This is a genomic window from Pontibacillus sp. ABV4_188, assembly GCF_056311905.1.
Window position 1 is genome coordinate 2,190,886 of the sequence record NZ_CM149975.1, and the last position, 115,343, is coordinate 2,306,228.

Genomic DNA, 115,343 nt, shown 5'->3' on the forward strand with positions numbered 1-115,343 from the left:
GAAAAACTAATAATCGAATGAAAGGATATTTAATTTTCCATTTTACCTTAGTTTGTTTCGTTCTATGTACTTCACTTCTAGATGGAAGGTTAGAAATAACATGGGTTGTTTGCTCCTTATCCGCTTCTTGCAACACACTATTTGTGTCACCTTTCATTCTTCGTCGCAAATTCTTAGCTTGGTCATTATAGCTATGGGATTCTTCGATTGTAAATCACCTCAGTATACGATATCGAATCATAATTCCTAACACGAGATCAATAATGAAATGGGCAAATATCGTGACCCACAAATTTTCTGTAATTTCGTACATCCACCCAATATAAAAACTAATCGCTATAACCGAAACGAACAATACAGGTTTTTTCAAATAGCGAATGTGAACGAGCGCAAATGAAATACTAGCGGTTAAATATCCATATTCTGTTTGTATGACCCCACGAAATAAAAATTCTTCCGCCAATGCTACAAAGAATGTCAAACCAATTATCTCTAGAATAGGTAGGCTTCTGAAAACTTTTTCATTAATCCCCCCGTCGTCATAAAAACGTTTTGGCATAACCGACATGAGCAATACGTCTAAACCTAGTATAAGAAGAGCCGCTGATCCACCATAATATATAATTTCTTTTATATCCAAAGCGAATAAACCGTACCAATCATTAATGGAGTCAAATAAAAACCAACTACATACTAGAGAAAGGGCTAGTATGATGATTTGAGTGATGTAGAGTTGGGTTACGACTTGACGATCTGTCATTTTTTTTATAAGGTCAGCTTGATTCATTCAGACCCCCCTTGTAAAAAAATCCTTTGGAGTTCTTCTTCCCAATTTAACATCTCGGTTCGGTTATCGATGTTATTGGTTGTTTCCCATAAATCAAATGCAAAGTCACAGTGATCGCAACAAAAACCAGTGGGTTCTTTTAATGAGGTTTGAAATGAACGATATAAGCTAGACCTTAAACAGGTTTCTGAATGTACCCATTGCAAGAGTTCCGCTAATTTATTTTGTTTGATCATGGTTCTCTCATGAATAAACCTAAGGATTGAATTATAAGCATCTTCCCAGCCGCCTTGATCCTTCAGAATATTCTTCCCTTTCATAAGCCCATGCTTTTCAAATTGATAAGATAAAAAGCGCCATTGAACCTCACTAAGTTGTAAGCTTTCTTCAATATCCTCTGTTCGATCCGGGATACGCATACCTTTAGAGGATAATGATTGCAAATAACGCATAGCGTTAGAAACCATCTCTTCAGAAGGTAGTTCTGTCTCTATAAAACGCTTAGGTATTTCCCCATCTCCCGGACTATAGAGTGTTAAGCTAACACTTTGATATCCATCTCGTCCTGCCCGGCCTATTTCTTGCAAAAAAGATTCAACCTGCGAGGGAATATGAGCATGCACAACCAGTCGTATATTCCCTTTGTTCACACCCATCCCAAAAGCGCTAGTACAACAAATCACATCTAATTGGTTATTCATAAATTGTTGTTGAATCAGTAAACGGTCCATTTGATCCATTCCACCATGATAATAAGCAATCCTTACACCTTGTACACGCTGACTTAATTCATATGCTGCTTTTTCAGTCCACTGTCGACTTGAAAAGTAAATCATGGTTGGTACTGAATGTGTTTTTAATATATCCGCCAACCGTTGGATCTTCTCATCCATACCAGTAACATGCTCTACTGAAAAGGCAATATTCTCTCTATCCATGGGATAAATGTGTTTACGCATTTCTGGCCGATCAATTTGTTTCAAAATATCATTTTGGACATGCACGGGAGCAGTAGCACTTAAAGCCAACACGGTTGGTTCTTTTAACTCATTCAATGTTTCATCCAACTTTAAGTAATCCGTTCGAAACTCATGCCCCCATTGTGAAATACAATGTGCTTCATCTACAACTAGTAACGAAACCGAAACCTTCTCTTTCAAGACCTGTAGGAACTGCTCATTTTGAAGCATTTCTGGTGAACAATAAATTAATTTATATTGATCAAGATGAGTATATACTTGTTGCTTTTGTTGTGGATTCAAAAAGCTGTTTACGGCCACTACGCGCTTCATACCCTGTTGTTTTAACTGCTTCACCTGGTCAACCATTAATGAAATTAAGGGACTTACCACAATAACTGTTCCCTCTAGAACAAGAGCAGGCAATTGATAACACATTGATTTACCAGTACCAGTAGGTAAGATGCCTAAAACATCATTCCCCTTAAGTACATCCTCGATAATCTCTCTTTGTCCTTCTCGAAATTGTTCGTATCCAAAGTTATGATACAGTACCTTTTCAAGTGTTTCGTGATTCATGATTTGACACTCCTTGTGACGCTGCTAACACGAGCCGAATTTCAAAATAAGAGTAATTTCCATTGAGCTTATCTCGGATTGTTTTCAAGCGATTGGTGTTTAATACATTTGCTGTATGGGAAATGTTCTGTGCCGCTTCTTTCGTAACATAGTTATCAATTCGAAAATGCGGATTCACTAGAGCAATTTCTACAATATGGTCTTGGATGGTACTCATTTTTAATTTACGGATCCTTGCTATGTTCTCAAGGGAATGGCCTTTCTCAATCCATTCAAACGTTTTTTGTGCAGAATGAGTTAGAGGATAGGTCACTTGAAGGTCTTCACACATTTGGAATAAGTAAGGATAGGTGCTTGGGTGCTTCACGACATTCTGTAACAAATAATGAATAACAGCTTGAAGGGTAATAGTGACATCATGGATAGAAAGATTATAGCGCATAGCCAGCTGGTCTTTACTCATTCCATAGCGATGGTAAGCAGACAAACGATAGGTTGTAAATTCAGCAATCCATTCAGGCATACCTTTTAAAAGACTATATACTTCAAAATATAAGCTCTGTAAGTATTCATGCAGGTTAGATTGTTCATATCGATACTTCACTTTCACCCAGTTCAAAATCTCTTTTCTGTCGTCAACTGGAATAAATTGATGCTGACCTGTAGCGATATTAGAGGCCGTCTGTACGAATACTACTAACCGACCCCAAAATTGCTGATCCATATGCTGATAAGCTGTACCATTCAGCCAAGCTAAGGGCGTTTGTCCAATGGGTTCTTTGTTAAGGAACTCCAATCCACCATTTGTTAATCGAATTTCACGATCTTTAGTAGTAATATACTGAAGCGCCTTTAAATTTCTTAACTCGTGCATTAATTCATCTCGAGTAATCGTACGATATATCCCAAAAAAAGTTGATAGTTGATATGCGTAAACATCTTGGAAGGTCTGTGAAGATTTCTTACCTGTTAGCATATGTAAAATTGCCGAAGCACTTCTTTCACCTTGTAATTGTTGAATGCTGTGAAGTAATAAAGTGTTAAACATGGAATCCCCTTTCTCTACCCTTCAAGAAGCTATTTGAAGGGCCACGTCAAGCTTAGTTTGCATGATGAATTCGCCGATTTTTAGTTGAAATGTTAAAAGAAGAGCTTTACAATATGTATTAGGCGAAAATGTTTCCAAATTAGGATACTTATATATGTTATAGAAGATCCATACCAGGGTCTTAAATATTTTAGGAGGGTATGTGACATGGCTAAATATACAATTGTCGACAAAGAAACATGCATAGCATGTGGTGCTTGCGGGGCTGCAGCTCCAGATATTTATGATTATGATGATGAAGGCATTGCATTTGTCATCTTAGACGATAATAAAGGTACTGCGGAGATTCCTGAGGATCTTCATGAAGATATGGAAGATGCTTTCGAAGGTTGTCCTACAGATTCCATTAAAGTAGAAGACGAACCGTTTGACGGCGATGCATTGAAATTCGAATAAACTATCTCCCTAAAAAGATCCCTTCATAAATGGAGGGATCTTTTTATATCGGATTTTCCCCTAGCTCAGCCAACTTCTGACGCGCTTCTTTAAGGTCAAAGCTGCTAAAGTACCTATAATAATCCCCATCGATTATCCTGTAATGTTGACTTAAAACATTTTGTTGTAACACGTATCCGTTATGCTCATCTACTGACGTCCACCAAACCTTACCACCAAGCGTGCGCTGTTTAGGGCGGTTTACAGATTCGTGAGCAATCGTCTCTAAAACTTCTAGAGGATCTTCTCCCAATGTATTCTGTATGACTTCGCTATCTCGAAATAAAGCAACCATAGCCACTAACGTTGTCCAACTAGCTAGAATTCTACCCTTTTCTATTTGGACAAGAGTCTTTTTAGATACACCGAGAATCAAAGACATACGCTCCTGTGTATAGCCCCTTTCGACACGGACAAGCTTAACTTTTGGGGAAAGTTGCTCAACTAAAGAATGTTGGTCCATTATCATCAGTCCTAACATACGTCGATACCTTTATTTTAACATGTTCTATGCTTTCCTTCCTAGCTAAATGTTGATATAATATAAAACTGCAAGAACATACATACTATTGTCGAATAAGGAGGCATTCATATGGCTGAAAATAAAGTTATTGATGTGTTTATTGAAATTCCAACAGGAAGTCAGAACAAATATGAATTTGATAAGGAAAAAGGTGTATTTAAACTAGACCGCGTCCTTTTCTCTTCTCAATTCTATCCTGCAGAATACGGGTATATTGATGACACGTTAGCACTAGACGGTGATCCACTTGATGCACTAGTGCTTGTTACAAACCCTACTTTCCCAGGTTGCGTAATTGAATCTCGTGTTATTGGTTTCTTGAACATGATTGATGACGGAGAAGAAGATCAGAAGTTGATCGCAGTTCCTACAGAGGATCCACGCTTCAAGGATGTTCATACACTAGATGATATACCTCAGCATAAATTAAAAGAAATCTCCCACTTCTTCCAAACGTATAAAGATCTACAAGGTAAGAAAACAGAGATCGGAGAATACGAAGGTGTAGAAGCAGCTAACAAACTAATCGATGAGTGCTTAGCACGTTTTGAAGAAAAATAAATAATGAAAAAAAGCTCGCCTATTGGCGAGCTTTTTTATTCTATGGTGAACTCTGCTGTAAAGGCATAGGATTAACACTATAGGGAACAGAAATGGGTTTTGTTACATCATAATCCCCCACCTCCGGATCAGGAAGGTTGTTGAACTTAATTTGAGTAAAGCCAAATTGCTTAGCTGTCATGAGAATAGATTCAATCATTGTGATCAGCTGTTGGTCCCCTTCAATAGTGTTAGTGACATTAAAATTAACTTTAAGAAGTTCACCATCATGTTTTACGTCTTTAATATCCACCGCTTTTGGAATAGTTCCTTCAACTGTGAAGGCTGGCTCATCAACTTTAAGTTCATTTAAAGCTTCTTCTACCGTTAAGCCCTGAGTGATAGGGATGGAAATAAATAGTTTCGGACCATTTGGTGGAGTGTATAACTTGTAGAGAAATTTACCAGAAATATCAATTTCTTTTAACACCGCATTGTTACCAAGATTAACTCCTGGTTCACCATCTGTTGCAAGTTTAATAGTAGTCACATCAAGTGGGTTAAACATTTCTTTAAGAGACATTATAAAAATATTCTCTTGTGTAGAGGATTCTGGAAAATCATAATCGACAGGGAAATTTACCACAACGATCCCTTCCTCTTCGTTTATATCAAATGAAACAGATGAAAACTGATACTTTCTCACACTCCAAACTTCTTCTTCAAATGCATGAAGAGAATTGTACAATTGGTCAATGCTATTGACTTGTTGTGCTACAGAGAATGTAATTGGAACAACGTATTGACCTTGCAGATCTCCAAACGCCGCAATCGCATGGTGTTCTGCCTCATTTTCTTTCACAACTCTCGATATTAGAGAAGATTCCTTAGACATAGTATCATGGAAATTCGCTTCCGCCTTTTCAGATGAAGAACTTTCTTCTTGTGCATCTTCCTGTCCATTAGTGACTGATGGACGATCCATCTCATTATTATTTTGATCATTAGATTCTGCTTGGTCTTTGCTTAGTTCTGCTGTTTCATCAGAAGATGATGTATCATAAGCTTGCTGTTGGGTCATAGTGGGTAAAGCAGCGATGAAAAATAGAATGATCGCTGCTACTGAGGCAAGCCCTATGCCCCATCTAGTAGCCATTTTCTTTCGCTTAAATCCTCTTTGCAACTCTTTATTTCGCTTGTCAGAGATTTTACGATACAGCTCCTCAGAGTTTTGGCGGTCTTCTACATCAGGCATACTTTTCAGGAGATCTTTTATGGAGTCACTATTGTGATTTTTATTTCGTTTCACTTCTGATCCCCTCCTCGTCTTCCTCATTCATATAAGTTTGAAGTGCTTTCATACCTCTATGTTGTGTCGTTTTCACTTTACTTACAGTCATCCCTAAAATTTCAGCAGTCTCCTGTATAGACATAGACTGAATATACCTCAATATAATTATTGTCTTTTGATCTCTCGTACACCTTTCTAAACAATGGTACATCTTTTGAATTTCTTCATTCTGCAACGCAATTTCTTCAGGGATGGGCTGATCATCTTGTATTAAATGACCATGCTCCCCCCAGTCAAAGAAATCCATGATCCGATTCCTTTTTCGCTTTTGTTTACGAAAGAAATCGATTGTAACATGACGGGCTATCGAAAACATCCATGTTTTTTCACTACTATCCCCTTTAAATCGATCATAAGAATTCATGACTTTAATATATACTTCTTGAACGAGATCTTCAGCTTGCTCCCGATTCTTTACCATGTAGAATATAAATTGAAAAACATCTTTATGATATTTCTCATAAAGATCTTGAAATACGGAATCCATTCGTCAACCTCCCGTTCATAACATTAGTCGAAAAAATATGTAAAACGTTTCACTCGTTTCATACTATAAATTATTTCCAAGCGTTTGAATAGACCATTTCCTACCAAAATCAAATAATATCTAGTGTATGTTAAATAGTATAGCTACTATCACAACCCTTCTATATAAGGGACTTATGTGGAAGGATTAGAGTTGGATATTTCAGCAGGAAAGGTCCGCCTGCGTTTATGAGTGCTTGGGCTTGCTCGGGGACTACTCGCTTTCCTGCGGGGAGCTGGGAAGCCTCCTCATTCGCTTCGCTCTCTGCGGGGTCTTCCCTAGGCTCCTTTTCCCGCGGGAGTCTCGCAGTCCCCGAGCAAGCCCTGGCTGAAAAAATGAATGGCCCCGCATTTCACAACAGAAGGTCTGGAGTCGCTCTAAATGGCATGTTTTCGTTTATCCTTATATGGCAAAGGCGGGCCTGGAAACTGCGAGACTCCCGTGAGGAGGCTCACCAGCTCCCCACAGGAAAGCGAGTGGTTTCCAGGCACACCTTACGCTCAACTAAAGCTAACGGAAACATTCTCTCAGCTTCAAGTCTTCATGATTACTAACTTTATCTTGAAAAAGTCTAATACAATCAACTACAAAAAACACCCCAATCAGTTCATTGACTGATTGGGGTGTTTAAAAGAATGTATATTTTTACTTTCATATTGTTTAAACAAACGAGACAATACTGGATAGAGTACAACCATGAATACAACATTACCAACAGCATGATACGTGTCAAACGGGAGGCTGCTTAGCCAATAGGCAAAGAAATGATTGCCTACTTGACCGTATGTAACTGCCATCATAAATCCAAAGAAGTAACCACTTACACCAGCAAATATAGCATATACATACATCGGCACGACATGCCTATACTTTCCTAACCAGCCTGCTAGGAGGCCAATTAATGACCAGCTTACTATTTGAGGTAAGGTCCATATCCCCATGCCTAACAACATATTTGATAATATCGTAGTCACCACAGCTAGCACCACAGAATAGAAGGGACCTAACCAAATACCACAAATAATTATAATCGCTGTGACAGGCTGAACGTTTGGGTAAAAACTAAATAAGAATCTTCCAACGGTGGCAAGTGCAGCAAGCAATGAGATTAATGTTAGTTTATATAAGTTCATCGCTGTTACTCCCAGCTGTGAAAGTCAAATGAAACAGCATCTCCAGATTCTAACGTATATTCCTTTGCTCCGACCATAGCTTCTTCTCCATTAACGGAATAAAACCATGCTTTCTGCTCTCCATCTTTAGGAGCTACACCTTCAATTGAAGTAATGAAGCCTCCATTACTTCCCGTCTCTATATCAAAATTTTCTTTCATTACTTCCATTACAGTTGCTCCGTCTTCAATCTCAATTTCTTTTTCAGCTATAGCTTCTTCCCCGTTATCTGTTGTAATTTCCACTGTTACAAGCTGTTCTTGCTGTTCCTGTGTAGATGGACTACTTTCCCCACTATTTGCATCCTCTGTTGACTGACCACAGGCAGCAAGTCCTCCTAATACAAATATAGTCGCCATTATCATTTTCATTATTTGTTTCATTTCATCCAACCTCTCCATAAAATATGTAGTTGTTTCGTTGCATTACGAAGAGACGAAACGAAGACAGACCTTTTGTTACGAAAAAAGACCCTTCCTTTTAATGGAAGAGTCTTTGAGCATGACGGATCTCGTTAAAAAACAATGACAAGATAGGTCTCTCAAACGCTCAATCCTCGAAGCTTTGAAACGGTTAACCATGGCAGGTCTACTGACTTGTGTATCGATCTACTCGAGAGCCTTCCCTTATAATTATATAAAGTGGCATTTCCCTTTCGTCCACACGTACAGTTGCGAGGACAGTTCTGGATTCCAACCAGATTCCCTTTTCAGTTCTCATATGAGAGCACCATAGTTAAATTATGAAATTATATTATGTTTGTATCGTAGCATAGTTACTTTAGAAAAGGAAGTACTTATCTCTAGATGGTTTCATAGGAAACAAGATTGTTCGTCATGATTCGCAATCATTTGGAAGCTTGAACAAGAAGGTTGTTCCTTCTCCTTGCTTACTATGCACAGAAATGGAACCTTTATGAGCTTCTACTATATTTTTAGCAATAGCGAGCCCTAACCCGGTTCCTGACTTACCTCCTCCACTTCTCTTGCGTGACTTGTCTGCCTTATAGAAACGCTCGAACACAAATGGTAAATCTTCATCTGCTATCCCAATACCCTGATCGTGTATGGAGAATTGAACAGCATCTTCTTCCGTTACTCTGACAAAAACTTGTTTATCTTGTTCTGTGTGTCGAATAGCATTATCAAGCAAGTTGGTCAGTACCTGCTCGATACGGTCGTAGTCTAAATACACTTGCTGCAGGTTATTATCTACTTCTACATGTATCGAGATATTCTTTTCATTTGCTAATCCTGAGAATTTCTTCACGATTCGTTCAATATAATCATGAATGTTAACAAACTCCCTATTTAGTTGAATGTGTCCCGCTTCCATTCGTGCAAGATCTAGTAATTCATTGACAAGTCTTCCAATCCTGAGAGACTCATCATAAATGATCTTGGCTAATTCATTCTTATCTTCTTTGGATTCAGCAATATCATCTACAATGGCTTCACTATAGCCTTGTAACATAGAAATAGGCGTTCTGAGCTCATGAGAGACATTAGCAATAAAGTCTTTACGAAGTTTATCCAACCTTCGTTCTTCTGTCATGTCCCGAATTACCGCAACAGCCCCTCTCACATATGTTTTATCGTATAGAGGAGTCATGATTACTACGAAACTACGCCCTTGAACCACTAGCTCTGTCATGATTTCTTTCTCTTTTGTAATAACTTCTTGAAGCATATCTTGTAGTTCACCTGGTAAAAGATCGTGATTGGGCAATCCATTTTCATGTTCATAAAACCAAGCATCTATAAACTGATCAGCAGGAGGGTTAGTGACTAACATATGCCCTTTTCGATTTAGAGTAATAACACCATCAGCCATAGACCGAAGAATTCCTGATAACTGCTCTTTCTCTTGATTTAATGCATTTATATGAAACTTCAACTGTCTCCCCATACGATTAAATGCCATGGCCAGTTCACCAATTTCATCATGCGTCAAGATAGGAACTTTTGTATTGAATTCCCCACGCGCTAACTCGAAAGCGCCCTCCCTCATTTTTATAAGAGGAGATGTAATTCGTGTCGATAAGAAAAACGCAAAGATCGTTGTTAAAATAATCGCTATCCCAGCACCCAAGAAAATAATCTTAGTCGTTTGGGAAGTTGTTTGTTCAACAAAAGCAAGGGATTGATAGACGAAAATACCAGAACCTTGCTCAGCAAGAGGGATTCCTACAATCATGACATGTGTTTCAGTATCAGGTATAATATCTTCTTTCATAACCGTTTCCTTTGAATCAAACACGGTCGATAATGACTCATCCTGGTACAACCACTCCATCGGTACAATGGGTACATCCTCTTTATAGGTGGGAGAAATCCATTGATCTTCTTCATCAAACGCTACTACAATTCTGCTTGAAGGATCAATAATCTTCTCAGCAATTGAAAGGGCTAATGACCGCTCTTCGTATTCATCAAGAATATCTTCTACTTTTTCAGCAGTTTGCATTAATTCCTTTTCAGCTTGATAAATATGGTAACTTTCAAAGAATTCAAGTAATAATACCGTTAATATAAATAATACAAATGATACTAAAAGTAGTATGGTAAACCATAACTTACCTACTACACTTCGCCAGAACATTAGTCACCAACTACCTCAAATTTATACCCTACGCCCCATACTGTTACGATCATCTTGGCAGCGTCTTTAGATACTTTACTTAGTTTCTCACGGAGACGTTTCACATGTGTATCGACTGTACGCAAATCTCCAAAAAATTCGTATTGCCAAACTTCCTTCAAAAGTTGCTCACGGTCAAAGACTTTATCAGGAGCTTGTGCAAGGAAAAGTAGAAGTTCATACTCTTTAGGTGTTAAGCTAACATCCTTCCCATCAGCTTTTACTCTATGCGCATCATTATCAATTGTTAAATGATCAAACACCAATACATCTCTAGCTCCCGTTTCTGTTTGCAAGAATTTGGTGGATGAGGAACGCCTCAGTAAAGCCTTAACCCGAAGCACCACTTCTCTTGGACTAAAAGGTTTAACGATATAATCATCAGTCCCCGCTTCAAAGCCTTGGACACGATTTGACTCTTCCCCTTTGGCTGTCAACATAATAATTGGAGTTGCCTTTTTCTCTCTTATGTCCTGACACACTTCAATACCATCTTTTCCTGGCATCATTAAATCCAAAAGTATGAGATCAAAATCGTCACCAATAGCAAGCTCTAGAGCCTCTTCCCCGTCTTCAGCCTCCACAACTTCGTAATTTTCTCTCTCTAAATACATGCGGATTAACCGACGGATTCGTTCTTCATCATCTACTACGAGAATCTTTCCACCCTGATCCATATTTCTATCTCCCTTCTATTTGCAACAAAGGCTACAAATCTTAAGATTAGCAGCCTTTGTAGTGTATTACGCATATGAATGTAGTCCTGCTAACACGAGGTTAACAGCTATTAAGTTAAACATGATTATGGCAAATCCAATAACGGCTAGCCACGCCGATTTCTCCCCGTGCCATCCAGCACCTAAGCGTAAGTGTAAGAATACTGCATAGAACAACCAAGTAATGAGAGCCCAAACTTCTTTTGGATCCCATCCCCAAAAACGGTTCCATGCTATTTGTGCCCAAATCATTGCAAATATCAGTCCTCCCAGTGTAAAAACTGGGAATCCAATTGCCACTGCACGGTAAGAAACTTCATCTACTAATGATGGCTTCACCCGAGTCAATTTGGGTTGAATCGCTGCAGCAACCCGCTTCCTTAATATAAGACGCGTCAACACGTATAAGACAAGCCCTACTAGAAGGGACCAAATCATTGTATTTAACTTTCTTGCTGCCTTCTCGCCTTGCATCCAAGAAGGAGCGTCTATTAATGGTCCGGTTGCGCCATCTGTTTGCATCGTGCCATCTGTTGGTCCAACAATAGGAAGCAATGTATAATCAACTGTATTAGCTTCCACTGCCTCTCCTTCTGCAGGAACTTCAAAGGTAACTTCGTAACCACCTAAGCGGAATCCGGTTGTGATCACAATAAATCCAATGACCGCAAAAAGAGTATAAATAATAAACTCTAGCCACGCGTTCTTTTTCGTTTTTTCAGATTGATCTAACGTTTTAATTAAGTATAAGAGACCCGCACCAAAACTGACTGCTAGTATTGCTTGACCAAGAGAAACAGTAGAAACATGAATATACAGCCAATGTGTATTTAACGCTGGAATTAATGGCGAGATCTCACTAGGAAACATACTCGCATAGGCAATGATTAATAAAGCAATTGGTAATACGAAAAGCCCTAGTACATTTAATCGGTATATGAAGTATATAACGATGAAAGCGAGAACAAGCATCATACCAAAGAAGGTCGTATATTCAAATAAATTACTTAGAGGGGCATGTTGGCTAGCAATCCAACGGGTTATAAAATAGCCTATTTGTGCTACAAATCCAACGATGGTAATGGTAATACCGATCTTACCAGCCTTAGATTCTTTCTGTTGAGCATCTTTCTCCCGTATCGTACCTCCGAAAAAGAAAGTAGCGATTAAATAAAGAAAGAAGGATGCATAGAGTAAATTACTACTAATTGTGCTTAATTCCAACTTTATTCCTCCTTACCCTTCAAAATATTTCATGGGTTTACTCTTTTAACTCCTGTTGGTCTTCTGGTGGCTCCACACTAGTTCCATCTAATGCTTTCTCTAAGTCATTCTTAAGACCAAACCAGTTCTTGTTTGTGTGACCCGCAACCCAAAATCCTTGTTCTTTAGGTTGAATCCATATACGCCTATGGTTCCAATACATTCCTTGTATAACCCCAATCATAAAAATGGCGCCACCAATACCTAAAAATGGCAGTGTATAGTCTTTGCGAATGGTCAATCCTGTCACATCTCGCATTTCTAAATCAGTAATACCGATTTTATATTGGTTCTCTCCACTAGGATCTAAATTAGAGCCAATCGCCAAAAAGTTCACTTCAGGCTCTTCTTGCCCTGGTGGATAGACATGGAACACGAACGCAGGATCTTTCGGGTATTTGGAGAAAGAGCTTGGAACCCCATCTTTCATTTCAAATTCAGGGTAGTAATCATAAAGCTCAATTCGATATCCATTATCTAATGTATACTCAGATTTCGGATCAACTAAGTCAACTGTAAACTCACCGATCGACTGTTCTTCTGCATCGCTTCTTTCATGAAGCTTAAATGTCATTGTCTTGAATTCATTTAACTGATAGGTTGTTTGATAAATAGCGAAACCATCAATTTTCAAAGGTTCATTTACACGAATCTCTCCTTCTTTTACTTGCTTCAGTTCAGGATCTACGCCTGGAAGAGATTCATCTGTTCGTTGATAAAGAACCGCATTCGTTTGATAATTTTTTGGTACAGAACCACCTTGTTTTTCAATTGATTCTTTATAACGTTCATCATTTTCATCATACATCTCGACAATGAAATCTTCGTTCTTGATGTAATATTCCCCTTCGGTTCCTTCTATCATTTTTGTTTCGCCTTCACGTACCCATACGTTGGCATCTACATACATAGACGGAACAAATCGCATTAAAGCACCTAATAGGAAAATGATTAACCCTATGTGATTCACATAAGGGCCCCAACGTGAAAAGCGTCCTTTCTCCGCGAGAACATGTCCATTTTCTTGAGTTACTTTATACCGACGTTCTTTTAATTGTTCAATAACTCTATGGTAATCTTGTTCGGAAGCATATTCAGCTTGGCCAAATAAACGCTGTCTCTTCATAAAAGTCTCATGACGTTTTGGCTTTTGTTTTTTTAATGACCGATATAAAGGAACGACGCGATCAATACTTGCTATAACCAAAGAGACTCCAATTGAAGCAATTAAGATCATATACCACCAAGAACCATATAAATCATGAAAGCCAAGTTGATAATATATTTGTCCAGCCATTCCGTAGTTTTCTTCATAATATTGTTCAGCCGGTAATGGAGATTGATTATTCATTTCCTGCGGAAAAATCGTTCCTAATGAAGAAGCAATTAATGTAATTGCAATTAACCAGACCCCGACCTTCACAGAAGAAAAGAAATTCCAAATTTTATCAACCATTGTTTTATTATAGGTTTTTGAACGTCTTGCACTTCCATCGTACCGCATGTTCAATAGTTTGTTTTCATTGTTCCCATCAATATGCTGATTCTCTTCAACTGGTTTCCCACAAGCTTCACAAAGAACGGTCCCCTCCGGGTTAACATGACCGCACTCACATTTAATTTTGTTCATGTAAAAACCTCTCTATCCCTTGGCTCGTTTAAGACTCAGGTGTGATGTCTTTTAAATACCCTTCCAGACGATCAAGCGTTAATGGTCCAATAATTTTCTTTTCGATTGTACCGTCTGGGTTAATAAAATAACTAGCCGGTAAGTAACCTACCCCATATTCCCCCATGACTTGGCCTTTTTGATCATGAACAATTGGGAATGATATGCCATATTCTTTAAGAAAACGTGTAACGACAAGTTCACTCTGGTCGAGGTTAACTGCCAGAATTTCTACGTCTTTATCCTTGTATTTCTTATATAACTCTTCCATATAAGGCATTTCATCTTTGCAAGGTTCACAGTATGTAGCCCAAAAGTTCACCATTACACCCTTACCCTCAAAATCTGATAAGGCTAGAGTATCTTTCTCATGATTAACCGTTTTCAATTTAAAATTAGGGGCCGTGTCCCCTTCTTTTAAAGCAGCCTTCTCGCCATCTGTAAAGGAGGAATAGAGCGCAAACCCAACGGCAATTGCTAAAATAGCTAATACTACACTTCTAAAAATAAATCTTTTTTTCTTCTTATTCGCCATGTTTGTCACTCCTCCCGCACATTATACCATTTTCCATAGTGGTAAACTTTGAAAATTTAGTTACAATTTTATTCAGATGCCTTTTTTAGTAATTTTACTTCATGTGGAGTCATTTCACGACATTCCCCTGGTTGTAGGCCTTCAGTCGATAAGAAACCATAGCGCTCGCGCTTCAACTTATCCACAGGATAACCTAACGCATCAAACATTCGGCGTATTTGTCGGTTCTTCCCTTCATGTAGTACCATTTGAATAATAGATGTATTCTTCTTGCGATCACTAGACAACATTTTAGTGTGAATAGCTTTCAAATGTTCACCATCTGATTTGATTCCTTTTTTCATGCTTTGCAATTCTTCTTTAGTAGGTATACCTTTTATCTTTGCTACATATACTTTATCGATTTGGTGTTTCGGGTGCATGAGTGACTGAGCAAACGATCCATCGTTTGTTAAAATAATTAAACCTGACGTATCATAATCAAGGCGTCCTACTGGATAAACACGTTCATTAACTTCAGGTAAAAAGTCAGTCACAACTTTTCGGTCTTTATCATCACTAACACTTGAGATAACCCCTCTTGGTTTATACAACAAGTAATAGACAGGAACTTCTTTTTCAAGAGGTACCCCATCTACTTCAACAGTGTCATTTGGGCCAACTTTAGTTCCAAGCTCATTTACAACCTTCCCATTCACCTTCACTCTTCCATCAACAATATAAACTTCCGCTTTTCTTCTGGAGGTTACTCCACTTTTCGCGATTACCTTTTGCAATCTTTCCTGATGATTTGCCATTTCCAAACTCCTTTTCAATCTATATTATGTAGACCGTTTATGCATAACAAATGCGCTAACATGAAGATGTTAACGCATTTTCATCTTAACGCTTTTGTTAACCAAATACAATCGACACAACGATGATAGAGGCAATTATACCAATAAAATCAGCAATTAGTCCAACTTTCAATGCATCCCCCATCCTCTTAATACCAACAGCACCAAAATACACAGTAATAATGTAAAGAGTCGTGTCCGTACTGCCTTGCATAGTAGACGCAAGTCTTCCTAAAAAGGAATCAGGACCGTGAGTACCTATAATCTCTGTTGTCATACCAAGAGCAGCAGTCCCTGAGATGGGGCGAACTAGAGCTAAAGGTACAATATCAGAAGGGACACCCACAAGCTGTAATAAAGGGGAAAATATTCCGACAACCGCTCCCATGGCACCAGATGCTCTAAATATAGCAATCGCCACCATCATCCCTAACAAAAAGGGAATTAAACTCACAGCCATTTTAATTCCTTCTTTGCCTCCTTCAACAAACGTCTCATATGTTGGAACTTGTTTAATTGTTCCTACAATTAATACAAGTAAAATGATTAAAGGGATCATCCATGTACTTACCGTTGTTAACCATTGCATTACTTAATCCTCCTCTCGCGCAGCGAGTAGAAAAAGCGATCTACTAAAATAGCTCCAAATGTGGAAATCAAAGTAGCTACAATAGTAGTAGCTACAATTTCAGTAGGAGCAATGGATTCATATTTCATACGAATTGCAATAACGGTAGTCGGGATCAACGTAACACTAGAAGTGTTAATAGCTAAAAAAGTAATCATTGAGCGGCTTGCCTGATCACTATCGGGTTGTAACTTCTTCATTTCTTCCATTGCTTTAATTCCCATTGGTGTAGCAGCATTACCAAGTCCAAATAAATTCGCTGAAATATTCGATAAGATATAGCCCATAGCGGGATGATCATCAGGTATATCTGGGAAAAGTCGCTTAATCAATGGGCGAAAAAAGCGGGCTAAAAGCTCTAATAACCCCGCTTTTTCGGCTATTTTCATTAGTCCTAACCAAAAGACCAATACACTCATTAGACTAATACTAAGCATCACAGCATCATCAGCTGTTTGAAATAGCTCCTCATTTACATTCGCCATTGTCCCATTAAACATAGCAAAGATAATTCCTCCAGCTGCCATGAAAACCCATATTAGATTAACCATCTATTTAACCCCGATAAGCTCTTTAAATAAAGAGAAAACAGTCTGAGCAAAGCTCTTTGTTTGATTAGCGGGTTTTGGATTTGCCATGACAGGAGCTGTTGCCACCACCTCTTTGTTCACTTCAAATAGTGCTTGGCCTAATACAGAATTGACAGATTCATATTCTGAAGGTTTTTGAATTTGTGTTTTAGTCATTACTTGCTTATACTCCTGATCTGTTAATGGAACTTTAACCTCATCCCATAAGTAACCAGTCGTTGAATCAAGAGACTGTTCTCCATTTTCCCTTAAGTCCCTCATTTTGAAAGACTTAAATCCCCAATTAAACGCATGGATATGATCATTCCAATCATCAGGTCCATTTAATGTAACCATGATAAGATTCATTCCATCTTTTTCAGCTGTAGAAACAAGTGTACGCCCCGCCGTTTTTGTGTAACCCGTTTTCCCTCCTGTACTATAGTCATATAAACGGGTGAGCAGTTTATTTTTATTGCCCCATGCATATGTTCTCGTCTCAGACTTATACGTTGTCGTACCCGCTATCTTCTTGTAGACGTCATTTTCCATAGCGTACTTTGTAAGAAGAGCCATATCATAAGCGGTAGAATAATGACCATCCGCATCCAGTCCATGAGGGTTCTCAAAGTGCGATTGATTCATGCCAATCCACTCTGCCTTTTGATTCATAAGGTGGACAAACCCTTCCATACTCCCTCCAACGTGCTCAGCGATTGCCATGGCTGCATCATTACCGGAGCGAAGCATTAAACCATAGACGAGATCTTCTAGTTTCATCTCCTCCCCTTCTTCTAGATAAATAGATGATCCTTCCGTGTATACAGCACGTTTAGAAGTTTCAACTGTTTCATCCATCATTCCAGATTCAATTGCAATGATCGCTGTCATAATCTTTGTGATACTAGCGATATTTCTCTTTTCATGAGCTTGCTTTTCATATAACACTCGTCCTGTTTCTTGCTCCATCAACACCGCATTACGCGCTGAGACTGAAGGTTTAGCATCCACCTTTAAAGGAGCTAACACTAAACTTAAACATACACATATTAAAACGATCCACTTCAGCTTCAAGGGGAGTCCTCCCATTCAATAAACTTTGTACTAACATATGCGAAGCTGACAAGCATATGAATCATTTTGGAAAGCCTAGTTATGAATAAAAACGTTAAAAAGCCGTGAGCGCAAGGTCTCACGGCTTTCTTTTACTAATATAGGCTCCACTTTAAATCTTTTACAGATATAAGCCTTTCCTCAACATCTTTCCAGTTCACAATATTCCACCAATTCTCCACGTAATCTCCGCGCTTATTTTGGTATTGCAAATAGTAAGCATGTTCCCATACATCTAATGCTAGGAGGGGAACTACATCCCATAGCGAGACATTTTGGTGCTTTTCTACTGTTTGAATGGCTAACCTGCCGGACCGCATTTCCCAAACTAATAAAGCCCATCCCACACCCTCTACAGATTTAGCTGCATCTGTAAACTGTTTCTTAAATGCTTTAAAACCACCAAAATCTTTATTAATTTGCTTTAATAGCTTCTCTTCAGGCTTTCCTCCTCCCTCCGGAGACATATTAAACCAAAATATGGTGTGTAAGAAATGGCCAGAACCATGAAAAGCTTGTTCTCTCAACCAGTGCTTGATAAGGGAGTCTTCTCCGTTCTTTCGAAGTTTCTCTAACTCGAGTTCAGCTTTATTTAAACCATTAACATAGCTTTGATGATGAACATCATGATGTAAGCGCATGATTTCTTTTGAAATATAGGGCTCAAGAGCATTATACGAGTATGGAAGCGGAGGTAGCTTATGTTTGCCAATCGGTACACGTCCCGTATCCCTATTAGCTTCAACATGATCTTCTAAATGATAGATGATCCTCTCCCCTTCACGTACAACATCTTCCATATCAGTAGCAGTAATTTCTTCTTTACGGAGGGTGTTTTCTATCATTTTCTTCCACTGACTAAAATCTTTCAACCATCCCTCAAGCTTACTTTTTTCTATAGGTGCTTGTTTTAAGGTTCCCTCTACTTCATCCGCCCAGTTCAATAATGATCGTAAGTATTGTCTTCTTTCTTGTTGCATACGATATCACCTCGACGTATCGTATGCCCCTCGCCTAAAAAAAGTGAAAAGCTCCTCTTTATTAAGAGGAGCTTCTTTGATCTTCCTTCATAACCATCTTAGTATGATAATCAGTTTCATAATAGGCCAATTCTTCTCTCATTTGCTGGAACGCTTTCTCAAGTTGTACGATTAATACACGAAATGACTGCGGAGGCTCATGATGATATTTAATTGCATCTTTACCAGTATAAGCTGCCCTGCTATCTTCGTACCATATATCCCCTTTTGGAGAAAAGAATTCCATGATGCATTGATGATAAATACCATAAAGCGTTCTTTCCGCTGCAGGCTTACGGAATGTTTCTGAATTTAAAATAATTTGCACAGCATCATAGGCCTCATCACAAAAAACCTCTAAGCGACGTAATGCCTTCAATAATAGCTTATAGTATTCCTGATCCTTGCTCCCCTCTTCAAGAAGCATGGCCCCAATGGATTGTTGATTTAAATAGTCATTCGTATCAGCAACAGACTTCTTTAAGATCCCTTTTACCTCTTCCATCTGCGCACGAACCATTTGATTACTCATTTAAAGACCCCCTTAATTTAGGTCAATCATAAAAGAATTAGAATACACACAAAGCATGGCTCACAGAACTCATCTATGAAATCTATTACTATGTTACATACCTATTCGACACATCCCTCACAATGTCCTTTTTCAATGATCGGTAGAAGATTGAAATATTGTTTTGAGGAGACGGAAACGCGCCATATCTTGCACTCTAGGCAGTTAGAGCACTTATAATACTACAGCGGTCCGTTCAGCCATTTAAAATTAGGGCTTGCTGTGGGACGACGAGACTCCCCCGGGGTGAGGAGCCTATCCAGTTCCGTAGTGGAGGACCTAGCCCCCACTAGATAACGGACCTAACCCTGTCTTTAATAAAAAACCTTCCTGTAATCAGGAAGGTTCTGATGAATCGTCAAATGTTTCTTGGAAAGACTCGAAGAATAAATCGGCTTCATCTTCCATATCCAACTGCTCAGCACCTTCTGGTAAAGGTGGAAGTTCGTCAATAGAAGTTAAGCCAAAGTAGGTTAAAAAGTCCGTCGTTGTACCATACAGAATAGCTCGACCACTTCCTTCTTTTCTTCCCCGCTCCTCAATTAGAGAGCGATTAATCAAGGTTTGAATTGGTCGCTCACTTTTAACCCCCCGTATTTCTTCAACTTCGGTACGTGTAATAGGTTGTTGATAAGCAATAATAGCAAGTGCTTCTAAAGCTGCTTGGGATAAGCGGGAAGAGTGCGGAGCATCTTTCAATCTCTGAAAGTAAGCAGAGTGCTCTGGCTTCGTTGTTAAATGAAAGAAAGCTTTTGATTGCATAAGAGAAATCCCTCTAGATGACTGATCGTAATCTTCTTTAAGTTGTTGTAAAATCTCTTCAATTGTTTTAGGATCTACTTCTATAATTTCAGCAAGTTGTTTCTTCGTCATACCTTCGTCTCCTGCCGCAAATAGCAATCCCTCAACAATTGCTTGTAATTCGTTCGTTTCCATAAATCACTATTCCTCCATTTTGTATAACACGAGTTCATCGAAGTGGTTTGATTGTTCACAGTATACTTCTCTATTTTTCATAAGTTCTAAGATTGCTATAAAGGTTACAACAATATGGGTCCTTGTTGGAAAAGGAAACATTTCAAAGAAACGCACACCGTTCTTAGAATTGGTGATGACGCTTCGCACTTCATTCATACGATCTTGTATAGGGATTTCTTGGCGCTGTATCCGAGTTTCTAGAGGCTGTTCCCATTTCTTACGTTGGAAAAGCTTTTGCATCGCCCCGACCATGTCATAAATAGACACATTGCCCTGTGTAGTAACTGATTGCTGCTGTTCTTCCTCTCCCTCTAAACTCATTGGAGGTCGGGTATATATTTGAGTCGCTTCTTCTCGTTCTTTCAACTCATCAGCAGCCTCTTTGTATTTACGATATTCTATTAATCTGCGCATTAATTCTTCACGTGGGTCTTCTTCATCGTATTCCTCATCTTCCACTTCAAGTTCCTGATTTGGAAGGAGCATTTGGCTTTTAATAGCTAACAGCGTAGCTGCCATCACAAGATACTCGCTCGCTATATCCAGTTCTAGTTTCTGCATCGTGTGGATGTAGGCCGTGTATTGCTCTGTAATGGTAGCTACGGGAATATCATATATATCAATTTCATAGCGGTTAATCAAATGAAGCAAAAGATCCAGCGGACCTTCAAAAGCATCAATTTTTACCGTATAACTTGTATTCATACTTTAACCCTCTCTAAAACGCACAAAAAGTAATCCACTTACATGGATTCTAAAAAAATATCCAGTACCGGTATAAACGCCCATACACAATGGAGTGATTCCTCATAATGTATACCGTAAGATAAATGTTATCAAAAAAACATTTATCCGTTAACAGAAAATAAGGAGGAATTCAATATGAGTTATGGTTATGGTGGCGGATTTGCGTTAATCGTTGTGTTGTTTATTCTATTGATCATCGTTGGTGCTAGCTGGTTATACTAATCAGTAGCGTCTATAGAGGGAGCTAAAAGATAGCTCTCTCTTTTTACTTATTCACCTTATTCGCATCGATGTTTCATCATATGATACACTTATCTTATTCGATAAGATTTGAAAGGAGGCTGCCCTTTGTTTGACCAAGCCTACATTGATTATCTAGCACATTTCCATGGCACAAGAGATTACTTTGAATGTCATGAACTTCTTGAAGAACGCTGGAAAGAAGATACACCACTTGACAAGAACGCGGTTTGGGTAGGCCTCATCCAACTAGCTGTTTCCTTGTATCACCATAGGCGTAATAATTTCACCGGAGCTAAAAGGACCATTGAAAAAGCAGAAACCATCTTATCTAGCCATTACTACTTCCTCGGTCAATATGGTTTAGAAGCTAAGGCTTTGTTATCTAAAATTGATTTAATTCGCGAACGAATTGACCAGCAAAAACCTTACAAAAGTATAGAACTACCCATTCTGTCTTTAGAACTAAAAGATGCCGCCTTATTAAGATGCAAAGAATGGGGAGTTTCATATAATACCCCGAGTAACCTAGATGACGTGTCGATTGTGCACCGTCACTCTATGAGAGACCGTTCAGATGTTATACAAGAACGAAAAGATGCATTAGCAGCACGGCAAAAAAATCGTTAACTAACGAAAAAAGCCAGCTCCACCTTACAGAGGAGCTGGCTTTTCTCATTTTATAACTAAAGTTTATGATCCACAATGGTCTACAAATGCCTCGGTATACTCATTAGAACATACATCATATCTTTCACCCAGTTGTCGCTTCACAGCATCTACCATTTGCTTTCCAATGCCTGAATTTCTATGAGATGGATTAACCGTTACGTGCTGAATAACAGCTTTCGATTGATCATCAAACTGAATACCAATTGCACCCAGGATATCTTCCTCTTTCCAAAGATACAGTTGCCAGTTATCATTACTCTCATATTCCCTAATTGTTTGCAACAACTTCTTTACGTCTTTTTCTTCTGGCATGAAAGAAAGTAGACCCATAGCAATTTTTTCAAAACTTTTCTTATATCGAATTAACATATTAACCCCTCATTATGAAAATAACTTTCCAATGATTGACAACAAGATGATTATAGAAAATTTATTTTTACTTCCTATTCGAAGTGTTTATATACAAAACTATTTCACGTTAACATTTTTGGTTTTTCAAGTCCGACAAACTTCTTTACTTTATCACAAAAAGAATCCAGTATATGACGCCCCACAACATACTCACTCCGAGTAAAATAGAGAAAAGGGTCCAATTCTTTTTCTTCATCTTTTACTCCTCCCTTATTATAACGACATTCGTTAAATATGCAAGCCTTTCTCCCCTCTAACATACTTAGTGCCACTTATCTTTTATTAGAAAAGCAGCGTCTTTCATAACCAAATACCCATCTGACCGTTTACCTTTTATCCTGAATGGAATAAGGTTTATGATAAATAACCAACAATTAAAAACCATCATGAATGAAACAATGGAGTAAGGAGCATACAGGTAGATTCCCCACGAAATCACCGCTCCTGCTAAGCTAAATAATGGTCCTCCTAATGATATAGCGATTCGATCCCCTGGATTGAAACCTTCCTGCTTATCATAAGAAACCATAGCTCCCAAAAAATACCACAAACCAATATGTATATGATAAGACAGGTTCACTTGAATTTTTAGAGAAGGCCCACTTCCTAAAAAAACCTCAACACGCTCCGCACCAGCTATCCTGGCCAACAAGGAATGGCCTAACTCATGCAAGAGCAAACAAAAAGGTGCAACTATAAAAACAAACCATGCGAATACTACCATTTAAAGGCTCCTTCTCTCCAAATCTACACATATTCTCCCCCTCTTCACCGAATATTGCAAGTCTACAGTTAAAAACCCCCACCCTGAATTATCAACTTTGCTCTTCTAAAGGGAAGTAATGTTGAAGACTCGGAGTTGAGTGAGCTTTTCCGTTTGCTTTAAGTGAGTGTAAGGTGGGCCGTTCATCTCTTTAAAGCAGGGCTTGCTCGGGGACTGCGAGACTCCCGCGGGGAAAGGAGCCTAGGGAAGACCCCGCAAGGAGCGTAGCGAATGAGGAGGCTTCCCAGCTCCCCGCAGGAAAGCGAGTAGTCCCCGAGCAAGCCCAAGCACCATACACGCAGGCGGCCCCTTCCAGTTGAGATACCTCAACTCGGGGTTTGTATATAAGAGATCTTATAATAAAAAAGACTGTTCCATTTACATGGAACAGTCTTTAGAGAAAATATTAGTCTTCCCAAACTTTAACTTCTTGCATCACATCACCTGGTTGGATGCGTAGTACAGTATCCATACCATCTGTTACTTGACCAAATACTGTGTGCACACCATTTAAGTGTGGCTGCTCTTCGTGTACGATGAAGAACTGGCTTCCACCAGTATCTTTACCTGCGTGGGCCATGGATAGAGAGCCCGCTTGGTGAGTATGTGGATTACCTTCTGTTTCACATTTAATAGTGTAACCTGGTCCGCCTGTTCCATTTCCTTTAGGACAACCACCTTGAGCTACGAAGCCTGGAATTACACGGTGAAATGTTAAGCCATTATAAAACCCTTCGTTTGCTAACTTTGCAAAGTTCTCAACTGTACCTGGTGCTTCATTTGGGTAAAGATCAAAATGGATCACTTCACCATTTTCGAATGTAATTGAACCTTTATTCATGTATAGTTCCTCCTGTACATTATGTGCTGTATTTAGATGCCGTCTGGAGGAGTGTAAGGTAAATCTAATCGAGTCATTTCCTGATAAGATTCCCGTTTGATAACCAATTGGTGATAACCATTTTCTACAAAGACAACAGCTGATTTCGGAAATCGGTTATAATGATTGCTCATAGAATACCCATAAGCCCCCGTACTAAAGGTGGCTAAAAGATCCCCACTCTCCACTTCAGGGACATCTATATCCCATATTAACATATCTCCGGATTCACAGCACTTCCCAGCGATAGAAACCGTTTTGGTCTTCTCTTGTTTTAGCTTGTTAGCAACAACAGCTTCATATTTGGCTGAATATAAAGCAGGACGTAAATTATCAGTCATACCACCATCTACTGCCACATATGTACGTACCTTTGGGATTTCTTTAATGGATCCAATTGTATATATAGTAACCCCTGCATCTCCAACAATAGCACGCCCAGGTTCAATCCAAATCTCAGGCAAATCAAATCCATAATACTTCACTTGCCCTTTCACTTCTTTCACTAATTGATGCACGTAGCGAGAAAGTGGCAGAGGCTCATCAGATTCGGTATACTTAATCCCAAATCCGCCTCCAAGATTCAACACTTCAGGGTAAAATCCGTATGTTTCTTTCCAAGAACCTAAAGCTTCGTAAAGTTTACGAATGGCCATGATAAAGCCATCTGTCTCAAAAATCTGTGACCCAATATGACAATGTAATCCTTTTAAATTCATATGGTGCTGATCTTGAAGTAGATACTTAACTGCTTCTTCCGCTTGCCCATTCCATAAATCAAAACCAAACTTTGAATCTTCCTGCCCTGTTAAAATATAATCGTGTGTATGCGCCTCAATACCCGGGGTCACACGTAATAATACATCCATAGGTGCATCTCTTTCAGCCAATAGGCCTTGTAACAATTCCATTTCCCAAATGTTATCTAAGACAACACAGCCTATTTCGTGCTCAATCGCCATTTCTAATTCAGGAATGCTTTTGTTGTTTCCATGTAAATGTATTCGTTCAGGAGGAAAATCGGCTTCAAGTGCTGTGTGTAACTCACCTTGTGAAACTACATCTAAGCTAAGACCTTCATCTTTAGCTACCTGAAGCATTGCTATAGAAGAGAATGCTTTTGAAGCATATGCAACTTGCGCTTGAACTCCTAACTCTTTAAACGTTTCTACAAAGTTACGAGCATTCTCCTTAACTTTATTTACGTCATATACAAACAATGGTGTACCATAGGTTGAAGCAAGTTCAACTACGTCTACGCCACCTATTTTTAAATGTCCCTTGTCGTTCATATTGTAAACCATTCTTCTTCACTCCCATTCTACCCAAAACAATTAAAAAGAAGACAGAAAAGACTGCCTTCTTTCATTCATTAGAAGATTAAAATAAATTTACCACACCAATACGTGTTATTCAATAATCAAATGTTATTGGCGTTGGTTGTTTTGGGGTTTCACAATACTAGGCCTATTCTTAGCTAAAGGTACTGCTACCCGGAATATAATTTGCGTTAAAGCACCGAAGTTAAATGGAAGAAAAGGCCATAGATACGGTGTGTTCAACGAATTCGTCCGTGTCAGCAGAAGAATATATAACGTAAACCCTATTACAAACCCTTTTATTCCAAAGGCCGCGGTAATTAACAATAATATAATCCGACTAATTTTATTGGCAACGCTTAGTTCATAACTAGGTGTGGCAAACGACCCTATTGCACTCATAGACACATATAAGATGACTTCGGGTATAAATAACCCTACATCAATTGCTATTTGCCCTATTAATACAGCAGCAATTAGACCCATTGCGGTTGAGAGAGGGGTTGGTGTATGAATGGCTGCAATCCTCAAGAACTCAATCCCTATATCCGCGATTAATAACTGCGCAAATACCGGAATATTACTCTCATCGTGAGGACCAATAAATTTTAAAGACTGAGGTAATAAAGTGGGGTCATTAACCATTAAGAGCCAGAAGGGCAATAAGAATACAGACATAAAAATACCTAAGTATCGAACCCATCTCACAAAAGAACCTACCATGGGCGCTTGGCGGTACTCTTCTGCGTGTTGCACATGGTGGAAAAACGTAGTCGGAGTAATAATCATACTTGGAGAAGTATCTACCATAATTAATACATGACCTTCAAACAAATGAGCTGAAGCTACATCAGGCCTCTCCGTATACCTAACAAGAGGAAAAGGGTTTTTCCCTTGACTGACGAGATATTCTTCGACAGTTTTATCCGCCATAGATAATCCATCTATATCAATATTCTTTATTTCTTCTTTAATTAGATTAATTAAATCCGGATCCGCTACATCTTGTAAGTAAGATAGACAAATATCCGTCTTAGAACGTTCACCCACTTGAAATATTTCATGGCGGAGTCTTTCGTCTCTTACCCTCCTTCTTGTTAAAGAAGTATTTTCAATAATGTTTTCTGTATATCCATCACGAGACCCTCGTACAACTTTCTCAGTATCTGGTTCACTAGGTGACCTCCCGGGGTACATACGCACATCTACAATGAACGCTTCACTATACCCATCAACAAACACAATAATTAAACCTGAGAGGAGCTGAGTCGTAGCTTCACCTAAATCTTTTACCTTTGATACTTGTTGGTGCACTAAACGGTTCTCTACTATGGAAAATAATTTAGACTTATTATGCCGTTCAACATCATTAATCTCGATTAATTTCTTCATTAATTCAATAATATATTGAGTATCACACATACCTGTTAAATAATAAATATCAATATCTCTTTCGAACACTTTAATTTTCCGAAACCCCAAATCGAATGAGATTCCTACTCCAACACGATCTTTAAGAAACTGTTCATTTTCTTTTATTTTGGAAGAGATCGGTTGACTACTCCCCTTCTTCATTTTCATCAGCCCTTTCCAAAATCAGTTCAATTGCTTTTCTTGTTATTGGCACTCCCTTTTTCAAATCATCTTGACCATACATCTTCCCGATATCTCCAATAGCAACAACAGTCGGGATGTCCAGCTCATCAAGGGAATAAACCGTATCACCACTAATCCGTCCGATTTCCATTTCTCTCTCGCCTTCTTTATCAACACCCTGTGCTACAATCTCACCCTTACGATCGATCGCAAAAGTGAATCGAGACCACTCCCTATAGCGAGTATGGGAAGCTACTGCGATTGCTCCTATTATAGTAATAGATGATTCTTTCGCAAGATCGAGTAACACACGTTCTCCTGGGCCTACACCTTGAATCCCTGCATCATCTAACAAAACATATACAGGCTCTTCTTTCGCTCTATTTACCGCTTTTATAATCTCTTCAGAAGAAGCAGTAGTTGGGTTGGCTGAATATTGGGCCAGAGACGTGCCTCCAATCTCTCCCGCAAGGTAATCAATGGCTTTCCTGGCATACTCGTCTCCATCTGTGATGACAATAACTTTTTTTAAAAGCATATACATCTATCCTTTCGGTTTGAATATGAGAGCCACTAAAAATCCAAATAATATGGCAGAAGCGATACCAACAGATGTTAAGTGAAAGATCCCTATTCCGATGCCCAGAAGGCCGTTCTTGTCCGCTTGTTCCATAGCGCCATGTAATAAAGAATGTCCAAAACTTGTGATCGGAACGGTAGCGCCAGCTCCAGCAAACTCAATTAACTTGTCATAAATATTAAACCCGTCAAGCACAGCACCTGAAACAACGAAGGAGGCCATTACATGAGCAGGGGTCAACTTAAAAACATCCAGCAAAATTTGTCCTATCACGCAAATCGCACCACCGACTACAAATGCCCAAACGTAATCCATTATTGACCCTCCTCTCTCATTAAAACGACGCCATGTGCAATCGTTGGAATTGATTCCTTCTGTTGAACCATTGTAGGGCTCATCAAAGCACCTGTAGCTACAACTAATATACGTTCGTACTTCCCTTTTTCTAGAGCTTGAACTAAATGGCCATAAGTTACCACAGCAGAACAAGCGCAGCCACTGCCACCCGCAAAAACTTCTTGATCACTGTTATATATCATTAATCCGCAATCATTGTGCATTTGGTCTACATTGTATCCATCCTCCTTCAACATATCTTTTACAATCGGACTTCCTACTCCTGAAAGGTCGCCCGTTGCAATAAGGTCGTAATCAGATGGTAATCGGCCCATATCTTCTAAGTGTGCCTTTATTGTGTCATATGCAGCGGGTGCCATAGCAGATCCCATATCAAAGGGATCCTTTGCTCCATAATCCATTACTTTACCAATCGTTGCTGCTTCAACTCTTATACTTGATCTTTTCTTACTTATTAATGCAGCTCCTGCTCCTGTTACTGTCGAAGTAGCCGTCTTTGGTTTTTGTCCTCCATATTCAGTCGGGTAACGAAACTGCCTTTCAGCTGTAGCATTATGACTACTTACAGCAGCTACTACATGATTAGCAAACCCTCCGTCCACAAGTGCACTACCTACCGCTAACGTTTCCATTGAAGTTGAACAAGCTCCAAACATACAAAGAAAAGGAATCGAAAGGGATCTAGCTAAATAATTTGACGTCACATTTTGATTTAATAAATCTCCAGCCAAAAATAGATCTACTTGATCTTTAGTGATGTCTCCCTTTTCTATACAAGATTGCACTGCAGTTTCCATTAACTTGCGCTCAGCTAATTCCCAATTGCTCTCATCACAATGAAGGTTTTCAAAGCTCGTATCAAACGTTCCAGCTAAAGGCCCTTTTGCTTCCCTGGGCCCAACAGCTGTGCCTGTAGCATTAATATATATAGGGTTCTCATAAACCCACGATTGCTTCCCTTGTTTACGCATCTTGAACACCTCCTAAATAATGAGCTTAATAAGGTATCGGATAATACCTACTACATAAGCTGCCACAACCCCAAAAACGATGACCGAACCAGCTAATTTAAACATATTCGTTGCAATCCCAAGCACGATTCCTTCACTTTTGTGTTCAAGAGCTGCACTTGTGATTGAATTAGCAAATCCAGTAACAGGAACTGCTGATCCCGCACCTGCAAACTGTCCAATTTTATCATAAACGCCAAAACCCGTTAGCAATGAAGCGATTAGGATCAACGTTGTTACCGTGTAATTTCCAGCTTCCTTCTCGCTAATATCCATAACGTTCATGTAGAGTTCCGTCAGCACTTGGCCGAATGCACAAATAAGTCCACCCACTAAGAAAGCCTTCATACAATTCCCAAACAGCGGCGGTTTAGGTTGGTATTCTTTAATCGTTTTGTTATATTGCTCCTGATTAAACTTTTCACTCATCATAGTCACCTCATTATTTAACGAAAATCGTCCATTGAAACAATGATCCTGTTATTTTGCCTAACACGATCGCCATTAAAAACCATAGTAGGCTTCGCTCTAATCCGATACGCCTTGCTAATATTGGAAAAACATTCAAAACTTCTGTAAGCGCAGCTGCTAACATCCCTATAAACACTCCGTGGAACAACCCCCAAACAGAACTTAGTAGATCCGGAAAGCTAAAAGGGACATCATTAAATGTTAAAAACGTTCCCATTAACACCCCAAGTACAACGCTTGCTTCATAACATTTGGTATATCTGGAACTTTTACTTAACTGAATGAGTCGAGGAATAATACCAAGTACCGTCAAGAAAGCAACAAACCCCGCTCCTACCGCAAGCCCTCCTGCTAATCCTATAAATAGTTCAATCAGTTGAGTCATGATTCTTGTAGTCCTGATTGATTTGGTTTTCGTGATAAGATACATACTGATCGAGATCCTGCTGATATTTGTGCATCTCAATTTCAAGTGGGCTTGGCTCTTCATTAATCCGCTTCTTAAACAAGTGGTTAAAGAACAGAATCATTCCTACACCTAACCCGACAGAGTATGGAATTTGAAGCCATAGCGGGTGTTTTAATTGATCACCCGTCAGCAAAAAATGCAGATGTTGGTGCACTTCCTCCATGCTAACGTCAAAATGAAAATTCATAATTGCCATGCCAGCACCAATGAACAATAACAACCAAATTAAAATGACATATAAAAAAGCAGGTTTCTTTCGTTTAGATGGGATCATGACAATGGTTTGATTTGGCCCCATAGGTTGAAATTCGGCATCTTTGAACGTTTGACTTAGTTCATAAATGACTCGAAACACATCAATAATGACTATATTCTTATCTTGTTTCGAAACAGTGTGGATCACCACGCGGTTTAGCTGTTCAGTTAACTTCTTACTAGCAGAAATGAGCGCTATATCAGATAAGTAAATAACCTGATGTGGATATCCGTTTATTTTTTGCCTCAACCTGATATAAACAACCTCGCTCATCTTCCACCCTCCTTAACAAGAATTATTTATAATTAGTATGAGTTTCTCTCACTAGAATCATGCGTTTACATGTTATGTAAAATGAGAGCAAGTAAAAAGGTGTTTCCTCATGATGAGGAAACACCTTTTTACTCGTTCATTTGATTTTTTATAAAAGCTAAAATTTTCTTCTCAAGCCTTGAGACTTGTACTTGGGATATACCAAGCCTTTCAGCCACATCTGATTGTGTCTGATCTTTGAAATATCGTAAGTAAATGATTAAGCGTTCTCGTTCGTCTAAGGATCGAATCGCCTCTTCTAAAGCCATCTTATCAAACCATTTTGTATCCTGGTCTGCAATTTGATCAAGCAGGGTAATCGGATCACCGTCGTTTTCATATACTGTTTCGTGGATGGAATGCGGAGCTTTTGAAGCCTCCTGAGCTAACACAACATCTTCTGCCGAAATATCTAATTCTTTGGCTAGTTCCTGAACAGTAGGAGCGCGCCCATAGACTTTGGTCAGTTCATCTTTTTTCTTCCTTATTTTATTCCCTGTTTCTTTTAAGCTTCGACTAACTTTTACACTGCCATCATCACGTATAAAACGCTGGATTTCACCGATAATCATCGGAACTGCATAAGTGGAAAACTTAACATCATAGGAGAGATCAAATTTATCTACCGACTTTAACAAACCAATACAACCGATCTGAAACAAATCATCTGGATCATAACCCCGATTTAAAAATCGCTGTACAACCGACCATACTAAACGCATATTCTTCTCAACAAGGATATTCCTCGACTCCTGATCACCTTGTTGACTTAATGCAATATACGCTTTAACTTCTTGATCCGATAATTGTTCATGTTTTTTATTTTGTTTTAATTCCACATCCATACGCATGACCCCTTAATTACATAAGGTTTTGCTTTTTTTTAGGTGCTTAACCAACCGAACTGTCGTGCCTTTGTCAGGAATTGATGTGATATCCACTTCGTCCATAAAGTTCTCCATAATTGTAAACCCCATCCCAGAACGTTCTAACTCCGGTTTTGATGTATATAGAGGTTGTTTGGCTTCATCTACATTTTCAATTCCCATCCCTTCATCCCAAATCGAGATAGAAACCGTTCCTTCTTCTATTTCACAATCAATATGAACCAACCCTTCCCGATAGCCATCATAACCGTGAATAATAGCATTCGTAACCGCTTCAGAAACTACTGTTTTAATTTCTGTAAGCTCATCCATTGTTGGATCTAGTTGTGTAATAAAAGCCGCAACCGTTACACGTGCGAATGATTCATTCTCACTTAAGGCAGAGAATTGGATATGCATTTCATTCTTCATTAGGAAGCCACCCCCAACGTTTCAAGTGCAAACGCTTCGTTTTCTTCTAAACGAATAATTTTAAACAACCCCGACATTTCAAACAATCTCTGAACAGCAGGAGAGATAGAACAAACCACCATCTCGCCACCTTGTTGCTTAACCTCTTTATATCTTCCTAAAATGACACCTAATCCTGAGCTATCCATAAAGCTTAGCGCTTCTAGGTTTAGAATCACGTGCTTTAGATTCTGCTTTGATAAGATGTCCTGCCAGTCGTTGCGTAAATTTTCTGCTTCATGATGATCGAGCTCACCAGATAAGCGAACCAATAAGACGTGCTGTTTAGTTTCAAAGTGAACTGAAAGACTCACTGGTATTTCCTCCTTGTTAATGGGTTAATGAGTCTTTCTTCTTTTTTATGCCTATTTCCTGCTCCATGACAAAACTAGTCTTGGTTCGAGTAAAGGTCTTATATTTAGCGTTGTTTCACCATTTCACTCATAGAGCGCTTAAATAACGTCCAAACTCCTGCTTTTTCAACCGTTTCATTTACAACTACGTTCGTTTTAGATAAGGGTTTACCATTACTTGTAATCGTAAGTGTCCCTACTGTTTCACCTTTTTGAATCGGTAACGCTAAATCCTTGTTATACACCAATTTTTCATCTACGTTCTCGATTTTTTGACCTTTTTTCTTTAATACAGACACAGATTCACTTGTTACTACATCAACTTTCGCTTTAGCCGCTCGTATATTTTTAAGTGTATCGACTGGTTGATGACGTTCATATAATGACTCTGTTTCATAATGATTAAATGCATAGTCAAGCATAGCTGATATATCAGCATTTCTATCTTTCGGAGTTTCTGCTCCCATAACTACTGCAATGACTCTCATATCGTCTTTCTTCGCCGTTGCTGTTAGACAATACATTGCTTCTCGTGTGAAGCCCGTTTTCAAGCCATCTACACCAGTATAAAATTTAACAAGTTTGTTCGTATTCACAAGCCAGAACTCGTTATCTGTACCTTTTCTTAAGTAATCTTCATAAATACTTGTGTATTTAGTAATTTGTTCGTGCTTTAACAATTCTTTAGACATCACAGCCATATCATGGGCGGTACTGTAATGATCACTAGCTGGTAAGCCAGTAGTATTTTGAAATTTTGTATCTGTAAGACCTAGTTCTTTGACCTTTTGGTTCATTTGCTTCACAAATGCCGCTTCGCTACCAGCAATCCTCTCTGCTAACGCAACAGAAGCATCGTTCCCAGAGGCCACAGCGACACCTTTCAGGAGTTCTTCTACTGTCATTTCTTCACCAGGCTCAAGGAAAATTTGCGATCCTCCCATAGATGCAGCATATTCACTTGCACGTACTTTTTCGCTTAACTTTAGCTTCCCTTCATCTAAAGCTTCCATTATAAGAATCATCGTCATAATTTTTGTCATGCTAGCAGGAGGAAGTGACTCTCCTGAGTTTTTCTCATAAAGAATCTCACCTGTATCACGCTCTAACAGAATGGCTGACTTTGCACTTTCTACCAATTCCGGACCTGACTCCTCTTTCGCATTAGAGACAGGTGCAAACATTGTCATTATCATTGTCATCAAAATGAACCAGACACCTATTTTTTTCATAGAGGTCCCTCCAATCTTTATGTTAGCTATTTTTTCCAAGAGAACAGAATATATAACAACAAAACCAAAAAATCTTTACTTCACCCTTTTAAAGAACTAAATGGTGCCTGGCACCATTTAGTCCTTTAAAGCGATCTAGCATATAAAAAAAGCTCAATGCTAAGGCACTTGATATAAGTGCACTCAACATTGAGCTAGTTTAAGAATGAGTCTTATTTATTTTCTGTTACCATATCATGAATAAGAGTTGGAGCTTCTACTTTATTCGTTGTGATTGTGATATTCTCGTAAAGCTTTTGTTTTACGTCTTCTACATCCTGTTGGTTTGAATGTATAGTAAGAAGTGATTCTCCCTCTTCTACATAATCGCCCACTTTTTTATTTAAGTAAAGACCTACTGCTAAGTCAATTTCGGATTCTTTCGTTGCACGACCAGCACCAAGCATCATTGCCGCTGTACCAAGTTCATCTGCTACGATTTCTTCTACAAACCCTGCTTCTTTAGCCTCAAGCTCAACCTTATAAGAAGCTTCTTTCATAACACTTGGATCTTCAACGACACGCTCATCTCCACCTTGAGATTGTAAGAACGTTGCAAACTTCTCAAGGGCTTTTCCGTTGTTCATGTTCTCTTGAAGTTTCTCACGTGCTTCATCTAAGGTAGCAGCCTTACCTGCTAATACAACCATTTGACTACCTAGAGTCAGGCAAAGTTCTGTAAGGTCTTCTGGACCGTTTCCTTTAAGTGTGTCGATCGCTTCATTTACTTCTAGCGCATTCCCGATTGCACGCCCAAGAGGCTGGCTCATATCAGAAATAACAGCCATCGTATTACGACCTACACGATTTCCGATTGCTACCATAGCTTCTGCTAAAGCCTTCGAATCCTCTAAGCTCTTCATGAATGCTCCAGCACCTGTTTTAACATCTAATACAATCGCGTCTGCACCAGCAGCAATTTTCTTACTCATGATCGAACTTGCAATTAAAGGAATGGAGTTAACGGTAGCCGTTACGTCACGCAGACCATAAAGCTTCTTATCAGCAGGTGTTAAGTTACCTGTTTGACCAATTACAGAAACTTTGTTTTTGTTAACAAGCTCAATAAATTCACTTTTATCAATCTCTACGTGGAACCCTGGTACCGCTTCAAGTTTATCGATTGTACCACCTGTATGACCCAAGCCACGTCCACTCATCTTTGCAACAGGAACATCAAGTGATGCCACAAGAGGTCCTAAAATTAGGGTTGTTGTATCTCCTACACCACCAGTAGAGTGCTTATCAACTTTAACTCCTTCAATAGCAGATAGGTCAATTGTATCCCCACTCTTCACCATTTCCATCGTCAGGTTAGCACGTTCTTCATCGTTCATATCTTGGAAAAAGATTGCCATGCAAAGGGCGCTTGCCTGGTAGTCAGGGATTTCACCTTTCGTGTATCCTTCAATGAAATAAGTGATTTCTTCTGTTGTTAGCGCTTGTCCATCACGTTTTTTAGCAATAATATCGTACATTCTCATGTTTATATTCCCCCAGTATCGTCTTCACATTTAGAGTGATTTTGTAAGTTCTTTAACAAAGTTTAAAAAGTCCTGACGCACTTGTTGTGTTGTTTCAATTACCTCATCGTGTGTTAAAGGTTGATCCAATATACCAGCTGCCATGTTAGAAATACAAGAAATACCAAGTACATCCATTCCAGCATGATTTGCTACAATTACTTCTGGCACAGTTGACATACCAACAGCATCTCCACCCATTGTACGTAGCATGCGCACTTCTGCGCCTGTTTCGTAAGAAGGTCCAGTGTTTCCTACATATACACCTTCTTGCACTTTAAGACCAAGTCGATCTGCACAAGCTTTCGCATGATTTGTAAGCTCTACATCATAAGCTTTTGACATATCTGGAAAACGAGCACCAAGTTCATCATCGTTCTTACCAATAAGTGGATTGTCCCCCATATTATTAATATGATCTGTAATAATCATAAGATCTCCTGGTTTAAAGCTTTCATTAATTCCACCTGCGGCGTTTGTAACAAATAACGATTCAACGCCAAGTTGTTTCATGACGCGAACCGGGAACGTCACTTGCTTCATATTATAACCTTCGTAATAGTGGAAGCGTCCTTGCATCGCAATCACTTGCTTGCCTTCAAGCTGTCCAATCACCAATTGACCTTTATGTCCAGCTACTGTCGATTGAGGAAAATGAGGGATATCACCATAAGGAATGGTTACAGCATCCTCAATTTCGTCTGCTAATACGCCAAGGCCAGATCCAAGGATCATCCCAACAGTCGGCTGTTGGGATAACTTTTGTTCAATAAATTGTGCTGCTTCTTTAGTTTGTACTGCGTTCATGTGTAGGTCCTCCCCTTACTTTAGATCGTTTAAGAAACTCTTACCGTGTTCAGGCATTTTAATGTTAAAGTTCTCTGCAACTGTAGCACCAATATCAGAGAATGTTTCACGTAGAGGTAACTCTTTACCTTCCTCAAACTGCTTGTTATAAACAAGTAGTGGGACTAACTCTCGCGTATGATCTGTGCCATGGTGTACTGGGTCATTACCATGATCCGCTGTGATGAGTAATAAATCATCTTCTTTTAGTTTGTCTAGTACTTCTGGTAGGCGTTGGTCAAATGCTTCTAGAGCTTGACCGTACCCTTCCGGATCACGACGGTGTCCATATTTCGCATCAAAATCAACAAGGTTTAAGAAATTTAATCCAGTAAAGTCCTTATCCATGGATTGAACCAATTTGTCCATGCCATCCATGTTATCTTTGGTACGAATCTCTTCTGTAACACCTTCTCCATCGTAGATATCGGAGATTTTACCCAGAGCAATTACGTCATAGTTTTCATCTTTCATCTCATTCATCACAGTACGGCCGAATGGCTTTAGCGCGTAATCATGACGATTAGAGGTTCGTTCGAAATTGCCTTCTTCACCTACAAATGGACGAGCAATAACACGACCAATCATATATTTCTCATCTTTCGTTAATTCACGTACCATTTCACAGATTTCGTAAAGTTCTTTAACAGGTACTACTTCTTCGTGAGCAGCAATCTGAATTACAGAATCTGCGGATGTATAAACAATAAGAGAACCTGTTTCTACATGCTCAGGTCCTAATTCGTCTAGGATGGCTGTACCTGAAGCGGGTTTGTTTCCAATAACTTTACGTCCACTTCGCTCTTCAATCTCATCGATCAATTCCTTTGGAAATTCCTCAAATGTTCTGAACGGGGTATCAATGTAAAGGCCCATAATCTCCCAATGCCCTGTCATTGTATCTTTCCCATTAGAAGCTTCCTGCATCTTCGTGTAATGAGCCAGCGGCTTGTCTGCTGGGTCGATCCCCTGAAGAGGACGGATGTTGCTAAGACCGAGCTTGCCCATATTCGGCATATTAAGTCCCTTCATATGCTCAGCAATATGTCCTAACGTATCAGCGCCCTTATCATTAAATTGTTCTGCATCTGGGGCTTCACCAATCCCTACCGAGTCTAATACGATTAAAAATACACGTTTATATTGTTCCATTAATTCGATCCCTCCTATAAAGTTTACATTCCCTTAATGAACAAAACTATGCAGTTCATGAAGAGTGGTATGATGTCAGACATCAATTTTTTGGAAAAAATTACGCTCTTGGATGATAAGAGCGGTAAATGTCTGTTAATCTCGCTTTTGACACATGCGTATAAATTTGTGTAGTAGAAATATCAGCATGTCCAAGCATCTCCTGTACAGCTCGAAGATCTGCTCCATTCTCTAATAAGTGCGTAGCAAAAGAATGACGCAATGTATGGGGTGTAATTTCTTTCTCAACACCGACATCTTTCGCAACCGCTTTCAATATCTTCCAGAATCCCTGTCTAGATAATGGGCGGCCATGATGATTAACAAACAATTCATCTGTTTGGTTTTGCTTTACGAGTTCAGACCTCGAACTAGATAAATAGATTTCCACCGAATTTTTAGCCATGTTACCAAGCGGAATAATTCTCTCTTTTGAACCTTTCCCTAAGCATCGCACAAACCCCATCGTCAAATGTAGGTCGCTTACTTTTAGAGATACTAGTTCTGTAACTCGTAGACCTGTAGCGTAAAGCATTTCTAACATAGCTTTATTTCGAATCGATAAAGCATCTTGCGCGTCCATAGCCAGCAAAGCATCTACTTCCTTCATAGATAAAATTTTCGGAAGTTTCCTCTCTTTCTTCGGTGTTTCAATATGTAAGCTAGGATCTGACTGAGCTAGCTGTTCACGTACAAGAAATTGATGGAAAGCCCTAATAGAAGAAAGCGTACGAGCAATAGTAGACTGTGAACGGTTAAGATCATTTAAATGGTGCAGATACTGCATAATATGCGTGCGGGTAATCATACGAACGTTTGAAACCTCAGTATTTTTTTGCAAAAAGGTAACATACTGAGTAAGGTCTCTTTCGTAAGACATAAGGGTATTGTGAGACAACCCTCGTTCAATCTTTAAATAATGAAGGAAATCTTTACGCTCATCTTCCATAAACCATTACTCCCCTAACCGGAAAAAGATCGATAACCGATCTACAATTTGTTCTTCTTCCCACTGAAATACTTTAACAGCTTTACCCTCAGGCTCATCATAACGATGAATCTGTTCGTACTCATCATTCATCATACGCAAACCAAAATAAAATAATAAAGTACACGCTGTAAAAATCACAAAGATTTTTATTGTATCTTTTATTAGTTGTACTAAACGCATCCGCACATCTCCTTTAGCGCTTATGTCCTTTAGTACAAGATATGCCAGAATTTCGGTAAAATATACGAGAAATCTAGTGAAAAAAAGAGAAACACATGATAAAAGTAACCGATTTCTTTTCATTTGTAAATAGAAATAAACGGATTGGCATGTTTTATATGAGAGAATAGGCGAATCGACGATGGATTAGAACGGTAATGATCATTTTCCTTGGAATTACAAATAAAAAACCTTTCTTCCAATAGGAAAAAAGGCATTCACACATTATGATTTTACTGTTACAACCTGGCATTTCTTACAGATGCCGTGAAACGTAAGTCTGTGGTCCTTAACTTGGAAACCCCAATCACTTTCAACCTGTTTCTCTACATCGATCAGCAGGTCTTCTTCAATTTCTTCAACAGCACCGCATTCCACACAAACAAGATGGTGGTGAAAATGTTCTGCCCCTTCTTTACGCAAGTCGTAGCGAGAGACTCCATCTCCAAAGTTGATTTTATCGACGATCTTTAATTCAGATAATAATTCTAATGTACGATAAACCGTAGCAAGCCCTATTTCAGGTGCTTTTTCTTTTACGAGGAGGTAAACGTCTTCTGCACTTAAGTGGTCCTCTTCATGTTCGAGCAAAACACGAACCGTTGCTTCACGCTGCGGCGTTAGCTTGTAGCTCTGGGAATGGAGCTGTTTTTTTATTTTCTCTATGCGTTGTTCCATGACTGGTCCCTCCCTCGTATATCCAACTTTCATTATAAGGAGATATAGAGAAAGTGTCAAATTATAAAAATTACAATCTATTAATTAGAATGGTTATCATCTAAAAATTTTAAGATCCATAAATAAATTCTACTACAGCCTTCAACGCTCCAGGCGATACATAGGACTCTATGATCGATGCAATGCTTAACACCCCAAACAAGATAACAAATATTGCTCCGTACCTCATTAAAGGCGGCAATAACGGCTGATGCCCCTTCTTTGCCATGAGCTTTTGAAGTAATGTAAATGAAAAAATCATCGCAATGCTACCTGCCATAATATAGACAGGAATGATAATCAAATTTTGGGGGGCAATCGAAGCCGCTGCCATGAACAACCCTTTCCACCCCATTTGATTAACTAGAAACCCCACTGAAAATCCTACGACAATTCCTTTCATAAACAGCAAAATCCAAATAATCGGCATACCGATCACTGACATACCAAGAATGAAAATGAGTAGCAAGTATTTCATATGGTAAAAGAAACTACTCTTTAAAAGACTTTGAGAATCACTTACCGTCCCACCCATCATTTGTTCAAAGAATTGATCAAGATAAAAAAACAAATCCTGCTTTTGAATGACGTTCATACTATTTACAATGACAGCTCCAAAAACGATGCCTATTAAAAATAACAAGCTAGTAAATACGTATATACTAGCATTTTCACGAACGTGTTGAGAGGCGGCGTGTCCTTTGGCGTACATGAGAATCCTCCATTTCTAGCGATCTGTTCTAGTTATTAGGTATTCTATGAAGGATTCTCTTAATATAGACCAAGTAAGAGAGATACTTTTCTATCTCTTTTTCTTTATTCTTCCGTACGTACCTCCACCACCTGCTTCAACCGCCACATGCCCTGAACGGTTTTGTACAATTGTATACGCTAGTGAGGATGGCACAATCGTTTCTAACTCTTCCTTAGAACAATAATGGAGAATATTCATTTCTGTACCAAAGGCTTTCAATAACTTCTCCAGCGTTTTTGGACCTAATTTCGGTAAATACTCTAGTGGAATTTGAGGAATGTAGGGAGGCCTTTTTCTCGAATGCCCCTCCCCCTTCTTCAACTCACCAATCCGGTCCGCCACACCTTTCACTACAGACGCCTCATCACATTTACAATTCTCAGGGTCTTTTAAGCACGTAAGACAAACAGTAGTGTAATATTTGCCAAGCAGAGGATTCATTCCATAATTAGCAACTATTCTTCTCCCCTGCTGTTCGTGAAGGGAGAGCAGTAATTCTTCAAACGTACATTGTTCCATTTTAATGCTTTGGTACTCTCGAGCGATCTTAGGAAGCGAATGGGCGTCTGAATTTGTCAAAAAAGGATACGGAGAAAGCTCTTCAATCCCTCCTGCCATCGAACTATCTGCACTTAAACCAAGTTCAACACCATCAATCAATCGGGGATCAAGTACTTCCTTAAGAGACTCTATAACCCCTTTCCCATATAAACTTTTAAAAGGAGTAAAAATGTGGGCAGGAATAAATACGCCCCCTTCAGCTTTCACATAATTCTGAAGGTCGCGCGCTGTTCCATACATCCGCTGGGAACTTAACGTTATATTCGTAACTCGTTCGCTAAACCAAACCGTGAAGCGTTGTATAGCTTCCATGGTTGGAAAATAACATAAAACATGGATTGGCCCCTGACAATTCTCATCGTACACCTCCACTTCACAACCTAAAAGAAGAGTTAAAGGACCATAACGAATACCACCTTCTGGGAGCTCCACCGCCTTTCCTTCTTCTATAAGGCGAAGGATTTCTGACTGGACATTAGGTACATGACTGTCTATTACCCCTACCATGTCTAAGCCTTTTTGGTAGGCAGCATGATCCACAATATTTGTAAGAGTCAATTGATCAGATGCAGTAATTTTAACCGGATCTCCGTAAATCGTTCTTCCAATATGAACATGAAGATCTGCAAAATACGTCCGCATTACCACATTAAACCTTCTAGCTTCACATAAAGAAGGGCATAAGCTGTTTTTGCATCCCAAATTCTTTGTTCCTTTTCCATCGCTTCCGCTTCTTGTAATGATGCTTCTATCAACTCTACAAATTCATCGTCATCTCCATCTAATCTGTTCTCTGCTTTCTTCAAATCTTTAGCGAGATATAAATGAACGATTTCATCTGCAAACCCAGGTGATGTAGAGAATGAGGTAACAAATTCAAGGGATTCAGTAGTATATCCCGTCTCTTCTTCTAACTCCCTTTTTGCTGTCTCATCAGGATTTTCCCCTGGCTCTAGTTTTCCAGCCGGTATCTCTACCACTGACCGCTCCAACGCTTTCCGGTATTGCTCAACAAAGACCATTTTCCCTTCTGGGGTAATAGGAATAATCGCCACAGCACCAGGGTGTTTGATGAGTTCTCTTTTTGATGTATTCCCGTCGGGCAATGAAACATCATCCACCTGAAGAGAAATTACCTTCCCTTTATAGATTGATTCAGTATGTACGGTTTTTTCTTCGAATTTTTTCATCAATGTAGCTCCTCTCAAGAGTTGTAAGTGTATTGCTTATTTTAACTTCCCCTATTTTAGGGAAAAGGTGTAACAGTTGAGTCTTCTAAAGAACCATTTTAAAATGAAACTACCTTAGTCAGAAAGGATGATAGATTTTGAATAAACGACAACTAGGTTCTTCTAATTTGATGGTATCAGAAATCGGATTAGGTTGCATGACTTTAGGAACAGATGAAAAGAAAGCAACAGACATTGTCAATCGCGCCCTAGATGCAGGGATTAATTATTTAGATACGGCAGACTTATACAACTTCGGTCGTAATGAAGAAATTGTCGGTAAAGCTATAAAAGGAAGAAGAGATGAAGTTATTTTAGGAACAAAGGGGGGCAACCACTTTGACCGAGACAAAGAAGATTGGTATTGGGACCCTTCAAAATCCTACATTAAAGAAGCAGTGAAAAATAGCTTACAACGTTTAGGTACAGATTATATTGATCTTTATCAGTTGCACGGTGGAACGATTGATGACCCAATTGACGAAACGATAGCCGCATTTGACGAATTGGTCCAGGAAGGGCTCGTCCGTTACTATGGAATCTCTTCTATCCGACCGAACGTGATCCGTGAATATGTTAAGCGTTCAAATATTGTGAGTGTTATGATGCAATACAGCCTATTAGACAGGCGCCCGGAAGAAGAAATCCTGGATTTGCTAAACGAAAATCAAATTAGCGTCTTGGCTAGAGGTCCTTTGGCTAAAGGAATGCTTAGTAATAATGGCCTCGACAAAGTTCAAGAAAAAGCACAAGAAGGCTACTTATCCTACTCTCAAGAAGAAGTGAAACATATGGTCGAACATTTATTAGGTCATTCTTCTGAAGAGCGCTCGTTACAAGCGTTAGCTTTACAATACGTCTTACAGGATCCTACTGTTTCCACTGCTGTGTTTGGAGCAAGTTCCCCTGAACAATTAGAGCGAAACCTTTCTATGTTAGAAGCTCCTCCTTTAACAGAAGATGTATATGCGCAACTTCAACAAATTACACGACCAATCGTTTATCAGAAACACCGCTAACCAAAAAACCATTCTATTGCAAAAAGCTCCTCACATTGTGTGAGGAGCTTCTTTGTCAGTAAGCGTGTACCTTAGTCTTATTATATTCTTGTTTATTTAAAAAGGATATTCCCTGTATTCAGATTGAACACTAATCCATTTAACAGTTGTAAATTTATCTATAGCCCATTCACCACCGAACCGGCCAATTCCAGATTGTTTCTCCCCACCGAAGGCCACGTGACCTTCATCATTAACGGATTGGTCATTAATATGAATCATCCCTGTCTCAATACGCTTGGCCACTTCAATTCCTCGGTATCGATCCGTTGTAAAGATTGAGCCGCTTAAGCCATAAGGTGAATCGTTCGCAATCTGGATTGCTTCTTCTTCGTCTTTCACCTTAATCAGTGCAGCCACTGGGCCAAAAATCTCATTCTTAGCAATTGGCATATCATTCGTCACGTTAGATAACACCACTGGATGCATAAGGTTACCTTCCACCTTACCTCCTAGTAATTTTCGTGCTCCCTGATTCACACTTTCATCAACGTCTTGTTGGATCCGCTCCACAGCTTCCTTATTAATCACAGGACCAACTACTGTATCATCATCAGCAGGGTCTCCTGCTTTTAGACTCTCTACCTTATTCTTAAAGGCTTCTGTAAACTTATCATATATACCCTCATGAATAAGGATACGATTTAGTGACATACATATTTGCCCTTGATGCAAGAATTTACCGAATGCAGCCGCTTGAACAGCCTGGTCAATATCAGCATCCTTTAACACGAGCATTGCATTATTTCCGCCTAACTCTAAAGCTGTGTCTTTTAAATGTTTACCTGCTAACTCCCCAATATGACTACCTACTTCAGTGGACCCTGTAAAGGAAATTAGTTTTGGAGTTGAATGTTCAACGAATGCATCGCCAATTTCAGAACCTCGTCCCACTACTACATTAATAACACCTTCTGGAAACCCTGCTTCATGGAACAAGTCGGCGATTAATGTACCAGATGTGACTGGTGTATCAGAAGCTGGTTTTACCACAACCGTATTCCCCGTTGCAATGGCTGGCGCAATAGAGCGAAGCGCTAAGTGGAACGGGAAGTTCCATGGTCCAATTACACCGATTACCCCTTTTGCAGAACGGTGAACATAGTTGTCTTTACCTGGGACATTCGACGGAAGAATAGTGCCTTCCATACGAGTCGGAAAAGAACTGGCTTCCTTCACAATCGCAAGAGCCGCTTGAAATTCCACTTGTGATTTAATTTTTGTACTTCCGGATTCTTTAACAAGCCATTCGACGATCTCTTCTTTTCGATCATTCATAATCTTAAGCAAACGATCAAAATAAGCTTGTATCTCCCCAGGCTTTAAGGCCGCCCAACCCGATTGCGCTTTCTCCGCATAGTCGTACGCCTCATTTAAATCATCTTCATTAGCCGATTGAATCGTATGAATTAACTTGTTTGAATATGGATTATAATTTTGTACTGTCTTTTCACTAGAACCTTGTTTCCATGTTCCATTTATATATTGTTGAGTAAATGATGCTGTCATTGTATTGCCTCCTCAAAATAGATTGCTCTCTTGGTTTATCCATTTTCCCTCGAATTAAAACCATTTTGAGCCTATTCATCCTTTTGAGAGAATGTTTTCGTTAACTTAAATTGAGCGTAAGGTGGGCCTGGAAACCACTCGCTTTCCTGTGGGGAGCTGGTGAGCCTCCTCACCCGGCAAAGCCGGGCTCCGGGGTCTCACCTAGGCTCTTCTGCCCACGGGAGTCTCGCAGTTTCCAGGCCCACCTTTGCCATATGGGAATGAACGAAAACATGCTATAAAAGGTGACATCAGACCTCCTAATGCAAACAGCGGGGCCGTTCACCTCTTTAAAGCCAGGGTTGGCTCGGGGACTGCGAGACTCCCGCGGGAAAAGGAGCCTAGGGAAGACCCCGCAGAGAGCGAAGCGTTTGAGGAGGCTTCCCAGCTCCCCGCAGGAAAGCGAGTTGTCCCCGAGCCAGCCCAAGCACTCATCAAATGTAACGGCCCTCTTTCAGCTGAGGTCTTATGCAGAAGAGTCAACTCAGCAATTGTAAAGGTAGGGTTCGTTCCTTTGACCCACTTCAAAGGAAACCACTAGCGTTCTTATGTACTAACGACAAACACCGCATGTATGGTATAATTAGGAAAGATCTCGTCTCTCTATATGAAAAGGGTGGTCGGCTAACCCCTATCCGAAAGGGGGTGATGCCTATCGACGCATATCAAGTCATCATGGTGATGTTTTCATTTGGTATGTTCGTCCTTTCGCTTCTTAGCTTTGTTGTGAAAATCGTGACAGAGTTATTAAAGCATAAAAAATAGACCTCCCTTCACACGTTTATGCAGGAGAGGTCTATTCATATGGGCCGATCCTCTTAAGTAGAGAGAACGTAGATCATACGACCACAGTTGCAGCTGTGGTCGTTTTTATTATATGCTTTCTACTCTTATAATACCACATCTTTACAGAATGGAAACACGTATTTACCGGTTACTTTTTAAAACTTTTCCAATCAAGATTGCTATCGTTCAGTAACTCTTCAAAGCTTTTGTTCGCTTCACGTTGTTTCCGTTCCTCAATTCGCTTTTGTTTTTCTTCTTCTTTCCGCTTTTCTTCTTGCTTCTTTAAATCAGCTTTTTTAGATTGAAGCTGCTTAACAAGATCATCTTGAAGCAGATCTTTCAATGTACCTTCTTCTTCTTGTCTCTGCCTTTTCTTACTCAACAAACTCCACTCCTTTTTGAATAACTCTAGATGATAACGAGGCATTTAGCATTTGGTTCGGACTCTTTAAACGGAACAAACGCCCTGTCCATTCTAGCTTCATCTCTGGTTCGAAAAAGGTTTTTTGTTGTTCGTCTATAACAATTTTGTACTGGTCATTCTCTACCACTTCATCATATTGTGTTGTTTCATTTGTGAAATACATAATGCGCACGCCATTTACTCCGCACCCACAACCTTCTATATCATAATAAAGACGTAAGATAGGATGACCTTCTATTTGTAATAATCGTAACTGTTCTAGTGCTTCGTCCATTATTGTTAATTTCATTTTAATACCACCTCTTGTCTCTTTTTATCTTATAAAATCATAACATGTTGAGCAAGAGTTTCGATTGTTCTGTATAAATCGCCTATATCCTTGATTTAAATTTTGTGCGTACTATACAAAATACGAATATTTCTTCCAGGAAGAAGGGTATAGCGTATGAAATGCATAATTATGATATCGAAACAGAAAAGATTTCAGGAGGAGATAAAGATGAAGTTGCAAGTGCAAAAACCAATCTTTGCAGAGTCGGCAAGTCTTTTCGTTACTACCATAAGTGAGTTCGAAGATACGGTACTATTAAAAAAAGACCATTGGGTAGTGGATGCTAAAAGTCTACTTGGGGTGTTAGCTGTATCCTTACAACCAGGTCAATCCGTTGAACTCGATGTCCAAGGAACTAACGAAGAAGCAATTAAACAATCTCTTATTGAAAAAGAATTGTTTAAAGAAGCATAATTAAATAATTGATTAAACAAAAGTGACCCTTATTGGTGTGCCATTCATCAGCACTCCCATTTAGGGCCACTTCTTTTTTACGGGGCAGTTTTTTGACAGAGTCTTTTATTGAATGAGTTACACGTTTCAGTGAACACTCCCCATGAGCCTCTTGGCTACTCCGCAAAATGGCCGCCTACAAGCTTACTGCGATGCTTAGCTGTACCGGCTTTAGTGTAAGAAACTGCTCGTAAAAGAGCGTCGTTTCCATACTTGTTCCGAATCTCATCCATAACATAACCAAGGTCCCTCTTTTTATCACGATCTTGCTCAAATAAGCTAAGCTGCATGGCTTCATCTTCCGTAATGTTTGAAAGACTTATGGAAATTTTGCGAACTGTCTGATGTGAATAAAACTCGTTAAACAACTGCATACACACATCATACATTTCCGTCGTAATATTAGTGGGAGAGTCAATGGATTTTGAACGATGAAATCCCCCACCCCCTTCATCTTTACTATACCCGAGCCCAAGACTAACTGTTCGACCAGCTTTACGGTAAGCACGTGCTCGCTTTGCTACTTCTTCACACATTTCCAAGATTACGTAACGAACTTCTTTCGGATCTGGATAATCTCTCATGAGAATTTGACTTTTCCCAAAGCTGATCTGCCCTTGCATAATCGGTGCACCAAGCTCAGACAGATCTACCCCATTGGCGTGATAATAAAGTTGATTTCCCATTACACCAAATCGCTTCTCAAGTTGCTCTAAAGAAAAAGTAGCAAGCTGCCCGACAGTTGTAATTCCTAATCGATTGAGTCGCTTCTCCATCCGAGATCCAATTCCCCACATTTCACTTAAAGGAGAGACTGGCCACAACTTTTTCTTTACATCTTCATACCCCCAATGAGCTACTCCTGTTTTCTTTGCTTCTAAATCCAGGCATAGCTTTGAAAGAAGCATGTTTGGACCAATACCGATCGCACACTGAAGGTGAAATGTTTCAAACAACTCTTTTTGAATCATTCGAGCTACTTCCTCTGCATCTCCCCATAATCGCTCCGTTCCCGTTACGTCGAGAAAACTTTCGTCCACACTATACGTATGAATAGCTTCCTTTGGCACATAGCGATTAAAAAGTCGTGTGATTTCTGTTGAGATATGCAAATAAAGCCTCATCTGAGCAGAGACTAAGTGGATTCTAGGATCATCTGGAATTTCAAATAACCGGCTCCCTGTTTTAATACCAAAGTCTTTTTTTAGGGCTGGAGAAGCTGCCAGCACTACACTCCCCGGCCGTTTCAAATCTGCCACCACCGCCAGATGTACCTTCATTGGATCTAATCCTTTCATTATAGCAGCACAACTGGCATAGAAACTCTTCATATCCACACACAAAATACTACGCTTTGGAAACGATTGATAATCGATCATCGCATTCATACGAGGTCCTCCTATTACGAAACCGAATGTTTGTTCGCGTTATTTGTTACTCTTATTATGCGAATGTTCGTTCCCTTTTTCAAGTGGTGATGTTTTCCTTTTTTCGACATCCCGCCCGCACTAACATGCCTCAGTCTCGAGCCTTCATCATCCTTTCTTGATCCCCCACAGACACAGTTCATTCCATAAAAAAATCCTCACGTGATGTGAGGATTTACTTCTTCTCGAATTGTTTACGCATGAGTTTCTCTGTAAGGCCGGGCATGAGTTGGTATAGCTTAGAGCCAGCTTCCATCCATGAGGGAAGGTTAATCTCTCGTTTAGAGGTAAATAAGTGCTTAACTACTTTTTGTGCTACGGTGTCAGGGTCTAACATAAATCGTTCTACGGATTTTTGATAGTTTCCTTCAGGGTCTGCTTGGTCGAAGAAGTTTGTACGCACAGGGCCAAGGTTTACTCCTGTTACATAAACTCCTTTAGACTTCACTTCCAACCGTAAAGCGTTCGTAAATCCTAATACTGCATGTTTTGAGGCTGCATAACCTGATGCTTTAGGAGTGGACATCTTTCCGGCTTGAGAAGCGATGTTTATAATGTGACCTCCCCGAGCAATGAAAGAAGGAAGGATTGCTTTCACGCATTGAATCAAACCTAGCACGTTGACTTGAAACATTGATTCGTATTGATCAAGTTCTGTTGCCTCTACAGAATCAAAAATGCCAAAGCCAGCATTGTTAATTAAAGCATCGACATCTCCTAACGTTTCCTTAATTGCATGAAATGCTCTATTAATGTCTGCCCGGTCAGATAAATCACATGAATACGTATACCCTATGACACCTGTATCCTTTTCTATCTGTTCGACAATTTGTTTCAATCGTTCTCCTCGGCGGGCTAGTAGGATAGGAACTCCCCCCTGCTTAGCCACATGCCAAGCTATACGTTCGCCTATCCCACTTGAGGCGCCAGTAATAATAACTTTCTTGCTGTTTAGCGTGTTTGTCACATGTATCACCTATTTTGCTTCATAATAATAGATCCCATCTTCTAAGTGTACACGAACACGACCTTCTTCTTCCAGAATATCAAGTTGCCCTACCGTTTCAGACATGGTTAAACCAAACTGTTTCTTAATATGTTTTGGGAATAATTGTTTGCACACTTGAAACGGGGTAAGAGGACCTCCTTCTAGCATGTGATAGACCTTATCAGAACGGTACTGTTGCTTATTTAAACGCTCCCTAATAAGCTCGTTCGGATAGGAAAAAATTGGACCGTGACCAGGATAAACTTCTCCTATATCCATATGTAGACACCTTTTAAGTGTCTTTTGATACGTGACAAGCGGACGAGGCCGTTCTCCCCCAGGCTTCCGGGGTGGCTCTAACAAAGGGTTAGAGGAGATGTGATATAACAAGTGATCCCCGGACATCATAGACTGATCAGCAGACCGGTAAAAAGATAAGTGACTCTCTGCATGACCTGGTGTTTCAAGACAAACCCAATCTGAATGTCCCGGTATACAATCACCTTCTTGAAGAGACCGGGTTAAAGTCCCTTTGGCTACATACTTAAGTGGATCTCGCAAATGCTTAAAGAACGCTTCATAAGATTGATCTACACCAAACTGTTTATATAGCGTATGGAAAAAGGTTTGGAATCGAGAAAGAAATGCTTCATCTCTTTCAAGCCAATTCCTATTATCTTCATGCCCATAAACCCCTTCCAAATGGTCAAAGCGATCAACTAACCCGATGTGATCAGGGTGATGGTGCGTGAGAACAATTTGATTGATATCTTTCGGACTGTAGCCGAGAGAACCCAATTGTGACTCTAGCGCGTTCCAAGCTTCTTCTGTTTTGACCCCTGCATCAACTAAAGTTAGCAATTCCCCTTTTAATAAATACGTATGAACATCGCCTACTGCGAAAGGCGTTGGAATTGAGAGCTGATAAATTTTATCTGATGTTCGAACCATAAAGAACCCCCACACACTGAATGTTCATTCAGTTTTTCTTCTATTGTACCCCTTTCACCCAAATTTGTCATGAACTTGGAGGAAAAAGGGAATGAACAGCTCTTCTTTTTGAAACAATAAAACAGCTAACAGAAAAAAAGTAAAAAAAATATTTTTCTTTTAACTACTTAATTATCCGCATCCCTCTGTCCATACCAGTACGATAAGGAAAGAAAAAGCATGCACCACTAACTAACGGCCTCCAGCCATCACACTAACGCTTTGATGCAATAAAGAATGTGAGGGGTAACCTTATCATGTTCACATGGAGTGGAAAGAGTCCTTTACATAAAAATGGGAGTACGTATTATTTTGATTTTTATGAACATTCGACAAATTGCGCATTTTACAATAACCCTTTAAATCAGACATAAGTTTATCTATACTTCTTTAGTACTCAAAACGATAAAATAAATTGTTTGAAAAATCACAAGAAAAAGAAAGGGAGATCCAACTATGGAGGATACTCAAAAACGCGGTTGGGTAACTAAGGCCCTCGATGTCATCGAGCGAGTCGGAAATAAACTTCCCCATCCAGCAACACTTTTTGCTATATTAGCAGGGCTAATTATTGTAGTCTCAGGAATCATGGCAGCCATTGGCGTGACGGTAGAAGACCCTATTAAAGGTGAAACTGTTACTGTCTTCAACTTAATGTCTTCAGAGGGAATTCAGTATATATTTGAGAACTTTGTAACGAACTTCACAGGTTTCGCGCCGCTTGGAACGGTACTAGTAACAATGCTTGGTATTGGTGTTGCAGAACGCTCTGGACTTATTAGCGCTATGCTTCGCGGCCTTGTTACATCTGTACCAAGTTCTATGATTACAGCTGCACTAGTATTTGCTGGTATTATGTCAAGCATGGCAGCTGATGCTGGTTACGTTGTTCTTGTTCCTTTAGGTGCTGTGCTATATGCAGGACTAGGACGCCATCCATTAGCAGGACTAGCAGCAGCATTCGCCGGTGTGTCTGCAGGTTTTAGTGCGAACTTATCATTAACAGCTCTAGATCCTTTACTTGCTGATTTAACGATTGAAGCTGTTAAAAACTCTGCTTTCCCTGAGTACGCTGGTCAAATTCAATACACAATGAACTACTTCTTCATGGTAGGTTCTGTCGTTCTACTAACAGTAGTCGGCACATGGGTAACAAACCGATTTGTTGAACCTCGCCTTGGCAATTACCAAGGGGAAGTGGAAGAAGAAATTAATTACTTAACAAAAGCAGAGAAAAAAGGTCTTATTCTTTCGTTCCTATCTCTTCTTGTTACGTTAGGCTTATTATCTTTACTGATTGCATTTGAGTGGTCACCACTTCGAAATAACGAAGATATTCTGATGTCACCATTCTTCTTCAATCTTGTTCCAAGCATCTTCTTGGCATTCTTTATCCCTGGCCTGGTATACGGAATTGTTACGAAGAATATTAAAAACGATAAAGATGTCGCAAATCAGTTAAACGAAACAATGGAAACGATGGGCTCATTCATTGTTCTATCCTTCTTCGCTGCCCAGTTTGTTGGATTCTTTGCAAAAACAAACCTTGGACGCATCTTAGCCATTAAAGGTGCCGAATTTTTAGATAGCACAGGAATTAATGATTTCCGCGTTGTCATCCTATTTATTATTGTTGCTTCTCTCATTAACCTTGTTATGGGAAGTGCATCTGCAAAGTGGGCCATTATGGCACCTGTATTCGTACCTATTATGATGCGTATCGGATACAGCCCAGAATTCACGACTTTAATTTACCGTATTGCGGATTCCACAACGAACGTTATTTCACCACTTATGACGTATTTCGCAATTGTAATTGCCTTTGCTCAAAAGTATGACAAACGCGTCGGTATTGGAACCCTAATTTCTACAATGCTTCCATACTCCATCGCCTTCTTTATTGCTTGGCTAATCATGCTTATCATTTGGGTTGTTGTTGGTATTCCAATCGGACCAGACACTGGTATTTACTTTGACGGAGATATGTGGAAATAAAACACAAAAGTCCAGCTCAATAAATTGAGCTGGACTTTTTATATGGAACAGTAGATGAAAGACCGATCCTGTAAAACACCTATATTATGATTTCAATAAAGTATGAATGGTTTCAGATATAATCTCTGGTAATTGTTCAAAGCTGTACGATAGCTCCAATCGCTCAGACCACTGATGAGGGTCCTTCCCTCTTGGACCTACATTTAGAATAGGCATTCTTAACATCGATAACCGTTCATTTGATAATTCGAACCCATTACCATGTAAAGGCATATTTTCAAGGAGTGTATTTAATTTAGTCTCAGAAGTTGGAGGCCCTATAAAGCTAAGATCTGATAATCCAGGGAAGAATTCCACTTCTTCTAACTTTATTTTGAATTTGTCTTCTGTGTAGTCCTTTACATGCTGAAGAGTGTCTTTGATATACTTATCTTCTTTTGAAGACACAGATGGGTAAAACGGAGGGCTATAAAACAACACAATCATGGGTGCTAGATCCTTACATAGTGAAGCAAGTTCTTGAACTAATAAAGTTGAAAACTCCCGGTCCCCTTTATCTCTTTGACTAATAAGAAGGTTCCTTCTTCTCTCTACTTCTTCTTCCCCAAAACGCTCCACCGCCTCATCATATAATTCTTCATACGTAAAAACTCGAACAGGCCTTTCTGGTATGTGAATCCCTGGTTTCTGTTGTAAGAATGCTCGTGCTTTAGAGTTAAAATGCTCACTTGTTTGACCACTTGCCCGATGGGCGGCTTCTAGCAGCTTATTATGGATGTCCTTGGTTGACTGCTTTAAGTAAAGAACATTGTACATGGCCACAGCCGCTTGAGGAGTCTGAACAGAATATTCATCTTTTAAATCCCGCTGCATTAAAGATATAGGAGGGGGAGTTGTTTCCTCACCTACTGTTTCAATAAAAGCTTCATTTAATTCCAATTCTTGAGCGAGGTAACTCACCATTAAGTTTGCGTTTAATCCTGCGAAGGGCTCTCCAACATGTGTCTCCTTTCCATAACACAAGAAGCCAGGAAGGAGCTTTCCAATAGACCCTGAATACACATATTGACGTGGATCACCAGGATACTGACTAAACATTGGCTCTCCATTGAGACACGCTTTATAATTCAAATTCTCTTGTTTCTGAATTTCTTGAAGTGCTGGTAACGCCTGAAGCATTCCTAATGAGTTAACCTCCTCATCCGGAACGGTTAAAAGGAGTACGTTCCCTTTAAACTCTCCCTCCATTGCACGCTCAAGCATTGACATATGCAGAGCGATCCCGGCTTTCATATCCATGATCCCCCGGCCAAAAAGCCATTCACCATTCTTTATATCTTGTTGAATAGCTTCCGGAAGCTCACCTTGCATTCGCTCATATTCTTCCGTTAAACCGCGCGGATAGAAAGCTAAAGGTTTTTTAGACCCGAAATCATCTACCCCTACTACATCAAAGTGGCTTAGTAAAATGACTGTATCTTGCATATTGTCTTGTTTTACAAGTGCCGTCACTAATTGTCGACCGTCTGGTAAAGGATGGAGCTTTACATGATTTGGGTGTTCTTTGAAATAAGGTTTTTCCATAAAACGCTGGTGGATATGCTCAGCGAGGGCTATTTCTGCTTCACTACCAGTAATACTTGGATACTCAACTAATTGACAGAGTAGATCAACAAGCTGCTGCTTTGATTTCCAATCTGACATGATCCCACTCCTTCCCCACTCGGGCAAAAAATTATTCACTATTCAGATATTTACGCAATCTTATCATAATACATTCTTTAACAGAAACTAAATTGACTTTTACCATTAGATGGAACACAATCAATATGGACTCTAATTCAGGAGGTGCTATTGTGCAAACTTTCATATTTGCTCACAGAGGTGCAAGTAAATTGGCCCCAGAAAATACAATGGCCGCATTTACCTTAGCGCAAAAGATGGGTGCAGATGGTATTGAGACGGATGTGCAATTAACAAAGGATCAGGTACCTGTCTTAATTCACGACGAAACCCTTCACCGAACAACTAACGGTGCTGGATATGTAAAAGATTACACATTCGAAGAATTAAAGAAGCTAGATGCCGGAAAGTGGTTTAGTGAAAAATACGCAGGAGAAAGACTTCTGGGATTACAAGAGTTTCTAGAGTGGGTCTCAACTACATCACTTTCTCTAAATATTGAATTAAAAAACAACATTATTGATTATAAAAATATTGAGGATAAGGTACTTGACCTTATAAAACATTACGGAGTTACAGAAAGAACGATTATTTCGAGCTTTAATCCTAATAGCATTAAACGATTTAAACGATTATCAAAGGAGATTGAATGTGCTTGTTTAACGAGCAGGCGACCGAAAGATCTTAAAACTCTTATTGAACAAACAAGAGCCAACGCGTTACACATTAACTATAACGCTTTAAGTAAAGGGTTGATTAAAGAAGCAAAGCGCCTCCACCTTCCTGTTCGAACGTATACAGTCAATCGCCCATCGAGGCTAATGCGTGCCTACAAACTTATGTTGGATGGCATTTTTACAGATGTTCCCCATTCTGCCATTGAATATAGAGAATTATATTTACATAAACACAAACGATAATAAGTGAGCGCTTAGCTCACTTATTTTTATTTGGTTTAATCTTGTTAATTATTTTTAATTATTCTAAAAAACAAACAGAAAACGCATACAATACATTTATTAGAATGTTGTTACATATTTTACTAATAAATCTGTTCAAGAAAGCACTTTCATTGATATGTCAGTGTTTATGTTTTGCAATATTCCTTAATCAATTATAAAATAACATACAGTGAAGCATCTTAATAAATAATTATTAAATTTTTTATCTATTTGAAGTAAACACTGAACCATAAAGGAGTTTTACAAGTGAGTACAACTACAAATGAAATGATCAAAACATTACTAAACGGAGAATGGAATGTAAGCGAGTCAAACGCTACTGTTGATATTTATTCTCCTTCCAATAAAGAATTAGTCGGAAGCGTACCTTCCTTATCTCAAGAAGAGCTAAATACTTCAATTGAAACAACATCTAAAGCTCAAGCCGCTTGGGCAGAGCGTTCCGTACAAGAACGTGGCGAAATTTTAAACAAGTGGGCAGATCTTCTAGAGGAACGTAAAGAAGAAATTGGCACAGCAATTATGAATGAAGTAGCGAAGAACAAAAAATCTTCTGTATCGGAAGTAGAGCGTACAGTAGATTACATTCGTCATACAGTAGAAGATGCTTATCGCTTAAACGGCGAAGTAAAACGCGGAGACGGATTCAAAGGCGGTTCTCGTTCTAAGGTAGGTTTAGCTGAGAAAGCTCCTCTTGGAACAATCTTGGCAATCGGGCCATTTAACTATCCAGTAAACCTTTCTGCATCAAAGATTGCTCCAGCTCTAGTTCAAGGAAACAGTGTAGTCTTTAAACCGGCTACTCAAGGTGCAATTAGTGGCATTAAAATGGTTGAAGCATTAATCGATGCTGGTCTGCCAAAAGAACTTGTCACAGTCGCAACAGGTCGTGGATCTGTAATTGGTGACTTCTTAGTTCAACACCCTAAAGTAGACATGATTTCCTTCACAGGCGGAACTAGTACAGGTCGTCATATTGCTCAACTATCTTCAATGGTTCCTCTTGTTCTTGAACTTGGCGGTAAAGACCCAGCAATTGTTCTTGAAGATGCAGACCTAGATAAAGCAGCAAAAGAGATTGTAGCGGGTGCTTATAGCTATTCTGGTCAACGTTGTACAGCCATCAAACGCGTCTTAGTTCAAGATGAGATAGCGGATGAACTTGTAGACCGTATAGCTCATAAAGTGAAAAGCCTTTCTGTTGGTATGCCAGAAGATAATAAAGATGTAACTCCATTAATCGATAACAAGAGCGCAGATTATGTGCAAAGTCTGATTGATGACGCGAAAGATCAAGGAGCTACAGTTGTTTCAGGCGACACGCGTGAAGGAAATCTTCTTCACCCTACTCTTCTAGACAATGTAACAACAGACATGCGTGTAGCTTGGGAAGAGCCATTCGGCCCTGTTCTTCCAATCATCCGTGTAACAAGCCAGTCTGAAGCCATTCAGATTGCGAACGAATCTGAATACGGCTTACAAGCAAGTATCTTCACTAAGAATATCGACAATGCCATGAGCATCGCCGACAAATTAGAGGTTGGTACTGTTCAACTGAACGGCAAAACATCTCGCGGTCCAGACCACTTCCCATTCTTAGGTGTGAAAGCATCTGGTCTTGGTGTTCAAGGAATCCGCGAAAGTCTGCTTTCCGTTGTTCGTGATAAAGTTACAGTTATCAATATGTAATAAGCGAATCAACGCTAAAAAATCTCAGAGTGTAGGTACACTCTGAGATTTTTTATATTTTATTTCAGAGAAGTAAAACTCCTCCCCGTATTTAGTCAATGGTTCTATTTAGTTCCTTCTTTATCAAATTCACCACGTGTTCTTTTGGTGTCCAACAATCAAACTTCCACCTTGGCTCTGTTTCATAGCCCAACCGTTCACAGAATCGCCTCGATTTCCCATTTTCTTTAAGGGTCCTAAAGTGAACACATGTTGCGCAACAATGAAAGTCCTTCATCTCTTTTATCCCCCAATCCATAATGAATTAAGAATAACACAAGGCAAACGCCTATTTTCATATTTACTCCTCGAACAAAGACCCACATAGGGTTAAAACGGCATATCATAACAGGAAAAGATAAAGGAGGAGGAAATGTTTATGCATTACAACGAATATTCTTATTCCACAAACCCTCACTATGAGGACCATAATGTATATAGAGCAGATGAACGAATTTTTGTTGGAAGGCGTCCTTTTGGAGGGTTCGGTCGTCCTTTAGGGTTTGGACGTCCATTTTTCGGAGGACCATTTGTTGGCGGTCTTGTAGGGGGGCTTGTGGGCAGCGCGCTGTTAGCACCTCGACCTCCCTATCCTTATTATCCACCTTACTATGGATATGGCTACGGCCCAGGCCCATATCCTTATTATGGAGGATATGGTTACGGGGGATATGGAGGATACTAAAGTATGAACTTCCAACACTAAACAGCAAGATTCGTATAGGGACTAAATCACATCTGATTTAGTTCTTATTTTCATACATATGACTAGCATAATTAACTGATTATATCAAAAAAGAAAAAAATACCTTTATCAAAGTTTTAAACTAGATACAAGTGGAATAGTACCTCCGAACCTAAAAATAGTTTTTCGACATAATAAGGAGGACTCTACATGAATCGCGATGACTTAATGCAAGATGGACCAACTAAACAAGAACAAGAGCGTCAACCAGGATACGAAACCCAAATGAACCCTTCCCCTCTTCAAGCTGACGAAGACTATAAGAGCGGAAATAAACTTAAAGGAAAAGTAACGTTAATCACAGGAGGAGACAGTGGCATCGGTCGTTCTGTAGCCATTGGCTACGCTAAAGAAGGCGCTCATGTTGCAATTTCTTACTTAGATGAACACGAAGATGCAGAAGAAACGAAGAAGAAGGTAGAAGCAGAAGGCGTTCAAGCTTTACTTCTACCAGGTGATGTTGGCGACGATGCAACATGCCGTGATATTGTAGCCAAAACCGTAGAGACATTCGGGAAACTAGACGTGTTAGTGAATAATGCGGCAGAACAACACCCGAAAGACGCAATCGAAGATATTTCAGTAGAACAATTAGAAAGTACCTTTAAGACAAATATTTTCTCTATGTTCCATATGGTGAAAGCAGCACTTCCACACTTAAAACAAGGGAGCGCCATTATCAACACAGCTTCCATCAACCCTTATACAGGTAATGCTGAACTAGTCGATTACACAGCTACAAAAGGTGCAGTGGTCGCTTTCACCCGATCTATGGCCCAACAACTTGTAAACCGCGGCATCCGAGTAAACGGCGTAGCACCAGGACCTATCTGGACTCCTCTTATTCCAGCAACCTTCCAAGAGGAAGAAGTAGATCAATTTGGAACAAACACCCTAATGGGACGACCTGGACAACCAGTTGAACATGTCGGAAGCTATGTGCTTCTTGCTTCTGATGACTCTTCTTATATGACAGGTCAATTCATTCATATTAATGGCGGCTTATATACTTCTAGCTGACCTTCCCAACAAAAAGCAGCCCTTCCCTTCCAGGAAGAGCTGCTTTTTTTGAAACGACAGGGTCTAAGCCTCGTTACTTTAAAATAGACTCTGTACGGATCCCCGCTCAATATAGTTGCCCTTAAGCCCCCTTCTTCCAAATGGCGCGAGTTTCCGTCCCTCACCATTTGGCAAAGGTGGGCCTGGGAATTGCGAGACTCCTGCGGGAGAAAGAGGTAGACGAGACCCCGCAGGGTGGTTTCCCCGAGGAGGCTCGACAGCTCGCCCGCGGAAAGCGAGTGATTCCCAGGCCCACCTTACGCTCATTAAAGCTGACGGAAAACTCTCTCCATCTATCGCAAAACATCTCAATCTCAGTTTTCGAGTCTACCATATAAGGGGGTTATATGGATGAAATGGAAATTAACATTAATCAATAACAGAGACTTAAAATAAAACAACAAAAGACAAGGGAGTTGACTAACACAAATAAAGTAACCCTTTTACAAAAGGGTTACATTAAGAATAAACCAACCTATAATAAACGTTTGAATAATGAACTTAGCAACAGTTCCTCCGAGGAACCCAATAATAGCCCCTTTCGATGACTGAAGAGCTTCTTGCAAATCTTCTTTCTGAATGTATTCCGTAATGAAAACAAAAATAAACGGCACAAGAATTACACCAAATGGAGGGAATACAAATGAGCCTATGATTACACCAATTGCAGCCATGCGCTCTCCCCACTTTGTCCCCCCATAATGCTTAACAGCTTTACTGTTAATGATAATATCTGAGATAAGTAGTACGATGGTTAACACCACCATTGTAATCCAATACCATAAACCTAATTCACTATCATTTACGGCGAATTGAAATACAAGTACACTAATCCATAGAAATAATGGACTTGGTAAAACGGGATAAACTAGCCCAACATAACTGAAAATAAAGCTTAAAATAATAATAAGCCACCAAACAATATCCATTTCCTCGCTCCTGTCTGTAAAAAATCTTATTCGACACCACTATGCCAAACTTCAACTCCCTTGTCTAACGTTTTAGTGAACGAGATCAACTTTCACCCATTTCTTCAAACCGTTAATCATCCATACTTCACTAGCACGTTCTAAATCTTCTTTATAAAGTGTACGCACGTGTAAGATCCCTTCCTCAATTAAATATTCACGATACGTACCAGATAATAGCCCACTCTCTATAGGTGGTGTTACATAATCACCATCTATAAGCAAAACGACATTTCCAATCAAGAATTCGGTTAGCTCTTTTCTTTTATTCCAAAGAAGAACCGAAAAATATGCAGCGTCCTTGTGCTCGTTGTATACATCTCTATGCGTTGTTTTATGATATAGAAAAGGATCCTCCATATTAACCGATGTTTCCGCTACCTTACACCTCACAGCATCTAAAAGCTCCTCTTCTCGAACAACCGCACTCGTGATCTCGCCTTCTTTATTCAGTAAAAGCCTCACTTTATAAAGACCGTTTGCATAACAATCTTTGATATCCTCTAATGTTTCGTATATAGCTGCCTCTGGCCAAGAGTATTGAAAATAGGTCGCACTAGCTTTCATACGTTTCAAATGCTTCTCAATCAGGAAATAATCACCATCCTCTAGGCGGATGGTTTCAAGAAGGTGAAACGAGGGGCGCTTCTCGGTTAAGAGTTTGGCTTTTACCCAAAGTTCGTCATATTCTCCTTTCGATGTAGATTCCCACGTTATTCCTCCACCAGTACCGTATGTAGCGATACTCGAATTGTGGTCAATCCAAACGGTACGTATAGGAACATTGAAGACTGCATTTCGGTCTGGTGTAATCATCCCAATAGCTCCGCAGTATACATCTCGTGGTGATTGTTCTAATAAAGAAATATAATCCATCGTCCGAATCTTAGGAGCTCCTGTTATCGAACCACACGGGAACAATGCACGAAACACCTCAAAAAAAGGGAGTTCTTGGGTTATTTCTCCCTGGACAGTAGAAGTCATCTGGTGGACGGTTGGATACGTTTCTACCTCAAATAATCGAGGTACCTTAACGGTCCCCGGTCTAGCAATACGACCAATGTCATTACGAAGCAAATCAACAATCATCACGTTTTCAGAACGGTCTTTCTCTGACTGAGATAAGTATTGCCTCATTTCTTCATCTTCTAAAGTTGTTCTCCCTCTCTTCACTGTCCCTTTCATAGGTTTTGTTGTGAGAAGGGGCCCATCTTTTCGAAAAAATAATTCCGGAGATGCAGACAGAATGGAGTAGTCGTCAAAATGTAAGTAAGCGCTATAGGACGATCGTTGATTATGAGCTAAAACATTAAATAGGGCGTGATCATTTCCACTGAACTCAGCTTTTAAACGAGCTGTATAATTCACCTGATACGTGTCCCCTTTTTCGATCGCCTCATGTATGGCGCGAATCCCTTCTTGATACTCGGTATAATTAGATTGGAGTTTCCAGTTAGAAACTTCATAACTGTTTGTAGTAGACTCAAGGGATACTTCGCTAGTGTCTCGAAAAACTCCCATCTTCAGTAAAGGCATATGAGGATTTAAAGAAACCTTAAAACGTTCGTCAAAAGCTGGTGCTGCTTCATAGGATACATAGCCAGCCACATACATCCCTTCCTCAATAGCCTCTTCTATCCTTTTAAAAGCAGGCTCAATATCTTGCACTTCCTTTGCTTCTATAACGTATTCGGGATTCGTAAATACATACGGCTCCACTACACCATGCTGATCTGCAAAATTAAATTGAAATTTAATCATGAAGAAGCAACCTCCTTTACCGCAAAAAAGTTCTGTAACATATCATACCCGTGCTTTGTAAGGATCGCTTCGGGATGGAACTGAATTCCTTCGATTGGGTATTTTTTGTGACGAACCCCCATAATAGCACCGTCTTCTGAACGAGAAGTCACTTCAAGTTCACTTGGCACACTACCCTCTTGAGCGACTAATGAGTGGTACCTCGTCACAGCAGTTGGTGATGGAAGACCATTATAAACCCCTTGTTTATCGTGATGAATGCTTGTTACTTTCCCATGCATAGGTCTATTCCCCTTTACAACGACGCCACCAAAAGCCTCCACAATAATTTGGTGACCAAGACAAATACCAAGTATGGGAATCTTGTTATAGAAATGCTTGACTATGGACAAACAAATTCCCGCTTCTATTGGAGAACCAGGACCCGGAGACAGTACAATGGCCTGTGGTGTTAGTTCCTCAATCTCTTCAATAGTGATTTGATCATTTCGGAAGACCTCTACCTCATAACCTCCCATTTGGATATATTGAAATAAGTTATACGTAAATGAATCATAGTTATCGATCATGACGATCATTCTTACCACCGCTTTTATGTAATAGTATTAACCTTCTTATTATAGCTTGATATGGGTCCTCTACACAAAAGGAGAAATTATGTAAAGCCAGTGTTTTAAGGTACTCTTAATAAGACTATTGAGCATCGTTCCCAGAGTCAAAATGTGGTATGGTAAACCCCATAAGATCGGAGGTATAATATGACGATTCTTTTAATCCTAACCATTATGTTTTGGGTCTTCGCTCTATGGGATGGATGGCGGGGCTTACGCTCTATTCAAGATCTGAGGAACATCAAAAGACAAAGGTCAGTACAAATGGTGTCAGTAATAGTAGCTGCCAAAGACGAAGAACGCGCAATTGACAATACGCTTCAATCACTAGTATCACAAACACATGAACAGCTTGAGATCATTGCTGTAAATGACCGTTCAAAAGACAATACGGGGGCCATTATGAAGAAATGGGAGAATGAGTCATCGTTTCGATTAAAAACGATCACCATAGAAACTTTGCCTAAAGGTTGGTTAGGGAAGAATCACGCCCTTTATAAAGGGTACCAAAAAGCGGAAGGTGATGTGTTCGTTTTTACAGACGGAGATATACAATTCTCAGAAAGCGCAATCGAACGAGCGCTGTCGTTATTTGAGAAGGAAAACGTTGATCACCTAACTGTTGCTCCTAATTTAGTCACAAAGAGCAAACGACTTAAAGCTTTCATAGCTTATTTCATGTTTGGGTTTGGCTTTTTTAAAAGACCATGGACGGCTAATAACGACAACTCCACAAAAGGTGGGATGGGGATTGGAGCGTTCAATATGTTAAACCGGTCAACATATGAAGCCATCGGGACTCATGAAATGCTGGCTACAAGACCTGATGATGATCTGTATCTTGGACAGAAGATAAAGTCTAAGGGGTATAAACAGCGTCTTGCTACAGGAATGGAAGATATATCAGTTGAATGGTATCCCTCTTTAAAGGATGCCATTCAAGGGTTAGAAAAAAATACATTTGCTGGATTGAACTATTCGGTTTTATTAAGTCTTGTTGCCGTTATAGGGACCTTTATTTCGCAAGTGTTGCCTTTCATAACATTGATGGTAGCCACAAACACTAATAGAGGATTGAGTCTTATCGCTATAACACTTATGTGTACTCTAATGGCCATAACGACTAAGAAATTGACGCAATTTAAGATTTCTTACGCGCTCACCCTCCCCTACTCTGCTCTATTGTTTATCTATACCATTGCACGAGCCGTAGCACTCACCATAAAAAAAGGCGGAATAGAGTGGCGCGGTACATTCTATCCCTTAAAAGAATTGAAGCATGCTCATAAAGAAGACTCAAAGCCCAAGCATTAAACATGTAAAGAAGTCTCGATTATGAAATAATATATTTGTTCTTACATAAAGATAAAGGAGGCTCACTGTCTTATGGAATCTAGTTTATTCTCCCCTATTACATTTGGAAAAGTAACATTAAAAAACCGGATCGCTATGTCCCCAATGTGTATGTACTCTTCACACACAGAAGACGGAAAAGTAGCTCCATTTCATTTAGCTCATTATGAAAGCCGTGCTGCAGGCCAGGCGGGCCTTATTATGATTGAAGCAACTTCAGTATTACCTGAAGGACGTATTTCTCCACAAGACCTCGGTATATGGAGCGACGAACATATTGAAGGATTACAAGAGATTAATGAAGGAATACATCGTCATGGAGCACGCTCAGCCATTCAATTAGGACATGCTGGACGTAAGGCCGTATTGGATCAAGATATATTTGCACCAAGTCCTATACCTTTCAAAGAAGATATGAAGACACCAACTGAAATGACCGTTCAGGATATAAAACGAACAATAGAGGCCTTCAAGGAAGCTGCTCGACGTTCCAAGGAAGCACACTTTGATATTATTGAGTTACACGGGGCTCACGGTTATTTAATTAGTCAGTTCTTGTCTCCCTTAACAAATAAACGTTCTGACGAATATGGCGGAGACCGTAGTGTACGGTTCCGTTTCTTAGAAGAAGTAATTGAAGAAGTCAAAACAGCATGGGATGGTCCGATCTTTGTACGCATTTCAGCTAATGAACACGATGAGAATGGCAATCAAATGGAGGATTTCCTTTACTATGCAGAGCGTATGAAAGCACTGGGAATCCATTTAATTGATTGTAGTTCTGGCGGAGTTGTACCCGTTCGTCCAGAAGTGTATCCCGGATATCAGCTCCAGTACGCAGAGCAAATTCGTAACCAAGCCTCCATTGCAACTGGTGCAGTTGGTATGATCACTTCCGGCCTTCAGGCTGAAGAAGTGATTCGTAACAAAAGAGCAGATTTAATCTTCGTAGCACGTGCCATGCTACGAAATCCTTATTGGCCTAAAGCTGCCGCCGATGAACTAAGAGTGGAACTGGAAGGTCCAGTTCAGTATAAACGAGGCTGGATGTAACCAAAACGATTCACTTCTATCTCAACAAAAAAGGAGTATGAAACTGAAATGTTTCATACTCCTTTTTATATAATTTTGCCTACGGGAAAATTGGTGATCTATTAGCTTTAAAATGGAGACGTTTTTGCTGAGGAGTATAAAAAATTTCCCTGCATACAAACTTGATTCCACCCTCCCTTTCGTTTAAACTTTTAAACTAACGAACAGAAAGAAGGAATGGAAGCATGTCTACTCAATTTGAACAATTATTTCGCCTGAACACTCTAACGTTTCATGCATTGGGGGATACAGCGAGACAAGATATCATACTATTGTTAGACCAACATAAACGTTTAAGCGTAAACGAAATTGCCGACAAATCTCCCCTTTCAAGGCCTGCCGTATCTCACCATTTGAAGATCCTACGTGATGCAGGTATCGTATCCATTGAGAAAGAAGGGACCAAACGGTATTATTTCCTTACTATCGAAGACCGGATTGACTTATTAAAACAATTAATTGCAGAAGTTGAAGAGCATTGCATAGAGTAGGAGGACCAACATGGAATTTATCTTTTTAGGAACAGGCGCAGGCGTTCCTTCGAAGAACCGAAACGTATCAAGCATCGCTTTACAGTTATTACAAGAAAGAGGTAGCACATGGCTTATTGACTGCGGAGAAGCCACACAGCACCAAATCTTAAACACCTCTATCCGCCCTAGAAGAATTGAGAAGATATTTATTACTCATTTACACGGCGATCATATTTTCGGATTGCCTGGTTTTTTAGGAAGCCGTTCTTTCCAAGGGGGGACTTCACCTTTAGAAATATATGGACCTCGTGGTATAAAGACGTTTATTGAAACAGCTCTCTCTGTTAGTTCAACAAGGTTAACCTACGATATACATATCCATGAAATCGAAGAAGGAAAGATTTACGAAGATGATCAATTCGAAGTCTCTTGTAAAAGGTTAGACCACGGGATTAGGAGCTATGGATATGCTTTTGAAGAAAAGGATAAACCTGGTGAACTCCTCGTGGAACGATTAAAAGAAAAAGGCGTTCAACCTGGCCCTATTTATCAGCAAATTAAAGATCAGCCTCGCGTCATGTTAGAAGATGGAACAATGATTAACCGCGAGGATTACGTTGGTCCGCCTAAAAAGGGAAGAAAAGTTTGTGTGTTCGGGGACACAAGGTATCATGATCGTTTTATACCTTTTGTAAAGAATGCAGATGTTTTAGTTCATGAAGCAACCTTCGCTGAAGATGAAGATGAATTAGCTTATAATTATTATCATTCCACCACAGCTCAAGCAGCTCGCATAGCAAGAGACGCAGGAGTCGCACAACTAATTCTCACTCATATTTCTTCCCGCTATCAGGACAATGACATAGAACAATTATTAAATGAAGCAAGGAACTATTTTTCTAATACAGAAATCGCTACCGATCTGATGCACTTCATGGTACGTGATTAAGGAGGTTTTGAATTGAGAATCAATGAGTTAGTTGAACATCAACGAAGATTTTACTACACAGAATCTACTAAGCCCTACTCATTTCGAAAAGAACAATTAAACAAACTCAAGAACATGATTGAAGAAAATGAGCAATCTATTATCCATGCCCTTTATAAGGACTTGCATAAATCAGAATTTGAAAGTTACACAACTGAAATTGGCTTTTTATATAGTGAGATTACCTCTGCTATAAAAAATCTTAAAGAGTGGATGAAACCTCAAAAGGTGAAGACACCTCTTACACACGCAGGATCTAAAAGTTACTTATACCAAGAACCTTACGGAGTTACGCTTATAATTGCTCCTTGGAATTATCCTTTTCAACTCGCACTTGCCCCAGTTATCGGTGCCTTAGCTGGTGGAAACACGGTTGTTCTAAAACCATCAGAGCTTACACCTGAAACATCATCTCTATTGAAAGAAATGATAGATAAATGGTTTGATCCTGCTGTACTTGCCGTAGTTGAAGGGGATGCTGAAGTTAGCCAGAAGTTACTTGATGAGCGTTTTGATTTAATATTCTTCACAGGCAGTGTCCCAGTTGGAAAAATCGTAATGGAAAAAGCAAGCCAACATCTAACACCTGTCATTTTAGAGTTGGGAGGGAAAAGTCCAACAATCGTGGGTGAGGATGCAAATCTCGACCTAGCTGCAAAACGGATTGCTTGGGGTAAGTTCACCAACGCTGGTCAAACGTGTATTGCTCCTGATTATGTATATGTCCATCGGTCTGTCAAGCCTGAATTGCTAAGTAAATTAAAACAAGCCATCAAAGACCTTTACGGTGAAGATCCTTTATATAATGAGGAGTTCAGTCATATCGTTAATAAACGTCATTTTGATCGTTTATGTGAGTACTTAAACGATGGAGAACTGATTGCTGGCGGAGAGCGTGACGAGGATATCAATTCAATCGAACCAACCATTCTTGATCACATTACGTGGGATGATAGTGTCATGCAGGATGAGATCTTCGGACCTATCTTACCTGTATTAACGTTCGATGATATTGAAGAAGTTGTGGGTGAAGTGAGAAACCGCGAGAAACCCCTTGCTCTCTATTATTTCTCTGAGAATGAACAGAAACAAGAAGATATCTTATCTAAGTTATCGTTCGGGGGTGGGTGTATAAATGACACTCTCTTCCATGTTGCCAACCCTCACCTCCCGTTTGGAGGCGTTGGCCAAAGTGGCGTAGGTAGTTATCACGGTAAAGCGAGCTTTGATGCCTTCACTCATTCAAAAGGGATCGTTAAACAAACAACAAAGTTTGACCTTTCCATTCGCTACCCCGGCCGTAAACACGGTCTAAAACTTATAAAAAGATTACTTAAATAAACACTCCCCCCTCTTATTTTTAAGAGCGGGGAATTTAGTTTTAGGCTCTGTTAATGCTTAGAGTCTTCCATATAACCCCCCTTATATGGAAGACTTGAATTCAAGATGATTCCTTCTTGCGATGAATAGAAAAACGCTCCCGTCAACTTTTATGGAACTTAAGGTGGTCCTGGAAATCACTCGCTTTCCGCGGCCCCACACGACGTGGGGTCGTTCGACGTTGTCACAGGACGTGACGATCTTAGTCGAACTTCTCCTTTTTTGTCGAGCTTCCTCGTTCGCTTCGCTCTCTGCGGGATCTCGTCTAGCTCTTTCTCCCGCAGGAGTCTCGCAATTTCCAGGACCACCTTTGCCTAACAGGGAGAGACGGGAGCGAGCCACATATGGTATGCGGTGCTATAATACAACCATTTGAGGGGCCGTTCATCCAATAAACGTTAGGGCAGGCTTGGGGACTGCGAGACTCCCGCGGGGTAAGGAGCTAATCCAGTTCCGGAGTGGAGGACCTAGCGAGATAAGTCATCTTTTTTACAAAGGCTGATCGCCTTTTCCAAAAAGCTGACTTATCCGTACGGTCCTAGGCACCACTCCTGCACTTTAAATCTAGGGGAGACCCCGGAAAGCGCGTAGCGATTGAGGAGGCTTCCCAGCTCCCCGCAGGAAAGTGAGTTGTCCCCAAGCCTGCCTAGCACTTATAAACATAACGGCCCCATACACCATAAAGTGTCTCAGTTTCGAGTTTTCAACAATACTGCCCTATTCTTGAACAAGCTTGTTTTAAAGAATAACAACAGCAAACTTTAACAGAGCCTGTTTTAAGACCTATGTAATATAACGGTGAGTACATCTTAATCCATTTGAGGTATCAATAATTCCATAAGATCCATATGGAAGTTTACGCTTGTCCATTAGTGATCCCGGGTTAAATAAAAGTGTCTTTTTCACCCATCTTGTTAGTGGTAAGTGTGAATGGCCAAAGATAATGAGATCCACGTCCTCTTCTTCAAATGTTTCAATCACACGTTTTTCAGTAGTCTTCTTCTCCCCATGCCCATGAACAACACCTATTTTATATCCATCGATCTCTAAAAGTAACTTTTCAGGAAGAAGTTCTCGAATTTCATCTTCTTCAACATTCCCTTGAACACCTTTTACCTCTCCATAAGAAGCTAATGCTTCGTAAATCGCTTTACTACTCCAATCTCCTGCATGTATGATCAAGTCTACGTGCCTTAACTCTTGTATGAAAGATTCAGGGAATGCTTTCCCCTTCTTTGGCATATGTGTATCAGATATAACGATTATTCTCATTCTCTCATTCCTTTCTAAAAGTAGTTATATGATGAAAGTATTCTTAGCAGGTAGCATTTGTTCATTCATTAGAGGACTTGATCGCTTACGATTTCCATACCCTCCCATCTAATACGTATAATGGCGAGATCGTCTGACATACTTCCGAGACGTTTTTCATTGCTCCTTACCCACTGCTTATGTACAATAATAGTGACCCAATAATCGAAACAGTTAAGCACGTTTCTTCATAAGAAAGGATTTAGATATCTTGACAACCATATGTTTAGTAAGACATGGTGAAACCGAGTGGAATAAGCAATCTCGTTTACAAGGCCAAGAAGACATCCCCTTAAATGATACAGGACGTCAACAGGCTAAGGAAGCCGGTTTACACCTTCAACATTCCGATTGGGACGTGTTCATTACAAGTCCCCTATCAAGAGCAAAAGAAACAGCTACCATTATATTAAACCATCTTAACCAACCTATTGATCTTGTGGAGATGGAGAACTTCAAAGAGCGGGCTTTCGGCGAAGGATCTGGATTAACATATGATGAAATCCATGCCAGATACCCTAATCGGGATTATCCAGGCCGTGAGGAGTGGGAACCATTCCAGAAACGTATATTTGATGGTCTTAACGAAGTTCAACAGCAATTTCAAGACAAAAAAATTCTATTAGTTGCTCATGGTGCTGTGATTAATGCCATTTTATCCGTCCTATCCCAAGGAGAAATTGGTTCAGGTAAGACGAAGTTAATGAATGCGTGTATCACTAACATTGAACACCTAAATGAACTTTGGCAAATTAAAACCTACAATGAAACTCATCACCTTTCTTAAACACACGAATCGAATAGTTTAACAATGAACACAGGAGTGTATTTTACTTGACCTATATTCTCTTTACGATAGCTGCTTTAGTCACTTTTTTACTAGCTGTAAACTTATCCACTTATGCTGATATCATTGAAAAGAAATCAGCTGCTACAGGTGCTATGATTGGACTTTTGCTTGGTGCCGCAACATCTTTGCCAGAGATCACAACAAGTATCACCGCTGTAACCATAGATAATCCTGACCTAGCTTTAGGGAACCTACTAGGTAGTAATCTTTTTAACGTCCTTATACTAGCGTTATTTGACCTTTATTACCGCAGGTCTCGCCTATTGCATTACTCGACAAATGAACATGCAGCTACAGCGGGACTTGGTCTATTAATGTCGATGGTTATTTTATTATCCTTTATCATTTCACTTCCTTATTCCTTATGGGGAGTTGGACTTGATGCAATCATTATCATTGCATTTTACCTTGTTGGTATTAGAGTTATATCACAGTTCACCTCAAATGAGGTAGAAACTCCTGTTGAAGAAGCGAATGCAAGACACCAACAACGCATTAAAGATACGAGCTTAAACCAAGCTATTCTCTATTTCGCGCTTGCTGCAATAGGAACAATACTTGCAGGAAGTCTTCTTACGGTAACAGGAGATCGCATCGCACAAATTACCGGCCTTGGATCTACATTTGTTGGTTCATTACTAATCGCTGCAAGCACTTCATTACCCGAAGCTGTATCATCTTTTATCGCTATTCGATTGCGAAATTACTCTTTAATGATGAACGGGATTCTTGGAAGCAACTTGTTTAACCTACTCATTTTAGCCGGGACAGATTTCTTTTTCAGAGATGGCCCTCTTCTCCAAGCAGGAAACCAAGCTCATGTATATTCCATAATTGGATCAATGCTCTTAATCGCACTTACTCTTTATGCCATTTTGCGAAAGAAATCAGCCAATTCATTAACGTACGTTATTCCATCTACGTTAATCGTGCTGATTTACTTAGCATCAAGCTATTTAATCTACACCCATTCTACAATATAAAAAACAACCAGCCACCTTGGCTGGTTGTTTTTTATATGCTTTGTTATTGAATATGTGTATCCCTCCCACATAAACCGAAAGACTCGAAGCTGAAAGAGTGCTTCCGTATACTCTAATTGAGTGTAAGGCGGGCCTGGAAACCACTCGCTTTCCAGTGGGTAGCGAGTGGTCCCACAGTAAGCCCAAGCACTTTTCAAGTAACGGACCTAATCATCCTCATTACCACAAGAAAATGACCATATGCTACAATAGGGATAATTATTGAAAGGAGAGATAGAATGGAACAACTCGTATTTATTGAAACAGGTATGGGCGTTGATGTTCATGGTCAGAACGTCACAAAAGCAGCTGTACGTGCTGTAAAAAACGCCATACATACCAATTCAATGCCTGGTATTAAAAATATTTTACCTGAACAGTCTTTAGACAACATGGTCGTTAACATAAAACTAGCAGCACCTTGTGATCACGAAAAGTTAGATCTTGAAGAAGTTCGAAGCGCCATTCCTTATGGTACTGTCACAGTTGAAGTGATGGAAGGTGGCATGCTCACGACTAGTGGCATTCACTTAGAAGAAAAGGAAGACAAAAATGATTTAATGTATATTGTCAACGCTTCTGTAGAAGTAGGCTATTAATATCTAATTTAAACAAGCATCATATAAAACGACAATAGGTGGGGATAATATGTTTAAAAAGGTGGCTTCTGATGCCCTTGGCTTAAGTGATGTAGGTAAAGTTATTCTTCCAGAGGATTATGATAAAGTTGATGCAGACGATTATGTCATGCATGAAGATGGAGAGAAGATCTTCTTCCTCATCAAATCTGCTGCTGATGAATATTGCTTTACGAACAAAGCTTTAATTCACTTAGATGGTACTAGTGCAACAAGTAAAAAACGTATGCTTCACCGCTACGATTATTACAAACATACGATTTCAAATGTTGCCCTTGAAACCGCAGGTACCGTTGATTTAGATGTTGAAATTAAATTTTCAATGGGCAATCAGTCTTTCTCCATTGATGTTCACAAGAAGAACATCGAAGAACTGAAAGACCTATATAAAGCCCTCCTTAAAATAGCTGAAGTTATGAGCGAGAATGATGCTTATTACGAATTCACAAAGCAAAGTCTTGATTATGCTTCTAATACACTGCATCGAGCAGATATTAAAGACAACCGTGTATTTGAGGAATTCAAGTCCATTAATCAGTTAGCGTTTAACTGGTTAGTTGAGAGTAAACAGAAATACACGGTAAAGGATTTTGGAGACGTATTTGAGCGCTATATCCAAAATTAGTTCCCAAGCAGCTATCGATTATTTCGGATAGCTGCTTTTTCTATAAACCTAAAAGCATATTCCCTTCCTCAACGCTCATACACTAAAGGGACAGCCTAGAAGTGAGGTGATGTGAGCATGGGAGATGTGATTCCTTTTCCAAAACCTAAGATTAAACTAACGCAGGAGGAATCAATCGAATTTAGGGAACTGCGCGATCTTTTAGACCGAGCCGAGACATGGAAAGAACTCCGGATATGCCAACGCAAAGTAGAACAATTTAAGAAACGTGTAAAGAAGCGCCACTCCCGAAACCCCTTACCTTGAAGTGGGTTTTCTTTTTTTGTCATATATCAATTCGGAGTTACTACTAAGTATAAATAAAAAGCTCACTTCTAAAAAAGTGAGCTTGCTCTCTTTTATTGATTTGTAAATGAAAGCGTGTGAAAACGATCGATCGCCTCTCTTAATCGCTCTTCTGGTTCTAATAAACCGATTCGCACAAATCCTTCACCATATTCCCCAAAACCTACACCAGGAGCCACTACGATCCCAATTTCATCTATTAGGTAATCAGCAAAGGATTCAGATGTAAAGCCTGCAGGAACCTCGAGCCACATAAAGAAAGATCCTTGTGGTGCCTCTACATTCCAACCTATTTCGAGAAATCCTTCTACTAGTAAATTCCTTCTTGATTCATAGAGATCAACTAACTTCTTAACAGACTCATCACCTTTATCTAATGCCTCAGCGGCAGCTTCCTGAACCGCGCCAAATAAACTTACATAATAATGGTCCTGAACAAGTTCTAAAGCCTTAATAACGCTTTTATTCCCCACGGCAAATGCAACACGCCACCCTGCCATATTAAATGTCTTACTCATTGTATACATCTCTACGCCAACATCTTTGGCACCAGGAACCTGTAAAAAGCTCAGCGGCTTTTCCCCATCAAAACCAATCGCCCCGTAGGCAAAATCGTGGACCACACAAATATCATGCTTATTCGCTACATCAATCGTTTCTTCAAAAAAATCCACTGTGGCCGTAGCAGCTGTAGGATTATTTGGATAGTTCAAAAACATTAATTTGGCTTTATGTAGTGTTTCTTCAGATATCTGATCATATTGGGGGAGAAAATGATTCTCCTTTAGAAGAGGCATCTTCTCCATAGTAGCATTTGCCATCGCAACCCCAGACCAGTAATCGGGATAACCAGGGTCCGGCACAAGAGCGGTGTCTCCTTCATCTAGAAAGCATTGACTCACCTCAACGAGGCCTGTTTTACTGCCGAACATAATCGCTATCTCAGTTTCTGGATCAAGGTCAACATCGTACTCTCTTTTATAAAAGTTTGCTACTGCTTGTTTTAAAAAAGGAAACCCCTTAAATGGAGAATATTTATGATAGGTTTCATTGTCAACTGCTCGCTTTAAGGATTCTGTAACAAACGAAGGTGTCGGCTGATCAGGGTTTCCTTGACCTAAATTAATCATTTCTTTCCCACCTGCTTCGGCTCTCTTTACTTTATCTACTAATTTAGCAAAGAATTGTTCAGGCAATCTTTCTAGCGCCTTTGAGTATGTAAACTGCTTCATGGCTCTCCCCCTCTAAACGGTCTTAATAAAACAGAATAGACCGAATCCCCCAATTTGTAAAGACCGAATTTTCTCACTAGTGAAATCGTTAGCACTTTGTAGTTCGACTTCAAAAGGATCGGTGTTTTCAAGAATAGTAGAAACAGATTACCTAATATACTAAAAAAGCTAACCAAAGGTTAGCTTTTACTGTTTAAAATTAAATTTCGTTGGGTCCGTTCTGTAGGCGAGGTTATGATTAGAGAAACGTGCGAATTCGATTAGTTCACGTTTTCTTTTACGGGTTTTAAATTCACAAATAAATGGTTCAAGCTTCGGCGTTTGATAAGTAAATCGCTTTTTCAACACCAATCCCTCCTACTTAATCAGGTTCACTATAGTGTTAGCAGAAAACTTGAACCTTATTTATGAATTAATGACGATCTGCAAACTCTTTAATTTTTGAAGCCAAGAAATCGTATCCTCCAAGAGAAAAATGAAGACCGTCATGATCGGGGCCATCGACTAAAGACTTAAAGTCCTTCATCTTTAGCATCTCTTTGAATAAATCGAAACATTCAATTTCTGTTTCTTCTGCAATTTCCAAAACAACATTTGCATAAGAGCGTAGCTTCTCGTTACTTCGTTTTTGTTGGGCTTCTTCATCTACTGCTGGAGGAGTTATTAGGAGTACATCAGTGTCCTCTAAAAGCTTTATCATATGTAGTAAGTTGTTCTTAAACTGTTCTAGTGAAACTTTGCGATGAGCCGCACCATCATTTGAACCAAAGAGGATCGTTACCATTGAAGGGGACTGAGCTAAAACGTCTCGTTCAAACCGCTTCACTCCATCTTCAGTCGTGTCACCTGACACGCCTTTGTTAACAATGACCATATCCCTTAACTCTTCTTGAAGCTGTTTCGTTAATGGAGACTGAGTAAACCCATGACCTGCGGTGATACTATCTCCAAAGCATACCATTTTTCTCATTCTCTCTCTCCTTTTTACTATAATGGCCATTATATCAATCCTATTTAAGCTCAACAAAATTTGGAGTGCTCATACTCTAAAGTTTAAAAACAAAAAATAAAAAGGATCCAATCAAGCTATTGGATCCTTTCCATACAATCATTTTAAACGTTTACCCCTATGTTACCTAGCGAATTTGCCCTGTACCTCTCATTTGATACTTAACTGTCGTTAAAGCCGGTAGCCCCATAGGTCCACGTGCATGGAGTTTTTGAGTGGAAATACCAATTTCTGCACCAAATCCTAAAGCTCCACCATCAGTAAACCTCGTAGATGCATTATGATAAAGAGCTGCAGCGTCTACAAGTTTCATGAAGAGTTCAACATTTTGAACATCTTCTGAAATGATTGCTTCTGAATGCTTCGTGCCGTAAATTTCAATATGCTCAATGGCCTCTGTAACATCTGAAACAACCCTCATTGCAATATGCTTACTTAGATACTCTTCAGCCCAATCAATTTCTGAAGCTTCAATTGCACCTGGGACCGCTTCAACAGCCAATTCATCTCCATGCACAGAAATTCCGTTTTCTTGAAACGCTGATAGTAGTGCTTCTTTATTGTCGTTCAGCCACTTCTCATGAACGATTACCGTTTCTGCGGCATTACATACAGCAGGTCGATCGGTCTTTGCATTGATTAGTATTGAGATTGCTTTATCAACTTCTGCACTTTGATCAATGTAGATATGACAGTTCCCTACTCCCGTTTCTAGTACTGGAACCGTTGCATTATTCACCACTGCTTGAATTAATGCCCCACCGCCACGAGGAATTAATACATCAATGTGGTCTTTCATGGTAAACAATGCATTAGTGGCTTTACGATCAGTGCTAGCTATAAATTGAATGGCATCCTTAGGAATCCTAGTGTTCAATAAACCCTCTTTCATGACTTCCACGATTTTCTTATTTGATTCAATCGCTGAAGATCCTCCCTTTAAGACAATAGAATTCCCTGATTTTAAAGCAAGCCCCGTTGCATCTACCGTAACATTTGGACGTGCTTCGTAAATCATTCCAATTACACCGAGAGGTACAGCCACTTTTTGAACTTGAAGTCCATTATCAAGTGTCCAATCTGATTGTACGATACCAGTAGGATCATCAAGAGCTGCCACTTCCCGTAAGCCATTTGCAAATTCAAAGACACGTTCCTTTGTTAGCGATAAGCGGTCCATAAAGGCTTCTTCATAACCGGCTTCACGACCTTTTATAAGATCAAGTTCATTTGCTTTAAGGATCTCTTCCCATTTCGCTTCTAACTGATCCGCAATGGCAAATAACGCTTTATTCTTTTCTTCTGTAGTTAGTATGGATAGTGTCTTGGATGCTTTCTTTGCTTGAACTGCTTGTGCTTCTACATTCGTTTGTTCTTTTGTAACCATGTATCAATTCCTCCTCTATATTAAACACTTACTGGTAGTGTAAAGTCGAGATGACATACAAAATCTTCACGTTCTACTGCTGCTTGTTTGTATTCGGATAATCGGTCAATTGGTTGACCTATAAAAGATTTAAATGTCGTTGAAGAATAGTTCACCACGCCAAGGCCTACCTCTTCTCCAGAAACGTCAATTACACGAACGACTGCTCCCTTGTCGAAATCGCCCTGAACTTTTGTAACATGTTCAGGGTGTAAGCTGTTCTTTTGCTGGACAATTAAATCCTTTGAATCCATACCAATAATCACTTCACCCTCAGGACCAGAATTAAAGGCAATCCATTGTTTCTTTTGGTCTAGATTCGTTGTGTCTGGTTTGGATGTGAAATACGTTCCTTTTGCTTGATGATGAACTGCATCATATACAATGTTTGCAGTGGAAGCCTTCCCTAAGAAAGAAGCGATTCCAGATGCCATCGCGATCTTAAAGGCATCAATTTTAGACTTCATTCCTCCTGTGCCAACAGAACTTCCTGAGCCACCTGCAGAAGCTTCAATTTCATCAGTAATTTCCTGAACATGCTCTACAAGTTTGGCACCTGGATTATCATTTGGATTCTCGTCATAAAGACCTTCTATATCTGAAAGAATAATGAGCTGATCTGCATCTACAAGTCCTGCTACTTTTGCAGATAGCGTGTCATTATCTCCAAACTTCAGAAAATCCATCGTAATCGTGTCGTTCTCATTAACAATTGGGATAATGCCACGATCAAGTAAAACGTTAATGGTACTCCTAGCATTATTGTAACGGTCCTCATCGGAAAAATCGCTTCGTGTAATGAGTATTTGTGACCCTACATACCCGTGTGAAAGGAATAAATCAGAATACGACTCTATAAGAAGTCCTTGACCAATAGAAGCTGCCGCTTGCTTCTCTGCCAGATCTGTTGGGCGTTCAAGGCACCCGAGCTTTCGGTAGCCAGCTGCTACAGCACCAGAAGAGACAAGCAATACTTCGTGTCCTTCATCTTTTAAACGAACGACTTCATCTACGATTTTTTCAAGCTTACGGCGACTAATTTCACCGTGCATGCTCGTTAGAGAACTACTTCCAATTTTAATGACGATCCGTTTCGATTCGGTTTCTGTAATCATACGTTCCTCCTGCTATTCGTGGATTTGTTTCATTTTAATTCGTTGCTACTAGTGATTGTTCTGTTTGTTTGGACATTTCTTTAGAACGTGATGCGGCTCCTTGTATAGCTGCAGAAACTGCCTTTCCACCTCCATGAAGATCAAGTGCCTTAAGCCCTGCGGCTGTTGTTCCATTAGGTGATGTGACATTTTCTCTTAATTCAGTTGGGGTTTCTTCTCTCTCTTGAATCATCTTAGCCGCACCAAGTATAGTTTGCGCACCAATAGATCTAGCAAGCTCTCCATCAAGTCCTGCTTCAATGCCGGCTTGCTCCATATGTTCCATGAGGTTATAGAAATAAGCAGGTCCACTTCCGGCAATCCCAGTGAATATATCCATGTGAGCTTCGTCAATAATGTAAGCTTCTCCAAAGGATTCCATTAATGATTTTGTTAGGTAAATTCGATCTTTAGGGGCATGGGCTCCTGGTGCAATCGCCGTTGCAGATTCCCCGATCATGCTAGAAGTATTTGGCATGACTCGAATCACTTGCTGTTTCTCAGGTAAGTGACTCTCCATGTGAGTAGTTGTTATTCCTGCTAGAACAGAAATGATGGTTTGGTGTGGGTTTAAATGAGGTCGTAAAGATTCCAGTACAGAATCAATGTCTTTTGGTTTCATCGCTAATACAAATACGTCGATCGTTGCAAAGTTCAAATCTTCTCGCTTTTGAGCTCGAATGCCATATTTATATTTCAACTCGTTTAAACGATTCGTATTACTTCGGTTTGATACAATAATTTGACTTGGAGTGACCAGGTCTGACTGAACCATTCCTGATATCATCGCTTCAGCCATAGACCCGGCTCCTAAAAAAGCAATTGTTTGTGTCACTACGTTAACACGCTCCCTTTTTCCGCTTTTGTTACAACGGAGATTATCGTAACATTCCAAAAAATATATGCAAGGGCTTTCGGATAAGTGGGGTGCAAAGAGGCGAAATAGTTAATGTAAACGGTTCCATTCCGTCTTATTCACTTCTTGTGACGTCTCACGAGGTCTTATTTCTTCTCAGAACGATTTATGAAGATTATGGAAAGGCTGTTTTTCACAAATCTATAACATTTCTTAATATTCTAATAATTATAGCTTTAAATCTACCTCTAACATTCCACGGCTACATTTAAGCTCTTCAACTTTTAAATGATTCTATTGTAACTTCATAAACGTTTCCATTTCTTTTGCATCTTCTTGGGGCCGTAGATTCTCAGGATAAAAATATGGTCCTTTTGCTTTTTGAGCTAATGCTTGAATAGCAATGCCTGACACAGATGCATCTCCTAAGATAGATAAAATACCATGATCTAATGTTTGTTTGAACGCTTCAATTTCAGCTATTCAAAAGAATTTTTACGACAATATTTTATTTTTTAGATTAACGTAGCCAATTTAAAGGAATGAATATATATAACGAATAAAGGAGTCGAATTGATGTTCCATATAATAAAACGATATTTATCCATGTCAAAGCGCGAACGAAAGAATGAACTACAGTCTACACTTTGGTTTATGCCCATGTGGTATATTATTGCTGCCATATGCCTCTCTGCTTTAACTTTTATATTAGATTATAAGCTGGATATAGCATCTTATTTCCCTAAGCTTGTAGCCTTCAGCGCAAGTACGACTCAAACACTCTTAGGGTCATTAGTCGGAGGGGTTTTAACGCTTAGTGCCTTCACCATCAACTCTATATTAGTTGCCCTTACTACATTTAGTGGACAGTTTTCCTCTAAAATGCTTTTAAATTACATAAGCGATCGGAACACCCAGCACGTTATGGGGATTTTTAACGGAAGTTTTATTTATGTCTTATTAAATTTCCTATACGTATCTAATGAAGATGTAGAATACCTTCTAGCTATTCCGTTTCTTTCCATTGCGACCGTCTTTCTTGCAGCCATTACATTTGTCTATTTCATCAACCACACCACTACTTGGCTACAAGTTCACAACATTACCGCTCGGATGAAAGCAAATTCGAAGAGCATTATTCAAAGTTCTCTTATGAAAGAAATACAACCTTTTCGTAAAGATCCAAGGGAAACCACCGCACAACTTCCTGCTAAAAACGGTACAGTAGTCAATGCAGAAAGCTCTGGTTACCTTCAGTTAGCAGATTTTCAACGACTCATTCATAAAGCAAAAGAAGACAACATAATTATTCAGCTTCACCCGCGGATAGGGGAGTTCGTTTTATGTAACACGCCACTCTTTAGCTATTGGGGAGATAACAAAAAGTTTGATAAGAATAAATACTTAAAATTAGTTGTCTTAGGTAAAAAGCAGACAGAAATCCAAGACCTTGAATATGGGGTTAATAAACTTGCCGAAGTAGCCATCAGAGCCCTTGGGAATGATGATCCATTAACTGTGACCAACACGCTTCATCAAATTACAGATCTACTTCAGGAAATTGGAAGTATTACTGACTTCTCCCCTTATCTATACGATGAGGAAGGTAATCTTCGTTTGATGCTCTGTCAGGAAGATTTTAAATATTACCTACACAAAGGCTTTGCCAATATACGAGAATACAGCCACCACAATGTTACGATCATCACCGAAATCTTGTCTATGCTTTCTTTAATGGCCAAAGGTATGGATGAGAGGTTCCATGATGATATATGGGAATTTGCTTTCCAAACCGTTAAAGGACTTAACGGCTGTAGTCTATTTGAGAATGATTGTTATTACCTTATCAACAACCTAAAATTAGTCACTAAGAACACACACAACCAAAATCAGTTTGAACCACTAAAAGAAGAGCTTTTAAAAACCATCTATCAATAAAGTCCTAAATAGGCGCACAGAATTCGTTCTGTGCGCCTATTTATACAATCTAATAAAAAAATTGAGGACAAAACCAATATGGCTAAGGTCCTCAATTATTTCATAACATTATTCAGGAAGAGAAAATGTAGACACGCGCTTCATATGGATACAGTTTTAATTCTGTATCACTTGGATCCCTATCACTTTTATAATTACGAAGCACAAGAGAACCATGACTTACGGACATAGGAGATTGAAATTCTACTTCAGATTCTGTAAGGTTTGCAATTACAAAAGCTTTCTTCTGCCCTAATGTTCTTGTATAAGCATAAACCCTTGCGTCATCAGCATTTACCAAATCATACGTTCCATACGTAAACACATCATATTGTTTCTTCAACTGAATCATCGTCTTATAGTAGTGTAAGATTGAATTTTGGTCATGCTGTTGGGATTCTACATTAATCGTGTCGTGGTTGGGATTAACCTTCATCCAAGGAGTAGCATTCGTAAACCCAGCATGTTCGTCTTGACTCCATTGCATTGGTGTACGGCTATTGTCTCTTGAAGTACTCCATAATACATCCATGACTTCATTATGTGTGTACCCTTCTTCAATCATGTTGTGATACGTATTCTTAGCAGCAACGTCATCAAAATCTCCAATTGAAGGAAATTTAAAGTTTGTCATCCCTATTTCTTGCCCTTGATAGATAAACGGCGTGCCCTGCATGAAGAAATACATAGTCGCAAGAGATGTAGCGCTCTCGCGCCAATACTTTCCATCATCCCCCCATGTTGAAACGCTTCTCGCTTTGTCATGGTTCTCAATGAAGAGAGCATTCCACCCATCTCCTTCAAGCCCTTTCTGCCAACGCGTCAGAGCATCTTTCAAGGCTAATACATCTAGCTTTTGATCCGCATTCTGGTCCCAAAGGTCTAAGTGTTCAAACTGAAAGACCATGTCCATCTTTCCTTCATCACCAACCCAAAGGTGCGCTTCATCTGCACTTACACCATTGGCTTCACCGACGGTCATAACGTCATAGTTTCCATAAGTTTTATCTTTAAATTCTTGCAGAAACTCGTGAATGCCTTCCTGATTCATGTGCATATCAAAAGAGGATACATACTTCTCTTGCTTAGGGTTAGGAAGATCCGGAAAACCTGGGCGCTTCTTTATATGACTAATTGCATCAATACGGAAGCCATCGATCCCTTTATCAAGCCACCAGTTCACTGTGTCGTACAAAACTTCTCTAACTTCTTCATTCTCCCAGTTCAGATCAGGCTGTTTCCTAGAGAATAAGTGCATATAATATTGACCAGTTTCTTCATCGTACTCCCATGCTGATCCTCCAAAAATGCTTTCCCAGTTATTTGGCTCTTCTCCGTTTTGAGGGTCTCTCCATATATACCAGTCTCGTTTTGGATTCTCTAGAGAAGACTTCGATTCTAAAAACCAAGGGTGTTCATCACTCGTATGGTTTAAAACAAGATCAATTATAAGCTTCATCCCACGTTTATGTACTTCATGTAAAAGCTCATCGAAATCTTCCATTGTACCAAACTCTTCTAATATATCTTGGTAGTCTGATATATCATAGCCATTATCATCTTTAGGTGATTTGTACATGGGACAAATCCAAATAAAATCGATACCCAACTCTTCCAAGTAATCAAGTCGACTAATCATCCCCTGTAAGTCACCAATACCATCGCCATTCGAATCCTGAAAGCTTCGGGGGTACACTTGATATCCAACAGCTTCTTTCCACCATACTCTTTCCATCATTAATCCCTCATTTCTTTAACCGATTGTATACGTAATCTCCAAGCCATAATGATCAGAAACAACAGAAGTCGTCTTCCCATCAAATACAACTTCAGATTTCTGTACATTCACATGTTGATTACAAAAGATGTGATCGATCTTGATCCCTTCTTTGTTTTGATCCCAACCAGCAATTTTCCCTTCAATTGTCTTTTCACCAACTTGTTCAAGAGCTACATTATGTGTATCCATCCAACCTTTTCTTAGGATATAATCATACCCTTCCTCACGACTGTGATCAGAAGCGTTGAAATCACCCAGAAGGAAAGATAGTCCTTCAGTATTTATATGATTCATAAGTACATCCACTTGAGAGTCATAAGGTTCATCTTCATCTCCCCACCAACCTAAGTGGCAAGAGTAGAGGTTTACAGGCACCTCATTCATTACACACTTCGCAGATACAATCTTTCGTGATTTCCAATAGTCTACTGAGCTAGACTTTGTTACATAAAATGATTCTGATGCTTGTATAGGATGCCTTACAAGAAGGGCAAGCCCTTCTTCATAGACATCATATCCATAATGGGAAACATCCCAGACTAACTCATAATCTGCGCTACCTAGCTCATTCAATTCTTGTTGTATTAAATAACCATAGTTATCATCTCTGATATGGTCATACACACAATGAGCCTCTTTATGCTGACTTACTTCCTGTAACGCGACGGCATCATAGCGACTGTTATGAATTCTTTCTGCAACTTGTTTAATTTTAGTCATTTGATTGTCTTCTTGCCATGCATGTACGTTCAACGTCAGTAGTTTCATCTATTAAGCTCCTAATTTTGTTTGAATCTCAGATTTTAGAACATCTGCTTTAGGGCCATAAATTGCTTGAACACCTCTATCTTTCACAACAAGCCCCATAGCTCCGTTACGCTTCCACTCATCTTCTTTAGCTACTTTCTCTAAATCATTCACTGTTACACGTAAGCGTGTCATACAAGCATCTACTTCGTAAATGTTTTCCTTACCACCTAGTAATGCAATAACTTGACCGGATTGAGAATGATCTTCTCCGTTCTCACTTATAGAAGAATCTGCTGTAGAGTCTCCTTCTCCACCATCATCAATGTAATTCCCTTTACGCCCAGGAGTTGGTAATTTCATTTTTTTAATCATAACATTTGCAATGGAAAAGTTCAGTCCAAAGAATACAAGGCTTGTTACGACAAAGTTAATTAGATCTCGCCCAATCCCTGCATTAATCATAAGAGGTGTACGAGTAATTAATTCAACCATGCCAAATGCATGAATACGTAAATCTACTAAGTCTACAACAGCAAAAGCTAAACCTGTCATGATCGCGTACACAACATATAATAAAGGTGCAGCAAACATAAACATAAATTCAATTGGTTCCGTTACCCCTGTTAGGAAGACCGCAAGTCCAGCTGAAAGGAATACCGATTTATACTTGCTCTTCTTGTCTTCGTCAACGTTTTTGTACATAGCAAGGGCGATACCAATTAAAGCCGCTGTTGATGTCACCACCTGACCTGCCTTAAAACGAGCAGGTGTAACGTTCTCTTCCAATTCATTGTAAGCTTCCATATTCCCTTGAGACATATAGTTGTAAAGATCGGTTGCCCACGCCAACCATAGCGGATCCTGACCAGCTACTGCTTGCCCAATATTCTTTCCAGTTTGAATAATATACGTTCCACCTAGTTCCGTGTAATTAATTGGAACAGTTAACATATGGTGAAGACCAAACGGAAGCATGAGTCGTTCCATCGCCCCATATACAAATGGAGCTAAGATTGGTGCAGAATCACGAGATGTTGCAATCCACTCACCAAAGTTGTTAAGAACGGTTTGAACAGGAGGCCAAATTAGCGCCAATGCTAGTGATACAAATACTGAACCTACCATTACAACAAACGGTACAAAACGTTTTCCGTTAAAGAAACCTAACGCATCTGGTAATTTGTCAAAAGCATAATACTTATTAAAAAGACTAGCTCCTAAGAAGCCTGAAATGATTCCGACAAATACCCCCATATTTAAGGCTGGTGCACCTAAGACATTAATAAAATAATCCCCGACAGGCATTTCTGTACCTAAAAATGATGTTACGGTTTGCTCGCCTTCAATCAACATGCCCGAGTTCACACCAAATATGGCGCCTGTAATTCTGTTAATAAAGATAAAGGCAAGAAGCGCAGCAAAAGCTCCCCCTGCACGTTCTTTAGCCCAAGATCCACCAATAGCTACAGCGAATAAAATATGGAGGTTACCAATAATGGACCAACCGATATCTTCCATAATTCGCGCAAACGCTTGCATAAATGCAAGATCATCTACGACCATATCAAGTGCTTTTCCTAACGAGATCATAATACCAGCTGCTGGCATTACTGCTACTACAACCATTAATGCTTTGCCAAATTTTTGCCAAAAATCAAATGAAAAGATCGGCAATTGCTTAATTTTAGACATGTTCCCACTCCCCTTATCTCAAATATCTGGAATCGTTTTCACAATTATGTAAAAAATGAAAACGTTTTGTGCAAACGTTTTCGCAACTTATGAATCAAATAGTACCGTAAAATCTTCCATTTAGCAATACCAATCGTATATTTTATGAAAATATTTTATCATATTTTTGTAAGTAATAGATGAGACGATCTAAATCGTGAGACTCTACACCTTTTTCAATATCTTCCAATAGCATATGAACCACTTTCTCAAGCAACTGATAAACCGTTAAGATAGCTCTCCATAGGCGTATATCCACATTCATATCAGCAAGACTCACCTCATATCCGCGATCCTTCATTGATTCTTCTATTATAAGGAGGTTTTCTTTCCATTGAATATGTTCCTGCTGTGTTAAATATCCGTTTTCAATTAATAACTTTATTAAACTAGGAGAATCTTTATATATACGCATCAATAGTTTTGACAATATGGGAAGTCGTTCATATATCTCTTTGAAACTAAGAAAACCTTGCGTGAAGACATTCAGCAGCCTTTTAAGTAATCCTAAGTGAAACCCTTCTTCTCTATAGTCCACTACCACCCTAAATATACCTTCAACAACCGTTGCATCAAGACCCGTCACTTCTTCCCAAAGTGCGTCAAACCCCTCCTTTTCATATAACACGCTATACGAAAAAAGAGTATTCCTTAATTCACGAAAAAATGATGGGGGGATGTTTTCTACAACACTGCGTACACGATTCTCACGTACATTTTGGACGATTTTTTCGTGACCAGTCTCTAAAAAGCCCGGAACTTGGTGAAAGGCAAACAACAGATCTCCTGACAGGCTAACTTTGTATATATCGCAATTTTTCAAGTCATATCTTTGACTGGCTACCTGTTTTAGCTGCTCAATTGGGAGTGCGTAAATCTTAGAAAAAGGTAGTAATGGTTGAAGGAACGTTTCTTCAATTGAATGCTGAAATCCCTTGTCAATTGCCGCCATTTGGTAAAAGCTTGGCTTCGCATCATTAAAGGTGTATACAGCTTCAAATGGTTTTTCAATAAGATGAAGTGTTTGAGCTAAGTTACCACCTAAAGAGAAACCCATTCCAATTTTTCTTAATGGAACGTTCGTTTTTAGTTGGATATATTCTGTAAGAAGTTCATCAAATGCTTTTGCCGAACGATATTGCGATATTCCTTGTCCTACAAAAATCCCTAGCAAGTTATAAACCCAGTCTTTTGGCCTCCAGTCTGATACCTCTACATGCTCACTACCGCGAAAGATGGTGTACATCTCGTTTACTCCATTATGTGGATTGTAGAAGTGAATCACCGTTCCATCAAACCCCGTATCTTGTTCAGATGTAGTAAAAGAAGAGGGGTAGATCGTTATGTCGAATTCCCTTTCTGACAAAGCGCATTGATCCTTCAGCCACTCTTCAAAAACTTTAGGAGATGTCCCATTATATTCAGTATTTACGACCTTTGCTCGGATTAAATCATCATTTAGAATGAATCTTTTCACCCTCATCCCCCTCCTACTCTTTCTGTATTAAGTGTAGCAAAAAAATGAAAGAAAAACGTCCGCAAATAGAATGATATTTCACCTAGAAACGTATAGAAAAAAGGGTGAAATCATTAGCGATTTCACCCTTTCCATAAACAATCTATGCAGATTTTTGTTCATTTACTTCTTCTGTTTCCACTTGATTTCCCATTAGTTTATCGACCACAATTGAAATCGCTCCGTCACCAGTAACATTTGTAGCTGTACCGAAGCTATCTTGTGTTAAATAAAGAGCAATCATTAAAGAAAGCATTGCATCATTGAACCCAAGCATGGATTGAAGGAGTCCAATTGCAGACATAACTGCTCCGCCTGGCACACCAGGTGCTGCAATCATCGTAAGTCCTAGTGCAAGGATGAACGGGAATACTTCCACGAAAGTTACTTCCATTCCATTCAAAAACATAACGGCCATTGCAGCACTTACGATTGTAATGGTACTACCAGAGAGATGAATGTTTGCACATAGCGGAACAACGAAATCGGCAATCTTATCTTTCACATTATTTTTCTTCGTTTGACGAAGCGTAACAGGGATCGTCGAAGCCGATGATTGTGTTCCAAGTGCTGTGAAATATGCTGGAACCATATTTTTAATGGATGTAAAGATATTTTTCTTTGACATTGCTGAAGCGGTTGTATATTGCAATGTAAGCATTACTAAATGTAAGACAATAATAATAGCAAATACCTTGATAAACGTTGACATAATCGTAGCAACTTGACCACCGTAAGTCATGTTGGCAAATATGCCAAAAATGTGTATAGGTAATAAAGGAATAATAACGTACTGAATAACTTTTTCAATAATGCTTCTTAGATCTTCAAATCCTTTTTGAAGTGCGTTCCCATTAATAGAAGCAAGACCAATACCAATTACAAAAGCTAGGATCAACGCTGTCATAACACTCATAACAGGTGGCATTTCAACTTGGAAAAACCCTTCAAGTAGAAATTCTTCAGGATTTTCAAAGTTTCCTCCTAAGCTTCCCACAGTTAATATGTTAGGAAACACTGTACTTCCAACCATAAATGCTAACAGTCCAGCAAGCACCGTTGAACCATAGGCAACACTTGCTGTTAAGCCTACAAGCTTACCTGCACCCTTCCCTAATTCACCTATTCCTGGTGCGATAAATGCTAAAATAATAAGCGGAATAATGAAGTTAAGAAAGTTCCCAAACAAGCCATTAAAAGTAGCAAACAGTTCAATTCCCCATTGAGGAAGTACTAACCCACTAATGATACCTAGTGCAATTCCGATTAAGAGTCGTGGTAATAATCCTATTTTCATGTTTTGTCCTCCTCAGGTGAACACGTGTTTTCTGTTGATGGATACAAGTATAGACCCTTGCCCCCCGTTTGTTAAGGAAAAAACATAAATTCGGAATATTCAGTTTATATAGCGATTTCAATTCAAATGTATCATCTAACAAATCCCCACATATATACAGCATGATTTCATGAAGCACCGCTAATACTATCCTTAATAACGTTTGTTAGGAGGAATCGTATGCTTTCATCACAAGAGCAACAAACCTTTCGTCACAAATTGATGAAACAAAAGGAAGAGCTAGAAACTCACCTAGAACACAACGATCATTACGATCTTGAATCAGAAGCAGATCAAGAATCCGTTTCTGAACTATCCAATTATGATAACCATCCAGGAGATACGGCTACGTTTCTATATGAACGAGAGAAAGATATTGCCTTAAATGAGCACGCAGAACAAGAATTAAAAGATATAAACCATGCCCTTGAAAGAATGGACAAGGGTGAGTATGGTCAGTGTGAATCTTGCGGAAAAGACATCCCAAAGGACCGCCTGCAGGCTTTACCCACCACTACGTTTTGTATTGAACATAGTCCAAACCAACATGAGCATGAAGAACGTCCTGTAGAAGAAGAAATTCTTCAACCTGGCTTTAGAAGACACTCAGACGAAGCAGCCGGTTCGAACTTTTATGACTCAGAAGACTCATGGCAAGATGTAGCACGTTATGGAACTTCAGAAACACCATCTGACTTTTCAGGCCAGGATATATCAGATTATGATGACACGTACATTAATTCAGATGAACCTGTTAGCTATGTTGAAGATTACGAAAACTTCACGGGCAATGATCTATACGGGAAAAACGTCACAGTTTACCCGAATGAGGCACATGAAGAGTACGAAGAAGACTTGGATGAAGATGGTATGATGTCGATAATGGGTGATATCCCCTACCATGAAGGAGACAGCTACGTCGATGAAGACTGAAAAAGCCTTGCCATAGGGCAAGGCTTTTACTCTTTATTCTTAACCTGATCTTCTGTGTCATGGTCTGTATCCTCTAGTGGATCTATATCGATAGCAGGTGTGTTATTGTTCATGTAATACTGGGATAAATTCTCCCCTTCCATACCTCTATCCTCTTGTTCTTCACCGTTAAATGCCTTGCTCAACTTACTATTTGCAGTAAATGCTTCAGACATTTGGTGGTCTTCATGTCGTTTCTTATTACTCATATGTTTTACCCTCCTGTTGTGTATTCCTTCTATTACACGTTTCCCAGGATGGGGCTATCTTAATCATTTAAATCTTAGGCTTTGTTAAAGTTTGCTGTTGTTATTCTTTAAAACAAGCTTGTTCAAGAATAGAGAAGGATTGTTGAAGACTCGAAACTGAGAGAATTCGTCATGTATGTGGCCGTTACGCTTTTAAGTGCTAGGGCAGGCTCGGGGACAACTCGCTTTCCTGCGGGGAGCTGGGAAGCCTCCTCAATCGCTACGCGCTTTCCGGGGTCTCCCCTAGATTTAAAGTGTAGGGGTGGTGCTTAGGACCGTACGGATAAGTCAGCTTTTTGGAAAAGGCGATTAGCCTTTGGAAAAAAGATGACTTATCTCGCTAGGTCCTCCACTCCGGAACTGGATAAGCTCCTTACCCCGCGGGAGTCTCGCAGTCCCCGATCCTGCCCTAACGTCTATTGGGTGAACGGCCACTCATCATGATTGCATTAAAGCCCCCACCTACCATATTCGGCTCGCTCCCGTCTCTCCCCATTCGGCAAAGGTGGGCCTGGAAATTGCGAGACTCCTGCGGGAGAAAGAGCTAGACGAGATCCCACAGAGAGCGAAGCGAACGAGGAAGCTCGACAGCTCACCCGCGGAAAGCGAGTGATTTCCAGGCCCGCCTTACGCTCCATAAAAGTTGACGGGAGCTTTTCTCTATTCACAGCAAGACGGGGGCCTCTTGAATTCAACCGCATAAGGGGGCTTATATGGAACAAAATCAATAATAAGCGTTAACAAAGTCGAATCTTAAGGAGGTTTGTAATGGAGTTCGAACTACAAACTCATGAAAGCGCTTATCCAAACCAAATTACAGTCGATCCTGATAATGGACGATATATGCTTCGTTCAGCGGATACCAGCGGAGAAATTTTTAATTCAGCTTACGAGCTTCTTAATTGGATCCAACACAACTGGGACAAAGATACATTTGTAAACCCGGAGAAATATGAGCAGATGATTGAAGCCATTCGGTCTAAAACTGATGAATGATATATTACCGAATGTGAAAACTAATGATTAGGAAGGGAGGAAAGATTGATGACAAAACGTAAAGTATCAAGAGATGCAGCCTTAAAGAACAATTCAACTCCTACTGAGAGCATGGCTAATGTAGAACTTACGGATGAGACAAAAAGTCAAGAAGATATGCAACGTGGAGCGAACCGTAATTCGAAGCATGGCATGCAAGGTGAACATAAAAAATAAGAGGATCCCTCCTCTTATTTTTTATTATTAAGAATTTGATTTTTTGGTTTTAAAGACATCTCTGAATAGCCATTCTCTATCAATTTCTTCTGAAACCGTTTTAAAGATAACTTTGACTACGGAATAGAGTGGTATAGCGATAAGCATACCAATAAACCCATATAGTGCAGATGCAACAATAAGCAATAAAATGATTGTAATCGGATGGATGTTTAATCGCTTACCTAATACAAGAGGAGCTACCAAGTTTCCTTCTAACTGTTGGACAATGATAAGGGCAATAATTACATATAGAGCCATAGCTGGATCTTGTGTTAAAGCAACGATAACTGCTGGAATCACACCAATAATTGGTCCAAAGAATGGAACAACAGCTGTTAGAGAAACAAAAATACCTAATATTAGAGCATAATCTAGTCCAAGAATGAGGTAACCTATATACATTAACACCCCGTCAACAAGTGCAACGATTACCTGACCTGTAATATAAGCTGACACCGTTTCACTAATCCTTCTAAGAACATCTTTCCCTTTTGAATTATGACGATCTGGTATGAACTGTAGCAGATAAGGAATAAATTTATGATCGTCTTTTAAGAAATAGAATAAGATAAACGGCACAATAACTAGAACAGTTGTAGCCCCTGTAATAGCTGATACAACTTGCATCACGTTATCACCTAATGATTGCAGGACCTCAGAGGCTCCACTACTTACCTTCTGTCTCAAGTTCTGTACAGACACCATTCCCATGTCATTCTTCTCAATTGTTTTCTGAGCTTCTTCAGCTGACTTTTTTAATTTCTCTGGCAGTTTAGAGCTAATATTTTTCACTTGTTCCTGAATTGTACCCGCTAAAAAATAGACAGCCGCATAAATGATCGTAATAATGGAAAGAAACACAGTAAGTATGGCTGTTGTTTTATTCATTATTTTTGTTTTGGTTAATTTCGACACAATCGGCCTTAAAATATAAAATAAGAATCCAGCAATTAATATAGGATAAAAGAGCGTTTTAAGAATGGTTTTTATAGGACCGAAGAAACCTAATAACTCAAGGATATAAAGACCAATAAGAACAATGACAGTTCCAGTTGCATATTTAAAGAATGGATGTTTAAGCCACATATAATTCCTCCTTCTAAGGGGATTCAAACCCCCATTGTCGCAAAATTTGTAGAAATTTTTGTTGTTTAATTTTGTTTAAATGACGGTATAAACTACTAAATGATTCAGATGCATAGTTGAATAGTTTCCCTTGCTTTTGTTTGTTTTCCAATCAAAAAGGAGGAGATTCAATATGAAAATCAAAGCCGCTAGCTGGAGAATGTTAACCCCTCAAGATAAATTATCGATTCTTAAGGCCATTAGCCAACGTCAAATGGTTGCTAAGAGCGCTTAGAAACTACTAAAGCTTCGGTCTAACTTTTGTTTTACCTAAATAGCTTCTTTAAAAACCTAAAGATTCAAATCTGCATAAGTTTTTTTCTTCCATAAAAAAACAGGTGACTCTTATCACCTGTTACACTTGAGAATATGTTCCTCTATTGATAGACTAGCACAGCCATTCTAAAAAGGATTTGATCAAGTGGACCTTTACTATTTCTAGTGTCAAATAAGACAGCGTGACAGTTCTAACATATCGATACAAATCTTCTATTTCTTCTCCTACATTTCCTTAAATAATAAAATTCACTTCAGCCATTCTACTCAATATAGATACGAATTTAATTCAGAATAATCACTTGGCGCCAATCTCACGGAGACGCTAATTCCTCCTGAATCACGCCAGATACTGCTATCTTATTGAGCGCGGAAATCACCAGAGCTTGTGCGAACTTCGATACGCTGATCTCCGCTCCCTCTTTGCCCTTTAACCTCATGTTCAGCTTTTCGTTCATAGTCGATTCCGTCTAGATTAACTCGTTCCTCACCTGAACTTGATTTATAATCAATAATAAAGGAGTGAGGTACTTGCGCAAACTGGAGGTAAACATCACCGCTCGACGTTTTAATATCCAAATCACCAGTTAGCATTAATTCACTAAGATCAATTGTACCTGATGATGAATCACCCATTATTTGTACCACTTCCATCGTTTCCCCTACTATATCCCCACTGCTCGTATCAGTTAGGAAGCGATTAGTATAGACATCATTTAACCGAATAGTTCCACTGGATGAACGAGTGTTGAGTTCTTCCGTAATCTTGATCTTCTCTAGCTCCATGTCACCTGAACTAGTCTTTATACTTATATTATTAGAATGTTGATCATTCACACTAACGTCACCCGAAGAAGATGAAAGAGTTAATCCTTCATAAAGCTTTTGGGGCATACGTACTGTAAGCTTTAAGTCCGTCTGAATGAACCCAAACTGAAAACCTAGAATATCCTTTTGGCGAAGCTTTACAGAAAGTTCATCCCCCTTTTTGGTAGTGCTTAACTCATAATCCTCCCATACACCTTTACTCGCCTTACCGCCCCATTGTACGTATATCGTATCGTCCTGACTTTGTACAATGTCAATGTCCGCGGATGAAGTATCAACACTAAGGTGCTTGATTGAAGATCCCTTTACTTTCTTTTCTTCAAATACATCTACGACCTCCTGACTGAAGGCCCCAGTAACTTGAAGAGATACAAGAGTCCCTAAGATACCCATAACAAAAACTAAACTCACCCATTTTATAAATACCTTCATGCCGCATTCTCTCCCTTTACAATTCTTATATTAAATTGAATATAAGAAAGTGTTAGTTTATAAAGCCATTTTCCAACTATAAATAATCCGGAACTCATCAATAAACCACCACTACCTAGCGTTATAGAAATAAACAAGTTAACGAAGAATGGCTCAACAGTTCCTATGAACATACTGCCGATAAAGAGGAAAGGTGTTATTGCCAGACCGATCGCCATAGAACACAACCCTATATAAAGACCAATTACACCTATTACAGGACCGAGGACTAGAATTAAATTTAAGAAGCTCACGCTCATGGTAGCGAATATAGCTTGTAAAATATGTTTAACTGACTTCTCAGATTGTGCTCGTTCAAGCCTATACTGAGCTAATAAGTCTTTGCCAATTCTCTTTGGGTCACCCAACTGATTCGCTAGCTCCTCTTCGGAATGACCTTTCATAATTCCAGTGTCAAAATGTTCTTCATAATCATATAGAAGCTCTTTTCGAACATCACTAGGAAGTTTGCTCAATTGTACTTCCAACTTGTTCATAAACTGTTCTTTATTCAATTTTATTCTCCTCCTCAATTAATTCTGTCACAGCACTAGTGAACATGTTCCAATCTTGGATGAGTGTTTCTTTGTAAGTTTTTCCTTTAGCAGTAATGGAGTAATATTTTCTAGATGGTCCTTCAGTAGATGCGGCAAAGTACGTAGTTAAATACTCTTCTTTGGTGAGGCGTCGTAGCAAGGGGGTAAAGAGTACCTTCTGCGATTTGAATCTTAGTAGAAATATTTTGAGCAAGTTCGTAACCATATTGGTCTTTAGACGCAATCATAACGAGCACACATAATTCTAGTGCTCCTTTCTTAAATTGAACATTCACTTATCCACCTCCTATTTTACATAGTTCAGTACTAAATAATATTCACTAGCAAGGAAAAAGTTTCCTATTGATAAAATCATCATACATTATGGTACTGAATAATGCAAGGTAGTGAAAAAAGATGTTCAGCGCTTCAATCATTCAGTACACTATATGAATAAGGAGGTCTATACTATGAACTCATCCCCTACGATTTATGGACAAATTATTGATGAAGAAACACGATGTGTGCACTATCACACAAGTAAAGACGTTATTGCGATTAAATTTTATTGCTGCCATACATACTATCCTTGTTATAAATGTCATGAAGAAGCTTGTGAACACCCTATTCGTCGCTGGCCTAAGAAAAAGTTTCAAGAAACGGCTATTCTCTGTGGCCATTGTCAGTCACAAATCTCAATCAATACATATTTAGAAGCCCCTTTCACCTGCCCTAACTGTAATCATCCATGGAATGAGGGGTGCGCTTTGCACTACCACATTTACTTTGAAGCATAGAACGTCTCCTATAGAGATACACTAAAGTTCGTAAAGGAGGCGTTACGATGTCGAATAAGAATAAGCAAGGAAAAAAGCAAGGAAGCCAAAAAGGAAAACCTTATAATGACGCACTTGGTGCCCAAGATAATGTAATGTCAAAAGAAGAAATGAAAAAAGCCACACACCCAACCCAAACCACGATCGATGAAGACTGATTATACGATCCCCTCAAAAAGACATTGTGCAAAGCAATGTCTTTTTAATGTTTGGTATGGGGTTTATTCCATATAAGGGGCCGCCAACGCTTATGAGTACTTGGGCTTGCTCGGGGACAACTCGCTTTCCTTCGGGGAGCTGGTGGTTTCCAGGCCCACCTTACGCTCATTTAAAGTTAACGGAAACCTCCTCTCATTCTCGAGTCTTCAACAACCCTACCCTAGCCTGTAAGGATTTCCGTGAATTCACAGAATAGATAGAATTCTACTAAATGAGGCATTTGGATTGGATGATGCGAACAGAATCGTTTATGATAAAAATATGAAAATGAAACAGACGATCTATCAAACCTTACTACATTGGCTTGCACGAATTACGGCTGCAGACCCTGGTCTGACCCGCCTACTCAATGCAACGAAGGCAACGCTAAGTGTGATCTCCTCTGTACTGACTACAAATCTTCTACTGGATTGGCTCAATTACAGCTTAATTACCGTACCGATCTTCTCTGGAATTGTAGGACTCTTAGGCGTCTTTGCTGTGTTTGACGATACGAGTCAAAAGCAAAAGGTCACAACGCTACTCCTTGCTCTATCAAGTGGAATAACTCTTACCATCGGAGCCTGGACCTCTTCTTACTTCCACCTATCAGATGTTGCAATATTGAGCGTTGTATTCTTAGCTTTTTATCTATCTCGTTATGGCTCCCGTTATTTTTCATTAAATATGATCGGCTTTATCTCGATTTACTTTTCAACAATTTTAGGTGTTCAATTTACCGATTTACCGATTTACTTCATCGGTATAGCCATAGGAGTCTTTTATGCCTATTTCTATAAGTTTGTTTTAATAAAAAATAAACCAGAAAATGTACTAAAAAGAAGTATGACCTCCTTTCACATCCAAACAAACTTGATCCTCTCTAGAGTCATTCATATTATTCAACACCCTTATGAGGATGAAAGTCAGCTACGTTACTTAAATCGCAACGTTCTAAAGTTGAATGAATATGCTAGAAATATTGCAGCACAACTTGGGGATGTGGACCCTTATGATGTATGGGAAGGAATAACAGCCAATCAACTTCGGCTGTATGTATTTGATGTGCAAATGTTAATGGAAACATTAACACCTACTATTAAGCAACTTAAGGAACAAGAAGCACTGAGTCATACCGAAGTGCAAAAATCCCTTGTTCAACTCATTCAGTCTACAAGAGACGTTAAAGTATTACGCCATCATAATGTGTTAGACCAGCTCCTAGAAGCTGAAAAGAGCGTACAGCAACTTCGAGCAGTTGCTCAAGAAATTAACCAACAAGAGTATGATGAGTGGTTATTCCTATTACGCCGACTAAATACGATGGCGAACCATGTTATAGAAGGTGCATTTGAGCTTCATGAAGTTCGTCATAAAAATATAGAACGGACAAATAAAGAAGAAGCACCCGATGAACCCTCTCAAGATGAAGAACAAGAAGGGCTTGAACCTACGACAAAAAAAGCACTCCAGGCACTCCTAGCAGGTGCACTTTCTATTGCGCTTGGTTATTTATTAACCCCAACACACCAATACTGGATATTACTATCAGCATTTATTGTTTTCATGGGAACAGATACAGTAGGACGTACCTTTATTAAAGCGAATGAACGTACGATTGGTACTATTGCTGGGGCGATTGTTGGATTTTTAGTTTCCTTGGTATTAACTGGTCAAAGTACATGGCAGGTTGCATTTATATTTTTGTGCATATTTATGGCCTTTTACTTGTTTAACGTCTCATATTCTTTAGCTATGTTCTGGATTACTATGATTATAGCTATGCTATACGACCTTTTATTAGGAGGTATTACGTATCACCTATTACTAGCACGCGTACTTGATACATTCCTTGGGGCTTATATTGGATTCTTCTCAGCTGCATTAGTACTCCCAAACAAAACGAGAGAAAAAGTAACGGATACGACTCTTTCATTTTTAGACTCCTTGTCTAAGTACATTGAGACATATCTAATGAGCCTAAAGGGGAAAAATACAACAGAAAACTTGACTGAAATAGCTTTTGACCTTGATCAGTCTTTGCATCAATTCAAAATTGATTCTGAATCTATAAGAAAACGCCCCGCACGATTCTCAAGGTCTGATATAGAAAGATGGTTGACCATCCTAGTAGCGACGAATTACTATGCCAAACACTTAAATGCTACAAGAGAGCATGAACCTAATATTGATGCTGACTTAAAAGAAACAATCAATCATATCCAAGCTCATGTTAATCATAATATCGCAGCGATTAGTGAGATGTTACGTACAAAAAGACATCAAACGATTTATGATTTAGAACATGATCGTGAGCGGATCGAGCGTTATCCTGATCAGGACAACGATCTCTCAAAACGTATTTTCGTATATAAACTTTACTATATTTGGCGCATTAACCAATCCCTTGTACTACTTGCGCAGGATATGGGTGCTCCAATATCAAGACCGCCTGAATAAATGTAAATAGTAGAACTTTTCTGTTTACATGAACAATTTAACGTGCTAAACTTCTTAAAAATAAGGAAAAGTAATGATGAAGACCAACATAAACTTGTGACCCTCAGAGAGTCGATGGTAGGTGAGAATCGACGGCACATTTTATGAGTAGCCCTTCTAAACTAGTGTCCGAATTATACAGTAGGCACACTCGGCGTCAACCGTTATCAGACTGGTGATTTTACCAAATGAGAGAACGACGTTCGTCGTTTATTAAAGGGTGGTACCGCGTTAATGACAACGCCCCTTGCTAGCAACTTGTTAGCAAGGGGCGTTTTTTATTTTACTTTAATTACACAGGAGGGATTTTCAAATGCTACAAGATCAAACATTTCTTCGAGCTCCAGGACCAACACCAATTCCAGACCGCGTGAAACACGCGATGAACCAATCTATGATTGGACACCGTTCTCCCGCATTCGCAAAGCTATTTGCTGATACGAGCGAACGTCTAAAGCCTATATTCGGAACATCTCAACCTGTCTATACACTGACTACAAGCGGAACAGCAGCACTAGAAGCCGCTGTTACGAACACTGTCGCCAAAGGTGAGAAGGTAATCGTTGTTGTTGCAGGAGCATTTGGAGACCGCTTCGCAAACGTGTGTGAACATAATGGTTACAACACTCATCGATTAGAAATTGAATGGGGACGCTCTGTCACATCTGAAGAACTTAAGAGAACTCTTCAGGAACACCAGGATGCAAAAGCAGTTCTGTTAACTTATAACGAGACCTCAACTGGTGTTATACACCCTATTCAACAACTTTCTGAAACCGTTCATCAATACAGTGAAGCCCTTGTTTTAGTCGATGGAGTTAGCTGTATAGGAGGAGTGCCAGGTAACATGGATCAATGGAATCTGGATGTGCTTGTAACTGGCTCCCAAAAAGCAATGATGCTGCCACCAGGGTTATCATTTGTAGCCTTAAGTAAAAAAGCTGAAGCCAAGCTTGAAGAAGGGGATCCATCTTTCTATTTAAATATCAAAGCTTATCAAAAGCAGCTTGAGAACAGCATGACTCCTTATACCCCTGCTGTCTCTTTAATCCATGGACTTCAGGAAGTAAGTAAAATGATGGAGGAAGAAACGCTTGATCATGTCTTCCACCGTCATCAAGTTATGAAAGAAATGACACGGGAAGGAATTAAAGCGCTTGGGTTACCGCTTCTGACAAACGAAGAGGATGCCTCCCCTACCGTGACATCTGTTAAACAAACAGAACAATTTAAACCAGATGAACTACGGAGCTTTCTCTCTAAACAATTCGGATTAACGTTAGCTGGCGGCCAGAAAGAATTAAAAGGGAAAATATTCAGAATCGGTCATATGGGATACTGCTCTCCCGCAGATGTCCTAACAACGTTATCGATGATTGAAATCGGCTTGCAACAACTCAGTGTAGATATTGAGCTAGGTGCAGGCGTTAAAGCAGCCCAGGAGGTGTATGTTAAACATGTTTAAAGTATTAGTAAGTGACCCAATTAGTGAAGATGGAATCAGAGCGCTTCTTGATTCTGACCAAGTACAAGTAGATCAAAAAACTGATCTTTCACCTGAAGCGTTAAAGGAAACGATTCCAGAATATGATGGTCTGATCGTACGCTCTCAAACAAAGGTGACTAAAGAAATTCTGGAATGTGCGACAAAGTTAAAAGTCATTGGTCGTGCTGGTGTTGGTGTGGACACCATAGATCTTGAAGCTGCTACCGAACACGGTGTTATTGTAGTCAACGCACCAAACGGAAATACAATTTCCACTTGTGAACACACTTTCGCTATGCTTATGGCATCAGCAAGAAACATCCCTCAAGCCCATAAGACATTAACAGAGGGTAAGTGGGATAGAAAAACGTATAAAGGCGTTGAACTTAAAGGAAAGACGCTTGGTATCGTCGGTATGGGAAGAATCGGAACAGAAGTGTCCAAACGGGCAAAAGCTTTTCAGATGAATGTAATTGGCTACGACCCCTTCTTAACAGAAGAACGAGCCTCTCAAATTGGCATTCAAAAAGGTGACCTGGATAAAATTTATGAAAATGCAGATTTCATCACTGTCCACACGCCGCTCATTAAAGAAACTCATCACTTAATTAACAAGAGCGCATTCCAAAAAATGAAAAAAGGCGTACGTATTGTAAACTGCGCACGCGGAGGAATTATCGATGAGACCGCTCTCCTTGAGGCCATTGATGAAGGAATAGTGGCAAGGGCTGCTCTTGATGTGTTTGAAGAAGAACCACCAACAGATAACCCGCTCGTCGGCAAGCCAGAAGTGATCGTAACCCCTCACTTAGGGGCGTCCACCTCTGAAGCGCAACTCTATGTTGCAGAAGATGTAAGTCAAGAAATCTTGAACATCCTCTCCGACCAACCGTTCCAAAACGCAGTTAATATGCCAGCTGTTAACGACGAAACAAGAAAGATTCTTGAGCCTTATTACTTATTAAGTGAGAAACTTGGAGAAATGATGATTCAACTTGCCAAGCAACCTCCAAGACACATCAAGATCAGCTATGCAGGAACATTGACTGATTTTAACACCGAGCTTGTGACGCGCACCTTTGTAAAAGGGTTGCTTAGCCATTACTTAGGAGAAAAGGTGAATATAGTTAACGCAACACACCTCGCCAAACAATATGGTTTGAGCTACTCTGTTGAGAATACAACAGCTAGTCTAGGCTATTCGGGTCTCATCAGTGTAACTTTAACAACTGATGAAGGAGAATACAGCGCAGCCGGAACTTTATTTGATGGTTTAGGGCCGCGTATTGTTCACGTTAATCAGTATACAATCGACATCGCACCAACAGATCGCCTCCTTTACATTCAACATACAGATGTTCCTGGAATCATAGGTCATGTTGGTAGTTTACTAGGTAAACACGAGATCAATATCGCAACCATGCAAGTTGGTCGTAAACAAGTTGGCGGACAGGCGATTATGATGTTAACCATCGACAAAGCTCTTTCTGAAGAAGTATTAGGAGAACTGCTTCAAGTTGACCATATTCATTCTGCAAAAAATATAGATTTATAAAAATAATCCAGGCGGCCTTGCTTTTATAAAAGCAGGGTCGCCTTGTTTGTAATGTTGACTATGCGAGGGTCTTTCAACCGTGCGACTTCCACCTTTAACCGTGAACAGCCTATTTCTATCTAGCCGCAATTATATGATTTAAGTCATGTAAACCTCAATAAATATCTTCTTTTCCATAGAATCAGACGCAATAATGGAACTCCTAAGCTGTGTTTGTTAAAATCAACAAAGAGTATACGTGTAAGGGGGACATTAAAATGAATATTGTGTCAATTGAACCGACACCAAGCCCCAATTCAATGAAGATCAACTTGAATGAACAATTAGCCGACGGAGAATCACGAAATTTTAAGAGAACCGATGATCTATCAGATGCGCCAGATTACATTCAACAACTTTTCGCAATTGAAGGGGTTAAAAGTCTTTATCATGTTTCAGACTTTATTGCACTAGATCGAAATCCCAAGCACGCTTGGGAAAACATTCTACCTGCAGTACGTTCTGTATTTGGCTCAGCCGAACAACCAGCTATGGAAGAGACGAATGAAGAAACACCAAATACAGAAGCTTTTGGAGAAGTAAACGTTTATGTACAAATGTTTCGAGGTATTCCGATGCAGATTAAACTACAAGAAGGCGATAACGAGCACCGGGTAGGACTTCCAGAAAGATTTATGAACGCAGCCATGAAGGCATCACCAGCCTCACCTAATATGGTCATGGAACGAAAATGGATAGAACAAAATCCACGGTACGGAGATGCTGAAGAAGTTGGCCAAGATGTATCCGAAGAGCTTTCAGCAAGCTACGATGAGGAACGTCTAACTTCATTAGTAGAACAAGCTTTTGAAGATGGCGCGGGTGATATTCAAACAGGACAAGAAGAGACCAAACAAGTAACACTTGAGACGTTAGATGAACCAGATTGGAAAGTGCGCTATGCTGCACTCGATCGTATGAATCCGACGTATAATGATATTCTAGTATTAGATAAAGCGCTAGACGATGAGAAAGCTTCCATCCGACGCTTGGCAACCGCGTATTTAGGGATGATTGAAGAACCTGAAGTACTTCCCTATTTATATAAAGCATTAAAAGATAAATCAGTAACTGTACGACGTACAGCCGGAGATTGTTTATCTGATCTAGGATTCAAGGAAGCCATGCCAGAAATGATCGCATCATTGTCGGATCAAAATAAACTTGTACGATGGCGATCAGCTATGTTTTTATACGAATTAGGTGATGAAACAGCAATTCCCGCTTTACAAGAAGCAATTCAAGATTCAGAATTTGAAGTACGCATGCAGGCTAAAATGGCACTGCGACGCATTGAAGGCGGAGAAGAAGCAAAAGGGTCTGTATGGCACCAAATGACACAAGCAAGAAAAGAACAGTAAGATCTTAAGGAGGAATAAAAATGAACGCATATGAAGAATATATGAAACAAGTAGCTCAACCGATGCGCGACGAACTAACAGGCGCGGGCTTCACAGAACTTACAACACCTGAAGAGGTAGACGCATTCGTTAGTGAAATGGAAGGAACTGCTCTTGTGGTTATCAATTCCGTATGTGGCTGTGCAGCTGGCTTGGCACGACCTTCAGCGAAGGAATCACTTTTCCACACTAAGCGCCCTGACCACATTGTGACTGTTTTTGCCGGACAAGACCGAGAAGCGACCAATCGTATGAGAGAATATTTAGAAGGCTACGAACCATCCTCCCCTTCTATGGCTGTAATGAAAAAAGGCCAAGTTGTTCACTTTATTCCTCGCGAAGAGATTGAAGATCATGAAGTTGAAGAGATTGTAGCAAACTTAACCAACGCATACGACCAATTTTGTTAATAAAAAAAGGGTGCATCTATTGAGATGCACCCTCTTTCTTTTGCTGACGGTTCTCCACAAGCCTTAACTTCTTCGGTAAGTTGAATGTCTCCCTATTCCCCTTCAACATAAAGATTAAATATGCCGTAAAACTAGAAATACTAAGAGCAAACATTATGCGGACGGTGTAGTATAAACCTTTCGCCGGCTTGTCTAGTTCTATGATTTGTGAAGCAAAAAGACTAGTTAAGGCTGCAATAGTGCCGCACAATATTGTCAGGCATAAGAGTGTAACAGACGGCCACCACCAACGTTTATTTACAAACAACTCTCGCATACCGAACGCCGAACTTACCATAACCACGATCAGACTAGCCAATGTCCATAAGAATAACTCTAGCATAGAATCCCCTCCGCTATTATCCTATGAACACCTTCTACTCTCTATAACCTACAATAAGAAAACCTACTCTATCTTCTCTATGATAAAACATCACTTTATCACACTATCTAATTAAAGCAATAAACGGTGCCAGACACCCACTACTTCACTAAAGCGCTGAAGGGTGTCTGGCACGCGTCACCGCATTACTTTGTTAAAGCATTTACGTTATAAAGCTTGATAAAGGTCTTTGATATTATTGATGATGTTGTGCTGATTATTTTGTTCGAATTCATGTCTTGCTTTTTGACCTGAGAGTCCGGTTAAGACAGCTACGAAGTGACAGCCAAGGCTTTGTGCAGCTAGACCATCTGCTAAGGAGTCACCAACTATGACTACAGAGTCTTTCTCTTCTTCAGTAAATGTATACATTAGTGCTTCTTCAATACTTGAACGTTCTAACCACGCGAACATGTACGTAAACGGATTCGGCTTAGCTAACGGGGCTTTCTCTCCGTGTTTCTTTTCAGCTTCTAGCACATCAGATGCTGTGGCCATGCGGTTACGATCAAAGTAAGAGATAATACCAAGATTCTCTAGAGGCTCTACTGTTTCAAGAGCTGGTCGGCCTGTTCCAATACCTAGAGTATGGCCCTCTTCTTTCAGCTTCGTAAATAGTTCATCAAGTTCTTCTATTGTAGCCAAGGGGGTTTCGATATGGATAAATCCTTCTTTCCCTTTCTGATAAGCTGGACGTCCAATAGACTTCTCCGTTAACCCTTCACCAACGTACCATTCTTGGAAAGTCTCCCTCCCAAGCTCCCAAAGTTCACTGTTACGCGTAAATGCCATCGTCTCAATACCTGTCATTTCATAAGCAACATGGTTTAAGTACGTGAGTAATTCACCTCGCATTGCTTCTGACTCTTTCATAACTGGAACGAACGTTTTATAGTCTGGTTCTATTCCAGCTTTATAAAGTTCCTTTCCAATCTCTTGAAGTGTCTCGCGATTTAACGTCATCTCTTGCAGCACTTTCTTTACATATTCCCCATTTGTCTCGCTTAACTGAGACAACAAGCGAATCAGTTGGAAAGAAAACGTTAAGTACACCATATCCCAGTTTGCATTAATCCCTTTTGATTTAATCAGATAAAGTACTTCATCATCCTGAAAAACTTCCGCTCGAAGGTCTCCTACTTCATTCTCTGTTACATCTGTATGGAATCGGTCAGATTGAAGCCCTAAATAATTATTGCTATGTACAAGCTCCCACACCGTCAACGCTGAAGCATCGAAATACCTATGTTCACTTAGTAAAACACCATCAACATCAAAAAGTATTGTTTTTCCCAATTGGCTCACCTACTCTTCTTAGATTTATGTCCTATTGTAGCAAGGTAAAGCACAAAAGAACAGACTAAGCTTTTCTTCTCACCCTATTGGTGATAGGACAATCCTAAACAGGCATAAAGTGTTCAAGAGATGACAGCAAAGGAGAGAAGCACATGGATAACTCATCTTATTTACAATCCTTTTATGACCCCTATGTCTACCAAACTCTTCAATCCGTCACAGGGAGCCAGGTAACCGTTCAGACCACGCAAGGTTCAATACGAGGAAAGCTGACAAATGTACTGCCGGACCATATCGTAGTCGAAATGAATAATACCCCGTTTTTCATTCGAACTCAGCAAATCGTTTGGGTATTCCCCTCTTCCTAAACTAAAAAAGGAGGTGTTCTTTTGTTTAAACGAGAAAATCGTATATTAGTAGAATTACCTATTCCAGAACGCGGTGATCCAAACGCAATGGCAGCTGTGCAAGAATTATTAGGCGGTAAATTTGGTGAAATGTCGACACTTAATAACTATATGTTCCAATCCTTTAACTTCCGCGGAAAGAAAAAGTTAAAACCCTTTTACGATTTAGTAGCAAGTATTACTGCCGAAGAGATGGGACATGTAGAACTAGTGACAACATCCATTAACCTGCTCTCAAAAGATAACACGTTCCCTGGTCCTCCTGATATTACACCTCTGCAAGCTGGCAAAGATGCCCGTAACACGTACCAATTTATTTCAACCGCTCAAACAGCGTTAGTAGGAGATTCAATGGGAAATGCTTGGTCAGGAGATAATGTATTTAATAGTGGAAATCTGGTATTGGATCTCTTACACAATTTCTTCTTAGAACTTGGGGCCAGAACTCATAAAATGAGAGTGTATGAGATGACAGATCACCCCACAGCTAGAGAAATGATCGGTTATTTACTCGTTCGTGGAGGCGTTCATGTCGTTGCCTATGCCAAAGCATTGGAGATCGCAACAGGAGTAGATGTAACGAAAATGCTACCTGTTCCTAATCTTGATAACTCAAAATTCGATTATGCCAGAAAATATGAAGAACAAGGATTAAACAATATTCTATACACATTTAGTGATACAGACTACAAAGATGTTAAACAAATTTGGAAAGGAAGCAATCCAGAAACAGGGGAACCGCTAAAAGTCATCGAAGGTTCCCCTAAAGGAGCACCTATTCCGGACTTAGACGATATCCCAGAACAATTTGCCCCTGGCGTTGACGCAGATGATTATAGGCGAATCGCTAAGCGCTTAATGGAAAATATTTAGAGTAACTAGGATTCAGAAAATAAAAAATGGTCTGAATATGTATTGACGGTGCTCATAAATTGTTCTATAATCCATAACAAGCTCATATGATGAAAGACAAAATGAATATCTTATCTAGAGTGGCGGAGGGACTAGGCCCTGCGAAGCCCGGCAACCTTCAAGCAATCTGTGCTTGAGTGGTGCTACATCCTACAGGTCTGTGGATCTGGAAGATAAGATGAGGACTGTTACATACACCCTCTTCTTATGAAGAGGGTTTTTTATATGCCCTCTTCTTTTCCCTCACCTGTATGGCAATTTTTCCTAGACTTATTAACCAAGGAGGAATTGTTATGACTTATAACCCCTATTTATTTAAAAAGGAAACACTTAGTTTACACGGAGGACAACAACCTGATCCAACAACTGGTTCTCGTGCTGTACCCATTTATCAAACCACTTCTTATGTGTTTAACGACACCGATCACGCTCAAAACCTATTCTCATTAGCAGAACCAGGCAACATCTATACACGTCTTGGCAACCCAACAGTGGACGTCTTCGAGCAACGGGTTGCTCTTTTAGAAGACGGAGTAGCAGCAGTTGCAACTTCATCTGGCATGTCTGCCATTACACTTGCTATTTTGAATATCGCGAGTGCTGGTGATGAAATTGTGGCTTCTACGAACCTTTACGGGGGCACCTACAACCTCTTCGCCACAACACTCCCTAAATATGGAATTAATGTTACCTTTGTCGATAGCACAGATCCTGAACAATTCCGTGATGCCATCACAACTAAGACAAAAGCAATTTTTGCTGAAGTAATTGGTAATCCTAGCTTACACGTATTAGATATAGAATCAGTTGCTGACATCGCACATGAACATCACATTCCCCTTATTGTAGATAGCACCTTTGCAACGCCGATCCTTTGCAAACCTCTTTCATTCGGTGCGGATATTGTTGTCCACTCGGCTACGAAATGGATTGGGGGCCATGGAACTTCTATTGGAGGTGTTGTTGTTGATGGAGGTCGATTTGACTGGAATCATGAGAACTTCCCGGGCTTCACTGAGCCAGATGCTAGTTACCATGGACTAAGGTATGGACTTGACGTGGGAGCGGCAGGATTCGCAATCAAATTAAGGGTTCAACTGCTTAGAGATATTGGTGCCTGCTTAAGTCCACACAATGCCTTCCATCTCTTGCAAGGACTTGAAACGTTGCACTTACGCATCGAACGCCATGTTCAAAATGCAAAGGAAATCGCAACCTATCTTGAGAACCACCCAGGTGTGGAATGGGTTTCCTATCCCGGACTTCCTTCACATCCATCCTATCAGCTAGCAGAGAAGTACTTAGGTCAAGGTGCAGGCTCCATGATTGTTTTTGGAATTAAAGGTGGCCGCGAGGAAGGGAGAAAAGTGATTGATACGATTAACTTGTGGTCTCATGTAGCGAATGTAGGAGATGCGAAGTCACTCATTATCCACCCCGCATCAACGACTCACCAGCAGCTGAATGAGGAAGATCTATTGAAAACAGGGGTAACAGAAGATTTAATTCGGTTATCAGTTGGACTTGAATCAACTCATGATCTGTTACAAGACTTAGAACAAGCAATCAAAGAAGCTACAGGTTTAACGAGCCTATCTCCTTCGGTACCATCATCCTCTGTTATCTTACAATCAAGCCTTTACAGAGATGAAACGACCGTTCGGCCTAAAAGTATCGCAATTATTGGTAATGGTGCTTCTGAAGAAGAACGTTCAAAATTGTCTCGATTAGGATTTAAACTTAAAAACGAGGCTATTCACGGGGCTGATATTGTTTATGTTACTGAAAAACTAGACTCTCCGGTACAAATAGGTCTTAATACAAAGCTCTTTGCCTATCAATCGAATACACTTAGCGAGGGTCAATTACAGTCATTAAAAGACCAACATGCTTCATTCCTTCAAACAAATAATTTATATCAAGATGCTATTCACGCTCGCACCTCAAGTGTAAATAAAGAACAGGATAAAGTATTATTTCGCACAACTTGATCAAGGAGGCTCATCATGACGATACGAATTGGGTTACTAGGTTACGGAACAGTAGGAAAAGGGGTAATAGAAATTGTTCATTCTCATCAAGAAAGAATCCAAGCACTACTTGGAGAACCCGTTGAAATCACGGGAGTACTAGTACAAGATTTAAAAAAGCAACGCGAGATCCCTTCTTCCATTCTTGTAACAGCGGATTTTAATTGTTTACTTCTTCAAAATATAGACATTGTTCTTGAAGCAATTGTTGGGGAAGAGCCTTCCTTCACCTATTGTAAAAAAGCAATTGAACAAGGCAAGCACGTTGTTACAGCCAATAAAGAAATGTTCGCCGTACACGGAAATGAGTTAAAAGAATTAGCAAGTAAACATTCAGTTTCTTTAGGGTATGAATCGACAACCGTTTCAGGAACCCCTGTTATCCGCACTCTTCAACAGCTCCTACAAGTAAACCAGGTTGAAAAAGTGGAAGGGATTTTAAACGGAACTTCGAACTTTATCTTAACCAAAATGAGAGAAGATGGGACTTCTTTTGAGCAGTCACTTAAAGAAGCCCAACAAAGAGGATATGCCGAAGCAGATCCAACCAATGATATACAAGGATACGACGCCTTTTACAAATTAATGATTATCAGCGAGCTCCTTTATGGAAAGCAACCTAACTGGGACGATGTATATGTAGAAGGAATTGATAGAGTTGACCCTACTCAAATCCTCGAAGCTTCATTTATGGATAAAAAAATAAAGCACGTGGCCACAATTGAATGGAAAAATGGGGATGTTAGAGCATCCATTCAACCCATTCCTCTTACAGAACAGCATCCTCTTTACTCGAATGATGGTGTCCAAAACGGTGTGGTCATTCATACCGATTTGGCAGGCTCCTTAACATTATCCGGTCCCGGAGCAGGAGCTTCGTCCACTGCGAGTGGTATGATTGAAGATTTTATTACTATTTTTCAACCGTCCCATAGCAGCGTTCATCAGTTCCAATAAATGAAGACAAAGCTCAAAGTTACTTTAACTTTGAGCTTTTTAACATTTATGGTTAAATTAAACCAGATGGATATGGGAGTAAAATCTATAACATTTGATTAATCGTGTAAACCTTGACAGAACTTGACTCATTAAATCAAATTGCCTAAGCTAATAATTATACATGATTTTGATAAGAAGGGCCCCTTAGTGAGGGTTCATCATACCATAATAAGGATTTACAGATTGGAGTCTTTTCTATGCACCCGAAATGGCTGGGAGCTTTTATCATCCTTACTTTTCTTCTCTCTTCTTGCTCATCGGTTCAAAAGTCAGATGAACCGATTTCCATTCAAAATTTCTCCTACCATGTAACAAACGAGAGTGAGGAAAAAATTACATTTACTATCAATTTAGAAATAAGAAATGATACCCAAAACGAACGCTTTGTCAGCCTCATGTATCCAAGTTACATTACTCGTAACAAAGAAGGGACACAGCCACCTCTAAGTATTGAAGCTGAACAAGTAACTTATCTAACACGAAGTATAACGGTAAATAAGTCAGGTGAATTGACGGGTAAAACCATTCAACAAATTGTCGAGAAAGAGATCCCATTGCTTGATGGGATTACGATTGGTAAACGATACGAATTACCATCTTCCTCGAAATAGAGGCTCTCGTTGAAGAGAGCCTCTTTTATTCAATATTGGTATTTACTTGATTGAGTGGAAGAACCTTTTGGATATAGATATACACAAAGGAGAATAACAATGACTCCTGAGACACAAAGGGTCGCAAGCGCTACAGAACTTTGGATGGTAACAATTTCTGCTGACATTCCTATAACAATTGTCGCAAATATTGTAAGAAGTGCTTCGACCCAACCGTATACACTGGAGATTCTCCCAATCATAGGCGTTGGAACCGACTGCTGAACATATGTGTTAAATCCAGTTTGCACCCAGGCCATAAAGAAGGAAAGGAGAAAGAATCCTGCTGCAGCTTGAATGAAGATCGTCGAGAATCCATAGGTTACATACCCGCAAGCTACAAGAATTGCCCCACCCCATACTAATAAACGGTTTCCCAAACGTTCAGCAAGGACGATCATAGCCAAAGAACCGCAAATATACCCCGTGCCCGCTATACTTACCAAAAATCCATAATCCATATCGGATAAAGATAATACATTTTTCGAAAATGCCGCTTCTAAAGAATCAATAGCAGTAGCTCCAATCATTACTAAACCAACTAAAGAATAAGTCAATACAATTTGTCTGGAGGTTTTCGTAAAATGCCAGACGGCTTTCAAGTCAGTCAGAAGTAAGTGTAACGAATTATTCACTGATCCCTCTATTTCAGGCTTACATACGCTCATTTTAGGGAGCTTTAAAACGATAAGAGCAGATAAAATAAAGGATAACCCGTTTAATAAAATGGCAACATTTAAACTGCTAATCATAAATAATAAACCTGCAATGGCAGGCCCTAGTACAAATCCACCTGAATCCAACAGACTTCTCCAAGCGTTAAAACGTTTTCTTTTCTCTGCCGGAACAAGTTTTGTCATATAAGATAAAGTAGTGGTCTCACTTATAGAACTTGCCATATAAATGAGAAGAACAAGCCCATAGATCAGTGTTAGGTTCGTTGTTATGGAGAGGAAGAGGACAAACACCCCTCTAACTAGGTCTAACTTTAGCATTGTATTTCGCTGATCAATACGATCAACAAAACTACCTGCCCATACATTAGTCACAATCATGGCAGCAGGTCTTAATAAATATAAGATCGTGACAGCGAAAGGGGATCCCGTCTTATTCAATACCATTAAATTTAAAGCGATAAGGAAAACCCATTCACCAATCGCAGTAATACCAAGTGCCGCTAGCAAAAATACTGAAGCAGACCAGCGTTTGTCTTTCTTCATTCGACTCATTCAATTCCCTCCCCCAGTAAAATTAGTTGTGATTTAGGAAGAATGAATCTGCATTAATTTCAACATAAAAACCCACCCCCAAGATTTGTTCATCTTGGGGGCGGGTTTATTTCCGCGGTGCCACCCCAGTTCGTTACTATGTCGCCATACTAACCTTCTCAGGTACGGCATGATTGCTTATACCCTAGCTCTGTAACAGGAGCTCCTGGCACATGATCCCACAACTTGTTCCCATGCGCAGCTCAGAGGCTTGTTTCAATCAGACGCTTCTACCCCCTTTCACCAAACGAGAGCTCTCTGAAAGAAACGGTATGATCTACTCTTCTCTTCATAGCTTATATTATAATTCCCACAATATTACCAGAACAATACAAATCTGTAAACTCCTAACTTTTAACGCTCTAACAGAGTGAAGAGTGCCAGACACCCTTTACTCTGGTAAAGTGTATCAAATTTAATCTTGTTGTTTCTTTAAAGCTTCTTGAAGAGATACGTTTTTTAGCTTTCTTCTAGAGAAGAAAAGCGAGACGTAATACGTGAGTAGAATGATAATAAGACTGATCAGAATCATTAACCAGTTCAATTGAACAGGCATTGCAAACCCTGTTTGTTCAACTATTGAATTCATAAGCTGATCAATACTTAGAATTCCAATAGGAACAGATAAAAGGAAGCCTAGAAGTACGATTGGCGTATAAACGTTCAAAATTAGTCTAGAAATTTCTTGGTCTTTGTACCCCATAACCTTAAACAGAGAAATAGAAGGGGAATTCTCTTCTACGATTAGATTCGTAATAAGTGTTAAGACAATAACTCCAATTAAAAAGGCGAAAGCTGCTATTCCAAAGACAGAATAACGTGTTAAGGAAGACGTTGATTCGAAGTTCTCTATAATATCTTGCTTATTCTCTATAAATAGCACGTCTTCTGAGTAACTTGGCTTATCTTCGGTCCATTTAGCTGTATACACCCCTTCTGGATAGCCAAGAAATTCATTGACTTCACTTCGCTCACTATAAATAGAAAAACCGATATAAACCTTTGCTATGCCCATAACTTCTTTCTCTATCGTATTATTGTTATACGCATTTTCAAGAGTAATCGTATCCCCTTTTGAAAGACCTAGCGCACTTGCAAAGGGTTCGCTTAGTACCACACCATTTTTAAGTGTTGAATGAAGTAGTTTCCCATCTTCATTTTGGAGCTGAATGTGCTCAGTTTCAGGTTCTATCCCGTAAATCATAGACTGTTGCTCAATTTCCTTGGCTTTTTCTCCATTTATTTCGGTAATATCTGCTTCAGCTACCGTAAAAGGACTTTCGCCTTGAGCTGCTTCTTCTTGTTGAAGGGTTTTGAAATGAGCTGCGTAATTATATGTCATGATATCTCTATAGGTTGAGTCCACAATTCCATCCATTCCTTTGTACATCGTAGCTCCAAAGATTAATAGAATACTTGAAAACATAACTCCTAAAAGGATGCAAACAGCCCTTGCTTTACTTCTCGCTAACAGTCGTATACGAAATCGCGAAATAAAACTCCCTTTGTTAATAATAGGAAACTGTTCTAATAATGACTTCTTCCCTTTTGATGTATCCTTCGGCCGTAATAAATCGAGGGGAGACTGTTGCAACGGTTTCTTGATAACAAAATAGGTCATGCTGAGTAAAATGATATTTGGTACGAAGAAACCAATTACAAGTACTCTAAGATCCCAATCAAAGTATGAAATGCTAGGTAAGTTGAAGTAATTGGAATATAAATTGGTTATGGGAATCGATAAACCCGCACCAGCTATTACGCCTAAAACAGACCCAACGAGCCCAATAATAGTCGCATACATCATATAATGCTTTGTCAGTTCATTGTTCCGATAGCCTAACGCTTTCATGGTTCCAATTTCTTTTCGTTGCATTTCTAACCTTCGTTTCATAATCATAAGAACCATAAAAACAGACAACGCTAATATAAATAGCGGCAATGTTGTAATCATCGTCTCCGAACTTTCAATCTCTGATTCTACAAATTGAATTCTAGGATTCTCTTCCTGATTCATCCATTTCAACAAAGAATAGTTTTCTGTAATAGCGGATTTAAATACATCCCTTTCCTCTTCTGAAGCCCCGTCCCCTAAAATTTGAGCAACGGTTTGATCAGCAATAGATTGAAGAGTATATTCAGTCGTCATTCCAATTCCAAACGTATTCGGGTCACTTAGGAGGTCACTTTCACGTTCAAGAACATAAATATAATCCGGAAGATAAACAAGCCCTGTTACCTTTAATGTTCGGCCCTTTACATCGATTTCATCTCCAACAGTAATATTATGAGCTTTAGCGAACACGGGAGATAGAGCAATCTCGCCTGCTTTTTCAGGCAGGTGCCCTTCCGAGGCATAAGGAATGTTGATCTCATTTGTATTTGAGAATAGCCTAAGGGTTGTTTCATTTCCCTTAAAAGGAATATCTCCGTATAGTCGTTCTTCTAAAGATAAACTATAATTCTTTTCCCAATCTTCAAGTTGATCTGAAGACACTTCATTAGCTAAAATCATGTGAAAATCTTCCTGCTTGTATTCTTCTTTAAATTGTTCGTTACGGTTATCCAAAGTCGATATTCCCATTGACATGGACACATACAGCATAATAGATAATAGTAAAAGAATGATTACACCGAAATACTGAAATTTCTTCTCCTTCAATTGACGAAGTATACTTTTTCTAAGGATCATACCCATTTCACCTTCTCTGGATCAATCGGTTCTTTATTATAATAGTGCTCTATAATTTCACCGCTTTTCATTTTAACTACCTTATGAGCCATCTCTCCAATCCCGTTGTTGTGAGTTATAATACAAACCGTTGTACCATATGTCTCATTTACGTATTTTAAAAGACTAAGGATTTTCTTCCCTGTTTCCTCATCTAAAGCGCCAGTTGGTTCATCACAAAGGAGTACATGAGGGTTTTTTATAAGTGCTCGCGCGATGGCAACACGCTGTTGCTCTCCCCCACTTAATTGGTATGGGAATTTATCCTTTTTGTCCCACATCCCTACTCTTCCTAAAGTATCTTTCATATTTAAAGGGTTTTGACTTAACTCTCTCCCTACCTCTACGTTTTCTTCAACTGTTAAAGTTGGCATGAGGTTATACTGTTGAAAGATAAAGCCAAGGGAGTTCCTTCGGTATTCTGTAAGTTCCTTATCCTTCATTTTAGTCAAATCATGGTCATGAACCGTAATTTCTCCTTCGTCATGACGGTCAATGCCTCCAATTACATTGAGTAACGTAGACTTACCAGAACCTGATGGACCAAGAATAGCCACGATTTGTTTGTCAGGAATTTCGATTGATGCATTCTTTAACGCATGAACGTTTACTTCACCACTTTGATAAATCCTGTTCACATTTGATAGCACGATACTCATACGCTCATCTCCATTTTAAAATTTGAAATATATACACTAAATCATTTCATTTCTATTCCTTTTCATCTTACCTCAGTATATGTCAGAAGACAATAATTTTTGAACTAAATTAATCATTTCAATTCAAAACACTTTCCTCTTTAGCTATGTAAAGCAAAGGAGCGTGCCAGACACCCTTTACTTAGTTAAAGGGTGTCTGGCACGCTTTCTTACTGTGAAGCAATAAAAAAACAAACTAGCGTTGGTAGCTAGTTTGTTTCATGGTCAGATCGGTTTTCTTTTTTGAAATCGTCTAAAAAGTCCTTTTGAAAGCTTGTTGTGGGGGTGGCCTTTGGTTTGGCTTTTAATTTCTTAAATGGATTCGTACCATATTTATCAGTGAGTTCTCCTATTGCAGAATACAATTTTTCGTTTTTCGCTTCGCTCTCATATGTGAATAAGTCAAGCTGCAGGGTCGCATCTTGTTTTTCACTAAGGTCTTGCGCTGTAACGCCCATAAGTCTTATAGGATCACCGTTCCAATGATCTTCCCATAGCTTCATTGCATACTGATAGATCTCTTCCACTTTACTTATATATTCAGGTAATTGCTTGCTTCTCGTAATCGTCTTACGATCATGATACCGAATCATTAACTGGATGTTTCTTGAAACAACTTCTTTATTTTCCATCCTGTCTGCTACTTTTTGAGATAACTGTCGCAGTAGTTTCGTAATTTCATTATCATCCGTTGTGTCATGAGGCAATGTTTGAGAGTTTCCAATGCTTTTGAATTCACTCACTGCATCAGGATCAACCAATCGATCATCAATCCCATTGGCACGATTTTGAAGTCGTTCACCGTTAATCCCAAGTTTCCCTTTTAAAGCATAAACATCAGCTTTAGCAAGATCTTCAATTATTTGGATATGACTAGCGTTTAATTTCTCAGCCGTTTTCTCTCCAACACCGTACATCTCTCGCACTGGCATTGGCCATAATTTAGTAGGAATATCACGTTTTCTGAGGACAGTAATTCCCATTGGCTTCTTCATATCTGAAGCCATCTTAGCTAAGAACTTGTTAGGTGCAATCCCTATTGAACAAGGAAGTTCAAGCTGTTCCATAACCGTATCTTGAATCCATTTTGCAATCTCTAGAGGGGTGCCCTGATCAGCGCAATCCGTTATATCCATATATCCTTCGTCAATCGAAACAGGTTGTACAAGGGATGTAACTTGGGAAAGTATCGAAAACATTTCCCTTGAAGCTTTACGATAGCGTTCAAAATTGGGTCGCATGACAATCATATTTGGACAAAGTCGTCTCGCTTGCCACAAGGGCATCGTCGTCTTTACACCTTTATCCCGGGCTTCATAACTTGCTGTTACAACGATCCCCTTTCGTTCCTCAGGATTCCCCGCAATCGCAAGAGGTTTCCCTTTTAATTCTGGATTATAGGCCATCTCTACAGACGCGTAAAAACTATTCATATCTACATGAAAAATGACTCTTCCGCTCTTTGGATACCACTTTGACATAATCAGAACACCTCCTCTCTAACGAACATTCGTTCTACAATTATTGTAACATATATCCCTCTACTACGCTCTACTGCCACACTACTCTTTAATACAGTAAAGAACAAACGCGTGCCAGACACCCTTTACCTCAGTAAAGGGTGTCTGGCACGCGTTAGCTTGGTAGAGCAATTTAGCGGAAAAAAACCCTTCCAACTAGAGGGAGATTGGTTCTTCTCTCTACAGGTTGGAAGGATTTTCTTCCCCTTCGTTTGAGCAAGCAGCTTGGTTTTCTTTATTTATACAAGAACCTAGCGAGTTCGCGGTTCTTGCGGCTGCTCGATTGTAAATCATATCAAACTTACTTTTCGCAAGTCTTCGTTTTGCAATGGATTCAAAAGGATTTTGCAAGACCTTTAAATATGATTCCAGTTGCTCTCTCTCTTCTTGAGTTAATCGGACTTTCATAACAAACCTCTTTCCGTGGAGTAGTATTTATGGTTCCTTTGTTGCCGCAATTTCATCGGAAGAGTCTTTCTTACGGTACACATGCGGGCTTCGATCCTCTTCTGAACAGGCTAATTTTTGTTCATAATCAATACAAGCATTTTCAAGAGATTCTTTTTGATACTTTTGAATGTACGATAACCCAGCATAACCTGCTAATAACGACGTCACAATAATAGATAGCTGATTTTCTGTACCCGTCAATGTCACAGTACTCTTTGCAATAATACCAGCGCCAACCCCAATAATTAGATCTCCTATTACTCCTAGCTCAAATAAGATTGGATCGGTATTCTTATTATCTCCGTACCGAATTCCTACTAAGAATAACAAGAAACTAATACAAGCATTCACAATCGTAACAATCAGCATAAGCGCCTTGATCAACCCACGATGGGAGGAACGGCTCCACTCCTCAAACCCCTTGAACTTGAAATCAATGCTAACAATCGGAAGTAAAATGCAAGCATTCCTCTTATAATGACCAATTAAAGCACCCACTAAGCTTACTAAAATCGCCAACTTAAAGATGTCCCAAAGCTCGACTAGTGAATAAACCTGATCCATATCATCACCCTTCTCTATAGTGTTAACCTAATAATACTATTATTGTTAGAATTTTCAATCATTTTTGGAACAATTGAATCTATAGCATTATAGGTTGTCATATTTCAATAGGTCAAAAGACTATTTTAAATACGAACACATGTACCTTTAGACATGGTCTTTTTACCTCCTTTAGATATATCCACCTATTTTATTGAGACACTAAAAAGGAGAGCACCTCGGCAATGCTTCCCCATCTCCTGCTATTTCAACAGCTTCACCAGATGTAATAGGTTATCCCTAGCCTATATACGGTGACCAAAGAAATTAAAATGATACCTGAACCAACACACATCGTGGTTTTATTATTTTCATGCCAGCCTGTGATTATGGTTCGAATGCCCATCAAAAAGAATATGCCTGAAAAAGCTGTTTTCGATTTAAATTCTGTAAATATATAATCATCGTACCGTCTTTCACCTTTAACGACATACGCTCCATGATCTTGATAGAGAAACACAATAAAACAAATCGTCTGCAAGGTTGTTATGATAGGAAAAAGGATTCCTCTGGTGGCTCCCTTTTCCTGCAAATAGTTATGTACATAAGATTGAATCTTATTAGAACGAAAGTATGTAATACTCGAGATTACCACTAATAACGGCGCCCCGTACCTCAAAGCATTGCTCAACGAGATGTTTTTTAGAGCCCAAATCATGAGTCCTAAACCGACAAAATAAAGAGCAATAAGAAGATAATGAGGACAATTAATTTTCTCTTGATCCACAGCCAACGCTCACCCCTAGGCCAATTTTATCCATAAATTAGGTAGAAACGCAATAAAAAGTGCCCAGACTCTTCAAAGCCTGGGCGTTGGTCTGCCTATTTATATATGATGTGAATCGAAGACAAGATATCTTTAACCATTTTTGTAGAAGTCCTTCACCTACATTTTTGTAGCTCACATCATTTGTTCCGATGCAACACTATTCACCTTTACGTTCCAGTGAACGAAGAACAGCTGTTAATAGAATAGCTCCTACTACCATGACCGCACCGACCCACGGAGTGTGCTTAAGGCCGATTGAGTCTACAACTAACCCACCAACGAAAGAACCGATCGCAATACCAACGTTAAAAGCTGCAATGTTTAATGCTGACGCCACGTTAACTGCAGATGGTACATACTTTTCAGCTAGGTTTACGACTAGAATTTGTAATGCAGGAACGTTCATGAATGCAAAGAGACCCATGAAGAAAATCGTGATTAAACCAAGTACTTTAAATGGCGCAGTAACTGCTAAGATGAATAAAATAATAGCCTGGAATATG

At 39.5% G+C, this 115,343-nt stretch carries 118 protein-coding genes, 1 pseudogene, 2 riboswitches and 2 other annotated features (1 of these 123 running past the window's edge); of the genes and pseudogenes, 37 read left to right on the forward strand and 82 right to left on the reverse strand.

Annotated elements, in window-relative coordinates:
* Positions 1-214: 214 nt before the first annotated feature.
* From ACYX4O_RS11240 to ACYX4O_RS11250, 3 genes are read right to left on the reverse strand one after another with little or no spacing between them, the layout of a single operon-like run.
* Positions 215-787: a lysostaphin resistance A-like protein gene (locus ACYX4O_RS11240; RefSeq protein ID WP_476350928.1), complete on the reverse strand. Its 573-nt coding sequence runs from the start codon at positions 785-787 to the stop codon at positions 215-217.
* Entirely contained in the window at positions 784-2,325 is a 1,542-nt protein-coding gene (locus tag ACYX4O_RS11245) for a RecQ family ATP-dependent DNA helicase (protein ID WP_476350930.1), read from the reverse strand. Before ACYX4O_RS11245 ends, ACYX4O_RS11240 begins: the two co-directional genes overlap by 4 nt.
* A complete protein-coding gene (locus tag ACYX4O_RS11250; RefSeq protein WP_476350932.1) occupies positions 2,306-3,373 on the reverse strand; it encodes a YpbB family protein in 1,068 nt (355 codons plus the stop codon). Before ACYX4O_RS11250 ends, ACYX4O_RS11245 begins: the two co-directional genes overlap by 20 nt.
* Positions 3,374-3,580: 207 nt before the next feature.
* On the opposite strand from ACYX4O_RS11250, the gene ACYX4O_RS11255 reads away from it, so the two are divergent.
* Positions 3,581-3,829 carry a ferredoxin gene (locus ACYX4O_RS11255; protein WP_036779494.1) on the forward strand — a complete coding sequence of 83 codons (249 nt, stop codon included), beginning with the start codon at positions 3,581-3,583 and terminating at the stop codon, positions 3,827-3,829.
* 43 nt (positions 3,830-3,872) lie between these two features.
* Here ACYX4O_RS11255 and ACYX4O_RS11260 read toward each other — a convergent pair whose 3' ends face one another.
* Complete coding sequence (locus ACYX4O_RS11260; RefSeq protein ID WP_476350935.1) at positions 3,873-4,331, reverse strand: helix-turn-helix transcriptional regulator; 459 nt, start codon at positions 4,329-4,331, stop codon at positions 3,873-3,875.
* A 129-nt stretch (positions 4,332-4,460) separates the two neighbouring features.
* Between ACYX4O_RS11260 and ACYX4O_RS11265 the strand changes: the two genes are divergently transcribed.
* Positions 4,461-4,952, forward strand: a complete 492-nt coding sequence (locus tag ACYX4O_RS11265) for an inorganic diphosphatase (protein ID WP_476350937.1) — start codon at positions 4,461-4,463, stop codon at positions 4,950-4,952.
* Between the two features lie 40 nt (positions 4,953-4,992).
* On the opposite strand, the gene ACYX4O_RS11270 is transcribed toward ACYX4O_RS11265, so the two are convergent.
* From ACYX4O_RS11270 to ACYX4O_RS11350, 17 genes are all read right to left on the reverse strand, one after another.
* On the reverse strand, positions 4,993-6,240 hold the full coding sequence (locus ACYX4O_RS11270) for a hypothetical protein (protein ID WP_476350939.1): 1,248 nt from the start codon (positions 6,238-6,240) through the stop codon (positions 4,993-4,995).
* On the reverse strand, positions 6,227-6,769 hold the full coding sequence (gene sigX, locus ACYX4O_RS11275; protein ID WP_476350941.1) for an RNA polymerase sigma factor SigX: 543 nt from the start codon (positions 6,767-6,769) through the stop codon (positions 6,227-6,229). Before sigX ends, ACYX4O_RS11270 begins: the two co-directional genes overlap by 14 nt.
* A 641-nt stretch (positions 6,770-7,410) precedes the next feature.
* Entirely contained in the window at positions 7,411-7,941 is a 531-nt protein-coding gene (locus tag ACYX4O_RS11280) for an ECF transporter S component (protein WP_476350943.1), read from the reverse strand.
* Between the two features lie 5 nt (positions 7,942-7,946).
* On the reverse strand, positions 7,947-8,363 hold the full coding sequence (locus ACYX4O_RS11285; protein ID WP_476350945.1) for a DUF4430 domain-containing protein: 417 nt from the start codon (positions 8,361-8,363) through the stop codon (positions 7,947-7,949).
* A 181-nt stretch (positions 8,364-8,544) separates the two neighbouring features.
* Positions 8,545-8,729: riboswitch (cobalamin riboswitch) on the reverse strand.
* 85 nt (positions 8,730-8,814) lie between these two features.
* Positions 8,815-10,581: an ATP-binding protein gene (locus ACYX4O_RS11290; protein ID WP_476350947.1), complete on the reverse strand. Its 1,767-nt coding sequence runs from the start codon at positions 10,579-10,581 to the stop codon at positions 8,815-8,817.
* On the reverse strand, positions 10,581-11,297 hold the full coding sequence (locus tag ACYX4O_RS11295) for a response regulator (RefSeq protein WP_188650374.1): 717 nt from the start codon (positions 11,295-11,297) through the stop codon (positions 10,581-10,583). Before ACYX4O_RS11295 ends, ACYX4O_RS11290 begins: the two co-directional genes overlap by 1 nt.
* 66 nt (positions 11,298-11,363) lie before the next feature.
* Positions 11,364-12,560 (reverse strand): c-type cytochrome biogenesis protein CcsB, encoded by a 1,197-nt coding sequence (ccsB, locus tag ACYX4O_RS11300; RefSeq protein ID WP_476350949.1) that lies wholly within the window; start codon positions 12,558-12,560, stop codon positions 11,364-11,366.
* A 37-nt stretch (positions 12,561-12,597) separates the two neighbouring features.
* Complete coding sequence (gene resB, locus ACYX4O_RS11305; protein WP_476350951.1) at positions 12,598-14,229, reverse strand: cytochrome c biogenesis protein ResB; 1,632 nt, start codon at positions 14,227-14,229, stop codon at positions 12,598-12,600.
* A gap of 28 nt (positions 14,230-14,257) precedes the next feature.
* Positions 14,258-14,803, reverse strand: a complete 546-nt coding sequence (gene resA / locus ACYX4O_RS11310) for a thiol-disulfide oxidoreductase ResA (protein WP_476350953.1) — start codon at positions 14,801-14,803, stop codon at positions 14,258-14,260.
* Between the two features lie 68 nt (positions 14,804-14,871).
* Positions 14,872-15,600 (reverse strand): pseudouridine synthase, encoded by a 729-nt coding sequence (locus tag ACYX4O_RS11315; RefSeq protein WP_188650382.1) that lies wholly within the window; start codon positions 15,598-15,600, stop codon positions 14,872-14,874.
* Positions 15,601-15,697: 97 nt separating this feature from the next.
* On the reverse strand, positions 15,698-16,228 hold the full coding sequence (locus ACYX4O_RS11320) for a spore maturation protein (protein WP_476350956.1): 531 nt from the start codon (positions 16,226-16,228) through the stop codon (positions 15,698-15,700).
* Positions 16,228-16,818, reverse strand: coding sequence for a nucleoside recognition domain-containing protein (locus ACYX4O_RS11325; protein WP_476350958.1), 591 nt, complete (start codon positions 16,816-16,818; stop codon positions 16,228-16,230). The genes ACYX4O_RS11320 and ACYX4O_RS11325 overlap by 1 nt, the downstream gene beginning before the upstream one ends.
* Positions 16,819-17,910 (reverse strand): D-alanyl-D-alanine carboxypeptidase family protein, encoded by a 1,092-nt coding sequence (locus ACYX4O_RS11330; protein ID WP_476350960.1) that lies wholly within the window; start codon positions 17,908-17,910, stop codon positions 16,819-16,821. It abuts the gene before it with no gap.
* A gap of 134 nt (positions 17,911-18,044) precedes the next feature.
* The gene (locus ACYX4O_RS11335; protein WP_476350962.1) at positions 18,045-18,929 is read right to left on the reverse strand and encodes a superoxide dismutase; all 885 of its coding nucleotides are present in this window, start codon (positions 18,927-18,929) and stop codon (positions 18,045-18,047) included.
* A gap of 61 nt (positions 18,930-18,990) precedes the next feature.
* Positions 18,991-19,500: a DUF3907 family protein gene (locus ACYX4O_RS11340; protein WP_476350964.1), complete on the reverse strand. Its 510-nt coding sequence runs from the start codon at positions 19,498-19,500 to the stop codon at positions 18,991-18,993.
* Positions 19,501-19,875: 375 nt separating this feature from the next.
* Positions 19,876-20,475, reverse strand: a complete 600-nt coding sequence (scpB, locus tag ACYX4O_RS11345; RefSeq protein ID WP_476350966.1) for an SMC-Scp complex subunit ScpB — start codon at positions 20,473-20,475, stop codon at positions 19,876-19,878.
* A 6-nt stretch (positions 20,476-20,481) separates the two neighbouring features.
* Entirely contained in the window at positions 20,482-21,222 is a 741-nt protein-coding gene (locus ACYX4O_RS11350; RefSeq protein WP_476350968.1) for a segregation/condensation protein A, read from the reverse strand.
* Positions 21,223-21,399: 177 nt separating this feature from the next.
* Between ACYX4O_RS11350 and ACYX4O_RS11355 the strand changes: the two genes are divergently transcribed.
* Both ACYX4O_RS11355 and ACYX4O_RS11360 read left to right on the forward strand, forming a co-directional pair.
* Positions 21,400-21,486, forward strand: coding sequence for a YjcZ family sporulation protein (locus ACYX4O_RS11355; RefSeq protein WP_036779535.1), 87 nt, complete (start codon positions 21,400-21,402; stop codon positions 21,484-21,486).
* 126 nt (positions 21,487-21,612) lie between these two features.
* Positions 21,613-22,134: a DUF309 domain-containing protein gene (locus ACYX4O_RS11360; protein ID WP_476350970.1), complete on the forward strand. Its 522-nt coding sequence runs from the start codon at positions 21,613-21,615 to the stop codon at positions 22,132-22,134.
* 63 nt (positions 22,135-22,197) lie between these two features.
* Here ACYX4O_RS11360 and ACYX4O_RS11365 read toward each other — a convergent pair whose 3' ends face one another.
* From ACYX4O_RS11365 to ACYX4O_RS11480, 24 genes are all read right to left on the reverse strand, one after another.
* Positions 22,198-22,545 (reverse strand): GNAT family N-acetyltransferase, encoded by a 348-nt coding sequence (locus ACYX4O_RS11365; protein WP_476350972.1) that lies wholly within the window; start codon positions 22,543-22,545, stop codon positions 22,198-22,200.
* A gap of 304 nt (positions 22,546-22,849) precedes the next feature.
* The gene (locus tag ACYX4O_RS11370; protein ID WP_476350974.1) at positions 22,850-23,311 is read right to left on the reverse strand and encodes a site-2 protease family protein; all 462 of its coding nucleotides are present in this window, start codon (positions 23,309-23,311) and stop codon (positions 22,850-22,852) included.
* A 445-nt stretch (positions 23,312-23,756) separates the two neighbouring features.
* Positions 23,757-24,191, reverse strand: coding sequence for a peptidylprolyl isomerase (locus tag ACYX4O_RS11375; RefSeq protein WP_476350976.1), 435 nt, complete (start codon positions 24,189-24,191; stop codon positions 23,757-23,759).
* Positions 24,192-24,223: 32 nt separating this feature from the next.
* The gene (gene lysA, locus ACYX4O_RS11380; RefSeq protein WP_476350978.1) at positions 24,224-25,534 is read right to left on the reverse strand and encodes a diaminopimelate decarboxylase; all 1,311 of its coding nucleotides are present in this window, start codon (positions 25,532-25,534) and stop codon (positions 24,224-24,226) included.
* 123 nt (positions 25,535-25,657) lie between these two features.
* Entirely contained in the window at positions 25,658-27,124 is a 1,467-nt protein-coding gene (locus ACYX4O_RS11385; RefSeq protein WP_476357093.1) for a spore germination protein, read from the reverse strand.
* Positions 27,108-27,683 carry a stage V sporulation protein SpoVABEA gene (gene spoVAEA / locus ACYX4O_RS11390; RefSeq protein ID WP_476350980.1) on the reverse strand — a complete coding sequence of 192 codons (576 nt, stop codon included), beginning with the start codon at positions 27,681-27,683 and terminating at the stop codon, positions 27,108-27,110. Before spoVAEA ends, ACYX4O_RS11385 begins: the two co-directional genes overlap by 17 nt.
* A 6-nt stretch (positions 27,684-27,689) precedes the next feature.
* Positions 27,690-28,040, reverse strand: a complete 351-nt coding sequence (spoVAE, locus tag ACYX4O_RS11395; RefSeq protein ID WP_036779553.1) for a stage V sporulation protein AE — start codon at positions 28,038-28,040, stop codon at positions 27,690-27,692.
* A complete protein-coding gene (gene spoVAD, locus ACYX4O_RS11400) occupies positions 28,040-29,053 on the reverse strand; it encodes a stage V sporulation protein AD (RefSeq protein ID WP_476350982.1) in 1,014 nt (337 codons plus the stop codon). Before spoVAD ends, spoVAE begins: the two co-directional genes overlap by 1 nt.
* Before the next feature lie 12 nt (positions 29,054-29,065).
* Entirely contained in the window at positions 29,066-29,524 is a 459-nt protein-coding gene (gene spoVAC / locus ACYX4O_RS11405) for a stage V sporulation protein AC (protein ID WP_476350984.1), read from the reverse strand.
* A gap of 10 nt (positions 29,525-29,534) precedes the next feature.
* Entirely contained in the window at positions 29,535-29,951 is a 417-nt protein-coding gene (locus tag ACYX4O_RS11410) for a stage V sporulation protein AB (protein WP_476357095.1), read from the reverse strand.
* Positions 29,932-30,561 (reverse strand): stage V sporulation protein AA, encoded by a 630-nt coding sequence (locus ACYX4O_RS11415; RefSeq protein ID WP_476350986.1) that lies wholly within the window; start codon positions 30,559-30,561, stop codon positions 29,932-29,934. Before ACYX4O_RS11415 ends, ACYX4O_RS11410 begins: the two co-directional genes overlap by 20 nt.
* Positions 30,562-30,689: 128 nt before the next feature.
* Positions 30,690-31,445, reverse strand: coding sequence for an RNA polymerase sporulation sigma factor SigF (sigF, locus tag ACYX4O_RS11420; protein ID WP_188650423.1), 756 nt, complete (start codon positions 31,443-31,445; stop codon positions 30,690-30,692).
* A 12-nt stretch (positions 31,446-31,457) separates the two neighbouring features.
* Positions 31,458-31,898: an anti-sigma F factor gene (gene spoIIAB / locus ACYX4O_RS11425; protein WP_476350989.1), complete on the reverse strand. Its 441-nt coding sequence runs from the start codon at positions 31,896-31,898 to the stop codon at positions 31,458-31,460.
* A complete protein-coding gene (gene spoIIAA, locus ACYX4O_RS11430; protein WP_036779570.1) occupies positions 31,898-32,251 on the reverse strand; it encodes an anti-sigma F factor antagonist in 354 nt (117 codons plus the stop codon). Before spoIIAA ends, spoIIAB begins: the two co-directional genes overlap by 1 nt.
* A gap of 104 nt (positions 32,252-32,355) precedes the next feature.
* Positions 32,356-33,522 (reverse strand): D-alanyl-D-alanine carboxypeptidase family protein, encoded by a 1,167-nt coding sequence (locus ACYX4O_RS11435; RefSeq protein ID WP_476350991.1) that lies wholly within the window; start codon positions 33,520-33,522, stop codon positions 32,356-32,358.
* A gap of 212 nt (positions 33,523-33,734) precedes the next feature.
* Positions 33,735-35,045, reverse strand: coding sequence for a pyrimidine-nucleoside phosphorylase (locus tag ACYX4O_RS11440; protein WP_476350993.1), 1,311 nt, complete (start codon positions 35,043-35,045; stop codon positions 33,735-33,737).
* 30 nt (positions 35,046-35,075) lie between these two features.
* On the reverse strand, positions 35,076-35,891 hold the full coding sequence (locus tag ACYX4O_RS11445; protein ID WP_476350995.1) for a purine-nucleoside phosphorylase: 816 nt from the start codon (positions 35,889-35,891) through the stop codon (positions 35,076-35,078).
* A 15-nt stretch (positions 35,892-35,906) separates the two neighbouring features.
* Complete coding sequence (gene deoB, locus ACYX4O_RS11450) at positions 35,907-37,082, reverse strand: phosphopentomutase (protein ID WP_476350997.1); 1,176 nt, start codon at positions 37,080-37,082, stop codon at positions 35,907-35,909.
* 100 nt (positions 37,083-37,182) lie between these two features.
* Positions 37,183-38,070, reverse strand: coding sequence for a site-specific tyrosine recombinase XerD (xerD, locus tag ACYX4O_RS11455; RefSeq protein ID WP_476350999.1), 888 nt, complete (start codon positions 38,068-38,070; stop codon positions 37,183-37,185).
* 6 nt (positions 38,071-38,076) lie between these two features.
* Positions 38,077-38,292, reverse strand: a complete 216-nt coding sequence (locus tag ACYX4O_RS11460; protein ID WP_036779586.1) for a YqzK family protein — start codon at positions 38,290-38,292, stop codon at positions 38,077-38,079.
* A gap of 264 nt (positions 38,293-38,556) precedes the next feature.
* Complete coding sequence (gene fur / locus ACYX4O_RS11465; protein WP_188650436.1) at positions 38,557-39,009, reverse strand: ferric iron uptake transcriptional regulator; 453 nt, start codon at positions 39,007-39,009, stop codon at positions 38,557-38,559.
* A gap of 109 nt (positions 39,010-39,118) precedes the next feature.
* Positions 39,119-39,760 (reverse strand): stage II sporulation protein M, encoded by a 642-nt coding sequence (gene spoIIM, locus ACYX4O_RS11470; protein WP_476351002.1) that lies wholly within the window; start codon positions 39,758-39,760, stop codon positions 39,119-39,121.
* A gap of 90 nt (positions 39,761-39,850) precedes the next feature.
* The gene (locus ACYX4O_RS11475) at positions 39,851-41,005 is read right to left on the reverse strand and encodes an endonuclease Q family protein (RefSeq protein ID WP_476351004.1); all 1,155 of its coding nucleotides are present in this window, start codon (positions 41,003-41,005) and stop codon (positions 39,851-39,853) included.
* Entirely contained in the window at positions 41,005-41,553 is a 549-nt protein-coding gene (locus ACYX4O_RS11480; RefSeq protein ID WP_476351006.1) for an NUDIX domain-containing protein, read from the reverse strand. The genes ACYX4O_RS11475 and ACYX4O_RS11480 overlap by 1 nt, the downstream gene beginning before the upstream one ends.
* 137 nt (positions 41,554-41,690) lie before the next feature.
* Here ACYX4O_RS11480 and ACYX4O_RS11485 point away from each other — a divergent pair, with 137 nt between their 5' ends.
* On the forward strand, positions 41,691-42,611 hold the full coding sequence (locus ACYX4O_RS11485; RefSeq protein ID WP_476351008.1) for an aldo/keto reductase: 921 nt from the start codon (positions 41,691-41,693) through the stop codon (positions 42,609-42,611).
* A 96-nt stretch (positions 42,612-42,707) separates the two neighbouring features.
* Here the strand turns inward: ACYX4O_RS11485 and ACYX4O_RS11490 are convergent, their stop codons facing one another.
* Positions 42,708-44,159, reverse strand: a complete 1,452-nt coding sequence (locus tag ACYX4O_RS11490) for an aldehyde dehydrogenase family protein (protein WP_476351010.1) — start codon at positions 44,157-44,159, stop codon at positions 42,708-42,710.
* Between the two features lie 687 nt (positions 44,160-44,846).
* Between ACYX4O_RS11490 and ACYX4O_RS11495 the strand changes: the two genes are divergently transcribed.
* Positions 44,847-44,963, forward strand: coding sequence for a putative holin-like toxin (locus tag ACYX4O_RS11495; protein ID WP_255687396.1), 117 nt, complete (start codon positions 44,847-44,849; stop codon positions 44,961-44,963).
* A 169-nt stretch (positions 44,964-45,132) separates the two neighbouring features.
* Here ACYX4O_RS11495 and ACYX4O_RS11500 read toward each other — a convergent pair whose 3' ends face one another.
* Together ACYX4O_RS11500 and ACYX4O_RS11505 are read right to left on the reverse strand one after the other, a co-directional pair.
* Complete coding sequence (locus ACYX4O_RS11500; protein ID WP_476351012.1) at positions 45,133-45,366, reverse strand: YqkE family protein; 234 nt, start codon at positions 45,364-45,366, stop codon at positions 45,133-45,135.
* A complete protein-coding gene (locus tag ACYX4O_RS11505; RefSeq protein ID WP_476351014.1) occupies positions 45,359-45,697 on the reverse strand; it encodes an iron-sulfur cluster biosynthesis family protein in 339 nt (112 codons plus the stop codon). The genes ACYX4O_RS11500 and ACYX4O_RS11505 overlap by 8 nt, the downstream gene beginning before the upstream one ends.
* Positions 45,698-45,907: 210 nt before the next feature.
* On the opposite strand from ACYX4O_RS11505, the gene ACYX4O_RS11510 reads away from it, so the two are divergent.
* The gene (locus ACYX4O_RS11510) at positions 45,908-46,153 is read left to right on the forward strand and encodes an HPr family phosphocarrier protein (protein ID WP_476351016.1); all 246 of its coding nucleotides are present in this window, start codon (positions 45,908-45,910) and stop codon (positions 46,151-46,153) included.
* Between the two features lie 155 nt (positions 46,154-46,308).
* On the opposite strand, the gene ACYX4O_RS11515 is transcribed toward ACYX4O_RS11510, so the two are convergent.
* The 3 genes from ACYX4O_RS11515 to ACYX4O_RS11525 form a co-directional block, all read right to left on the reverse strand.
* Complete coding sequence (locus tag ACYX4O_RS11515) at positions 46,309-47,571, reverse strand: Y-family DNA polymerase (protein WP_476357097.1); 1,263 nt, start codon at positions 47,569-47,571, stop codon at positions 46,309-46,311.
* A 223-nt stretch (positions 47,572-47,794) separates the two neighbouring features.
* Positions 47,795-48,586 carry an SDR family NAD(P)-dependent oxidoreductase gene (locus ACYX4O_RS11520; protein WP_476351018.1) on the reverse strand — a complete coding sequence of 264 codons (792 nt, stop codon included), beginning with the start codon at positions 48,584-48,586 and terminating at the stop codon, positions 47,795-47,797.
* Between the two features lie 9 nt (positions 48,587-48,595).
* Positions 48,596-49,558, reverse strand: a complete 963-nt coding sequence (locus ACYX4O_RS11525; RefSeq protein ID WP_476351020.1) for an MBL fold metallo-hydrolase — start codon at positions 49,556-49,558, stop codon at positions 48,596-48,598.
* 495 nt (positions 49,559-50,053) lie between these two features.
* Between ACYX4O_RS11525 and ACYX4O_RS11530 the strand changes: the two genes are divergently transcribed.
* On the forward strand, positions 50,054-51,592 hold the full coding sequence (locus ACYX4O_RS11530; protein ID WP_476351022.1) for an AbgT family transporter: 1,539 nt from the start codon (positions 50,054-50,056) through the stop codon (positions 51,590-51,592).
* Positions 51,593-51,676: 84 nt separating this feature from the next.
* Here the strand turns inward: ACYX4O_RS11530 and ACYX4O_RS11535 are convergent, their stop codons facing one another.
* Entirely contained in the window at positions 51,677-53,296 is a 1,620-nt protein-coding gene (locus ACYX4O_RS11535) for a M20/M25/M40 family metallo-hydrolase (RefSeq protein WP_476351024.1), read from the reverse strand.
* Between the two features lie 152 nt (positions 53,297-53,448).
* Here ACYX4O_RS11535 and ACYX4O_RS11540 point away from each other — a divergent pair, with 152 nt between their 5' ends.
* The 4 genes from ACYX4O_RS11540 to ACYX4O_RS11555 all read left to right on the forward strand — a co-directional run bounded on the left by ACYX4O_RS11540 (position 53,449) and on the right by ACYX4O_RS11555 (position 57,730).
* On the forward strand, positions 53,449-54,195 hold the full coding sequence (locus ACYX4O_RS11540) for a glycerophosphodiester phosphodiesterase (protein ID WP_476351026.1): 747 nt from the start codon (positions 53,449-53,451) through the stop codon (positions 54,193-54,195).
* A 309-nt stretch (positions 54,196-54,504) separates the two neighbouring features.
* A complete protein-coding gene (locus ACYX4O_RS11545) occupies positions 54,505-55,926 on the forward strand; it encodes an NADP-dependent glyceraldehyde-3-phosphate dehydrogenase (protein ID WP_476357099.1) in 1,422 nt (473 codons plus the stop codon).
* A 418-nt stretch (positions 55,927-56,344) separates the two neighbouring features.
* The gene (locus tag ACYX4O_RS11550; protein ID WP_476351028.1) at positions 56,345-56,650 is read left to right on the forward strand and encodes a hypothetical protein; all 306 of its coding nucleotides are present in this window, start codon (positions 56,345-56,347) and stop codon (positions 56,648-56,650) included.
* Positions 56,651-56,860: 210 nt separating this feature from the next.
* Entirely contained in the window at positions 56,861-57,730 is an 870-nt protein-coding gene (locus ACYX4O_RS11555) for an SDR family oxidoreductase (RefSeq protein ID WP_476351030.1), read from the forward strand.
* Positions 57,731-58,212: 482 nt separating this feature from the next.
* Here ACYX4O_RS11555 and ACYX4O_RS11560 read toward each other — a convergent pair whose 3' ends face one another.
* The 3 genes from ACYX4O_RS11560 to ACYX4O_RS11570 all read right to left on the reverse strand — a co-directional run bounded on the left by ACYX4O_RS11560 (position 58,213) and on the right by ACYX4O_RS11570 (position 61,076).
* Positions 58,213-58,698 carry a DUF456 domain-containing protein gene (locus tag ACYX4O_RS11560; RefSeq protein WP_476351032.1) on the reverse strand — a complete coding sequence of 162 codons (486 nt, stop codon included), beginning with the start codon at positions 58,696-58,698 and terminating at the stop codon, positions 58,213-58,215.
* Positions 58,699-58,770: 72 nt separating this feature from the next.
* A complete protein-coding gene (pabB, locus tag ACYX4O_RS11565; RefSeq protein ID WP_476351034.1) occupies positions 58,771-60,498 on the reverse strand; it encodes an aminodeoxychorismate synthase component I in 1,728 nt (575 codons plus the stop codon).
* Positions 60,495-61,076, reverse strand: a complete 582-nt coding sequence (locus tag ACYX4O_RS11570; protein WP_476357101.1) for an anthranilate synthase component II — start codon at positions 61,074-61,076, stop codon at positions 60,495-60,497. Before ACYX4O_RS11570 ends, pabB begins: the two co-directional genes overlap by 4 nt.
* Before the next feature lie 180 nt (positions 61,077-61,256).
* On the opposite strand from ACYX4O_RS11570, the gene ACYX4O_RS11575 reads away from it, so the two are divergent.
* The 5 genes from ACYX4O_RS11575 to ACYX4O_RS11595 all read left to right on the forward strand — a co-directional run bounded on the left by ACYX4O_RS11575 (position 61,257) and on the right by ACYX4O_RS11595 (position 66,356).
* Complete coding sequence (locus tag ACYX4O_RS11575; RefSeq protein WP_476351036.1) at positions 61,257-62,423, forward strand: glycosyltransferase family 2 protein; 1,167 nt, start codon at positions 61,257-61,259, stop codon at positions 62,421-62,423.
* Positions 62,424-62,495: 72 nt separating this feature from the next.
* Positions 62,496-63,515, forward strand: coding sequence for an NADPH dehydrogenase NamA (gene namA / locus ACYX4O_RS11580; protein WP_476351038.1), 1,020 nt, complete (start codon positions 62,496-62,498; stop codon positions 63,513-63,515).
* Between the two features lie 224 nt (positions 63,516-63,739).
* Positions 63,740-64,045: an ArsR/SmtB family transcription factor gene (locus ACYX4O_RS11585; RefSeq protein ID WP_345239132.1), complete on the forward strand. Its 306-nt coding sequence runs from the start codon at positions 63,740-63,742 to the stop codon at positions 64,043-64,045.
* A 10-nt stretch (positions 64,046-64,055) separates the two neighbouring features.
* Entirely contained in the window at positions 64,056-64,976 is a 921-nt protein-coding gene (gene rnz / locus ACYX4O_RS11590; RefSeq protein WP_476351041.1) for a ribonuclease Z, read from the forward strand.
* Positions 64,977-64,994: 18 nt separating this feature from the next.
* Positions 64,995-66,356, forward strand: coding sequence for an aldehyde dehydrogenase (locus tag ACYX4O_RS11595; RefSeq protein WP_476357103.1), 1,362 nt, complete (start codon positions 64,995-64,997; stop codon positions 66,354-66,356).
* Positions 66,357-67,178: 822 nt separating this feature from the next.
* Here ACYX4O_RS11595 and ACYX4O_RS11600 read toward each other — a convergent pair.
* Positions 67,179-67,667, reverse strand: a complete 489-nt coding sequence (locus tag ACYX4O_RS11600) for a metallophosphoesterase family protein (RefSeq protein WP_476351043.1) — start codon at positions 67,665-67,667, stop codon at positions 67,179-67,181.
* A gap of 250 nt (positions 67,668-67,917) precedes the next feature.
* Between ACYX4O_RS11600 and ACYX4O_RS11605 the strand changes: the two genes are divergently transcribed.
* The 4 genes from ACYX4O_RS11605 to ACYX4O_RS11620 all read left to right on the forward strand — a co-directional run bounded on the left by ACYX4O_RS11605 (position 67,918) and on the right by ACYX4O_RS11620 (position 70,841).
* Positions 67,918-68,493, forward strand: a complete 576-nt coding sequence (locus ACYX4O_RS11605; RefSeq protein ID WP_476351045.1) for a histidine phosphatase family protein — start codon at positions 67,918-67,920, stop codon at positions 68,491-68,493.
* Between the two features lie 47 nt (positions 68,494-68,540).
* Positions 68,541-69,539 (forward strand): sodium:calcium antiporter, encoded by a 999-nt coding sequence (locus ACYX4O_RS11610; RefSeq protein WP_476351047.1) that lies wholly within the window; start codon positions 68,541-68,543, stop codon positions 69,537-69,539.
* Positions 69,540-69,817: 278 nt separating this feature from the next.
* The gene (locus ACYX4O_RS11615) at positions 69,818-70,177 is read left to right on the forward strand and encodes a Lin0512 family protein (protein WP_476351049.1); all 360 of its coding nucleotides are present in this window, start codon (positions 69,818-69,820) and stop codon (positions 70,175-70,177) included.
* 49 nt (positions 70,178-70,226) lie between these two features.
* Positions 70,227-70,841: a PH domain-containing protein gene (locus tag ACYX4O_RS11620; RefSeq protein ID WP_476351050.1), complete on the forward strand. Its 615-nt coding sequence runs from the start codon at positions 70,227-70,229 to the stop codon at positions 70,839-70,841.
* Between the two features lie 398 nt (positions 70,842-71,239).
* Here the strand turns inward: ACYX4O_RS11620 and ACYX4O_RS11625 are convergent, their stop codons facing one another.
* The 6 genes from ACYX4O_RS11625 to proC all read right to left on the reverse strand — a co-directional run bounded on the left by ACYX4O_RS11625 (position 71,240) and on the right by proC (position 76,806).
* Positions 71,240-72,418 (reverse strand): aminotransferase class I/II-fold pyridoxal phosphate-dependent enzyme, encoded by a 1,179-nt coding sequence (locus ACYX4O_RS11625; protein WP_476351052.1) that lies wholly within the window; start codon positions 72,416-72,418, stop codon positions 71,240-71,242.
* 186 nt (positions 72,419-72,604) lie between these two features.
* Complete coding sequence (locus ACYX4O_RS11630; protein ID WP_476351054.1) at positions 72,605-72,763, reverse strand: hypothetical protein; 159 nt, start codon at positions 72,761-72,763, stop codon at positions 72,605-72,607.
* A 67-nt stretch (positions 72,764-72,830) separates the two neighbouring features.
* The gene (locus tag ACYX4O_RS11635) at positions 72,831-73,388 is read right to left on the reverse strand and encodes a GDSL-type esterase/lipase family protein (protein WP_476351056.1); all 558 of its coding nucleotides are present in this window, start codon (positions 73,386-73,388) and stop codon (positions 72,831-72,833) included.
* A gap of 166 nt (positions 73,389-73,554) precedes the next feature.
* Positions 73,555-74,814 (reverse strand): glutamate-5-semialdehyde dehydrogenase, encoded by a 1,260-nt coding sequence (locus tag ACYX4O_RS11640; RefSeq protein ID WP_476351058.1) that lies wholly within the window; start codon positions 74,812-74,814, stop codon positions 73,555-73,557.
* Between the two features lie 20 nt (positions 74,815-74,834).
* Entirely contained in the window at positions 74,835-75,968 is a 1,134-nt protein-coding gene (proB, locus tag ACYX4O_RS11645) for a glutamate 5-kinase (RefSeq protein ID WP_476351060.1), read from the reverse strand.
* Between the two features lie 34 nt (positions 75,969-76,002).
* On the reverse strand, positions 76,003-76,806 hold the full coding sequence (gene proC, locus ACYX4O_RS11650) for a pyrroline-5-carboxylate reductase (RefSeq protein ID WP_476351062.1): 804 nt from the start codon (positions 76,804-76,806) through the stop codon (positions 76,003-76,005).
* 633 nt (positions 76,807-77,439) lie between these two features.
* Here proC and ACYX4O_RS11655 point away from each other — a divergent pair.
* The gene (locus ACYX4O_RS11655) at positions 77,440-78,801 is read left to right on the forward strand and encodes a DUF2254 domain-containing protein (RefSeq protein ID WP_476351064.1); all 1,362 of its coding nucleotides are present in this window, start codon (positions 77,440-77,442) and stop codon (positions 78,799-78,801) included.
* A 112-nt stretch (positions 78,802-78,913) separates the two neighbouring features.
* On the opposite strand, the gene ACYX4O_RS11660 is transcribed toward ACYX4O_RS11655, so the two are convergent.
* The 5 genes from ACYX4O_RS11660 to ACYX4O_RS11680 form a co-directional block, all read right to left on the reverse strand.
* Positions 78,914-80,575: a glycoside hydrolase family 13 protein gene (locus ACYX4O_RS11660; protein ID WP_476351066.1), complete on the reverse strand. Its 1,662-nt coding sequence runs from the start codon at positions 80,573-80,575 to the stop codon at positions 78,914-78,916.
* A gap of 18 nt (positions 80,576-80,593) precedes the next feature.
* Positions 80,594-81,388: an endonuclease/exonuclease/phosphatase family protein gene (locus tag ACYX4O_RS11665; RefSeq protein WP_476351068.1), complete on the reverse strand. Its 795-nt coding sequence runs from the start codon at positions 81,386-81,388 to the stop codon at positions 80,594-80,596.
* Positions 81,389-81,391: 3 nt separating this feature from the next.
* Complete coding sequence (locus ACYX4O_RS11670; RefSeq protein WP_476357105.1) at positions 81,392-83,044, reverse strand: PTS transporter subunit IIBC; 1,653 nt, start codon at positions 83,042-83,044, stop codon at positions 81,392-81,394.
* A 160-nt stretch (positions 83,045-83,204) separates the two neighbouring features.
* Complete coding sequence (locus ACYX4O_RS11675) at positions 83,205-84,578, reverse strand: DUF6792 domain-containing protein (protein ID WP_476351070.1); 1,374 nt, start codon at positions 84,576-84,578, stop codon at positions 83,205-83,207.
* A 142-nt stretch (positions 84,579-84,720) separates the two neighbouring features.
* Positions 84,721-85,914, reverse strand: coding sequence for a dicarboxylate/amino acid:cation symporter (locus tag ACYX4O_RS11680; protein ID WP_476351072.1), 1,194 nt, complete (start codon positions 85,912-85,914; stop codon positions 84,721-84,723).
* Between the two features lie 219 nt (positions 85,915-86,133).
* On the opposite strand from ACYX4O_RS11680, the gene ACYX4O_RS11685 reads away from it, so the two are divergent.
* A complete protein-coding gene (locus tag ACYX4O_RS11685) occupies positions 86,134-86,886 on the forward strand; it encodes a TraR/DksA C4-type zinc finger protein (RefSeq protein WP_476351074.1) in 753 nt (250 codons plus the stop codon).
* A gap of 26 nt (positions 86,887-86,912) precedes the next feature.
* On the opposite strand, the gene ACYX4O_RS11690 is transcribed toward ACYX4O_RS11685, so the two are convergent.
* Positions 86,913-87,134 (reverse strand): hypothetical protein, encoded by a 222-nt coding sequence (locus tag ACYX4O_RS11690; RefSeq protein WP_476351076.1) that lies wholly within the window; start codon positions 87,132-87,134, stop codon positions 86,913-86,915.
* Positions 87,135-87,941: 807 nt separating this feature from the next.
* Between ACYX4O_RS11690 and ACYX4O_RS11695 the strand changes: the two genes are divergently transcribed.
* Both ACYX4O_RS11695 and ACYX4O_RS11700 read left to right on the forward strand, forming a co-directional pair.
* Complete coding sequence (locus ACYX4O_RS11695; RefSeq protein WP_476351078.1) at positions 87,942-88,169, forward strand: hypothetical protein; 228 nt, start codon at positions 87,942-87,944, stop codon at positions 88,167-88,169.
* A gap of 48 nt (positions 88,170-88,217) precedes the next feature.
* Positions 88,218-88,385 (forward strand): hypothetical protein, encoded by a 168-nt coding sequence (locus ACYX4O_RS11700; RefSeq protein ID WP_476351080.1) that lies wholly within the window; start codon positions 88,218-88,220, stop codon positions 88,383-88,385.
* A gap of 27 nt (positions 88,386-88,412) precedes the next feature.
* Here ACYX4O_RS11700 and ACYX4O_RS11705 read toward each other — a convergent pair whose 3' ends face one another.
* The 4 genes and pseudogenes from ACYX4O_RS11705 to ACYX4O_RS11720 form a co-directional block, all read right to left on the reverse strand.
* Positions 88,413-89,513 (reverse strand): AI-2E family transporter, encoded by a 1,101-nt coding sequence (locus tag ACYX4O_RS11705; protein ID WP_476351082.1) that lies wholly within the window; start codon positions 89,511-89,513, stop codon positions 88,413-88,415.
* Positions 89,514-90,188: 675 nt separating this feature from the next.
* Positions 90,189-91,088 carry a DUF4097 family beta strand repeat-containing protein gene (locus ACYX4O_RS11710; RefSeq protein ID WP_476351084.1) on the reverse strand — a complete coding sequence of 300 codons (900 nt, stop codon included), beginning with the start codon at positions 91,086-91,088 and terminating at the stop codon, positions 90,189-90,191.
* Positions 91,085-91,642: an HAAS signaling domain-containing protein gene (locus tag ACYX4O_RS11715; RefSeq protein WP_476351086.1), complete on the reverse strand. Its 558-nt coding sequence runs from the start codon at positions 91,640-91,642 to the stop codon at positions 91,085-91,087. The genes ACYX4O_RS11710 and ACYX4O_RS11715 overlap by 4 nt, the downstream gene beginning before the upstream one ends.
* Positions 91,635-91,959: pseudogene (locus tag ACYX4O_RS11720) on the reverse strand (PadR family transcriptional regulator). Before ACYX4O_RS11720 ends, ACYX4O_RS11715 begins: the two are co-directional and overlap by 8 nt.
* 174 nt (positions 91,960-92,133) lie before the next feature.
* Between ACYX4O_RS11720 and ACYX4O_RS11725 the strand changes: the two are divergent.
* The 7 genes from ACYX4O_RS11725 (at position 92,134) to ACYX4O_RS11755 (ending at position 100,086) form a co-directional block, all read left to right on the forward strand.
* Positions 92,134-92,460, forward strand: a complete 327-nt coding sequence (locus tag ACYX4O_RS11725; protein WP_476351088.1) for a CHY zinc finger protein — start codon at positions 92,134-92,136, stop codon at positions 92,458-92,460.
* Positions 92,461-92,507: 47 nt separating this feature from the next.
* Positions 92,508-92,657: a hypothetical protein gene (locus ACYX4O_RS11730; RefSeq protein ID WP_188655386.1), complete on the forward strand. Its 150-nt coding sequence runs from the start codon at positions 92,508-92,510 to the stop codon at positions 92,655-92,657.
* 286 nt (positions 92,658-92,943) lie between these two features.
* Positions 92,944-95,157, forward strand: coding sequence for an FUSC family protein (locus ACYX4O_RS11735; RefSeq protein WP_476351090.1), 2,214 nt, complete (start codon positions 92,944-92,946; stop codon positions 95,155-95,157).
* 64 nt (positions 95,158-95,221) lie between these two features.
* Positions 95,222-95,447: a binding site (T-box leader), on the forward strand.
* 62 nt (positions 95,448-95,509) lie between these two features.
* On the forward strand, positions 95,510-96,661 hold the full coding sequence (locus tag ACYX4O_RS11740; protein ID WP_476351092.1) for a pyridoxal-phosphate-dependent aminotransferase family protein: 1,152 nt from the start codon (positions 95,510-95,512) through the stop codon (positions 96,659-96,661).
* The gene (serA, locus tag ACYX4O_RS11745; RefSeq protein WP_476351094.1) at positions 96,654-98,237 is read left to right on the forward strand and encodes a phosphoglycerate dehydrogenase; all 1,584 of its coding nucleotides are present in this window, start codon (positions 96,654-96,656) and stop codon (positions 98,235-98,237) included. Before ACYX4O_RS11740 ends, serA begins: the two co-directional genes overlap by 8 nt.
* Positions 98,238-98,494: 257 nt before the next feature.
* Positions 98,495-99,637: a conserved virulence factor C family protein gene (locus tag ACYX4O_RS11750; protein ID WP_476351096.1), complete on the forward strand. Its 1,143-nt coding sequence runs from the start codon at positions 98,495-98,497 to the stop codon at positions 99,635-99,637.
* Positions 99,638-99,657: 20 nt separating this feature from the next.
* Positions 99,658-100,086 (forward strand): BrxA/BrxB family bacilliredoxin, encoded by a 429-nt coding sequence (locus ACYX4O_RS11755; protein ID WP_476351098.1) that lies wholly within the window; start codon positions 99,658-99,660, stop codon positions 100,084-100,086.
* Positions 100,087-100,102: 16 nt separating this feature from the next.
* Here the strand turns inward: ACYX4O_RS11755 and ACYX4O_RS11760 are convergent, their stop codons facing one another.
* Both ACYX4O_RS11760 and ACYX4O_RS11765 read right to left on the reverse strand, forming a co-directional pair.
* Positions 100,103-100,468, reverse strand: a complete 366-nt coding sequence (locus tag ACYX4O_RS11760) for a hypothetical protein (protein ID WP_476351100.1) — start codon at positions 100,466-100,468, stop codon at positions 100,103-100,105.
* A gap of 207 nt (positions 100,469-100,675) precedes the next feature.
* Positions 100,676-101,803, reverse strand: coding sequence for an HAD family hydrolase (locus ACYX4O_RS11765; RefSeq protein ID WP_476351102.1), 1,128 nt, complete (start codon positions 101,801-101,803; stop codon positions 100,676-100,678).
* Positions 101,804-101,955: 152 nt separating this feature from the next.
* On the opposite strand from ACYX4O_RS11765, the gene ACYX4O_RS11770 reads away from it, so the two are divergent.
* The 5 genes from ACYX4O_RS11770 to ACYX4O_RS11790 all read left to right on the forward strand — a co-directional run bounded on the left by ACYX4O_RS11770 (position 101,956) and on the right by ACYX4O_RS11790 (position 106,762).
* Positions 101,956-102,171: a YuzF family protein gene (locus ACYX4O_RS11770; RefSeq protein WP_476351104.1), complete on the forward strand. Its 216-nt coding sequence runs from the start codon at positions 101,956-101,958 to the stop codon at positions 102,169-102,171.
* Positions 102,172-102,192: 21 nt separating this feature from the next.
* Positions 102,193-103,083: a manganese catalase family protein gene (locus tag ACYX4O_RS11775; RefSeq protein ID WP_476351106.1), complete on the forward strand. Its 891-nt coding sequence runs from the start codon at positions 102,193-102,195 to the stop codon at positions 103,081-103,083.
* Between the two features lie 107 nt (positions 103,084-103,190).
* Positions 103,191-103,302, forward strand: a riboswitch (SAM riboswitch).
* A 113-nt stretch (positions 103,303-103,415) separates the two neighbouring features.
* Entirely contained in the window at positions 103,416-105,113 is a 1,698-nt protein-coding gene (locus ACYX4O_RS11780) for an O-acetylhomoserine aminocarboxypropyltransferase/cysteine synthase family protein (RefSeq protein WP_476351108.1), read from the forward strand.
* Between the two features lie 15 nt (positions 105,114-105,128).
* Positions 105,129-106,109, forward strand: a complete 981-nt coding sequence (locus ACYX4O_RS11785; RefSeq protein ID WP_476351110.1) for a homoserine dehydrogenase — start codon at positions 105,129-105,131, stop codon at positions 106,107-106,109.
* Positions 106,110-106,348: 239 nt separating this feature from the next.
* Positions 106,349-106,762 carry a hypothetical protein gene (locus ACYX4O_RS11790; protein ID WP_476351112.1) on the forward strand — a complete coding sequence of 138 codons (414 nt, stop codon included), beginning with the start codon at positions 106,349-106,351 and terminating at the stop codon, positions 106,760-106,762.
* A gap of 29 nt (positions 106,763-106,791) precedes the next feature.
* On the opposite strand, the gene ACYX4O_RS11795 is transcribed toward ACYX4O_RS11790, so the two are convergent.
* The 8 genes from ACYX4O_RS11795 to ACYX4O_RS11830 form a co-directional block, all read right to left on the reverse strand.
* Entirely contained in the window at positions 106,792-108,030 is a 1,239-nt protein-coding gene (locus tag ACYX4O_RS11795; protein WP_476351114.1) for an MFS transporter, read from the reverse strand.
* 93 nt (positions 108,031-108,123) lie between these two features.
* Positions 108,124-108,371: a binding site (T-box leader), on the reverse strand.
* A gap of 113 nt (positions 108,372-108,484) precedes the next feature.
* Positions 108,485-110,761, reverse strand: a complete 2,277-nt coding sequence (locus tag ACYX4O_RS11800; protein ID WP_476351116.1) for an ABC transporter permease — start codon at positions 110,759-110,761, stop codon at positions 108,485-108,487.
* Positions 110,758-111,459: an ABC transporter ATP-binding protein gene (locus tag ACYX4O_RS11805; RefSeq protein WP_476351118.1), complete on the reverse strand. Its 702-nt coding sequence runs from the start codon at positions 111,457-111,459 to the stop codon at positions 110,758-110,760. The genes ACYX4O_RS11800 and ACYX4O_RS11805 overlap by 4 nt, the downstream gene beginning before the upstream one ends.
* A gap of 248 nt (positions 111,460-111,707) precedes the next feature.
* Entirely contained in the window at positions 111,708-112,979 is a 1,272-nt protein-coding gene (locus tag ACYX4O_RS11810; RefSeq protein WP_476351120.1) for a DNA polymerase IV, read from the reverse strand.
* A 219-nt stretch (positions 112,980-113,198) separates the two neighbouring features.
* Positions 113,199-113,426: a hypothetical protein gene (locus ACYX4O_RS11815; protein ID WP_476351122.1), complete on the reverse strand. Its 228-nt coding sequence runs from the start codon at positions 113,424-113,426 to the stop codon at positions 113,199-113,201.
* Positions 113,427-113,453: 27 nt separating this feature from the next.
* On the reverse strand, positions 113,454-114,032 hold the full coding sequence (locus ACYX4O_RS11820; protein WP_476351124.1) for a hypothetical protein: 579 nt from the start codon (positions 114,030-114,032) through the stop codon (positions 113,454-113,456).
* Between the two features lie 256 nt (positions 114,033-114,288).
* Positions 114,289-114,798, reverse strand: a complete 510-nt coding sequence (locus tag ACYX4O_RS11825) for a hypothetical protein (protein WP_476351126.1) — start codon at positions 114,796-114,798, stop codon at positions 114,289-114,291.
* Between the two features lie 199 nt (positions 114,799-114,997).
* Positions 114,998-115,343 carry the 3' portion of an MFS transporter gene (locus tag ACYX4O_RS11830; protein WP_476351128.1) on the reverse strand. Its footprint extends 860 nt past the window's final position, so 346 of the gene's 1,206 nt are visible here — the last part of the coding sequence; its start codon lies off the right edge, out of view; it ends in the stop codon at positions 114,998-115,000.

Excerpts from the sequence above, each read along its gene's own strand:
- ACYX4O_RS11785 (WP_476351110.1), top strand. The coding sequence starts at position 105,129 with ATGACGATACGAATTGGGTTACTAGGTTACGGAACAGTAGGAAAAGGG.
- ACYX4O_RS11760 (WP_476351100.1), bottom strand. The coding sequence starts at position 100,468 with ATGCTAGAGTTATTCTTATGGACATTGGCTAGTCTGATCGTGGTTATG.
- ACYX4O_RS11795 (WP_476351114.1), bottom strand. The coding sequence starts at position 108,030 with ATGAGTCGAATGAAGAAAGACAAACGCTGGTCTGCTTCAGTATTTTTG.
- ACYX4O_RS11250 (WP_476350932.1), bottom strand. The coding sequence starts at position 3,373 with ATGTTTAACACTTTATTACTTCACAGCATTCAACAATTACAAGGTGAA.
- ACYX4O_RS11245 (WP_476350930.1), bottom strand. The coding sequence starts at position 2,325 with ATGAATCACGAAACACTTGAAAAGGTACTGTATCATAACTTTGGATAC.
- ACYX4O_RS11490 (WP_476351010.1), bottom strand. The coding sequence starts at position 44,159 with ATGACAGCATCATTTACTCAACAATATATAAATGGAACATGGAAACAA.
- ACYX4O_RS11560 (WP_476351032.1), bottom strand. The coding sequence starts at position 58,698 with ATGGATATTGTTTGGTGGCTTATTATTATTTTAAGCTTTATTTTCAGT.
- ACYX4O_RS11480 (WP_476351006.1), bottom strand. The coding sequence starts at position 41,553 with ATGAAAAAATTCGAAGAAAAAACCGTACATACTGAATCAATCTATAAA.
- ACYX4O_RS11585 (WP_345239132.1), top strand. The coding sequence starts at position 63,740 with ATGTCTACTCAATTTGAACAATTATTTCGCCTGAACACTCTAACGTTT.
- ACYX4O_RS11600 (WP_476351043.1), bottom strand. The coding sequence starts at position 67,667 with ATGAGAATAATCGTTATATCTGATACACATATGCCAAAGAAGGGGAAA.
- ACYX4O_RS11800 (WP_476351116.1), bottom strand. The coding sequence starts at position 110,761 with ATGATCCTTAGAAAAAGTATACTTCGTCAATTGAAGGAGAAGAAATTT.
- ACYX4O_RS11440 (WP_476350993.1), bottom strand. The coding sequence starts at position 35,045 with ATGAGAATGTACGATATTATTGCTAAAAAACGTGATGGACAAGCGCTA.
- ACYX4O_RS11740 (WP_476351092.1), top strand. The coding sequence starts at position 95,510 with ATGCTACAAGATCAAACATTTCTTCGAGCTCCAGGACCAACACCAATT.
- ACYX4O_RS11280 (WP_476350943.1), bottom strand. The coding sequence starts at position 7,941 with ATGAACTTATATAAACTAACATTAATCTCATTGCTTGCTGCACTTGCC.
- ACYX4O_RS11290 (WP_476350947.1), bottom strand. The coding sequence starts at position 10,581 with ATGTTCTGGCGAAGTGTAGTAGGTAAGTTATGGTTTACCATACTACTT.
- ACYX4O_RS11320 (WP_476350956.1), bottom strand. The coding sequence starts at position 16,228 with ATGCAATGGTTAACAACGGTAAGTACATGGATGATCCCTTTAATCATT.
- ACYX4O_RS11435 (WP_476350991.1), bottom strand. The coding sequence starts at position 33,522 with ATGAAAAAAATAGGTGTCTGGTTCATTTTGATGACAATGATAATGACA.
- ACYX4O_RS11685 (WP_476351074.1), top strand. The coding sequence starts at position 86,134 with ATGCTTTCATCACAAGAGCAACAAACCTTTCGTCACAAATTGATGAAA.
- xerD (WP_476350999.1), bottom strand. The coding sequence starts at position 38,070 with ATGGAAGATGAGCGTAAAGATTTCCTTCATTATTTAAAGATTGAACGA.
- ACYX4O_RS11770 (WP_476351104.1), top strand. The coding sequence starts at position 101,956 with ATGGATAACTCATCTTATTTACAATCCTTTTATGACCCCTATGTCTAC.
- ACYX4O_RS11695 (WP_476351078.1), top strand. The coding sequence starts at position 87,942 with ATGGAGTTCGAACTACAAACTCATGAAAGCGCTTATCCAAACCAAATT.
- sigX (WP_476350941.1), bottom strand. The coding sequence starts at position 6,769 with ATGGATTCCGTATTTCAAGATCTTTATGAGAAATATCATAAAGATGTT.
- ACYX4O_RS11615 (WP_476351049.1), top strand. The coding sequence starts at position 69,818 with ATGGAACAACTCGTATTTATTGAAACAGGTATGGGCGTTGATGTTCAT.
- ACYX4O_RS11255 (WP_036779494.1), top strand. The coding sequence starts at position 3,581 with ATGGCTAAATATACAATTGTCGACAAAGAAACATGCATAGCATGTGGT.
- spoIIM (WP_476351002.1), bottom strand. The coding sequence starts at position 39,760 with ATGTACGCCAAAGGACACGCCGCCTCTCAACACGTTCGTGAAAATGCT.
- ACYX4O_RS11555 (WP_476351030.1), top strand. The coding sequence starts at position 56,861 with ATGAATCGCGATGACTTAATGCAAGATGGACCAACTAAACAAGAACAA.
- rnz (WP_476351041.1), top strand. The coding sequence starts at position 64,056 with ATGGAATTTATCTTTTTAGGAACAGGCGCAGGCGTTCCTTCGAAGAAC.
- ACYX4O_RS11525 (WP_476351020.1), bottom strand. The coding sequence starts at position 49,558 with ATGGTTCGAACATCAGATAAAATTTATCAGCTCTCAATTCCAACGCCT.
- ACYX4O_RS11700 (WP_476351080.1), top strand. The coding sequence starts at position 88,218 with ATGACAAAACGTAAAGTATCAAGAGATGCAGCCTTAAAGAACAATTCA.
- ACYX4O_RS11705 (WP_476351082.1), bottom strand. The coding sequence starts at position 89,513 with ATGTGGCTTAAACATCCATTCTTTAAATATGCAACTGGAACTGTCATT.
- ACYX4O_RS11240 (WP_476350928.1), bottom strand. The coding sequence starts at position 787 with ATGAATCAAGCTGACCTTATAAAAAAAATGACAGATCGTCAAGTCGTA.
- ACYX4O_RS11575 (WP_476351036.1), top strand. The coding sequence starts at position 61,257 with ATGACGATTCTTTTAATCCTAACCATTATGTTTTGGGTCTTCGCTCTA.
- ACYX4O_RS11530 (WP_476351022.1), top strand. The coding sequence starts at position 50,054 with ATGGAGGATACTCAAAAACGCGGTTGGGTAACTAAGGCCCTCGATGTC.
- ACYX4O_RS11725 (WP_476351088.1), top strand. The coding sequence starts at position 92,134 with ATGAACTCATCCCCTACGATTTATGGACAAATTATTGATGAAGAAACA.
- serA (WP_476351094.1), top strand. The coding sequence starts at position 96,654 with ATGTTTAAAGTATTAGTAAGTGACCCAATTAGTGAAGATGGAATCAGA.
- ACYX4O_RS11510 (WP_476351016.1), top strand. The coding sequence starts at position 45,908 with ATGAAGTTGCAAGTGCAAAAACCAATCTTTGCAGAGTCGGCAAGTCTT.
- ACYX4O_RS11385 (WP_476357093.1), bottom strand. The coding sequence starts at position 27,124 with ATGAAGAAGGGGAGTAGTCAACCGATCTCTTCCAAAATAAAAGAAAAT.
- ACYX4O_RS11515 (WP_476357097.1), bottom strand. The coding sequence starts at position 47,571 with ATGATCGATTATCAATCGTTTCCAAAGCGTAGTATTTTGTGTGTGGAT.
- ACYX4O_RS11495 (WP_255687396.1), top strand. The coding sequence starts at position 44,847 with ATGCCTATCGACGCATATCAAGTCATCATGGTGATGTTTTCATTTGGT.
- proC (WP_476351062.1), bottom strand. The coding sequence starts at position 76,806 with ATGGCTGAAGCGATGATATCAGGAATGGTTCAGTCAGACCTGGTCACT.
- ACYX4O_RS11640 (WP_476351058.1), bottom strand. The coding sequence starts at position 74,814 with ATGGTTACAAAAGAACAAACGAATGTAGAAGCACAAGCAGTTCAAGCA.
- namA (WP_476351038.1), top strand. The coding sequence starts at position 62,496 with ATGGAATCTAGTTTATTCTCCCCTATTACATTTGGAAAAGTAACATTA.
- sigF (WP_188650423.1), bottom strand. The coding sequence starts at position 31,445 with ATGGATGTGGAATTAAAACAAAATAAAAAACATGAACAATTATCGGAT.
- ACYX4O_RS11505 (WP_476351014.1), bottom strand. The coding sequence starts at position 45,697 with ATGAAATTAACAATAATGGACGAAGCACTAGAACAGTTACGATTATTA.
- spoVAC (WP_476350984.1), bottom strand. The coding sequence starts at position 29,524 with ATGATGAGTGAAAAGTTTAATCAGGAGCAATATAACAAAACGATTAAA.
- ACYX4O_RS11295 (WP_188650374.1), bottom strand. The coding sequence starts at position 11,297 with ATGGATCAGGGTGGAAAGATTCTCGTAGTAGATGATGAAGAACGAATC.
- ACYX4O_RS11570 (WP_476357101.1), bottom strand. The coding sequence starts at position 61,076 with ATGATCGTCATGATCGATAACTATGATTCATTTACGTATAACTTATTT.
- ACYX4O_RS11805 (WP_476351118.1), bottom strand. The coding sequence starts at position 111,459 with ATGAGTATCGTGCTATCAAATGTGAACAGGATTTATCAAAGTGGTGAA.
- fur (WP_188650436.1), bottom strand. The coding sequence starts at position 39,009 with ATGGAACAACGCATAGAGAAAATAAAAAAACAGCTCCATTCCCAGAGC.
- lysA (WP_476350978.1), bottom strand. The coding sequence starts at position 25,534 with ATGGTTTACAATATGAACGACAAGGGACATTTAAAAATAGGTGGCGTA.
- ACYX4O_RS11815 (WP_476351122.1), bottom strand. The coding sequence starts at position 113,426 with ATGAAAGTCCGATTAACTCAAGAAGAGAGAGAGCAACTGGAATCATAT.
- ACYX4O_RS11315 (WP_188650382.1), bottom strand. The coding sequence starts at position 15,600 with ATGGCAAATCATCAGGAAAGATTGCAAAAGGTAATCGCGAAAAGTGGA.
- ACYX4O_RS11730 (WP_188655386.1), top strand. The coding sequence starts at position 92,508 with ATGTCGAATAAGAATAAGCAAGGAAAAAAGCAAGGAAGCCAAAAAGGA.
- ACYX4O_RS11755 (WP_476351098.1), top strand. The coding sequence starts at position 99,658 with ATGAACGCATATGAAGAATATATGAAACAAGTAGCTCAACCGATGCGC.
- ACYX4O_RS11365 (WP_476350972.1), bottom strand. The coding sequence starts at position 22,545 with ATGTTAATTCGATATAAGAAAAGTTTTGAAAAAATTGCTATGGGTCTA.
- ACYX4O_RS11285 (WP_476350945.1), bottom strand. The coding sequence starts at position 8,363 with ATGAAACAAATAATGAAAATGATAATGGCGACTATATTTGTATTAGGA.
- ACYX4O_RS11325 (WP_476350958.1), bottom strand. The coding sequence starts at position 16,818 with ATGGTTAATCTAATATGGGTTTTCATGGCAGCTGGAGGAATTATCTTT.
- ACYX4O_RS11550 (WP_476351028.1), top strand. The coding sequence starts at position 56,345 with ATGCATTACAACGAATATTCTTATTCCACAAACCCTCACTATGAGGAC.
- ACYX4O_RS11655 (WP_476351064.1), top strand. The coding sequence starts at position 77,440 with ATGTTCCATATAATAAAACGATATTTATCCATGTCAAAGCGCGAACGA.
- ACYX4O_RS11460 (WP_036779586.1), bottom strand. The coding sequence starts at position 38,292 with ATGCGTTTAGTACAACTAATAAAAGATACAATAAAAATCTTTGTGATT.
- scpB (WP_476350966.1), bottom strand. The coding sequence starts at position 20,475 with ATGGAAACGAACGAATTACAAGCAATTGTTGAGGGATTGCTATTTGCG.
- proB (WP_476351060.1), bottom strand. The coding sequence starts at position 75,968 with ATGATTACAGAAACCGAATCGAAACGGATCGTCATTAAAATTGGAAGT.
- ACYX4O_RS11780 (WP_476351108.1), top strand. The coding sequence starts at position 103,416 with ATGACTTATAACCCCTATTTATTTAAAAAGGAAACACTTAGTTTACAC.
- ACYX4O_RS11260 (WP_476350935.1), bottom strand. The coding sequence starts at position 4,331 with ATGGACCAACATTCTTTAGTTGAGCAACTTTCCCCAAAAGTTAAGCTT.
- ACYX4O_RS11340 (WP_476350964.1), bottom strand. The coding sequence starts at position 19,500 with ATGAGTAATCAAATGGTTCGTGCGCAGATGGAAGAGGTAAAAGGGATC.
- ACYX4O_RS11710 (WP_476351084.1), bottom strand. The coding sequence starts at position 91,088 with ATGAAGGTATTTATAAAATGGGTGAGTTTAGTTTTTGTTATGGGTATC.
- ACYX4O_RS11335 (WP_476350962.1), bottom strand. The coding sequence starts at position 18,929 with ATGCAACAAGAAAGAAGACAATACTTACGATCATTATTGAACTGGGCG.
- ACYX4O_RS11545 (WP_476357099.1), top strand. The coding sequence starts at position 54,505 with ATGATCAAAACATTACTAAACGGAGAATGGAATGTAAGCGAGTCAAAC.
- ACYX4O_RS11820 (WP_476351124.1), bottom strand. The coding sequence starts at position 114,032 with ATGGATCAGGTTTATTCACTAGTCGAGCTTTGGGACATCTTTAAGTTG.
- ACYX4O_RS11350 (WP_476350968.1), bottom strand. The coding sequence starts at position 21,222 with ATGAATACAAGTTATACGGTAAAAATTGATGCTTTTGAAGGTCCGCTG.
- resB (WP_476350951.1), bottom strand. The coding sequence starts at position 14,229 with ATGAACAAAATTAAATGTGAGTGCGGTCATGTTAACCCGGAGGGGACC.
- ACYX4O_RS11355 (WP_036779535.1), top strand. The coding sequence starts at position 21,400 with ATGAGTTATGGTTATGGTGGCGGATTTGCGTTAATCGTTGTGTTGTTT.
- ACYX4O_RS11535 (WP_476351024.1), bottom strand. The coding sequence starts at position 53,296 with ATGTCAGATTGGAAATCAAAGCAGCAGCTTGTTGATCTACTCTGTCAA.
- ACYX4O_RS11265 (WP_476350937.1), top strand. The coding sequence starts at position 4,461 with ATGGCTGAAAATAAAGTTATTGATGTGTTTATTGAAATTCCAACAGGA.
- ACYX4O_RS11635 (WP_476351056.1), bottom strand. The coding sequence starts at position 73,388 with ATGAGAAAAATGGTATGCTTTGGAGATAGTATCACCGCAGGTCATGGG.
- pabB (WP_476351034.1), bottom strand. The coding sequence starts at position 60,498 with ATGATTAAATTTCAATTTAATTTTGCAGATCAGCATGGTGTAGTGGAG.
- ACYX4O_RS11750 (WP_476351096.1), top strand. The coding sequence starts at position 98,495 with ATGAATATTGTGTCAATTGAACCGACACCAAGCCCCAATTCAATGAAG.
- resA (WP_476350953.1), bottom strand. The coding sequence starts at position 14,803 with ATGGCGAATAAGAAGAAAAAAAGATTTATTTTTAGAAGTGTAGTATTA.
- ACYX4O_RS11790 (WP_476351112.1), top strand. The coding sequence starts at position 106,349 with ATGCACCCGAAATGGCTGGGAGCTTTTATCATCCTTACTTTTCTTCTC.
- ACYX4O_RS11665 (WP_476351068.1), bottom strand. The coding sequence starts at position 81,388 with ATGAAACTACTGACGTTGAACGTACATGCATGGCAAGAAGACAATCAA.
- ACYX4O_RS11375 (WP_476350976.1), bottom strand. The coding sequence starts at position 24,191 with ATGAATAAAGGTTCAATTACATTCGAAAATGGTGAAGTGATCCATTTT.
- ACYX4O_RS11445 (WP_476350995.1), bottom strand. The coding sequence starts at position 35,891 with ATGAACGCAGTACAAACTAAAGAAGCAGCACAATTTATTGAACAAAAG.
- ACYX4O_RS11370 (WP_476350974.1), bottom strand. The coding sequence starts at position 23,311 with ATGGTAGTATTCGCATGGTTTGTTTTTATAGTTGCACCTTTTTGTTTG.
- spoVAE (WP_036779553.1), bottom strand. The coding sequence starts at position 28,040 with ATGGATTACGTTTGGGCATTTGTAGTCGGTGGTGCGATTTGCGTGATA.
- ACYX4O_RS11620 (WP_476351050.1), top strand. The coding sequence starts at position 70,227 with ATGTTTAAAAAGGTGGCTTCTGATGCCCTTGGCTTAAGTGATGTAGGT.
- ACYX4O_RS11625 (WP_476351052.1), bottom strand. The coding sequence starts at position 72,418 with ATGAAGCAGTTTACATACTCAAAGGCGCTAGAAAGATTGCCTGAACAA.
- deoB (WP_476350997.1), bottom strand. The coding sequence starts at position 37,082 with ATGGAACAATATAAACGTGTATTTTTAATCGTATTAGACTCGGTAGGG.
- ACYX4O_RS11660 (WP_476351066.1), bottom strand. The coding sequence starts at position 80,575 with ATGGAAAGAGTATGGTGGAAAGAAGCTGTTGGATATCAAGTGTACCCC.
- ACYX4O_RS11810 (WP_476351120.1), bottom strand. The coding sequence starts at position 112,979 with ATGTCAAAGTGGTATCCAAAGAGCGGAAGAGTCATTTTTCATGTAGAT.
- ACYX4O_RS11415 (WP_476350986.1), bottom strand. The coding sequence starts at position 30,561 with ATGAGCGAGGTTGTTTATATCAGGTTGAGGCAAAAAATAAACGGATAT.
- ACYX4O_RS11680 (WP_476351072.1), bottom strand. The coding sequence starts at position 85,914 with ATGAAAATAGGATTATTACCACGACTCTTAATCGGAATTGCACTAGGT.
- spoVAEA (WP_476350980.1), bottom strand. The coding sequence starts at position 27,683 with ATGCTTTTAAAAAAAGTTATTGTCATCACAGATGGAGACGAGTATGCC.
- ACYX4O_RS11475 (WP_476351004.1), bottom strand. The coding sequence starts at position 41,005 with ATGCGGACGTATTTTGCAGATCTTCATGTTCATATTGGAAGAACGATT.
- ACYX4O_RS11690 (WP_476351076.1), bottom strand. The coding sequence starts at position 87,134 with ATGAGTAATAAGAAACGACATGAAGACCACCAAATGTCTGAAGCATTT.
- spoVAD (WP_476350982.1), bottom strand. The coding sequence starts at position 29,053 with ATGCGTAAACAAGGGAAGCAATCGTGGGTTTATGAGAACCCTATATAT.
- spoIIAB (WP_476350989.1), bottom strand. The coding sequence starts at position 31,898 with ATGAAGAATGAAATGCATATCCAATTCTCTGCCTTAAGTGAGAATGAA.